The 115,343-nt window shown below is 32.3% G+C and carries 121 protein-coding genes and 6 tRNA genes (2 of these 127 cut by a window edge); 64 read left to right on the top strand and 63 right to left on the bottom strand.

Annotation, left to right across the window (positions count from 1 at the left end; genetic code table 11):
* From G5V56_RS19210 to G5V56_RS13690, 8 genes are all read right to left on the bottom strand, one after another.
* A protein-coding gene (locus G5V56_RS19210) for a methyltransferase family protein (RefSeq protein WP_166965981.1) crosses the window boundary here: on the bottom strand, positions 1-98 show its 5' end (the start). It extends 355 nt beyond the left edge of the window; 98 of the gene's 453 nt are visible here — the first part of the coding sequence; the start codon lies at positions 96-98; the stop codon falls past the left edge of the window.
* 49 nt (positions 99-147) lie between these two features.
* On the bottom strand, positions 148-294 hold the full coding sequence (locus tag G5V56_RS13720; protein WP_166965978.1) for a hypothetical protein: 147 nt from the start codon (positions 292-294) through the stop codon (positions 148-150).
* A 213-nt stretch (positions 295-507) separates the two neighbouring features.
* Positions 508-996, bottom strand: coding sequence for a hypothetical protein (locus G5V56_RS13715; RefSeq protein ID WP_166965976.1), 489 nt, complete (start codon positions 994-996; stop codon positions 508-510).
* A gap of 46 nt (positions 997-1,042) precedes the next feature.
* On the bottom strand, positions 1,043-1,594 hold the full coding sequence (locus tag G5V56_RS13710) for a YceI family protein (protein ID WP_166965974.1): 552 nt from the start codon (positions 1,592-1,594) through the stop codon (positions 1,043-1,045).
* Positions 1,595-1,698: 104 nt separating this feature from the next.
* Positions 1,699-2,379 carry a hypothetical protein gene (locus G5V56_RS13705; protein ID WP_166965972.1) on the bottom strand — a complete coding sequence of 227 codons (681 nt, stop codon included), beginning with the start codon at positions 2,377-2,379 and terminating at the stop codon, positions 1,699-1,701.
* Between the two features lie 32 nt (positions 2,380-2,411).
* Entirely contained in the window at positions 2,412-2,957 is a 546-nt protein-coding gene (locus G5V56_RS13700; protein ID WP_166965970.1) for a hypothetical protein, read from the bottom strand.
* A gap of 143 nt (positions 2,958-3,100) precedes the next feature.
* Positions 3,101-3,487, bottom strand: a complete 387-nt coding sequence (locus G5V56_RS13695; protein ID WP_166965968.1) for a PepSY-like domain-containing protein — start codon at positions 3,485-3,487, stop codon at positions 3,101-3,103.
* A gap of 192 nt (positions 3,488-3,679) precedes the next feature.
* Positions 3,680-4,285, bottom strand: coding sequence for a Crp/Fnr family transcriptional regulator (locus G5V56_RS13690; protein WP_166965966.1), 606 nt, complete (start codon positions 4,283-4,285; stop codon positions 3,680-3,682).
* Positions 4,286-4,658: 373 nt separating this feature from the next.
* On the opposite strand from G5V56_RS13690, the gene G5V56_RS13685 reads away from it, so the two are divergent.
* Both G5V56_RS13685 and era read left to right on the top strand, forming a co-directional pair.
* Positions 4,659-5,387 carry an FKBP-type peptidyl-prolyl cis-trans isomerase gene (locus G5V56_RS13685; protein ID WP_166965964.1) on the top strand — a complete coding sequence of 243 codons (729 nt, stop codon included), beginning with the start codon at positions 4,659-4,661 and terminating at the stop codon, positions 5,385-5,387.
* A gap of 123 nt (positions 5,388-5,510) precedes the next feature.
* On the top strand, positions 5,511-6,395 hold the full coding sequence (era, locus tag G5V56_RS13680) for a GTPase Era (protein WP_166965962.1): 885 nt from the start codon (positions 5,511-5,513) through the stop codon (positions 6,393-6,395).
* A gap of 7 nt (positions 6,396-6,402) precedes the next feature.
* Here the strand turns inward: era and G5V56_RS13675 are convergent, their stop codons facing one another.
* On the bottom strand, positions 6,403-6,900 hold the full coding sequence (locus tag G5V56_RS13675; protein WP_166965960.1) for a GTP-binding protein: 498 nt from the start codon (positions 6,898-6,900) through the stop codon (positions 6,403-6,405).
* A gap of 174 nt (positions 6,901-7,074) precedes the next feature.
* Here G5V56_RS13675 and der point away from each other — a divergent pair, with 174 nt between their 5' ends.
* Positions 7,075-8,379, top strand: a complete 1,305-nt coding sequence (gene der, locus G5V56_RS13670) for a ribosome biogenesis GTPase Der (protein ID WP_166965958.1) — start codon at positions 7,075-7,077, stop codon at positions 8,377-8,379.
* 323 nt (positions 8,380-8,702) lie between these two features.
* On the opposite strand, the gene G5V56_RS13665 is transcribed toward der, so the two are convergent.
* The 5 genes from G5V56_RS13665 to G5V56_RS13645 form a co-directional block, all read right to left on the bottom strand.
* Positions 8,703-9,548, bottom strand: a complete 846-nt coding sequence (locus tag G5V56_RS13665; RefSeq protein WP_166966147.1) for a TPM domain-containing protein — start codon at positions 9,546-9,548, stop codon at positions 8,703-8,705.
* A gap of 7 nt (positions 9,549-9,555) precedes the next feature.
* A complete protein-coding gene (locus tag G5V56_RS13660; protein ID WP_166965957.1) occupies positions 9,556-9,993 on the bottom strand; it encodes a TPM domain-containing protein in 438 nt (145 codons plus the stop codon).
* Between the two features lie 6 nt (positions 9,994-9,999).
* On the bottom strand, positions 10,000-10,599 hold the full coding sequence (locus G5V56_RS13655) for a LemA family protein (protein ID WP_166965955.1): 600 nt from the start codon (positions 10,597-10,599) through the stop codon (positions 10,000-10,002).
* Between the two features lie 62 nt (positions 10,600-10,661).
* Positions 10,662-10,991 (bottom strand): MerR family transcriptional regulator, encoded by a 330-nt coding sequence (locus G5V56_RS13650; protein ID WP_166965952.1) that lies wholly within the window; start codon positions 10,989-10,991, stop codon positions 10,662-10,664.
* The gene (locus tag G5V56_RS13645) at positions 10,991-11,962 is read right to left on the bottom strand and encodes a M23 family metallopeptidase (protein WP_166965950.1); all 972 of its coding nucleotides are present in this window, start codon (positions 11,960-11,962) and stop codon (positions 10,991-10,993) included. The genes G5V56_RS13650 and G5V56_RS13645 overlap by 1 nt, the downstream gene beginning before the upstream one ends.
* Before the next feature lie 130 nt (positions 11,963-12,092).
* Here G5V56_RS13645 and alaS point away from each other — a divergent pair, with 130 nt between their 5' ends.
* The 5 genes from alaS to G5V56_RS13620 all read left to right on the top strand — a co-directional run bounded on the left by alaS (position 12,093) and on the right by G5V56_RS13620 (position 20,990).
* Positions 12,093-14,705, top strand: a complete 2,613-nt coding sequence (alaS, locus tag G5V56_RS13640) for an alanine--tRNA ligase (protein WP_166965947.1) — start codon at positions 12,093-12,095, stop codon at positions 14,703-14,705.
* Between the two features lie 3 nt (positions 14,706-14,708).
* Complete coding sequence (locus G5V56_RS13635; protein ID WP_166965945.1) at positions 14,709-15,668, top strand: GSCFA domain-containing protein; 960 nt, start codon at positions 14,709-14,711, stop codon at positions 15,666-15,668.
* A 146-nt stretch (positions 15,669-15,814) separates the two neighbouring features.
* A complete protein-coding gene (locus tag G5V56_RS13630; RefSeq protein ID WP_166965943.1) occupies positions 15,815-17,698 on the top strand; it encodes an outer membrane protein assembly factor BamB family protein in 1,884 nt (627 codons plus the stop codon).
* A gap of 580 nt (positions 17,699-18,278) precedes the next feature.
* On the top strand, positions 18,279-20,330 hold the full coding sequence (locus G5V56_RS13625) for a tetratricopeptide repeat protein (RefSeq protein WP_166965941.1): 2,052 nt from the start codon (positions 18,279-18,281) through the stop codon (positions 20,328-20,330).
* Between the two features lie 12 nt (positions 20,331-20,342).
* Positions 20,343-20,990: a response regulator transcription factor gene (locus tag G5V56_RS13620; protein ID WP_166965939.1), complete on the top strand. Its 648-nt coding sequence runs from the start codon at positions 20,343-20,345 to the stop codon at positions 20,988-20,990.
* 141 nt (positions 20,991-21,131) lie between these two features.
* Here the strand turns inward: G5V56_RS13620 and G5V56_RS13615 are convergent, their stop codons facing one another.
* Positions 21,132-21,437: a rhodanese-like domain-containing protein gene (locus G5V56_RS13615; RefSeq protein ID WP_166965937.1), complete on the bottom strand. Its 306-nt coding sequence runs from the start codon at positions 21,435-21,437 to the stop codon at positions 21,132-21,134.
* A gap of 123 nt (positions 21,438-21,560) precedes the next feature.
* Here G5V56_RS13615 and G5V56_RS13610 point away from each other — a divergent pair, with 123 nt between their 5' ends.
* From G5V56_RS13610 to G5V56_RS13600, 3 genes are read left to right on the top strand one after another with little or no spacing between them, the layout of a single operon-like run.
* Positions 21,561-21,923 carry a VOC family protein gene (locus tag G5V56_RS13610; RefSeq protein WP_166965934.1) on the top strand — a complete coding sequence of 121 codons (363 nt, stop codon included), beginning with the start codon at positions 21,561-21,563 and terminating at the stop codon, positions 21,921-21,923.
* Positions 21,916-22,851: a threonine/serine dehydratase gene (locus tag G5V56_RS13605; protein ID WP_166965932.1), complete on the top strand. Its 936-nt coding sequence runs from the start codon at positions 21,916-21,918 to the stop codon at positions 22,849-22,851. Before G5V56_RS13610 ends, G5V56_RS13605 begins: the two co-directional genes overlap by 8 nt.
* Before the next feature lie 55 nt (positions 22,852-22,906).
* Positions 22,907-23,659, top strand: coding sequence for an enoyl-CoA hydratase/isomerase family protein (locus tag G5V56_RS13600; RefSeq protein ID WP_166965930.1), 753 nt, complete (start codon positions 22,907-22,909; stop codon positions 23,657-23,659).
* 2 nt (positions 23,660-23,661) lie between these two features.
* Here G5V56_RS13600 and G5V56_RS13595 read toward each other — a convergent pair whose 3' ends face one another.
* Complete coding sequence (locus tag G5V56_RS13595; protein WP_166965928.1) at positions 23,662-25,419, bottom strand: aromatic amino acid hydroxylase; 1,758 nt, start codon at positions 25,417-25,419, stop codon at positions 23,662-23,664.
* A 184-nt stretch (positions 25,420-25,603) separates the two neighbouring features.
* Between G5V56_RS13595 and G5V56_RS13590 the strand changes: the two genes are divergently transcribed.
* Together G5V56_RS13590 and G5V56_RS13585 are read left to right on the top strand one after the other, a co-directional pair.
* Positions 25,604-25,981 carry a Na(+)-translocating NADH-quinone reductase subunit F gene (locus G5V56_RS13590; RefSeq protein ID WP_166965926.1) on the top strand — a complete coding sequence of 126 codons (378 nt, stop codon included), beginning with the start codon at positions 25,604-25,606 and terminating at the stop codon, positions 25,979-25,981.
* A gap of 9 nt (positions 25,982-25,990) precedes the next feature.
* Positions 25,991-26,974 (top strand): FAD:protein FMN transferase, encoded by a 984-nt coding sequence (locus G5V56_RS13585; RefSeq protein ID WP_166965924.1) that lies wholly within the window; start codon positions 25,991-25,993, stop codon positions 26,972-26,974.
* Here the strand turns inward: G5V56_RS13585 and G5V56_RS13580 are convergent.
* The 3 genes from G5V56_RS13580 to map are packed head-to-tail and all read right to left on the bottom strand — an operon-like array spanning position 26,971 to position 28,884.
* Positions 26,971-27,738, bottom strand: a complete 768-nt coding sequence (locus tag G5V56_RS13580; RefSeq protein WP_166965922.1) for a class I SAM-dependent methyltransferase — start codon at positions 27,736-27,738, stop codon at positions 26,971-26,973. The genes G5V56_RS13585 and G5V56_RS13580 overlap by 4 nt on opposite strands.
* A gap of 6 nt (positions 27,739-27,744) precedes the next feature.
* Positions 27,745-28,062 (bottom strand): cupin domain-containing protein, encoded by a 318-nt coding sequence (locus G5V56_RS13575; RefSeq protein WP_166965920.1) that lies wholly within the window; start codon positions 28,060-28,062, stop codon positions 27,745-27,747.
* 3 nt (positions 28,063-28,065) lie between these two features.
* Complete coding sequence (gene map, locus G5V56_RS13570) at positions 28,066-28,884, bottom strand: type I methionyl aminopeptidase (RefSeq protein ID WP_166965917.1); 819 nt, start codon at positions 28,882-28,884, stop codon at positions 28,066-28,068.
* Between the two features lie 123 nt (positions 28,885-29,007).
* Between map and G5V56_RS13565 the strand changes: the two genes are divergently transcribed.
* Positions 29,008-30,273: an acetyl-CoA hydrolase/transferase family protein gene (locus G5V56_RS13565; protein ID WP_166965915.1), complete on the top strand. Its 1,266-nt coding sequence runs from the start codon at positions 29,008-29,010 to the stop codon at positions 30,271-30,273.
* A gap of 14 nt (positions 30,274-30,287) precedes the next feature.
* On the opposite strand, the gene G5V56_RS13560 is transcribed toward G5V56_RS13565, so the two are convergent.
* Both G5V56_RS13560 and gpmI read right to left on the bottom strand, forming a co-directional pair.
* Positions 30,288-30,704, bottom strand: a complete 417-nt coding sequence (locus G5V56_RS13560; protein WP_166965913.1) for a BT0820 family HAD-type phosphatase — start codon at positions 30,702-30,704, stop codon at positions 30,288-30,290.
* Between the two features lie 42 nt (positions 30,705-30,746).
* Positions 30,747-32,264 (bottom strand): 2,3-bisphosphoglycerate-independent phosphoglycerate mutase, encoded by a 1,518-nt coding sequence (gene gpmI / locus G5V56_RS13555; RefSeq protein WP_166965911.1) that lies wholly within the window; start codon positions 32,262-32,264, stop codon positions 30,747-30,749.
* A gap of 247 nt (positions 32,265-32,511) precedes the next feature.
* Here gpmI and G5V56_RS13550 point away from each other — a divergent pair, with 247 nt between their 5' ends.
* Both G5V56_RS13550 and G5V56_RS13545 read left to right on the top strand, forming a co-directional pair.
* Positions 32,512-32,901: an ankyrin repeat domain-containing protein gene (locus G5V56_RS13550; RefSeq protein WP_166965909.1), complete on the top strand. Its 390-nt coding sequence runs from the start codon at positions 32,512-32,514 to the stop codon at positions 32,899-32,901.
* Between the two features lie 187 nt (positions 32,902-33,088).
* Positions 33,089-33,161: transfer RNA gene (locus tag G5V56_RS13545), tRNA-Gly, on the top strand.
* 31 nt (positions 33,162-33,192) lie between these two features.
* Here G5V56_RS13545 and pepE read toward each other — a convergent pair.
* A complete protein-coding gene (gene pepE, locus G5V56_RS13540) occupies positions 33,193-33,900 on the bottom strand; it encodes a dipeptidase PepE (protein ID WP_166965907.1) in 708 nt (235 codons plus the stop codon).
* Positions 33,901-34,004: 104 nt separating this feature from the next.
* Here pepE and G5V56_RS13535 point away from each other — a divergent pair, with 104 nt between their 5' ends.
* From G5V56_RS13535 to G5V56_RS13510, 6 genes are all read left to right on the top strand, one after another.
* Entirely contained in the window at positions 34,005-34,802 is a 798-nt protein-coding gene (locus G5V56_RS13535) for a carboxypeptidase-like regulatory domain-containing protein (RefSeq protein WP_166965905.1), read from the top strand.
* Positions 34,803-34,906: 104 nt separating this feature from the next.
* On the top strand, positions 34,907-35,710 hold the full coding sequence (locus G5V56_RS13530) for a carboxypeptidase-like regulatory domain-containing protein (protein ID WP_166965903.1): 804 nt from the start codon (positions 34,907-34,909) through the stop codon (positions 35,708-35,710).
* On the top strand, positions 35,697-36,470 hold the full coding sequence (locus G5V56_RS13525; protein ID WP_166965901.1) for a carboxypeptidase-like regulatory domain-containing protein: 774 nt from the start codon (positions 35,697-35,699) through the stop codon (positions 36,468-36,470). The genes G5V56_RS13530 and G5V56_RS13525 overlap by 14 nt, the downstream gene beginning before the upstream one ends.
* Before the next feature lie 69 nt (positions 36,471-36,539).
* A complete protein-coding gene (locus G5V56_RS13520) occupies positions 36,540-37,046 on the top strand; it encodes a DUF6702 family protein (RefSeq protein ID WP_166965899.1) in 507 nt (168 codons plus the stop codon).
* A 100-nt stretch (positions 37,047-37,146) separates the two neighbouring features.
* Entirely contained in the window at positions 37,147-39,453 is a 2,307-nt protein-coding gene (locus G5V56_RS13515) for a M1 family metallopeptidase (RefSeq protein WP_166966145.1), read from the top strand.
* Positions 39,454-39,524: 71 nt separating this feature from the next.
* Positions 39,525-39,812: a twin-arginine translocase TatA/TatE family subunit gene (locus G5V56_RS13510; protein ID WP_166965897.1), complete on the top strand. Its 288-nt coding sequence runs from the start codon at positions 39,525-39,527 to the stop codon at positions 39,810-39,812.
* 4 nt (positions 39,813-39,816) lie between these two features.
* Here the strand turns inward: G5V56_RS13510 and G5V56_RS13505 are convergent, their stop codons facing one another.
* The 9 genes from G5V56_RS13505 to kynU all read right to left on the bottom strand — a co-directional run bounded on the left by G5V56_RS13505 (position 39,817) and on the right by kynU (position 47,932).
* On the bottom strand, positions 39,817-40,458 hold the full coding sequence (locus G5V56_RS13505) for an O-methyltransferase (protein ID WP_166965895.1): 642 nt from the start codon (positions 40,456-40,458) through the stop codon (positions 39,817-39,819).
* On the bottom strand, positions 40,458-41,540 hold the full coding sequence (locus G5V56_RS13500) for an amidohydrolase family protein (protein ID WP_166965893.1): 1,083 nt from the start codon (positions 41,538-41,540) through the stop codon (positions 40,458-40,460). Before G5V56_RS13500 ends, G5V56_RS13505 begins: the two co-directional genes overlap by 1 nt.
* Before the next feature lie 6 nt (positions 41,541-41,546).
* On the bottom strand, positions 41,547-42,080 hold the full coding sequence (locus G5V56_RS13495; RefSeq protein ID WP_166965890.1) for a 3-hydroxyanthranilate 3,4-dioxygenase: 534 nt from the start codon (positions 42,078-42,080) through the stop codon (positions 41,547-41,549).
* A gap of 95 nt (positions 42,081-42,175) precedes the next feature.
* Positions 42,176-42,958, bottom strand: a complete 783-nt coding sequence (locus tag G5V56_RS13490) for an SDR family oxidoreductase (protein WP_166965888.1) — start codon at positions 42,956-42,958, stop codon at positions 42,176-42,178.
* 66 nt (positions 42,959-43,024) lie between these two features.
* Positions 43,025-43,345 (bottom strand): GIY-YIG nuclease family protein, encoded by a 321-nt coding sequence (locus tag G5V56_RS13485; protein ID WP_166965886.1) that lies wholly within the window; start codon positions 43,343-43,345, stop codon positions 43,025-43,027.
* 39 nt (positions 43,346-43,384) lie between these two features.
* Entirely contained in the window at positions 43,385-44,827 is a 1,443-nt protein-coding gene (locus tag G5V56_RS13480) for an aldehyde dehydrogenase (RefSeq protein WP_166965884.1), read from the bottom strand.
* On the bottom strand, positions 44,827-45,234 hold the full coding sequence (locus G5V56_RS13475) for a RidA family protein (RefSeq protein WP_166965882.1): 408 nt from the start codon (positions 45,232-45,234) through the stop codon (positions 44,827-44,829). Before G5V56_RS13475 ends, G5V56_RS13480 begins: the two co-directional genes overlap by 1 nt.
* A gap of 6 nt (positions 45,235-45,240) precedes the next feature.
* Positions 45,241-46,668: an FAD-dependent oxidoreductase gene (locus tag G5V56_RS13470; RefSeq protein WP_166965880.1), complete on the bottom strand. Its 1,428-nt coding sequence runs from the start codon at positions 46,666-46,668 to the stop codon at positions 45,241-45,243.
* On the bottom strand, positions 46,661-47,932 hold the full coding sequence (kynU, locus tag G5V56_RS13465) for a kynureninase (RefSeq protein WP_166965878.1): 1,272 nt from the start codon (positions 47,930-47,932) through the stop codon (positions 46,661-46,663). Before kynU ends, G5V56_RS13470 begins: the two co-directional genes overlap by 8 nt.
* Before the next feature lie 117 nt (positions 47,933-48,049).
* Between kynU and G5V56_RS13460 the strand changes: the two genes are divergently transcribed.
* Positions 48,050-48,469, top strand: coding sequence for a (4Fe-4S)-binding protein (locus G5V56_RS13460; protein WP_166965876.1), 420 nt, complete (start codon positions 48,050-48,052; stop codon positions 48,467-48,469).
* A 148-nt stretch (positions 48,470-48,617) separates the two neighbouring features.
* Here G5V56_RS13460 and G5V56_RS13455 read toward each other — a convergent pair whose 3' ends face one another.
* Complete coding sequence (locus G5V56_RS13455; RefSeq protein ID WP_166965874.1) at positions 48,618-49,286, bottom strand: hypothetical protein; 669 nt, start codon at positions 49,284-49,286, stop codon at positions 48,618-48,620.
* Between the two features lie 32 nt (positions 49,287-49,318).
* On the opposite strand from G5V56_RS13455, the gene G5V56_RS13450 reads away from it, so the two are divergent.
* Positions 49,319-50,119: a class I SAM-dependent methyltransferase gene (locus tag G5V56_RS13450; RefSeq protein ID WP_166965872.1), complete on the top strand. Its 801-nt coding sequence runs from the start codon at positions 49,319-49,321 to the stop codon at positions 50,117-50,119.
* Here G5V56_RS13450 and msrA read toward each other — a convergent pair.
* The 3 genes from msrA to G5V56_RS13435 form a co-directional block, all read right to left on the bottom strand.
* Positions 50,116-50,772 (bottom strand): peptide-methionine (S)-S-oxide reductase MsrA, encoded by a 657-nt coding sequence (msrA, locus tag G5V56_RS13445; protein WP_166965870.1) that lies wholly within the window; start codon positions 50,770-50,772, stop codon positions 50,116-50,118. The genes G5V56_RS13450 and msrA overlap by 4 nt on opposite strands.
* Before the next feature lie 129 nt (positions 50,773-50,901).
* Positions 50,902-51,681: a zinc ribbon domain-containing protein gene (locus G5V56_RS13440; RefSeq protein ID WP_166965868.1), complete on the bottom strand. Its 780-nt coding sequence runs from the start codon at positions 51,679-51,681 to the stop codon at positions 50,902-50,904.
* A gap of 3 nt (positions 51,682-51,684) precedes the next feature.
* On the bottom strand, positions 51,685-52,779 hold the full coding sequence (locus G5V56_RS13435) for a Nif3-like dinuclear metal center hexameric protein (RefSeq protein ID WP_166965866.1): 1,095 nt from the start codon (positions 52,777-52,779) through the stop codon (positions 51,685-51,687).
* Between the two features lie 134 nt (positions 52,780-52,913).
* Here G5V56_RS13435 and lpxK point away from each other — a divergent pair, with 134 nt between their 5' ends.
* Positions 52,914-53,936: a tetraacyldisaccharide 4'-kinase gene (gene lpxK, locus G5V56_RS13430; RefSeq protein ID WP_166965864.1), complete on the top strand. Its 1,023-nt coding sequence runs from the start codon at positions 52,914-52,916 to the stop codon at positions 53,934-53,936.
* Here the strand turns inward: lpxK and G5V56_RS13425 are convergent.
* From G5V56_RS13425 to G5V56_RS13395, 7 genes are all read right to left on the bottom strand, one after another.
* A complete protein-coding gene (locus G5V56_RS13425) occupies positions 53,926-56,100 on the bottom strand; it encodes an ATP-binding protein (RefSeq protein WP_240911315.1) in 2,175 nt (724 codons plus the stop codon). The genes lpxK and G5V56_RS13425 overlap by 11 nt on opposite strands.
* A gap of 81 nt (positions 56,101-56,181) precedes the next feature.
* Entirely contained in the window at positions 56,182-57,198 is a 1,017-nt protein-coding gene (gene gap / locus G5V56_RS13420) for a type I glyceraldehyde-3-phosphate dehydrogenase (protein ID WP_166965860.1), read from the bottom strand.
* 2 nt (positions 57,199-57,200) lie between these two features.
* On the bottom strand, positions 57,201-58,082 hold the full coding sequence (gene lipA / locus G5V56_RS13415; protein ID WP_166965858.1) for a lipoyl synthase: 882 nt from the start codon (positions 58,080-58,082) through the stop codon (positions 57,201-57,203).
* Between the two features lie 138 nt (positions 58,083-58,220).
* On the bottom strand, positions 58,221-59,435 hold the full coding sequence (locus tag G5V56_RS13410; RefSeq protein WP_166965856.1) for an Nramp family divalent metal transporter: 1,215 nt from the start codon (positions 59,433-59,435) through the stop codon (positions 58,221-58,223).
* Positions 59,432-59,980, bottom strand: a complete 549-nt coding sequence (locus G5V56_RS13405; protein WP_166965854.1) for an RNA polymerase sigma factor — start codon at positions 59,978-59,980, stop codon at positions 59,432-59,434. The genes G5V56_RS13410 and G5V56_RS13405 overlap by 4 nt, the downstream gene beginning before the upstream one ends.
* The gene (locus G5V56_RS13400) at positions 59,971-61,083 is read right to left on the bottom strand and encodes a glycosyltransferase (protein ID WP_166965852.1); all 1,113 of its coding nucleotides are present in this window, start codon (positions 61,081-61,083) and stop codon (positions 59,971-59,973) included. The genes G5V56_RS13405 and G5V56_RS13400 overlap by 10 nt, the downstream gene beginning before the upstream one ends.
* Positions 61,084-61,086: 3 nt before the next feature.
* On the bottom strand, positions 61,087-61,293 hold the full coding sequence (locus G5V56_RS13395) for a membrane or secreted protein (protein WP_166965850.1): 207 nt from the start codon (positions 61,291-61,293) through the stop codon (positions 61,087-61,089).
* A gap of 138 nt (positions 61,294-61,431) precedes the next feature.
* Here G5V56_RS13395 and aqpZ point away from each other — a divergent pair, with 138 nt between their 5' ends.
* Positions 61,432-62,118: an aquaporin Z gene (gene aqpZ / locus G5V56_RS13390; RefSeq protein ID WP_166965848.1), complete on the top strand. Its 687-nt coding sequence runs from the start codon at positions 61,432-61,434 to the stop codon at positions 62,116-62,118.
* A gap of 71 nt (positions 62,119-62,189) precedes the next feature.
* Here the strand turns inward: aqpZ and G5V56_RS13385 are convergent, their stop codons facing one another.
* The 4 genes from G5V56_RS13385 to G5V56_RS13370 all read right to left on the bottom strand — a co-directional run bounded on the left by G5V56_RS13385 (position 62,190) and on the right by G5V56_RS13370 (position 65,794).
* Entirely contained in the window at positions 62,190-62,978 is a 789-nt protein-coding gene (locus G5V56_RS13385) for an anti-sigma factor (protein WP_166965846.1), read from the bottom strand.
* A gap of 11 nt (positions 62,979-62,989) precedes the next feature.
* Entirely contained in the window at positions 62,990-63,520 is a 531-nt protein-coding gene (locus G5V56_RS13380) for an RNA polymerase sigma factor (RefSeq protein ID WP_166965844.1), read from the bottom strand.
* A gap of 70 nt (positions 63,521-63,590) precedes the next feature.
* Positions 63,591-64,604: a UDP-N-acetylmuramate dehydrogenase gene (gene murB / locus G5V56_RS13375; RefSeq protein ID WP_166965841.1), complete on the bottom strand. Its 1,014-nt coding sequence runs from the start codon at positions 64,602-64,604 to the stop codon at positions 63,591-63,593.
* On the bottom strand, positions 64,604-65,794 hold the full coding sequence (locus G5V56_RS13370; RefSeq protein ID WP_166965831.1) for a pyridoxal phosphate-dependent aminotransferase: 1,191 nt from the start codon (positions 65,792-65,794) through the stop codon (positions 64,604-64,606). The genes murB and G5V56_RS13370 overlap by 1 nt, the downstream gene beginning before the upstream one ends.
* 124 nt (positions 65,795-65,918) lie before the next feature.
* Here G5V56_RS13370 and G5V56_RS13365 point away from each other — a divergent pair, with 124 nt between their 5' ends.
* Positions 65,919-67,256, top strand: coding sequence for an aspartyl protease family protein (locus G5V56_RS13365; protein ID WP_166965827.1), 1,338 nt, complete (start codon positions 65,919-65,921; stop codon positions 67,254-67,256).
* A gap of 57 nt (positions 67,257-67,313) precedes the next feature.
* Here G5V56_RS13365 and G5V56_RS13360 read toward each other — a convergent pair whose 3' ends face one another.
* Positions 67,314-67,739, bottom strand: coding sequence for a DUF1573 domain-containing protein (locus G5V56_RS13360; protein WP_166965824.1), 426 nt, complete (start codon positions 67,737-67,739; stop codon positions 67,314-67,316).
* 184 nt (positions 67,740-67,923) lie between these two features.
* Between G5V56_RS13360 and G5V56_RS13355 the strand changes: the two genes are divergently transcribed.
* Positions 67,924-70,554 carry a valine--tRNA ligase gene (locus G5V56_RS13355; RefSeq protein ID WP_166965819.1) on the top strand — a complete coding sequence of 877 codons (2,631 nt, stop codon included), beginning with the start codon at positions 67,924-67,926 and terminating at the stop codon, positions 70,552-70,554.
* 58 nt (positions 70,555-70,612) lie between these two features.
* On the top strand, positions 70,613-71,812 hold the full coding sequence (locus tag G5V56_RS13350) for a C40 family peptidase (RefSeq protein WP_166965817.1): 1,200 nt from the start codon (positions 70,613-70,615) through the stop codon (positions 71,810-71,812).
* Between the two features lie 18 nt (positions 71,813-71,830).
* On the opposite strand, the gene G5V56_RS13345 is transcribed toward G5V56_RS13350, so the two are convergent.
* From G5V56_RS13345 to rsfS, 6 genes are all read right to left on the bottom strand, one after another.
* The gene (locus G5V56_RS13345) at positions 71,831-72,097 is read right to left on the bottom strand and encodes an acyl-CoA-binding protein (RefSeq protein ID WP_166965815.1); all 267 of its coding nucleotides are present in this window, start codon (positions 72,095-72,097) and stop codon (positions 71,831-71,833) included.
* A complete protein-coding gene (locus G5V56_RS13340) occupies positions 72,090-72,746 on the bottom strand; it encodes a phosphatidylserine decarboxylase family protein (RefSeq protein ID WP_166965813.1) in 657 nt (218 codons plus the stop codon). Before G5V56_RS13340 ends, G5V56_RS13345 begins: the two co-directional genes overlap by 8 nt.
* On the bottom strand, positions 72,736-73,557 hold the full coding sequence (locus tag G5V56_RS13335) for a phosphatidate cytidylyltransferase (RefSeq protein ID WP_166965811.1): 822 nt from the start codon (positions 73,555-73,557) through the stop codon (positions 72,736-72,738). The genes G5V56_RS13340 and G5V56_RS13335 overlap by 11 nt, the downstream gene beginning before the upstream one ends.
* 90 nt (positions 73,558-73,647) lie before the next feature.
* Positions 73,648-74,256, bottom strand: coding sequence for an LUD domain-containing protein (locus G5V56_RS13330; RefSeq protein WP_166965809.1), 609 nt, complete (start codon positions 74,254-74,256; stop codon positions 73,648-73,650).
* 115 nt (positions 74,257-74,371) lie between these two features.
* Positions 74,372-76,312: an ATP-dependent zinc metalloprotease FtsH gene (ftsH, locus tag G5V56_RS13325; RefSeq protein WP_166965807.1), complete on the bottom strand. Its 1,941-nt coding sequence runs from the start codon at positions 76,310-76,312 to the stop codon at positions 74,372-74,374.
* A 7-nt stretch (positions 76,313-76,319) separates the two neighbouring features.
* Entirely contained in the window at positions 76,320-76,691 is a 372-nt protein-coding gene (rsfS, locus tag G5V56_RS13320; protein ID WP_166965805.1) for a ribosome silencing factor, read from the bottom strand.
* 97 nt (positions 76,692-76,788) lie between these two features.
* Between rsfS and G5V56_RS13315 the strand changes: the two genes are divergently transcribed.
* Positions 76,789-77,520, top strand: coding sequence for a biotin--[acetyl-CoA-carboxylase] ligase (locus G5V56_RS13315; protein ID WP_166965803.1), 732 nt, complete (start codon positions 76,789-76,791; stop codon positions 77,518-77,520).
* Here the strand turns inward: G5V56_RS13315 and G5V56_RS13310 are convergent.
* Positions 77,517-77,912: an SRPBCC family protein gene (locus G5V56_RS13310; RefSeq protein WP_166965801.1), complete on the bottom strand. Its 396-nt coding sequence runs from the start codon at positions 77,910-77,912 to the stop codon at positions 77,517-77,519. The two genes, G5V56_RS13315 and G5V56_RS13310, sit on opposite strands and share 4 nt — an antisense overlap.
* A gap of 33 nt (positions 77,913-77,945) precedes the next feature.
* Complete coding sequence (gene pyrE, locus G5V56_RS13305; RefSeq protein ID WP_166965798.1) at positions 77,946-78,590, bottom strand: orotate phosphoribosyltransferase; 645 nt, start codon at positions 78,588-78,590, stop codon at positions 77,946-77,948.
* A gap of 129 nt (positions 78,591-78,719) precedes the next feature.
* Here pyrE and G5V56_RS13300 point away from each other — a divergent pair, with 129 nt between their 5' ends.
* Both G5V56_RS13300 and G5V56_RS13295 read left to right on the top strand, forming a co-directional pair.
* Entirely contained in the window at positions 78,720-79,301 is a 582-nt protein-coding gene (locus G5V56_RS13300) for an NUDIX hydrolase (RefSeq protein WP_166965796.1), read from the top strand.
* Positions 79,302-79,483: 182 nt separating this feature from the next.
* Positions 79,484-81,106, top strand: coding sequence for a SulP family inorganic anion transporter (locus G5V56_RS13295; protein ID WP_166965793.1), 1,623 nt, complete (start codon positions 79,484-79,486; stop codon positions 81,104-81,106).
* 1 nt (position 81,107) lies between these two features.
* On the opposite strand, the gene G5V56_RS13290 is transcribed toward G5V56_RS13295, so the two are convergent.
* The 3 genes from G5V56_RS13290 to G5V56_RS13280 all read right to left on the bottom strand — a co-directional run bounded on the left by G5V56_RS13290 (position 81,108) and on the right by G5V56_RS13280 (position 83,059).
* A complete protein-coding gene (locus G5V56_RS13290) occupies positions 81,108-81,518 on the bottom strand; it encodes a VOC family protein (RefSeq protein WP_166965791.1) in 411 nt (136 codons plus the stop codon).
* A complete protein-coding gene (gene coaD / locus G5V56_RS13285) occupies positions 81,518-81,973 on the bottom strand; it encodes a pantetheine-phosphate adenylyltransferase (RefSeq protein ID WP_166965789.1) in 456 nt (151 codons plus the stop codon). Before coaD ends, G5V56_RS13290 begins: the two co-directional genes overlap by 1 nt.
* A 111-nt stretch (positions 81,974-82,084) precedes the next feature.
* Entirely contained in the window at positions 82,085-83,059 is a 975-nt protein-coding gene (locus tag G5V56_RS13280; protein WP_166965786.1) for a D-alanine--D-alanine ligase, read from the bottom strand.
* A gap of 199 nt (positions 83,060-83,258) precedes the next feature.
* On the opposite strand from G5V56_RS13280, the gene G5V56_RS13275 reads away from it, so the two are divergent.
* Entirely contained in the window at positions 83,259-83,816 is a 558-nt protein-coding gene (locus tag G5V56_RS13275; protein ID WP_166965784.1) for a PASTA domain-containing protein, read from the top strand.
* 2 nt (positions 83,817-83,818) lie between these two features.
* Positions 83,819-84,862 carry an RluA family pseudouridine synthase gene (locus G5V56_RS13270; protein WP_166965782.1) on the top strand — a complete coding sequence of 348 codons (1,044 nt, stop codon included), beginning with the start codon at positions 83,819-83,821 and terminating at the stop codon, positions 84,860-84,862.
* Between the two features lie 48 nt (positions 84,863-84,910).
* Here G5V56_RS13270 and G5V56_RS13265 read toward each other — a convergent pair whose 3' ends face one another.
* A complete protein-coding gene (locus G5V56_RS13265) occupies positions 84,911-86,716 on the bottom strand; it encodes a glycoside hydrolase family 2 protein (RefSeq protein ID WP_166965779.1) in 1,806 nt (601 codons plus the stop codon).
* A gap of 235 nt (positions 86,717-86,951) precedes the next feature.
* Here G5V56_RS13265 and G5V56_RS13260 point away from each other — a divergent pair, with 235 nt between their 5' ends.
* The 3 genes from G5V56_RS13260 to G5V56_RS13250 are packed head-to-tail and all read left to right on the top strand — an operon-like array spanning position 86,952 to position 89,153.
* On the top strand, positions 86,952-87,605 hold the full coding sequence (locus G5V56_RS13260) for a VOC family protein (RefSeq protein WP_166965777.1): 654 nt from the start codon (positions 86,952-86,954) through the stop codon (positions 87,603-87,605).
* A gap of 24 nt (positions 87,606-87,629) precedes the next feature.
* Positions 87,630-88,388, top strand: coding sequence for a peroxide stress protein YaaA (yaaA, locus tag G5V56_RS13255; RefSeq protein WP_166965775.1), 759 nt, complete (start codon positions 87,630-87,632; stop codon positions 88,386-88,388).
* 45 nt (positions 88,389-88,433) lie between these two features.
* Positions 88,434-89,153, top strand: a complete 720-nt coding sequence (locus G5V56_RS13250; RefSeq protein WP_166965773.1) for a hypothetical protein — start codon at positions 88,434-88,436, stop codon at positions 89,151-89,153.
* Positions 89,154-89,181: 28 nt separating this feature from the next.
* Here G5V56_RS13250 and G5V56_RS13245 read toward each other — a convergent pair whose 3' ends face one another.
* Positions 89,182-89,316, bottom strand: a complete 135-nt coding sequence (locus G5V56_RS13245) for a 30S ribosomal protein THX (protein WP_166965771.1) — start codon at positions 89,314-89,316, stop codon at positions 89,182-89,184.
* A 61-nt stretch (positions 89,317-89,377) separates the two neighbouring features.
* Between G5V56_RS13245 and G5V56_RS13240 the strand changes: the two genes are divergently transcribed.
* On the top strand, positions 89,378-90,064 hold the full coding sequence (locus tag G5V56_RS13240; RefSeq protein ID WP_166965769.1) for a uracil-DNA glycosylase family protein: 687 nt from the start codon (positions 89,378-89,380) through the stop codon (positions 90,062-90,064).
* Positions 90,065-90,067: 3 nt separating this feature from the next.
* Here G5V56_RS13240 and hemG read toward each other — a convergent pair whose 3' ends face one another.
* On the bottom strand, positions 90,068-90,595 hold the full coding sequence (gene hemG, locus G5V56_RS13235) for a menaquinone-dependent protoporphyrinogen IX dehydrogenase (RefSeq protein WP_166965767.1): 528 nt from the start codon (positions 90,593-90,595) through the stop codon (positions 90,068-90,070).
* A gap of 102 nt (positions 90,596-90,697) precedes the next feature.
* Here hemG and G5V56_RS13230 point away from each other — a divergent pair, with 102 nt between their 5' ends.
* From G5V56_RS13230 to G5V56_RS13105, 26 genes are all read left to right on the top strand, one after another.
* Positions 90,698-91,975 (top strand): DUF2851 family protein, encoded by a 1,278-nt coding sequence (locus tag G5V56_RS13230; RefSeq protein ID WP_166965765.1) that lies wholly within the window; start codon positions 90,698-90,700, stop codon positions 91,973-91,975.
* A gap of 97 nt (positions 91,976-92,072) precedes the next feature.
* Complete coding sequence (locus tag G5V56_RS13225) at positions 92,073-92,300, top strand: PspC domain-containing protein (RefSeq protein WP_166965763.1); 228 nt, start codon at positions 92,073-92,075, stop codon at positions 92,298-92,300.
* Positions 92,297-93,316, top strand: coding sequence for a potassium channel family protein (locus G5V56_RS13220; protein ID WP_166965761.1), 1,020 nt, complete (start codon positions 92,297-92,299; stop codon positions 93,314-93,316). The genes G5V56_RS13225 and G5V56_RS13220 overlap by 4 nt, the downstream gene beginning before the upstream one ends.
* 152 nt (positions 93,317-93,468) lie before the next feature.
* Complete coding sequence (locus G5V56_RS13215; protein ID WP_166965759.1) at positions 93,469-95,130, top strand: alanine/glycine:cation symporter family protein; 1,662 nt, start codon at positions 93,469-93,471, stop codon at positions 95,128-95,130.
* A gap of 147 nt (positions 95,131-95,277) precedes the next feature.
* A complete protein-coding gene (locus G5V56_RS13210; protein ID WP_166965757.1) occupies positions 95,278-96,948 on the top strand; it encodes an SLC5/6 family protein in 1,671 nt (556 codons plus the stop codon).
* Entirely contained in the window at positions 96,945-97,088 is a 144-nt protein-coding gene (locus G5V56_RS13205) for a hypothetical protein (RefSeq protein ID WP_166965755.1), read from the top strand. Before G5V56_RS13210 ends, G5V56_RS13205 begins: the two co-directional genes overlap by 4 nt.
* 6 nt (positions 97,089-97,094) lie before the next feature.
* The gene (locus tag G5V56_RS13200) at positions 97,095-97,973 is read left to right on the top strand and encodes a ComEA family DNA-binding protein (protein WP_166965753.1); all 879 of its coding nucleotides are present in this window, start codon (positions 97,095-97,097) and stop codon (positions 97,971-97,973) included.
* 14 nt (positions 97,974-97,987) lie between these two features.
* The gene (locus G5V56_RS13195; RefSeq protein WP_166965751.1) at positions 97,988-99,154 is read left to right on the top strand and encodes an acyl-CoA dehydrogenase family protein; all 1,167 of its coding nucleotides are present in this window, start codon (positions 97,988-97,990) and stop codon (positions 99,152-99,154) included.
* Between the two features lie 94 nt (positions 99,155-99,248).
* Complete coding sequence (gene rpsU / locus G5V56_RS13190) at positions 99,249-99,443, top strand: 30S ribosomal protein S21 (protein WP_117176144.1); 195 nt, start codon at positions 99,249-99,251, stop codon at positions 99,441-99,443.
* 206 nt (positions 99,444-99,649) lie between these two features.
* A complete protein-coding gene (locus G5V56_RS13185; RefSeq protein ID WP_166965749.1) occupies positions 99,650-100,540 on the top strand; it encodes a tyrosine-type recombinase/integrase in 891 nt (296 codons plus the stop codon).
* 37 nt (positions 100,541-100,577) lie between these two features.
* Complete coding sequence (gene hpf / locus G5V56_RS13180) at positions 100,578-100,880, top strand: ribosome hibernation-promoting factor, HPF/YfiA family (RefSeq protein WP_166965747.1); 303 nt, start codon at positions 100,578-100,580, stop codon at positions 100,878-100,880.
* 113 nt (positions 100,881-100,993) lie between these two features.
* Positions 100,994-101,067: transfer RNA gene (locus G5V56_RS13175), tRNA-Thr, on the top strand.
* A gap of 35 nt (positions 101,068-101,102) precedes the next feature.
* A tRNA-Tyr gene (locus G5V56_RS13170) sits at positions 101,103-101,184 on the top strand.
* Positions 101,185-101,212: 28 nt separating this feature from the next.
* Positions 101,213-101,285: transfer RNA gene (locus tag G5V56_RS13165), tRNA-Gly, on the top strand.
* Positions 101,286-101,295: 10 nt separating this feature from the next.
* Positions 101,296-101,367 (top strand) — tRNA-Thr (locus tag G5V56_RS13160).
* 62 nt (positions 101,368-101,429) lie between these two features.
* Positions 101,430-102,617, top strand: a complete 1,188-nt coding sequence (tuf, locus tag G5V56_RS13155) for an elongation factor Tu (RefSeq protein WP_166965745.1) — start codon at positions 101,430-101,432, stop codon at positions 102,615-102,617.
* A 62-nt stretch (positions 102,618-102,679) separates the two neighbouring features.
* Positions 102,680-102,752 (top strand) — tRNA-Trp (locus G5V56_RS13150).
* A gap of 114 nt (positions 102,753-102,866) precedes the next feature.
* A complete protein-coding gene (gene secE / locus G5V56_RS13145; protein ID WP_166965743.1) occupies positions 102,867-103,061 on the top strand; it encodes a preprotein translocase subunit SecE in 195 nt (64 codons plus the stop codon).
* 19 nt (positions 103,062-103,080) lie between these two features.
* Positions 103,081-103,638 carry a transcription termination/antitermination protein NusG gene (gene nusG / locus G5V56_RS13140; protein WP_166965741.1) on the top strand — a complete coding sequence of 186 codons (558 nt, stop codon included), beginning with the start codon at positions 103,081-103,083 and terminating at the stop codon, positions 103,636-103,638.
* A 73-nt stretch (positions 103,639-103,711) separates the two neighbouring features.
* Positions 103,712-104,149, top strand: coding sequence for a 50S ribosomal protein L11 (gene rplK / locus G5V56_RS13135; RefSeq protein ID WP_166965739.1), 438 nt, complete (start codon positions 103,712-103,714; stop codon positions 104,147-104,149).
* Between the two features lie 20 nt (positions 104,150-104,169).
* Entirely contained in the window at positions 104,170-104,859 is a 690-nt protein-coding gene (gene rplA / locus G5V56_RS13130) for a 50S ribosomal protein L1 (protein ID WP_166965737.1), read from the top strand.
* Between the two features lie 19 nt (positions 104,860-104,878).
* Positions 104,879-105,400: a 50S ribosomal protein L10 gene (gene rplJ / locus G5V56_RS13125; protein WP_166965735.1), complete on the top strand. Its 522-nt coding sequence runs from the start codon at positions 104,879-104,881 to the stop codon at positions 105,398-105,400.
* Positions 105,401-105,465: 65 nt separating this feature from the next.
* Complete coding sequence (rplL, locus tag G5V56_RS13120) at positions 105,466-105,846, top strand: 50S ribosomal protein L7/L12 (protein ID WP_166965733.1); 381 nt, start codon at positions 105,466-105,468, stop codon at positions 105,844-105,846.
* Between the two features lie 123 nt (positions 105,847-105,969).
* A complete protein-coding gene (gene rpoB / locus G5V56_RS13115) occupies positions 105,970-109,782 on the top strand; it encodes a DNA-directed RNA polymerase subunit beta (protein ID WP_166965731.1) in 3,813 nt (1,270 codons plus the stop codon).
* A 69-nt stretch (positions 109,783-109,851) separates the two neighbouring features.
* On the top strand, positions 109,852-114,153 hold the full coding sequence (gene rpoC / locus G5V56_RS13110; protein WP_166965729.1) for a DNA-directed RNA polymerase subunit beta': 4,302 nt from the start codon (positions 109,852-109,854) through the stop codon (positions 114,151-114,153).
* 50 nt (positions 114,154-114,203) lie between these two features.
* Positions 114,204-114,521, top strand: coding sequence for a DUF3467 domain-containing protein (locus G5V56_RS13105; RefSeq protein ID WP_166965727.1), 318 nt, complete (start codon positions 114,204-114,206; stop codon positions 114,519-114,521).
* Positions 114,522-114,588: 67 nt separating this feature from the next.
* Here the strand turns inward: G5V56_RS13105 and G5V56_RS13100 are convergent, their stop codons facing one another.
* Positions 114,589-114,822, bottom strand: coding sequence for a (4Fe-4S)-binding protein (locus tag G5V56_RS13100; RefSeq protein ID WP_240911314.1), 234 nt, complete (start codon positions 114,820-114,822; stop codon positions 114,589-114,591).
* A 128-nt stretch (positions 114,823-114,950) separates the two neighbouring features.
* Positions 114,951-115,343, bottom strand: partial view of a peptide chain release factor 3 gene (locus G5V56_RS13095; RefSeq protein ID WP_166965725.1) — the end only. It continues 1,194 nt past the right edge of the window; only the last 393 of its 1,587 coding nucleotides appear in the window; its start codon lies off the right edge, out of view; it ends in the stop codon at positions 114,951-114,953.

Raw genomic sequence — 115,343 nt, 5'->3', positions numbered from 1 at the left:
TTAGAATTAAACTTGTATAAATTGATTTTAAAAAAATATACAATAAACAAGAGACATTGTAGTACAACGAAAACAACATCTTTTGTTTTTAATTTCATTTAAATGGAATGACTTTATAAAAATAGTATTTCTATTTTTATAGTGGTTTTAATCTTCTTTTGGCTCTTCTTTTTTCTTTCCACCCATCATAAAGGCAATAAGAAATCCTATTAAAGAAAGACAAACAATTCCAAATATAGCAATCATTATTGCTCCATTAGTCCAACTGTAAAGTGCTATGTTTTGAGTTATCATAATTATCTAGTATAAGTTTAGAATTTCGTAAAAATAAAAATAGGATTTGGTATTTAATATGATTTTTATCAGTTATTCTAAGGAGCGTTTGGAAGTCTATCTAAAACTTTAGTAATGTTGAATTTTTTAATCTTTATCCCAGTATTTGTTAAATTATGATAACTAAAAACCTATTATTTAAGTAGTTCTGATTCTTAATTTAAGAGAAGATAACTATTTTTTCATATTTCCTGTAAATGCAGCCAAAATGCCAAGTATTACAACTGTAGCAACGGTTTCTACATACGTTGAAAATACAATGGCTATAACAGAAAAATTATTATTAAAAGTTTCATCGGTTTTTACCAATTGTAACTCACTATGACTTTCAGTTAAAAAAATTAATATAATTGGTAGATATAATAAACAATAATAAAAACCAGTTCTGGCACATAATAAAAAGGCATCTAAGAATTTTATATTTTCATGCTTACTTTTTTTATAATCCCATATCAGCATAAAAAATCCGATCATGATAAAAAAGATATTTATAGATCGAATTGCTAATGATTCATAAATACCAGCTTTTTTAAATATAACCCCTAAAGTTACAGATGCTAGTAATATCAATATGGCGTAAAACCATGCAAATCTATTTTTAGACCATTCATATCTGTTTATAAAACTGAATTTTGACTGTTTTGATTTTTCTGTAGTTTCCATAATTGACTTTTAAAAATTATACTAGCTTTCTGTGTTCTATTTTACTTTAGGTGTTTGATAATGGTTTATCAAAAACCAATTTAATTTTAAACGATACAGTATTAGGGGCAAGCTCAAAAGGTAAATTAAAGGTAAAGTAATCACGAACTCTCATATCAAAATTCCCTTCAAGAATAATTGAATTATCCGAATCTTTTCTCGTAAAATCAATTTTAACTGGAGCTATTCTTCTGCGAAACTCTAAATTACCAGACACCATCAGTTTGTTATCACCTGTAAGTTTTATTTTGTTACTTTTAAAACTCATATCGGGATTGTACCAACTATTCCCAATCCATTCAAGATATCCAGAATTAATTCCTGTAAATGAATTTAAAGGGACATCGAAAGAAATTTTTTCGATGCTATCGTTATCATCATTAAATGAAATTTTGCCTTCAATTTGATTACTATCTCCTTCAATAGGATAAACCGGACCAAAATTTACTTTGTATGATATTTGTGTTCCTGCATCTTGTTGTTGAGCATACATGCTACTCGACATATAACAAGCAAAAAGTACAGTTAGGATGAGTTGGAAAAAATTATTACGTTTCATTGTTTTAATTTATTTAACGGTTATTTTTTAAGTGTTTTTATTCAAACTCAAAAATTTTAAATGTCATTTTATTTGTACAATATTTTGTTCTCCAGTATTTGATTTTAAAAATCAGTAGAGTTTTTGTAATACTGGGGCGAATATGTTTTGAAATGATCATTGGTTTTTTTCGAGTAGGCTTTGGCTTTTGTTTCCCAAGCTTTTAATTCTTTTTCAAGGCTTTCACCTTCTTTTAGTAAACGATCTCTATCTTTTTTAGAGTTTTGATCTAAACTTGCTTCTTCTTTTTTGAGATTTGCAATCATACCACTAAAATTTCTTTTAGTTTTAGCTGAAGACACATTTGCAGGTTTTACAAGCATATACACATCTTCGGTTCCAGAAAGGTATTCGTGATTTATGTTTAGTTCTGCATTAACAATGGCTTCTTTAAGACCTTCAGTTGAGATATCCTCGTTAGAGTCAAGTCTTCCAGCAATATTAGTTAATTCATCAATAGCGTAATCTAAATTAACTTTGCTTAAACCGTTTATATTGGCTCCCTCGGCTTTTAATGCTAATATTCCTTTTTGTATTTGGGCTGATGCTTCAGCTTTATCATTAGCTGCATAGGCTTTTATAGCCTTATCAAAATCTTCATCAGATAGTCTTGGGACTTCATCAATCGTTTCTGTCTTTACTATATCGTCTTCAATTTTAGTAGCTTTGTTATTGTTGTCTTTGTTGTTACAAGACGTAAATAATGTGGTTGCAAAAGCTACTATTACAATTTTATTAAGGTTCATAATACTATTTGTTTTATGATTTATAATTAGTTTTAAGATGTTTTAGGAGATCGAATTAAATCGTTTAATACTTTACCATTACCATCTATGTATATTTTCATTTTTTTTGCTCCTTTTTCAAGAATGATTTTGTATTGCTCTTTTGGCTTACGACCTCTATAGTGAGTCATTTTATAGACATCATTTTTTACAATCCATCCTGGATATGCTTCAGCTATTGATTTATCGATATCAACTGGTAAGGCTTCTTTATGAGCAATCTCCTCGGTACCTAAAAGTTTTCCACTTTCATCATAAGTAGCTGTTATTTTTTTATTGTTTCCTACTACATAAATTTGATAAGTATTGTAATCCAGGTTCGGATCTTGATCGTTGTTTATTGCAACATCATTTTTAAAGAATTTTAATGGAATGGCTTTAAAATCTTGGTAAACAGATCCAGGGAAATCTTCGGCTAAAGATTTAAGTATTACGGGTGGTACTTTATCTTTAGTTATTTTAGTTTCAAAAAACTGATCTTGTGCTAAAGTGTTTGTTACACTTCCTACGATAAATAGGGCAATAATTAAATTTTTCATTTTATTACATTTTTTAGTTAAACATTTTTTTCTCAATTATGGAATAAAATTACATGCGAATTGAAAGGAGTTCTGCTACTTTTATAGCACTTAATTAAAGTTTTAGAAAACTTTAAGAGTCTTAGCTATTGATTTAAAAAACTTTAAGAAACTTTTTTCTTTGTGGTGTACTCAGAAGTATCAATGCTAACTTGATAAGCATGATTGCCAGAATTCATTTCGAAAATAAAAGATGAGCTGTCAGGTTTTTCTAAGAACAATACTTTTTGAAGATTTTCAAAGTTGTAGTGAGATGTAAAATAAGATATTTCCTTTTCTGGTAAACAATAAAAGGGTTTATAACTTTCTGTTTGTAACCAAACTCCACTTTTATTAAAAAGGGCTTTGTGTTCGGTTTTTTGTAAAATAAATGTAGCTTTCCAGATGTACTTATTTACCTGCTCCCAAGTAACAAACGTGGCATTAGGATACTTTGCTTTTAAGGTTTTAATTAGTTTTCTGGACGGCTTTTTATTAAGCCAATTAACCATTGTAAAAAGAATTTTAACTAATACCAATTTGAAAAAACGTTTAATTCTTCTCATAGCTATTGAATAAAAAATAAAAATGGTTTTCTGTTTTTAGATTTTAAACAAATGTAGCTTTAAGAATCATTACAAAACCACTACTAAAGTAGCAGATGATTAGTTAAAAATAAATGAATATGAGTTGATGTATAAACTTTATATATTAGTATATTTTTCTTCAGCAATGGCTATTAGGGTATCTAGATTTTCAATGTCTATGTGTTTGCGTTTTACCGATATAGCTCCTGCTTTTTTGAGTTCTTGAATATGTCTGTTAACAACAGCTCTGGTAGTGCCTATTAAATTGGCAATCTCATTATTTGGTAAATTATTAATGGTTTTTAGTTGATGGGACTCTCCGTCCATATGCTTTAACAATAAATGCGATAACCTTGTAAGGGTATTATGAAGACAAATATCATTGGATTCTTCTTCCAGCATACGCATCATATGTCCTATATATTTTAAAATGGAATGGTATATTTTAGGATTTTCTTCAATTATTTGATTCACTTCAATAATAGAAATAGTTAAAATTTCCAAATCGTCTAATGTTTCCCAATATACATCGTGAGTTTTATTATCCATTAAATGCATAACATCAAAAACATCTCCTTTTGTGAGTATGTAAATTGTGTGCTCTCTGCCAGTACTAGGATTTATCTGATACATTTTTAGTCGACCTGAAACAATTACATGAAGAGAAGAGTTAAACTCAAAACTACGTTTAAAAACACCTGCAGTCCATTTTATCCTAGTCATTTTTTTTATTAGGTGTTGTATATCTATACTATCGAGGTCTTTAAAAATTATAGACCCCTTAAGTGCTTCTAAACAGCGAAAATAATGTGGGTTTTCTGGAGTCATATATTGCTTTTTTAAGTTAAAGTCTTTCCTTAAAAATTAAGGACGTATTAATTGGATTATTAAAATTAACAATTAAAAGACAGTATTACGTTAAACAAAAATTAAAGTTTGTTTCAATTATATTAACTGATATAGTTGCTGTTTTGATTTAAAAAAATATTCAAATTATGGGGAAGTTTTATTAATTTATGAAAATTGTAACAAAAGCTTCCTTTGTTCTCGTTTTAAATTTGTTATTTTTGCTTGAATTTTTAAACAAAAACGACAAATGAAAATAATTAAATTTTTGGCAGTTATAGTTTTAACGACCCTAGTATCATCATGCAATAGTCAAGGTGTTACTAATAAGCCATTGAAAACAGAAATAGATTCTGTAAGTTATGCTATTGGTATGGATGTAGCAAGAAATGTAAAAAATAGTGTTTCTGAAATGGATACTGAATTATTTATGCAAGGATTCAAAAATGCTATGGACTCTACAAATATTTTAATAGATTCAGACAAAAGCCAAACAATTTTAAGTACGTACTTCAGAAAAAAACAAGAAACACAAAGAGCTAAACAACAAGAAGAACAAATTGCTAAAGCGGAAGAACAATTTGCTGATAATAAACTTGCAGGTGAGAAATTTTTAGAAGAAAACAAAACCAAAGAAGGTGTGCAAACTACTGCTAGCGGTTTACAATATATTGTTGAGAAACAAGGAACAGGTGAAAAGCCAACCGCTACTTCAAGAGTAAAAGTAAATTATCACGGAACTTTGATTGATGGAACTGTTTTTGATAGCTCTGTAGATAGAGGTAAACCAGCAGAATTTGGCGTAAACCAAGTTATAAAAGGTTGGACAGAAGGATTACAGTTAATGCCAGTTGGTTCTAAATACAAATTTTTTATTCCTCAAGATTTAGCTTATGGCTTCCAACAAAGAGGAGATAAAATCAAACCTTTTTCAGCATTAATTTTTGAAGTTGAACTTTTAGATATTACTAAAAAATAATTTCTTCAAAAAAAGAAACTTACAAAAACAGGAAGCTATGCTTCCTGTTTTTTTGTTTGCATAACTTGTATACTATAAATACAAATCAAGGTTGTAACTTTGCACCTTATAAATTAATAAACTATGGAGCATAAAGCAGGTTTTGTAAACATTATAGGTAATCCCAATGTTGGGAAATCGACCCTTATGAATGCTTTTGTTGGCGAGAAGTTATCTATCATCACGTCCAAAGCACAAACCACCAGACACCGTATTTTGGGTATTGTAAATGGCGATGATTTTCAGGTAGTTTTATCTGATACACCAGGAATTATTAAACCCGCTTACGAGTTGCAAGAAAGTATGATGGATTTTGTAAAATCAGCTTTTGAAGATGCCGATGTCTTATTGTATTTAGTTGAAATTGGTGAGCAAGAACTCAAAGACGAAGCCTTTTTTAATAAAATTACCAATTCAAAAATACCAGTTTTACTTCTTTTAAATAAAATTGATAAGTCACATCAAGAACAATTAGAATCGCAAGTTCAACTTTGGACAGAAAAAGTGCCTAATGCCGAAATTTTTCCTATTTCAGCTCTTGAAGGTTTTAATGTAAAAGAAGTATTTAATAGAATTATTGAGTTATTGCCAGAATCACCACCATTTTATCCAAAAGATCAATTAACAGATAAGCCGGAACGATTTTTTATTAATGAAACTATTCGGGAAAAAATCTTACTTCATTACAAAAAGGAAATTCCTTATGCAGTTGAAGTTGATACCGAAGAGTTTTTTGAAGAAGAAAATATCATCCGTGTTCGTTCAGTTATTATGGTAGAGCGCGATACTCAAAAAGGAATCATAATTGGTCATAAAGGAAGTGCCTTAAAACGTGTAGGTGTAGAAGCCAGAAAGGATCTTGAAAAATTCTTTGGAAAACAAATCCATATAGAATTGTATGTTAAGGTTAATAAGAATTGGCGGTCAAATATGAATCAGTTGAAACGTTTTGGTTATAACCAGAAATAGAGAATTTTTAATCAATTTTTAAAATTTCATTCATAAATTGCTGTAATTCGAGCATTTCATTTTTACTAGATGCTTTTCCTATACTACCTGCAAAATAAAGAACAAACCAAACAATCACCATGAAAAACATAAGACAGACTTGTATAGCATAACTTGATTTTAAGCACCAGTTAGTATATGCCCAAATACTAAAAGCTATAAATAATCCAGCTACCATAAAGTGTAAAAACATAAACAAAGTCCAAACTGTTGGATTTGGGCCAAAAAGACCATAAAGTAAACTCAATTTTTTATCTATTTCATTAATTTCTAAATGTAATTGCGGAGACCAAAAGTGTTGTCTGTGCTTTGGAAATTTTATAAAAACGTGGTCGTCAATTCTATTAACAATATAATTATTTTGTGATGCTTTTGCGTCTTCAAAATCTTTTAGCACAGATTCATTATCCCGTTCTAATTCTATTTTAAAGCGAGGTCTTAATACGATGGTATTGGTGGTTGACATCTAGTTTAGTTTTAAGTTTATTAAAATACTATTTTTTCTTGAAAAAATTAAACAATTTAATAGTTGCCAAAAAAGACCCTTACAAAGGGTATATTTTCTATTTTTGCAAAAAATTTAGCCAACCATGCTAAATAATTAAATCAGTCTTAGGCTGTTACAAATAATGTGAAGAGTATGAGTAATATAGTTGCTATAGTAGGACGACCAAATGTAGGGAAGTCAACATTTTTCAATCGTTTAATACAACGAAGGGAAGCCATTGTTGATGCGGTAAGTGGCGTTACAAGAGACAGACATTACGGAAAGAGTGATTGGAATGGCAGAGAATTTTCACTTATTGACACAGGTGGCTATGTATTGGGTAGTGATGATGTTTTTGAAGCACAAATTGATAAGCAAGTAGAATTAGCTATCGACGAAGCCGATGCTATTATCTTCATGGTTGATGTAGAGTCTGGCGTTACAGGAATGGATGAAGATGTTGCCAACTTATTACGAAAAGTAACCAAACCGGTATTTTTAGTAGTTAATAAAGTTGATAATGCAAAACGCGCAGAAGATGCTGTAGAGTTTTATTCATTAGGACTAGGAGATTATTTTACGATTGCAAGTATTAATGGGAGTGGAACAGGTGATTTGTTGGATGCTTTAGTAAAAGCGTTACCAGAAAAAGAAACGGTTGTAGAAGAAGAATTACCAAGATTTGCAGTAGTTGGCAGGCCTAATGCCGGGAAATCATCATTCATTAATGCATTGATGGGCGAGGACAGATATATTGTAACCGATATAGCGGGAACAACTCGCGATTCTATTGATACAAAATATAGTAGCTTCGGATTTGAGTTTAACTTGGTGGATACGGCAGGAATTCGACGTAAAGCTAAAGTTAAAGAAGATTTAGAGTTTTACTCAGTCATGAGAAGTGTGCGTGCCATAGAGCATAGTGATGTGTGTTTAATTGTTTTAGACGCCAATCGTGGGTTTGATGGACAAGTTCAAAATATTTTTTGGTTAGCCGAACGTAACCGAAAAGGGATTGTTATTTTGGTTAACAAATGGGATACAGTAGAAAAGGACCATAAATCTGTTAAAGATTATGAAAAAGCTATCAGACAACAAATGGAACCCTTCACAGATGTGCCTATCATTTTTATATCGGCAACCACAAAACAACGTATTTATAAGGCTATAGAAACAGCAGTTGAGGTTTATAAAAACAGATCAAAAAAGATAAAAACTAGTAAGCTTAACGAAATCTTACTACCTATTATTGAAAATTATCCACCACCAGCGTATAAGGCTAAGTATGTAAAAATTAAATACATCATGCAACTGCCAACGCCGCAACCGCAGTTTGCGTTCTTTTGTAACTTACCGCAATATGTAAAAGATCCGTATAAACGATTTTTAGAAAACAAACTAAGAGAACATTTTGGTTTTCATGGGGTGCCAATTAGTGTTTACATGCGTAAGAAATAGATTGTTTTAGATTTGATGTTTTTTAGCCCGAGTTTAGGAATTCAACATTTTTGCCTATTCATTTTTAAAAGATAATGCCACACTGACTCTTAAAGTGTATGATTTGTTATACCAAAATACTAATGCCAGACGTGTAGCTACAGAAAACTATATTGAAGATTCCCAAATTACTGCGTTAACCCAATATTTTATGTTAAGTTTTAGTTGAAAGTTTAACACGCTTGGAAAGGCAGGAGAAACAAATGATAGAGGGTATCGGATAATGTATTAATCCTAGAGATAAACTTGAATTTCTGGAAATTTTTTGAATGCAAACCTAGTTTTTACCAGCTTCCACCAGCGCCACCGCCAGAGAAACCGCCACCACCAAAACCTCCTCCGAAGCCTCCGCCGCCACTAAAACCTCCTCCAGAGCTTCCGCCCCAGCCGCCAGATGAACGTCCTCCAAAGCTACCGCGTCCCATGTTGCTTAAAATAATCGCGTCCCAAATATCAAAACCACTACCTCTGCCACCACCTTTACCACCACCGCCACGTTTGTTTTTGGATATGGATATGATAATAATGATAAAAATGACGAATAATATAAAGAATATCTGTGGTGGGAAAGAAGAGGGTGAATCTGCTTTTCTAGTACCTTGATAAGCACCCGTTAAAACTTCAAAAATAGCATTAACTCCTTGATTTAAGCCTTGGTAATAATCTCCTTTTTTAAATTCTGGAATAATAATATTTCTTGTTATTTCACCAACAATACCAGCAGTTAAACGGTCTTCAACACCATAACCAGCAGAAATCCATATTTTTCTATCGTCTTTAGCTAGCAAAATAAACACTCCATTATCTTCTTTGGCTTGTCCAATGCCCCATTTTTGAGCCCATCTTGGTGTTAGCAATCCAATATTTTCTCCTTTTGTAGTACTTATAATAGCTACAACTATTTGAGTAGAGGTGGTATCTGAATATTTAATAAGCTTATTTTCGAGTGCAGTTTTTTCAGAATTTGATAATAGGTTCGCATAATCATAAACACTAGTCTGCTCTTTAGGAATTGGTGGAATATCAAATTGTGCAAACGTGATGTTGAAAGAAAAAAGTCCTAAAACTAACGTTAGCAATACTACGCTTAACTTTTTTGATGATTTAATTTTGAAAACAGAGTTTAGCATATTAGCGTTATCCTTTTGAAATTTCATCTGAGAGTTCGTTTATGTCTCCCTTTTCCCATGGGAAATGTTTTTCTAATTCTTTACCAGCTTTTAAAATACCGTCAACAAGTCCTTGTTTAAAGTTTCCTGATTTAAAGTGAGACTGAATAATGTTTTTTGTGCTATCCCAGAAATCTTCAGGAACAACGTCGTTGATGCCCTTGTCTCCATAAATAACAAATGTTTTGTCTTTTACAGCCACATAAATAAGCACACCATTTTGTTCCTTAGTATTGTCCATTTTCAAATAATGGAACACTTCTAAAGCCCTATTGAAAGCATCTGTTTTAGATGTTTTTTCAATATGTACACGGATTTCTCCTGAGGTGTTTAATTCAGCTATTCTTATAGCTTCAATGATTTCCTGTTCTTCTTTTTTAGAAAGAAAATCTTCTACTTTAGACATATAGGTTTATTTAAAATCAAATTCTACATCAACTGGTTTTTCTGCACCTGCTTCTGCATCAAAATATGGTTTGCCTTCAAAATTAAAAAGACCAGCTAAAAACGAATTGGGAAATGTTTTTACATGATTGTTGTAAGGTTTGATGGCTTCGTTATATCTTGTTCTAGCTGTTTGAATTGTATTCTCTGTGCTTGTTAGCTCATCTTGTAATTTCAAGAAATTTTGATTGGCTTTCAATTCTGGGTACCGTTCTACAGTCACCAATAATCTTGATAGCGCACTGCTTAATCCTCCTTGAGCTTGGTTAAATTGTTGTAACTGCTCTGGTGTAATATTAGCAGGATCAATAGTAGTTTGAGTAGCTTTTGAACGAGCTTCAATAACCGCTGTCAATGTGCTTTTCTCAAAATCTGCAGCACCTTTTACGGTATTGACTAAATTACCAATTAGGTCATTTCTACGTTGGTATGAGGTTTGAACATTTCCCCAGGCTTCACTTACATTTTCATTTAATCTTACAGCGGTATTGTTAAATCCAACCGCCCATCTGTAAACACCAAAAATTATAACAACAATTATAATTACAGGAATCAGCCATTTTTTCATGATAATTTATTTTAAAAAGTTAGTATTTATTGTGTTTATTAGTAGTAAAAGTTGTCAAAATGTTACAATTCATTTTTTATTTTAATGAGTTGAGATTTTATACTCTCTAGCTTATGAATAATCTCAAAATTTTCTAGAGATTCTTTCTTTTCTTCTTTAAGATGTGTTTTTGCACCTTCAAGAGTAAATCCTCTTTCTTTAACTAGGTGGTAAATAAACTGAAGATTTTTAATGTCTTCTGGTGTAAATTTCCGATTGCCTTTGGCATTTTTTTTAGGCTTAAGGACATCAAATTCTTTTTCCCAAAAACGAATTAATGAGGTGTTTACACCAAAAGCATTAGCTACTTCGCCTATGCCGTAATATCGTTTTTCGGGTAAATCTATATACATTAATCTAATGATTGGTTTTCTAAGGATGCATGTTTTACTAACTCATCAAATTCTTCGGCAGTTAAACTTCCATAGTAGAAATTTATAGGGTTGATGGCTTGTCCGTCTTTATGAACCTCATAATGACAATGCGGTGCTTCAGACCGACCCGTGCTACCAACAAAACCAATAAGGTCACCTCGTTTTACTTTTTGATTTTTCTTTACATTGTATTTATATAGGTGGGCATATAAACTAGTATAACCATAGCCATGATCAATTTCTATATGATTTCCATAACCTGTTGCTCGGTTATCAGCTCTGGTAACAACACCGTCTCCAGTAGCATAAATAGGGGTGCCTCTGGGGGCAGAAAAATCCATACCCTTATGCATTTTTCTCACTTTTGTAAAAGGGTCAGACCGCATTCCGTACCCTGATGCCATACGTTTTAAATCTTCGTTTCTTACGGGCTGAATAGCTGGTATAGCAGCTAAAAGTTTTTCTTTTTCTTCGGCTAGTTTAGCAATTTCATCAAGAGATTTTGATTGCACAACAATTTCCTTTTGAAGTTTATCGATACGTTTATTACTTTCAATAATCAATTTAGAATTATCAAAACCTTCTAGTTTTTTGTATCGGTTAATTCCACCAAATCCAGCTCTTCGTTGTTCTTCTGGTATAGGGTTGGCTTCAAAATAGACTCGGTAAATATTATTATCTCTATCAGCTATATTAGACAGAACGGTTTCGGCTTCTGTCATTTTTCTATTAAGCAATTGAAACTGAAGTTGAGCATTTTGCAATTCTCTTTTTAGTGCTCTTTCTTTAGGGGATTCTACGTACTGACTAGCTAAAAATACAAACATAAACCCAAAAAGAGCCGATGCCAAAATAAACATAAAAGCATATTTTATCGTGGTTCTTTTTTTGCGTTCAATTTTACGGTATGAAAGCGATTCTGGATCGTAATAATATTTTACCTTACTCATTCCTTAAATTATACTATTTTTGCACTTTACGAGGATGCAATTTATAACTAAATTTTATTTGCAAACGAGTAAAGATAAAAATTGTTTTGCAATTAATATAATTTAACAACATAGTAACAGTTTTACATTAATGAAGTCTCAAGATATTCGCTCTACATTCTTAAAGTTTTTTGAAGATAAAAAGCATGGCATTGTGCCATCGGCTCCTATGGTTTTAAAAGATGATCCTACCTTAATGTTTGTAAATGCGGGTATGGTACCTTTTAAACAATATTTTTTAGGGAATGCAAAGCCTAAGCATAGTCGATTAACTGATTCTCAGAAGTGTTTACGTGTTTCTGGAAAACATAACGATTTGGAAGAGGTTGGTTATGATACTTACCATCATACGTTATTTGAAATGCTGGGTAACTGGAGTTTTGGTGATTATTTTAAAAAAGAAGCTATTACTTGGGCTTGGGAGCTATTAACAGATGTTTATGGTATAGATAAAGACATTCTTTATGTAACAGTTTTTGAAGGAAATAAAGAGGATAATCTTCCAATGGACAACGAAGCGTATCAGCTTTGGAAACAAATTGTTCCAGAGGATAGAATTTTAAAAGGTAATAAAAAAGATAACTTCTGGGAAATGGGAGATCAAGGACCTTGTGGGCCTTGTAGTGAAATTCATGTTGATATCCGTTCTGCTGAAGAAAAAGCAAAAATTCCAGGAAAAGATCTGGTAAATAAAGACCATCCGCAAGTTGTGGAAATTTGGAATTTGGTGTTTATGGAATTTAACAGAAAAGCTAATGGATCTTTAGAACCTCTACCAAACAAACATATTGATACAGGAATGGGATTTGAGCGCTTATGCATGGTTTTGCAAGGTGTTCAATCAAACTACGATACCGATGTGTTTACTCCAATCATCAGAGAAATTGAAACCATAGCAAATAAAGAGTATGGAAATGATGAAAAAGTAGATGTTGCCATACGAGTTATTTCAGATCATGTTCGTGCCGTAGCGTTTTCAATTGCAGACGGACAGTTACCTAGTAGTACAGGAGCAGGCTATGTAATTCGTAGAATTTTGCGACGAGCTATTCGCTATAGTTTTACGTTTTTAGACCAAAAAGAATCTTTTATTTACAGGCTGGTTGATGTATTGAGTAAAAAAATGGGAGAGGCCTTTCCTGAACTGAAAGCTCAAAAACAATTGATTGAAAATGTTATTAAAGAAGAGGAACAGTCTTTTTTAAGAACTTTAGACCAAGGTTTAGTATTACTAAATAAAATTGTAGAAGATTCTACCAATAAAACAATTTCTGGAGAAAAGGCTTTTGAATTATATGATACGTACGGATTTCCTATTGATTTAACTTCTTTAATTCTAAGAGAAAAAGGATTACAGTTAGATGAAGCTGGTTTTCAAACCGAAATGCAAAAACAAAAAGACCGCTCGCGGGCAGCTAGTGAAATGGCAACCGATGACTGGACTATTTTGATTGATGATGCAGATGAAGAATTTATTGGGTATGATTATCTTGAAGCTCAAGTAAAATTAACCAGATACAGAAAAGTAACTTCCAAAAAAGAAGGAGATATGTATCAGTTGGTATTTAATCTTACCCCGTTTTATCCAGAAGGTGGCGGACAAGTAGGTGATAAAGGCTATTTAGAAGATACACACGGTAATGTAATTTATATCCTTGACACTAAAAAGGAGAATAATGTCATCATACATTTCGCTAAAAATTTACCAAATCATCTTAATGAAACCTTTAAGGCGGTTGTAGATGAAAAGCAACGATACAGAACAGAATGTAATCATACAGCAACTCATCTGTTACATCAGGCGTTACGAGAAATTTTAGGCACTCATGTAGAACAAAAAGGCAGTGCCGTTCACTCCAAACATTTGCGTTTTGATTTTTCTCATTTTTCTAAGCTAACGACTGAAGAATTGCGTGATGTTGAAAATTTTGTAAATGCAAGAATCGAAGGCAAATTACCATTAATTGAAAAGCGAAACATTCCAAAAGAAGAAGCTATTGCCGAAGGCGCAATGAGTTTGTTTGGAGAAAAATATGGAGATACGGTAAGAGCTATTCGTTTTGGACAATCCATTGAACTTTGTGGAGGCACACACGTTAAAAATACAGGCGATATTTGGCATTTTAAAATTGTGTCTGAAGGTGCTGTAGCATCGGGTATTCGTCGTATTGAAGCAATTACCAATGATGCTGCAAAAGATTTTTATTTTGAAAATAATCAAGCTTATTTTGAAATGAAAGAGTTACTTAATAATGCTAAAGAACCTGTGAAAGCACTTCAAAATTTACAAGATGAAAATGCAAATCTTAAAAAGCAGATTGAAGGTTTATTAAAAGATAAAGCGAAAAATATAAAAGGAGAATTAAAGACTGAATTAACTGAAATTAACGGTATTAAGTTTTTAGCTAAGAAACTCGATTTAGACGCTTCAGGAATGAAAGATTTATGTTTTGAATTGGGAAGTGAACACGATAATTTGTTCTTGCTCTTTGCCTCAGAAAATGAGGAAAAAGCATTGTTAACCTGTTACATTTCAAAAGAATTAGTGGCAAACAAAGGTTTAAATGCCGGACTCGTAGTTCGTGAACTTGGTAAATATATCCAAGGCGGTGGTGGCGGACAACCATTTTTTGCAACTGCGGGAGGAAAAAACCCTCAAGGAATTTCTGAAGCTTTATCAAAGGCAAAAGATTATATATCATAAGTTTTGCAACTTCAAACCCAAATACCATTAGAAATACAGTCTAATAATCTAATAGACTATAATTCTAATGTGTTATTGTTGGGATCTTGTTTTTCTGATAATATTGGTAAAAAGTTAGACTACTTTAAGTTTCAAAATACTCAAAATCCGTTTGGTATTTTATTTCATCCAAAAGCTATAGAAACGTTAATCGTTTATGCTATTGAAGAAAAAACGTATTCAGAGAACGATATTTTTTTTCATAATGAACAATGGCATTGTTTTGACGCGCATTCAAAACTAAGTAATAATTCAAAAGAAGATTTATTAAATGATTTAAATGCCATTATTAAAACAACAAGCAAACAAATCCACAAATCAACACACATTGTTATTACGCTAGGAACTGCTTGGATGTATCGTTTTATAGAAACCAATGCAGTTGTTGCCAATTGCCATAAAGTCCCTCAAAAACAGTTTGTAAAAGAATTAATGGGTATCGAAGCAATAACGCAGTCGCTTGAAAATATTGTAAAGCTTGTTAAAAACGCTAATTCTGAAGCTACTATTATTTTTACACTGTCACCCGTGCGACATTTAAAAGATGGTTTTGTAGAAAATACGCAGAGTAAATCTCATTTAATTGCAGCAATTCATCGAGTTTTGTCACTTCAAGCTCAGTCGAGAGATCTTTATTATTTCCCATCATATGAAATAATGATGGATGAACTTCGTGATTATCGTTTTTATAATGAGGATATGGTGCATCCAAATCAAACAGCAATCAATTATATTTGGGAAAGGTTTAAAAAGGTTTGGATTTGGAAAGAAGCATCAAAAACTATGGAGGAGGTTGATGCGATACGAAAAGGACTTCAGCATAAACCTTTTAACCCAAATTCTGAAGCGCATCAAAACTTTCTTAAAAATTTAGAGTTTAAAAAGTCTCAACTACAATCAAAATTTCCGCATATTCTTTTTTAGGATAGATCTTGCTATTGGTTTTAGCAATTTGTCTAATATCTCATTTATAATATCCCTGTTTTTTTAAAATACGCAATTCGTCGTATTGATTTCATTCTTCTCATTTTGCATTTTTGAACTGCTATTAATTTAAAACAAAATCAACAATGAGACATTTAAAACAATTTGTATTACTATTTGCAGGGATTCTAATAGTAAATTCTGTAAACGCTCAAAAGGCTGAAACTCCAAATCAAACCTATAATCTAGGTACTAAAATTAATGAAATGACACTAACTGTAGGAGGTATATTAGTTGCTGCCACGAATGACGGTTTAGTAGGCATAGACCCAAAACAAAGTGCACCTGTATTTACGTTTAATAATTTTGGAAAACTTAGTCCAGAGGAAACTGAATTTATACCGGCATCACCTTATATTGTCGTTTCTCAAGGTGTGGGTTCTAAATTTGCAGGAATTGCAAAAACAAAACGTGCGGTTATAAATTACGTAAACGGAAAGGTTATATTTAATTCTGAAACAGATAGTTGGAACCAAATTTACACCTGTAATATTGTCTTGCCACAAAACAAACTAATCATTAGCGGAATTCAAAAAGAAGGAGATAAATTCGAAAAAATGACTCCAAAAGTGGCTGTTTACGATCTAAGTACTCAAAAATTAGATTTTAGCTTCTTTTTGGATAAGCCAGGTCGCGTTGGTATTGCAAAAGATTTTAGTGTAACTGGTGTTCCGCTATTATTGAAAGAGATTTTAATAATACCAACGGCTCAAGGTTTGCTTGCAAAATCTCATAAAGGAGACGATTTATGGCAATGTAAAATTAAAGGTGTTAACTGGATGGTTGCCGATGAAACCGAAAAAGAAATCTATGGTTTTGAAACCACTACTAACGGAAAAAATACCAGAATTCATAAAATAGGAAGCAATGGAGAAGAGCTTTGGAAAGATGACCGAAAAGTTCAAGGAAATGTTTCAAACTTTCAAATATTACCAGAGGGCTTGGCTGTTGTAAGCGATAGGGTAGCAGCGGAAGAATCTGAAATTGCATTCTTAAGCGCCTCAACAGGTGAAGATTTATGGGAAAAGGCACCAAAAACAAAAGGATTTGTACAGCATTTTTATGTTCAAGATGATGGTATTTTATTCGGAATTCAGCAAGGTGGTATTAATAAAATATCCTTTGATGGAAAAACACTGTTTAAAAAGCCATTGAAAACTGGTGAAAATATTATGGTAATGGCAGAATCGCCCCAAGGGTTGATTTATATCACGAGTGAGGACGCAAATATTGTAAATTTAAAAACAGGGGACCAAGTTTGGGATAAACCGCTAAAATACAAAAACTCATCAGCTGTAGCATCCACATTTGACAGCACTCAAAACAGATACCTTATTGCCGCCGATGGAGATATTTATGCCATAGATGCTAGTTCTGGAAATGCAAATGAATTGGCAAAGGTAAAATTTGATGAAAAAGAAGTTGCTAATACAATGGAAATGAGGAACGGTAATATATTTTTAAGTTCATCGCAAAATGTGATGACGTTAGGTAGCGACGGAAATGAAATTTATCACGAATATTTTAAATCACCTTCTCAAAGTGGTTTTGTAAAAGTGCTTTCTGGAGTTGTGGCTGTAGCTTCTACTGGTTTAGCTATGGCACATGCAGCCAAAGCAGGAATGAACAGAACAAATTCTTATGGAAGTTCTAATGATTTAAGTAATTATAACGATTATGGAAAAGAAAATAAACGTGCCGCCGATATGTTTGCTTCTATAGGTGATGCTTCTTTTGCGATGATGTCAAAACGTTTTAAAGCCACTGCAGCAACCGAAAATTCACAATTTATTTTAACCAAATTAGACAGTGGGGTAGGCTTGGTGAAAGTAAATAAAGATTCAGGTAAAGTAGAAAAAGAAATTTTGTTAAAAGATAAAAAACCAGAATATCAAGTGGATGAAATTGCGGGTGTTTTATACTACAAAGCAGACGACAAAACTATCTACGCTTACAACTTACAAAAATAAATCTTGTTGTTGAGATTTGTTGATTAGGCGTAATAATCCAATTATTGCGCTTAATCTTTTTTAATAATACTTTTATCGAATAATTAATTAAGCTAGGTTGTATTAAGTTAAATTTATGATGCTATTAATCAGTTCAAATATTAAACACTAGTTGTTAAATCAGTTAAATGATTTTCAACTGGTGTTTTTTTTTGACTTTATAAAAGTGATTCAAAATATAAAATTATAAACAATGAATATTGATGTAATAGTAATTTGGTTTTTGTTTGTACTTATAGTTTTTTTAATAGGTGTTAGTGTTAAAAAAGTTATTAATAATATGACTTTTAATAAGTTATCGGATAGAAATTATAGAATTTTAAGTGATAATTTAAAATTTGAAATGGAATCGTTTCAAAAAAACAGTCAAAAAATAACAGTATTCGACGATTTAAATAAAACACTTTTTAAGCGCTTGTTTACAATAACTAAAGAGTTGCTATTTCTACAAAAACTTATATTTGATAATTATCGAAACTAAACTTTCATTGAAGTATCTATGAAAAAAGGATTATTCGTTCTCATTTTTTATTGCTTTCACTTGCTAATATATTCTCAAGACAATCTTGTTAAAATTGATAGTTTAAAAAGTGTTTACAACAAAAGCAAAAATCAAAAAGAAAAAGCAGAAGCTTTAACTCAATTGGTCGATCAATATTTTGAAAGAAATAAAGACTCTGCCGAAGTGTATATTTTAAAAACTTTAAGATACACTGAAAATAAAAAGGATTTAGAGGATATATATAGTCATTGCTTATTAAAGTATGCTCAATTTTATATCATTAAAGGGGATTATGAGACGTCTAATGCATACTATAGTAAATCATGGGAAAAACTGAAAGAGAAATATAATTATTTCTTGTACAATAAATATTATGGAGATTTTGGTGTTCTTAATTTTTATAAAGGTGATTTTAAAGAAGCTCTAAACAATTTTGACAAAGCGCTTCAATTAGCTAAAAAAGAAAATAATGAGATTGACCAGCTAAGATTTCTTAATAATAAAGCTTTAGCGATGTCTTATTTGGGTGAGGCCGAGGCGTCACTAGATGTTCATGAGGAGGCCATCAAACTTGCTGAGAAATTAAACGACTCAACGGCTTTAGGTAAATCTTTTAATAACATAGGACTCATTTATGAAGATATGAATGAATATGAAAAAGCTTTAGAGTTTTATTTAAAGTCACTAAAAATAAAAGAGAACGGAACCAGTAAAATAGATATCGTAAATAGCCTATATAATGTTGCAGGGATGTACAAGGAAATAGGCGAAAAGAATAATGATACGTTGTTTTATGAAAAAGCAGAACAACAATATAATTTAGCTTTAAACAAAGCAAAGGAAGTTAACTACGGTAAAGTTGTATTATTTTCTAAAACAGGATTGGCTCAATTAGCAACTGTTAGAAATAATCCACAAAAAGCCATTGAAATATACAAGTCTGTTATTAGTGAAGCACAACAAGTTAAGGATATTCAAACACTTCGGGTTACCTATCTTAATTTAGGTGTTAACTACTTAAAAATCAATAAGATTTACGATGCTGAAAACTATCTATTAAAAGCATTGCCATTAATTGTTGAAGCAGAGAACCCATCAGATTTAGCTAGTATTTACAAAAACTTAGCGATGCTTTATAACAGAAAAAAAGACTATTCTAATGCTTATAATTATTTAACTAAGCAATATAAGATAGAACAAGAATTATCAAAAAATTCTTTAAAAGATAAAATTTCTGAATTTGAAATTAAATACGAGACCGAAAAAAAGGAAAAAGAGATTCTAACTCAACGTGCAGATTTAGCTGAAAAAGAACTTAACATAAATAGGAAAAATACACAGCTTATTGGTTTGAGTATTTTAGCTATAGTTATATCTATTTTAGGTTATTTGTTTTACAGCCAACAGAAACTAAAACACGAGCAGCTAAAAAAGGAGAGCGAATTAAAAGAGGCTTTAGTTAAAATTGAAACTCAAAATAAATTGCAAGAGCAACGCTTAAGAATTTCTAGAGATTTACATGATAATATTGGAGCACAACTTACTTTTATTATTTCAACTATTGAAAATTTACAATATGGGTTTAAAATTACCAATGAGAAATTAGTAGATAAACTTGTTAATATAAGCACATTTACAAAAGAAACTATTAGTGAATTAAGAGATACTATTTGGGCTATGAATAAGGACGAAATCACTTTTGAAGATCTTCAATCGCGTATTTCTAATTATATTGATAAAGCACATTTGTCTGACGAGCATATCGATTTTTCATTTAAGATGGATAAAGCGGTCAATCTGGATAAAACATTTTCATCTGTTCAAGGTATGAATGTGTATAGAATTATTCAAGAAGCCATAAACAATGCTATTAAATATGCCCAAGCAAACACTATAACCGTAATGATTGAAAATACTGAAAATAATAATTTGTTAGTTGCAATTACAGATGATGGATTTGGCTTTGATTTAGAAAATGTAGAGCTAGGTAGCGGTATTAATAACATGAAAAAGCGAGCTGAAGATATACACGCACAATTAACTATTCAAAGTAATAGTAATCAAGGAACCAGAGTAGCATTAATCTTATAATTTCTATAAAAAATGGACAAAATTAAAACGGTCATAGTTGATGATAATTCATTTTTAATTGCCACAGTAAAAGAAAAACTTTCTTTTTTTGAAGATATAGACCTCAAGTTTACTGCCGCAAATGGTTCTGAATTAATATCAAAACTTAACGATAATCATAATATCGATCTTATTTTAATGGATATTGAAATGCCTGTTTTAAATGGCATTGAAACCACAGAACTCGTAAATCGAAAATATCCTCATATTAAAATTATTATGCTTACGGTTTTTGATAATGATGAACATATTTTTAATGCCATTAAAGCTGGAGCCGATGGCTATTTGTTAAAAGAAATAAATGCCAATGATTTACACGAAGGCATCTTAGAAACTTTAAATGGAGGAGCAGCTATGACACCGTCTATAGCTATGAAAACTTTAAAGCTTTTAAGAAATCCTGTAGATTTTAAAAATCAAGAAGACTATATTACATTATCAGAACGAGAAATTCAAGTTCTTGAACAATTAAGTAAAGGATTAAGCTATAGTTTAATAGCAGAAAACTTATTCCTTTCTACGGGAACCATCAGAAAACATATTGAAAATATTTACAGAAAATTACAGGTTCATAATAAGTTAGAAGCTGTAGAAAAAGCAAAACGGAATAATTTAATATAAAGATTTGTTAATCTTAGGGTAATATCAAACTAACTCATAATATGTACTTTTGTCATGTTATGAGTTAGTTAGTTTAGTTTTAACATTAGTTAGACTTCTTATGTCGAAGGAAACTAATGTTTTTTCTTTTTTATAAATAACCTAAAGTTTATTTCTCAAGCTAGACCAGCCGCCCCCATTAATGGTTTCAATACCGTTACTATTTAAAATACTAGCTGCATTACCAGAACGCATTCCGCTTGCACAACACACTATAATAGGTTTGTTAAGCTTTTTTATGGCATTTATTTGTGAGTTTATAGTCTGTAAAGGTATATTTTTAGACCCTGGAATAGCCCCTTGTCTAAATTCTTCTTTAGTTCTTACATCAATGATGATAGCTCCTCTAGAAGTGAAATCATTAATTTTATCAGTTTTGTTTCCTGTTAGAAAATCTAATAGTCCCATAATAGTTTTTAAAATTTTTATGCAAATTACTTTAATTTTTTTAGATATGTGTGTAACATGTGTTACAACCTAAATTTTGTATCTTCATACACTGTAATGCGGTACGTTTTTTAATTTTTAAATATGTTAGGATTAAGAACAACAATTTATAAAGTAAGTGATTTACAAGCAGCAAAATTATGGTATTCTAAAGCTTTTGAAACAGAGCCCTATTTTGATGAACCATTTTATGTGGGCTTTAATATTAAAGGTTATGAATTAGGTTTGTTACCTGAAGAAGATGCTGAAAAAGGAGCAAGTGTTTTATCGTATTGGGGCGTTGATGATATGCTAAAAACCTATGAACACTTGATTAATTTAGAAGCAAAACCTCGCGAAGTACCCACCAATGTTGGAGGAGAATTAATGGTAGCTTCAGTTTACGATCCTTGGCAGAATATTATAGGAATTATTTTCAATCCAGATTTTAAATTACAAAATGAATAAAGCTATACTTCAACAAGTTCATGAACGTATAAAACCTTACATTCATAGAACACCCGTATTAACATCAGAGCTGATTAATGACATAGTTCAAGCTAAGGTGTATTTTAAATGCGAGAATTTTCAAAAAATGGGTGCTTTTAAAATGAGAGGCGCTACCAATGCTATTTTAAGTTTGACAGATGACGAACGTCGCAAAGGTGTGGTCACTCATTCTTCAGGAAATTTTGCCCAAGCCTTATCTTTAGCAGCAAAAAAAATAGGAGTTAAAGCCTATATCGTGATGCCTAAAAATGCACCACAAGTAAAAAAGGATGCGGTTAAAACCTATCTAGGAAATATCATAGAATGCGATTCAACCCCGATAGCACGTGAAGACATGGCAGAAAAGGTTCAAAAAGTAACAGGAGCTACATTTATACATCCTTCAAATGATGATCAAGTAATTTATGGTCAAGGTACCGCCGCCATGGAATTATTTGAAGACTACCCAGATTTAGATTATGTGTTTTCACCTGTTGGTGGTGGTGGTTTAATTGCGGGTACAGCCTTAGCAGCTACTTATTTTTCTGAGCATTGTAAAGTTGTTGGTGGAGAACCTAAAAATGCGGATGATGCGTATCGTTCTTTGTTAAGCGGAAAAATTGAGTTTAATGAGCATGTTAATACCATTGCAGATGGTTTGAGAACTTTTTTGGGTGATAGAAATTTTCCTATTATTAAAAAAGATGTAGAAAAAATTATTAGAGTAGAAGAGGAGGACATTATTAAGGCAATGAAACTTGTTTGGGAACGTATGAAAATTATTATTGAACCATCTAGTGCTGTGGCTTTTGCGGCATTGTTAAAAAATAAGCGGGATTATAAAAACAAAAAAATAGGTGTTATTATATCTGGGGGCAATGTTGATGTAACTAATCTGCCCTTTTAATGAATTAATTATTAAGTTTGAAAAAAATAACGGTTACGTTTAATAAGATTGAACAATGAATAATCCATTTGTAGAATTAACAGTTAAAAACAAAGTTGGGTATATTACTTTTTTTCACCCTAATAGAAACTCCATGCCTAGTGATATTTTATCTCTGTTACAAAAAACTATTATTGACACAGGAAAAAATAATGATGTTAATGTTATTGTGTTACAAAGTGGTGGAGACAGAACCTTTTGCGCAGGAGCCAGTTTTAATGAAGTTGTAACTATTAATAATCAAGATGCTGGAATACAGTTTTTTTCTGGATTTGCAAAGGTTATTAATGCTATGAGAAAATGTCCTAAATTAATTATAGGTAGAGTTCAAGGAAAGGCTGTAGGAGGTGGAGTTGGTTTAGCTGCTGCGACCGATTATTGTTTAGCTACAAAATATGCGTCTATACGTTTGAGCGAGTTAAGTATTGGTATTGGACCATTTGTTATAGAACCTGCCGTTTCAAGAAAAATGGGTAAAATGGCCATGTCAGAAATGACTATTGATGCCGAATCATTTTTTTCGACAGATTTTGCTAAAGACAAAGGTTTGTATGCAGACGTTTTTGACACTACAGAAGCACTAGATGATGCTGTAAAAGTGCTAGCCGAAAAATTAGCAAGTTATAACCCTGAAGCCTTAAGTAATATGAAAAAAGTACTTTGGGAAGGTACCGATCATTGGGATTCACTACTCTTAGAGCGTGCTAAAATTAGCGGGAAATTAGTGTTAAGTGAGTTTACTAAAAACACGTTGAAACGATTCAGATAGTTTTATACTGCCGTTTTTTGATTTACAATTTCCAACCCATCATCAATTAATCTTCCAACTTGTGGTTTGTTTTGCTTAATGGTTTCTAAATGTTGCAGACAGTTTTTAGCTAAAACAGATTCGTTTCCTAAGAGAGCTAATTCATAAATTTCAACAACTAATAACCAGTCAGTTGGATGATTTTTAATCAATTCTTCTAATGCCTTGGTTCTAGAAATAGTATTATTTTTTTGTTCTCTATAATCCCTAATTTGCTGATATAAGGTTTCTAATTGTAAACGTTTTGCAGATTTTTTAAGATGAATTGTTTGAGAAGTGGGTGTGTGAGTTATTAAATCAAAACTATTTAAATCGGCAGGTCCAGAAAATGCAGAAACAACTTCTTTGCCTACGGCCATGTCATAATTACCCCATTCAGGTTTAAATAAAATAGTATCATTGTGTTTTACAGTACAATTTTTGAAACTGATAAGAATTATTTTTCCCTGTAAGTTGCGTTTTCCTGTAATAATTTCACCGGTAACGATGATGCCTCCTTCAAATTCTAAAGTGATTGTTTTTTCTTCATAAATATCATAAGCACTTAAATCACGCGGACTCATATCTTCAATGGCTAAATTGATGCCTTTAAGTTTGCCTATTGGTGAGCCAAAACCATTTTTATGGGCTTTAATACCATGCCCAACAAGTTCTTTTTCTCTATAAGATAAGGCAGTTTCTCCTTCAGTTTGAATATATATGAGGGTTCCATTAGCTTCAATCACCTTGTTAAAGACGCCAGAAATTTGGATGCCAGTGCTTAATTCAATGGTTCCAAGTGCTTGCGAATTGATTAATTTTTTTACACCAGGAAGTCCGCCCTTACGCAGTGCCATAGTATTTGCAAATTCCTCTAAAATAAGACTTAAATGAGCAAAATCTGGCGTTACATATAATTGGGGTTGAGGTTTAGTAATATCAAAATCTTTAAATGTCGCTTCAATAGTATATGGATATTTTTTTACGGCATCAGTTAAACACCAAGCACTTTCACCAATAGAAGATAATAATCCTGCGCCATAAATTTTTGGATCTTCTATGGTTCCTATTAAGCCATATTCAACGGTCCACCAATGCAGGTTTCTTATAAGAGCCATTTCACTGGGTTCTCCCATATTTTTTTGTAATTCTTCTACTTTTTTTTCCGCGGAAGCGATATTGTCTTCATTAGAATCTGGAGCTTCTTTAATAATAGATAAATGTCTTACGGCTTCATATAATTCGTAATCTTTAGCAGAAGAAATTGCTTTACACCCAATTTCACCAAATCTACGTAAATATTCAGCGTATTCCGGGTTGGCAATAATGGGTGCATGGCCCGCACCTTCATGAATAATGTCTGGAGCTGGCGTGTATTCTATATGTTCTAATTGCCTAATATCGCTGGCGATAACCAACACATTATAAGCCTGAAATTCCATAAACGCATTAGGTGGTATAAACCCGTCAACTGCCACAGCTGCCCAACCAATATCTTTTAAAATACGATTCATGCCATACATGTTAGGAATACTATCAATTGAAATCCCTGTTTGTTTTAAACCATCCAAGTACGATTTGTGAGCTACTTTACTTAAAAAATCAACATTTTTACGCATTACGAAACGCCAAACAGCTTGGTCAATAGAGGAGTAGTCTTCATAATTTTGTGGTTTTATGAATTGACGCAGATGCTTGGGTAATCTGTTTAATATGTTATTGGACTCAATTGAATTATCCATGATGTTTGTAAGTGATTTTAGTAAAAATACAAATAATGAATAAAAATTATTAATGTAGGATGTTAAATATAAAAGTAGGTAACCTCATAAAAATATTTATTGATAAGTATTAACAGATTATTTTTTAACAATAAAACAATTTTTAAAGTTGGTGATTAAAAACATTTAATATTAATTTTGTTGTATGAGTAAACCACTTACAAAACAAGAACTGCATAATTTAGCAATGAATCATGTTGGTAAAGATTTAGAACAACGTGGTTTTGAATTTATAGCTATAAATAGCAAGCTTAAAAGGCACCCTCAGTTTGTTTGTATTGATAAGAATAGCCAATATTTTTTTGTGATTGTTAGAGCCATACTTCTTCCAGACAATCCTAATAATTATGATGTTGTTTGGATGGAGTCCTTTAAAAAGCACGCCAGAGAAAAAAATGCTCAAGTACTTTATGCCGGTGTTGGTTTGGCTAATGCTAAAGATGAAAAGTTACCAATTTACTTAAATGAAGAGTATCTTATTGAATATAATGGTATTCAAGTTTTGGAGACTCATTTAAATTAAAAATTACTTATGAATAGATTTTTTTTAGGTTTTATTTTTTGTGTGTCACTTGTTTCTTGCAAGCAACACGTAAATACTAAGTTGGCAGGACCTGTTTTTGGGACGACTTATCATATTCAATATTATTCTGAAAATAATCAAGTGTTTCAACATAAGATAGATAGTTTATTTGAGGTTATTAATACATCTATGTCAACCTATCAAAGTAATTCGGATATTTCTAAACTTAACAGGAATGAATCGAATACTATTGATAATCATTTTGCGAAAGTTTTCGATACGTCTAAGGATATATATAAATTAACCAATGGTTTTTTTGATCCAACCATTGGTGTTTTGGTCAATGCTTGGGATTTTGGACCTGAAGGAAATATTGTTAATTTAGACAGTCTGAAAGTTGATAGTTTAATGGTTTCGGTTGGACTAAATAAAGTGACTCGTGAAGGACATAAAATTATCAAACAAAATCCGAATACATTTATTGATTTTAACGCTATTGCTAAAGGATATGGTGTTGATGTGATTTCTGAGTTTTTGGAAAGTCAGAAAATAGATAACTATATTGTTGAAATTGGTGGTGAAATAAGGACAAAAGGTGTCAATATTGAAAAAGATAAAGATTGGAAAGTAGGGGTAGAAATGCCACATTTTGATGGAACGCAGTCCGTTATTCGAGCCATTGCATTGAAAGATGTCGCCATGGCAACCTCGGGAACCTATCGCAAGTTCAAAGTGGACAAAAATGGTAACAGATATTCACATATTATTGATACCAAAACTGGATATCCGAGTAAAACTAATTTATTGAGTATTTCGGTTATTGCATCCAATTGCATGACGGCAGATGCTTATGCCACGGCCTTTAAAGCCATGGGTATTGAAAAAGTAAAGGAATTTTTAAAAAACCATCCAGAATTAAAAGTATTCTTAATTTACGAGGATGAAAATCAGGCCTTAAAGACACTAGCGCTCAATGGGTTTCCTGAAAGTTAGTTTTTATAAACTACTGGAATAATCTCTCCTTTTGCTAAACAATAGGTTGTAATATCTTTTTGGGATAGTGTGTTTGTATAATCAACTTCATCAACTTTAAAACCTACAGAACGAAGTTTATCAAAATAATCTCGACCGTAAATACGAACATGGTCATATTGTCCAAAAATTTTAGCGCGTTCTTTTTTATCGGTTATCGAGTTGTCTTCAAAGGTTTTTTCTCTGTTTAAATCTTGAGGAATTTGAAACACCCCAAAACCGCCAGGTTTTAAAACTCGATATAATTCTTGCATGGCTTTAGTATCATCAGGAATATGTTCTAGCACATGATTACAAAAAATAATATCAAATTCGTTTTCCTTAAAAGGCAAGTTGCAAATGTCTGCTTTAACATCTGCCAAGGGAGAATTTAAGTCTGTCGTCACATAATCTAGATTTTTCATGTTCCTGAAGCGCTTATAGAACGCTTGTTCTGGTGCAAAATGAAGCACTTTATGGTTTGATGTGAAAAAATCAGTCTCATTTTTAAGGTATAACCAAAGTAATCTATGGCGTTCTAAACTTAAAGTTGAGGGCGATAGGGCATTGTTACGTTGTTTTCCGTATCCGTATGGTAAAAAGGTTCTAAAACGGTTGCCGTCTATGGGGTCTGTGTAGGTATTTCCTTTTAAGAAGAATACTAAAATAGGACGAACAAGATAACTTACTCTAATTAATAAAGGTCTTGGTATGATATTTAAAATTAATTTGAAGAGTTTTTTCAAAAGGGATTATTTATAATCTTCACGAACAGGATAAAAAATGTCTGTTACTTTACAATCTGTTAACGCTAGCGCACTATGCACGGCATTGGATGGAATTAATGTAATCATACCGGGTTCTAAAACTTGAACAACGCCATCAATAGTCATTTTTAATTTTCCCTCAGTAACTTGGGTTGTTTGCTCATGGACATGAGAATGAGCAGGTAAAATGGCCCCTTTTTTTATGTCAACAAAACCAAAAGTATTATTGTCTGTATGAAAATAACGACCTTTAATTCCTTTGGCTAGTTCTCGTTCTTTAATTTCAGAAATAACTTTATTCATGGGTTATAGAACTAATGCTTTTTGTCTGAATTCATCTTCTTCATTAGACACAATTCCTAATGCTTCATAAATATACGCAAAGGTTGAAAGTAGTTCTGGTTTGCCATCAACTAATGCCACATCATGTTCAAAATGAGCACTTGGTTTATTGTCTAAAGTTGTAATCGTCCAACCATCTCTATGCTGTTTAATACGATGTGTTCCCATATTAATCATGGGTTCAATAGCAACTACCATACCTTCAACAAATTTTTTACCTCTGCCACGTTTACCGTAGTTAGGCATTTCAGGGTCTTCATGCATTTTTTTACCTAAGCCATGACCAACCAATTCTCTAACAACTCCATAACCGTGGTCTTCACAATATTTTTGGATAGCATAACCAACATCGCCAACCCGATTGTTAGCTTTGAATTCTCTGATACCAGCGTATAATGATTCTTTGGTGACTTGAAGTAACTTCTCGGTTTCTTTATCAATTTCTCCTACTGCAAATGTATAAGCATGGTCTCCGTAAAAGCCATTTTTTAGGGCACCACAATCTATAGATATGATATCTCCTTCAACCAATGGTTCTTTGTTTGGAATACCATGAACAACTTGCGTGTTAGGACTCATACATAGCGTATTAGGAAAGTCATAGAGTCCTAAAAATCCAGGAATGGCTCCTTGGTCTCTAATAAATTCTTCAGCTATTTTATCAAGCTGTAATGTAGTTACTCCTGGTTTAATTTCTTTAGCAAGTAGACCTAATGTTTTAGAGACTATTAAAGCGCTTTCGCGCATGAGTTCAATTTCTTCTCTTGTTTTTGTTATAATCATGAATTTTAAAATATGTGCAAAGATACTGAAAATTAAATTTTTATTGTTTTTTTATGAGAGTATGACTTTAGACATTTTTTATAATTTTTTTTATAAATAATTTTGAGTTTCAAAATGACTATTATGTATAAAATTGTTACTGCAGAAGAAGCCGTTAAAGTTATTAAGTCAAATGATAGAGTGTATATTCAAGCTGCGGCTGCAACGCCGCAGATTTTAATAAATGCTATGACGCAACGTTTTGAAGAATTAAGAAATGTTGAGGTTTGTCATTTACATGTAGAAGGAGACGCTCCTTATTCAAACCCAGAGCTAAGAGACAGTTTTCATGTAAATTCCTTTTTTGTGGGCAATAATGTTAGACACACATTAGCTGCTGGCAATGGATCTTATACACCCGTTTTTTTAAGTGAATTGCCGCTATTGTTTAAACGAAATATTTTACCACTCGATGTGGCGTTAATACATGTGTCTGTTCCAGATAAGCATGGGTATTGTTCTTTAGGTGTTTCTATTGAAGCAACTTTGGCGGCCATTGAAAACGCAAAAACGGTGATAGCACAGGTAAATCCACAAATGCCAAGAACACATGGTGACGGTATTATTCATCATACAGAAATAGATTTATTTGTTGAATGTAATGAATCTATACCGACGCATGACTTGCCTATTTCTGGAGAGGTTGAAAATAAAATTGGTGATTATGTGGCAAGTTTGATTGAAGATAAGAGTACGTTGCAAATGGGGGTTGGCGTTATTCCTAATGCAGTATTATCAAAACTTACTAACCATAAAAATTTAGGTTTACATACCGAAATGTTTTCGGATGGTGTTATAGACCTAATTTTAAATAATGTTATTAACGGAAATTATAAAGCTATTAGTCCAGGGCGAACTTTAGCCACATTTTTAATGGGTTCAAAACGATTATACGATTATGTTGATGATAACCCGTTTATTGAATTAAGAGCTTCTGATTATGTAAATGATGTCTCCATTATTAAGCAAAATAAACGGATGGTAGCCATAAATTCAGCCATAGAGGTTGATGTTACTGGACAAGTATGTGCAGATTCTATGGGTTCAAAAATATATTCAGGTGTTGGAGGGCAAATGGATTTTATAAGAGGGGCGTCTTTGAGTGAAGGTGGTAAAGCTATTATTGCCTTGCCATCAACAACTAAAAGCGGAATAAGCAGAATAGTGCCATGTCTAAAACCAGGAGCCGGTATTGTAACAACGAGGGCTCATGTGCATTATATTATTACTGAATACGGCATTGCAGATTTATATGGAAAGACCATACAAAATCGTGTAAAAGCTTTAGTAGAAATAGCGCATCCAAATCATAGAGAAGCTATCGAGAAGGCTTATTTTGAGTTGATTTAAAAAAGAAGAAAAGTTTATTTAAAAAAATCTAATAAACTTTTCTTCTTTTTATAAGTATCAATATTTGGCATGTCTTCATGACCAATGAGTATTTGGTATACTTTGCCCCAGCCTATAAAACCGCCAATATTTCTGTCATCAATAAACAAATCTGCATGAATCTTTCTACTTCTGTCAGTTTTGTATTCCTCTTCGGGAAAACTCTTATTGACAGCATAGAAAAAAATTCCGTTGTCTTCACAAAACTTAACAGCTTCATCCAATGTGTCGCCACTTCTGTAGGTCCATAAAATAAGACGATGCCCTTCTTCTTGTAATTTTTTTAAAGTTTCAAATGCAAAAAGCATAGGTTTTCCAACCTTTGGGTAGGCATCTTCAACGATGGTACCATCAAAATCGACTGCAATAATAAGCTTGTCGTTAAAATTCATTTATGGGCTGCATTTGGTTACTGTAAAAGTACAATATTAATTTTAAACTAAGGAATGACGCGTCATGGCCTCTGGTTGTTCAATTCCCATAAGTTTAAGTATCGTAGGCGCAATATCTCCTAAAACACCATCTTTTACTTCTTTTAAATCTTTATCAATTAAAATTACAGGAACAGGATTTGTTGTGTGAGCTGTATTAGGTGAGCCATCTGGATTTATCATGGTTTCACAATTACCATGATCTGCAATTAATATAGTTGTATAATCATTGTCAAGTGCTGCTGTAACCACATCTTTTACACAAATATCAACTGCTTCACATGCTTTAATGGCGGCTTTCATAACGCCTGTGTGACCTACCATGTCTCCGTTGGCAAAATTTAAACATACAAAATCAACATCTCCTTTTTGTAACTCAGGCACTAAGGCATCTCTTAATTCGTAGGCGCTCATTTCTGGTTGTAAGTCATAAGTGGCCACTTTTGGTGAGTTTCTTAAAATACGTGTTTCACCTTTAAAAGGAGTTTCTTGTCCGCCAGAAAAGAAAAAAGTAACATGAGGATATTTTTCTGTTTCAGCAATACGAATTTGTTTTTTATTATGCTTTTCTAAAACTTCACCTAAGGTTTCTGTTAAATTTTCTTTGTTGAATATAACTTTTATGTTTTTAAAACTATCATCATAATTGGTAAGCGTTACATAATATAAATCTAATTTATGCATGTTTTGTTCATGAAAATCTTTTTGAGATAACGCCTCAGTTAATTCGCGTCCACGATCTGTTCTGAAGTTAAAGAAAATAACAACATCACCGTTTTTAATCGTTGCAACTGGTTTGTCATTATTATCAACCATAACAATAGGTTTGATAAACTCATCAGTAATATCATTTTTGTAATGAGATTCTATAGACTCAGTAACATTGGTAGAATGTTCACCTTCACCACGTACCATAACATCATATGCTAGCTTAATACGTTCCCAGCGCTTATCTCTATCCATAGCATAATAACGCCCCGTTACAGAAGCTAGTTTGCTGTTTGTTTTTTCTAGTTCTTCTTCTAATTCTGTTAAAAATCCATAGCCAGATTTAGGATCTACATCACGACCATCAGTAAAGGCATGCACATAGGAGTTGGTTAAACCGAAATCATTGGCAGCTTCCAGTAAACCAAATAAATGATTGATGTGCGAATGCACACCACCATCACTTAGCAACCCAACAAAATGAACATCTTTATTGTTTTTCTTAGCATAGTCAAAAGCATCAACTAATACTTTTTCATTATTAAGGGTTTTGTTTTTTACGGCTAGATTTACTTTTACTAAATCTTGATAAACAATTCTTCCTGCTCCAAGATTCATATGTCCAACTTCACTATTTCCCATTTGACCTTCGGGTAAACCAACGTGTAAACCATCTGTTCGTAAAGAAGCATTCGGGTATTTTGTGTATAAAGAATCTATGAAAGGTGTGTTTGCATTATCGATTGCTGATACTTTTGGGTCTGGAGATTTCCCCCATCCGTCAAGAATCATTAAGATGACTTTTTTATTCATTTTTAATATGATTTTAATAGGCTCAAAGATAACGAAGTTTAATAAGAAAATGAGTAAAAATGCTTTCCGAAATACTCATTTATTAGCAAGTATTTCAATGAATTTTTAGGTTAACATACTATTTGTTTGAAGAAAATAAAATGTTAAAAAAATGTTATTGCTTACTTTTTCTGTAACACATTTAAAAAACTATCGTCTTTATAATATATCAAAAAACGAATCAATAATCAAATTAAAATCTTTCATCATGAAAAAAACAATCATTATTTCAGCAGTCGCATTATGTTTTTCAATTGCCACTGTTAGTGCTAGCCCTTTAAAAAATTCTACAGAAAAATATAGTACTGTTTCGGTGCTTAAGTTTAAAGTAAGTCCGTTTTGTGTTTCAATTGCTAAAGGAGATTTTGAAACTGTAAAAAAGCTTATTGAATTAGGTACAGATATTAATCAAAAATCTAACGGAATGACACCTGTAATGTATGCAGCAAAGTACAACAGAACTGAGATTTTGAAATTTTTAATTTCAAAAGGAGCTAATTTAAAAGCAAAATCAGACAAAGGGATGACTGCAGAAGAATATGCAAAATTGCACGGGGCTAAAGATGCTCATGAAATTCTTGAAAATGCATTATCATAAATCATAAAATAATTAAACTCAATATAATTATTTTGAGCTAGTCAACAAAAAAGCCTTGTTTTTCAAGGCTTTTTTGTTGACTATATTTTCATTATTAACTACTTAGATATTCCGAATATTATTTTTTTAAAAGTTGTGTTTTTTCTTGCAAAGAGAAGGACAGTTTAGTTATATTTGCCATAGAATTGCGGGAGTAGCTCAGTTGGTAGAGCGTCAGCCTTCCAAGCTGAATGTCGCCGGTTCGAACCCGGTCTCCCGCTCAAGAAGCTTCATCATTAAGATGAGGCTTTTTTATTTTAAGGTATTTAATTCTGTCTCTGGTTTTACTTCGTAAGGTGTCTTTTGATATTCAAAAATTCTGGCTGTAAGCGGTCCTTTTAAAACTATCGAATCGCCTTTAACATGCAACCAACTTCCTTCTCGTAACCCAATGACTGGTTGCGTATTATAACAATGAAATTCTTTGATACGTGTTTCTCTGGTTTCACCCATATGTTTTAAATTTTTAATAGTGTCTAGATAATGCGGATTTATATTAAACGGAACTAAACCTAAAGCATTAAAATTTGGAGGATACACTATAGGCATGTCGTTAGTAGTTTTTATGCTAAGTCCACAAATATTACTTCCTGCACTTGTGCCTAAATAGGGGGTTCCTTTGCTAATGCTGTCTTTTAAAACACTTAGTACGTTGTTTTTGTACAATTGATTTAATAGTACAAACGTGTTGCCACCACCAACAAAAATAGCTTCAGCTTCTTCAATTGCTAAACTTGGGTTTTCAAAAGTGTGAATTCCAATAACGTCTTTCTTAATTTTTAAAAAGGCCTCTTGTGCTTTTTTTGTATAGGCATCGTGTGATATGCCATCTGGTCTTGCATAAGGTATAAATAGAATGGTGTTTATTTCTTTAAAAAATATGGTTAAATCCTCGAGAATATAGTCTAGATAATTACTTCCGTGAGTTGTAGAGGTGCTGGCAATAAAAATGTTTTTCATTGAAATTATTTTTAAAAAAATTATATCTGGTACAATTTACCAAAAGTTTATAGTATATTAATAGATAAAATATATTTTAAAAGATTATTTTTAGACAAAAAACTATGAAAAAATTTATAATCTTATTAGCTGTTTTATCAGGTTTGCAGGCTGTTTCTCAAAATTTAAAACCAATCAGCATACAAGGAAAAGTAACTGTTGAAGGCGGGGATCTTACAGGGATATCGATTTTTAATAAGACTTCTATGATAGGAACAATAACCAATGAAAATGGTGAGTTTACGCTACCAGTTAAGCTAAATGATTCAATTGAGGTAAGTGCATTACAGTTTAAAAACATTGGTTTTCTAATTAATCAAAGTATTTTACAAGCTAAAACCATGAAAATATTTTTGATTGATGAAATTAATAAGCTCGATGAAGTTGTTATAACTGGAAATAGTTTGTCTAAAAATTTAGAAGTACAGATGAAACGTACAGGAAATTTTAAGCCAAAGTTGAATAATTTATATTTTGGTATGGTTAATAACGATGAGGCTTATAATGATATTGATTATAAATCTGCAGTTAGTAACAATGTAATGAACTCCCAACGGCAAAAAATGATTCATGGTTTAAATGTTGTAAATGTTGTTGATCAATTATTATTGCCCTTATTTAGGTCGAAAGTGAAAGATAAAGATGAAACAGGGATTCCAGAAGTTCCTATAGAATCTGTTAAATACTATTTTGGTTCTGACTTTTTAGTTGACAATTTCAACATTCCAGAGCATCGTGTTGAAGAATTTATAAGGTATGTTGAAAGTGATAATTTTGATATGTCGTTACTTAATTATGGAAAAGAAATGGAATTATTAGAATTGATTCATAATAAGAGTTTACAATTTTTAAACAAAAAGTAGCAATTTATTACTTTATGAAGTAACTTACTTTAACAAAACTTTAAATACACTTTTCATTTTCTTTAAGATTTGATATCCGTTCTTTATATTCTAAAGAAATTTTTATGAAAAGAATAGTACTCTTTATAACTATAATACTTTGTATTACTTCAGTTAGAAGCCAAACTATTACTCGCATTAATGTAAAAGGGATTATTCATGCAGATTTTAATGATGTTGAAAATGTAACCATATACAATACATCATCAAATAAAGGAACCATAACTAATGATAAAGGGGAGTTTACTATTAAGGTTGCTTTAAACGATATAATTGAAATTTCTGCCTTACAGTTTAAAACCGTTTCAGTTACCATTACGAAAGAAGTTATAGACTCTAAATTATTAAAAATATCTTTAGTTGAAAGTGTTAATCAGCTTGATGCCGTTGTATTGTCATCTGGGCTTTCTGGAAATATTGCTTTAGATATTGATGATGTAAGAATGCCTGCTCATATTGAATTGGACATGGGGAATATGGACATGGCTTTCGAGTATAATGATGACAAAGCTTTTGATAGAGGTGTTTTAGAAAATCAATTAAATGCCATAGTAAATAAAGGGCAACTTCATAATGGTGTTAATTTTGTTGCAATATCTAAACTGATTTTTAAGTCTAAAAAAAATAAAACTGTTAAAAATCAAATACCGCAAGAACCCAAACCAAAAGAACTATTAGATGTTTATTCTTCTCAAGATATTAGTAAAACGTTTAACATTCCATTGAATGATGTACAATCTTTTATAGGTTTTCTAGAGTCAAAAGAGTTTAATCAAGACTTGTTAAAAAAGGAGAATGAAGTACAACTTATTGAGTTTTTAATTGCACAGAGGCGTTTGTTTTTAAAGTTAGAGGATGGTAAAAATTAAACATGTAATAATTATTTTTATCAGCTTCCAATTTCAAGATGCGTTTTCTCAATCAGTGGAAATTCAGGGTAAAATAGAAAGTGATCTTAATGTTGAGAATATAAATGTTATTAATAAAACGTCTCAATTTTTTACAATAACAGATTCCGAAGGGCGATTTAAAATAAAAGCAAAACTGAATGATACACTTTTGTTTTCGTCTATACAACATAAACCCAAAACCGTAATTATTGATAAAAATATAATCGTTCTCAAAGCAATGCGAGTTTTTTTAGAAGAAAAAATAAATGAATTAGATGAGGTTGTTGTTGGTAAAATTTTAACAGGTAATTTATTGTTAGATATAAGTAAAACAGAAGGAGATCCTCCTATAAATTTTTACGATGTAGGTATTCCAGGTTACACAGGGAAACCAGCAACGATTAGCGAACGAAAATTAAATGAAGCAACAACAGGTTCTGGAATTATTCCTCTAAATCCAATAATTAATGCTCTAACAGGCAGAACCAAAATGCTTAAAAATAGAGTTAAAATTGATGAAAAAGAAGCCTTAATGCAAAGTATAAAAGCTCGGTTAGAAAAAGATTTTTTAGCATCTAACCCGTTACAAGATGATTTGGTTATGGATTTTTTTTATTTCTGTGCAGATGATGAAAACTTTATAGTCCATTGTAAAAACCAAACTGATTTTAAAATACTTATATTTTTGAGAATGAAATATAGACAGTATTTAGAGAATTTAAGGGCTAATAAAAATTAATCCTTTTTGGAATGCTTTTTGAACAATTAAAATAAATTACTTTTGACGAACTTTTTGTTTTAAACATATATGAAAAAAATAATTCTACTCCTAATTGTTATCCCTTTGTTAGCATTCTCGGGCATTCATAAATATTATGTTAGCGTAACCCAGATTAATTATATTAAAGAGAAACAAACGGTTCAAATTACAGCTCGCATATTTGTAGATGATTTTGAGAATACGTTGCGCCAACGTTACGATGAGAATATAACCTTATCAGAAAAAAATGAACCAAAAAGTGTGAATGATTACATTGAAACGTATTTAAAAGATAAAATCAAAGTCAAAATTAATGGTAAAGACGTTAATTTGGTATTTATCGGTAAAGAATATGATTATGATATTATGCGTTGCTATATTGAGATTGATAATGTGAAAAACATTTCTTCTTTTGAAATTTCAAACAAAATTTTGTTTGATGCTTTTGATAATCAACAGAATATAATTAAGACAAATATCAACTCAAAACAGAAGGGTTTTATATTAACTCGTCAAGATGATGATGCGTTGTTAAATTTTAATTATAAAGCATAAACTCATCGAATAATTCGTTATTTTGGCACACTTTTTAATCAAATGTTTAAAGAATTATTTGTGAAAAGCAAAAAATGCTATGTTTAATTTAAAGCTTATGATGAAGAAAACTATTTATTACATTCTCCCTTTTTTTTTAATTTCAGTTGGAATCTTTGCCCAAGATCAAGATCAACCAAAAGCAAAGACAGGTCACACAAACACCAATAAGTTTAAACAATTATATGATGAGTTTTCTACTCCTAATATGTATAGAGCGGCATCAGGAGCTCCTGGAAGCGCTTACTATCAGCAAGAGGCAGATTACAAAATGGATATTGTTTTAGACGATAAGAATCCAAAAATTTCGGGTTTCGAAACCATAACATATACCAATAATTCCCCAGACGATTTAGATTACCTATGGGTACAATTAGATCAAAATAAAAGAGCTAAAGACTCTAAATCTCCTTTAATTGAAAGTGACGGTGTTAAACCTGTTCAAAGTATGTCAAAGTTTTCAAAAGAGTATTTAAAAGATCCTTTTGATGGCGGTTTTAATATTCAGGAAGTTGTTGAAACAAGTGGTGCGTCTTTACCTTATATTATAAATAGTACGATGATGCGCGTTGATTTACCTAAAACATTAAAACATGGTGAAAAGTTTTCTTTTTCTATAAAGTGGTGGTACAATATTAATGACCACGTTCCAGATAGAGATCGTTCTGGGTACGAATATTTTCCAAAAGATGGTAATAGAACGTACGAAATTGCTCAGTTTTATCCTAGGATGGCTGTATATAGCGATGTAGAGGGATGGCAGAATTCTCAGTTTTGGGGTCGTGATGAATTTGCATTGCCTTTTGGAAATTTTGAAGTAAATATTACAGTTCCAGCGGATCATATTTTAGATGCTACAGGAGTTTTAACTAATAGAAAAGAGGTATTTTCTAAAGTGATGATGGAGCGTTACGAGAAGGCTAAAAAATCGTATAAAGAACCTGTTTTAATTGTGACACAAGCAGAAGCAGAATTAGCTGAAAAAGGTTTCTCTAAAAAAACAAAAACATGGAAATTTGACGCTAAAAATGTACGTGATTTTGCATTTGCAACATCAAGAAAATTTATCTGGGATATGATGGCTGTTAAAGTAGGTGACAAAGATGTTATGGCTGTTTCGTTATATCCAAAAGAAGGTAATCCGCTTTGGGGCGAATGGTCTACTAAAACAGTTGGAGTAACGTTAAAGGCTTATTCTAGAATGACGTTTGATTATCCATATCATAAAGCTATTTCTGTGCATGCAAAAAATCAAGGCATGGAATACCCGATGATTTGTTGGAACTATGGTCGTCCTAATGAAGACGGAACTTACAGTAGTCGTGTAAAGTATGGTATGATGGGAGTTATTATTCACGAAGTTGGGCATAACTTTTTTCCTATGATTGTTAATAGTGATGAGCGCCAATGGACATGGATGGATGAAGGTTTAAATTCATTTCTTCAAACCATAGCAAAAAAGGAGATGGGAGAAACGTATCCTGAATGCTTATGTCCTGGTGATAAAGTTTTTCCTGCGAGAAATAGCGATCCAACCTCAATTATTCCATATATGGGCGGTGATCAAGATTTTACAGCACCTATTATGTCTAAAGGATTAAATGTGCATAATTTTGGATCGAATGCTTATTCAAAACCCGCTGTAGGTTTAACGATATTAAGAGAAACCATTATGGGACATGAATTGTTTGATTATGCATTTAAAGAATATGCGCATCGTTGGATGTTTAAGCACCCAACACCAGAAGATTTTTTCAGGACCATGGAAGATGCTTCTGCTGTTGATTTAGATTGGTTTTGGAGAGGTTGGTTTTACACAACAGATTGGGTTGATATAGGTATAAAAGATGTTAAAAAATATTATGTATCTTCAAAACCCAACGCTCAAGGAGAAAAACTATTAGAACGTTATAAAAGGTATAATCTTAAATCTGATAGTTTTGTTTATTTATCTGAAGAAGGCAGTGATACCGTAGATGAAAGTGAAAAAAATAATGACTTATTAGAAAATTCGGTTCCTTTAAAGGAATACGTCATGGATAATTTCACAAAGGAGGAACGCGCCCATATGAAACATCCAAAATATTTTTATAATATTACTTTTGATAAGCCAGGGGGAATGGTTATGCCTATAATTGTTAAGTATAGTTATGCAGATGGAACATCAGATACCATCACATATCCGGCTGAGATTTGGCGTCTTAATGATAAAGAAGTTAGCAAAGCAGTGGCTTCCGAAAAAGAAATTATAAGTGTTACAGTTGATCCAAATAAAGAAACCGCTGATATAGATACATCAAATAATTCTTGGCCAAAAGAAATTAAACAAAGTGCTTTTGACAAATTTAAAAGTACTCACAAAAGTTAAATAAATTTAAAAGCCGATTATTATAGTCGGCTTTTTTTTTATTCTAATCAAACACTTACTATATTTGTACCGTGATACATCAACCTACATTTTTATTTATTAGTGGTGCTGAAATAGCATTCATACTTTTTATTGTCGTCATGGTTTTTGGGGCTGACAAGGTGCCTGATATTGCCAAAGGGATGGCAAAAGGCATGAGAGTTCTTAAAGATGCAACCAATGATATTAAAAACGAAATCACAAAGAGTGCTGAAAATAATGGTATTGACACTAGTTTCACCAAAGAAATTGGTGATGAACTTAAAAAGGTTAAAGATAATTTAGACGATTTTACAGGATCTGTAAAGCGTAAATTATAAACTTTTATTTTTTTCTACTAATTGTTAAGCCGTCTCTTATTGGTAAAACAACAGTTTCAATTCTTGTATCTTCTTTTAAAAGTGTATTAAAATCTAAAACAGCTTTTGTTGATTTGTCTTTGGAATCTAAAGGTTCAACAACCTTTCCATGCCAAAGCACATTATCAGATAAAATAATGCCTCCAGTATTTAACTTGTCTATGATTAAATGGAAGTAGTTCACGTAATTAGGTTTGTCGGCGTCAATAAAAACTAAATCAAACGTTCTATCAAGTTTTGGGATAATATCTATGGCGTTTCCTAAATGCTGAATGATTTGAGATCCATAATCAGATTTATCAAAGTACTTACGCTGAAAATCTGCTAACTCTTCATTAATATCAATAGTGTGAATTTCGCCCTCTTTTTGCAAACCTTCAGCCAAGCAAAGTGTGGCGTAACCAGTGAAAGTTCCTAATTCTAAAATATTTTTTGGTTGTTTCAATTTAGAAATCATACTCAAAACACGCCCTTGATAAGGTCCACTAAGCATAATGGGTTGCAGGATTTTTTGGTAGGTTTCTCGTGTTAATTGCTGTAATAATTCTGGTTCTTCTTCAGAATGTTTTATGATGTAATCATCTAAATCTTCGGGTAGAAAATGCATTAAGATCGTATTCTTTTAAGTAATTTTTGTTTAGCTGCCTCATCATCACCACACAACCATTGAATCACGTTGTCTTCCCAAATAGCATCTCGCTCTTTTTCAGTAATGATTTCGCGTTGCATAGCAAGGTCTAATATTTTTCCGGGATACGACGATTGTTTAATGCTTTCCATTTCACCTAATGGGTAGGGGTCGTCTAATCCCATAATCACTTGTTTAGCACCTTGGTTTTTTATTAATAATTCTAATGATCCAGTGTCATGAACTAAAGTGTCAAAAAAGATATTTTTATGTCCAACTGCTTTTCTTGGGTGATGTTTGCCTTCAAATAAATCGGGTCTCCCATCAAATCCTTGAATACGTCTTCCTAAATTAATTTGAGCTAATTGGCCACCATGAGCAAAACAGGTACGCATATTCGGATATTTTTCTTGATAACCGTTTAATGTTAAAAAGTGGTAGGCATCAGCACATTGAGCCAGCATCCAAATAAGGTGAAATCTCCATGAGGTGTTCTCTAATTTTATAAACTTTTCGCCATCATACGGATGGATTTCTACAGCAAGATTGTATTTGTCAGCTAGTTCAAAAATAGGTTCATTTTCTTCATCAAAAATACAGCGCCAAGTACCAATTGTGTCCATGTAATGGGTTGGCAAACATAATAATTGCATGCCGTGGGTTTCAACACAGCGTTCTATTTCCCAACAAGCACTTCTTACAAAACCAGGATGAACCACAAATCCGCAGGTAAATTTATTTGGATTTTCATTTTGTATACGCGCATTAAAATCGTTTTGAAAACGCAAGGCTTGTTTCATTTCTTCAACACGCAACCCATTGCCATAAAGCTGAGACAGATTTAAAACAACCGCATGGTCTATCTTAAAACGTTCCATCCATTCTAATTTTTCATGTAAAAAGAAACTTGAGTCTGTTACGGGGCGACTCCAATCTTTTTGAAGCATGAATTTACGGTCTTTATCAACCCAAAAAATTCCTTTTTCACGCATAAAATCTGGAATTTCCTCTGGGTAAGGTAACAAATGTGAATGGCCGTTAATACGAAGTTTGCGTGTCATAAAAATTTAATCGATTTTCACTTTTTTTGGTGGTTCCATAATCTCGCCACAGTTTGGGCAGGTACGTTTATTTAAATCGCCATAATATCTATCAAAAATCTTAGGCATATCGGTTTCTATATTCTTAAGCGTAAAATCTTCTTCGTATAGTTTAGTTACGCAGTGTTCACAAAACCAAACAAGTGCATCGCGCATACCTTCGGGTCGCTTATATTCTATGACTAAGCCAACGGTATTAGCTCCACGTTGCGGCGAGTGTGGTACTTTTGGAGGCAACAAATAAATATCACCTTCTTTAATATGAACATCTTTAGGAGTGCCTTTATCAATAATTTTTAACACAATATCACCTTCAATCTGATAGAAAAATTCAGGCGTTTCGTTGTAATGATAATCTTTTCTGTTATTGGGTCCGCCAACAACCATTACAATAAAATCAGCATCTTTCCAAACCACTTTATTGCCCACAGGTGGCTTTAGTAAGTGGCGGTTTTCTTCTATCCAAGCTTTAAAATTTAAGGGTAAAACTAATTTACTCATAGGTTGATATTATTTTGGGCGTGCCCTTTTGGGTCAGGCTTTCCGCGCTACACGGTAGCTTGCTTCAATCCTTCACGCAAGATTTAGATATAAAGTTACAAACTTTTTGTTCGTCCACCATCAACAGGAAGGTTAATTCCGTTAATGTATCCAGCAGCTTCACTTGCCAAAAACACAATAGCATGAGCTGTTTCTTCTGGCTTTGCAAATCGCTTAGCTGGACTGTAGTTTTTCATGATTTCAGCCATTTCTTCAACGGATGTTCCTTCGACATTAGCCTTAATTTTAATAATTTCATTAAGGCGTTCCGTTTCAGTAAAACCAGGTAATATGTTATTAACCGTAATGCCAAAGGGACCTAATTCTACCGATAGGGTTTTGCTCCAATTACCAACAGCACCTCTAATGGTATTGCTAACACCTAAACCGGGAATTGGTTCTTTAACAGATGTTGAGATTATATTGATTATTCTACCAAACCTTTCTTCTTTCATAAAAGGAATAACGGCTTGCGCCAATACATGATTACATTTTAGATGTTGTGTAAAGGCATTATCAAACTCTTCTAAACTGGCGTTTAAAATGTCACCGCTTCTGGGTCCACCAGTATTATTTACCAGAATATGAAACCCATGAAATTTTTCAATGTATTTTACGATTTGCTCTCGCAGTTCTTTTGGGTTAGAAAAATCGGCAACTATATAATTATGGTTTTCGCTATGAGGTAATTCAGATAATACCTGTTTTAATTTTTCTCTATTTCTTGCTACTAAGGTGATGTTGACGCCTTCATTAGCTAAAGCAAGCGCCGTTGCTTTTCCTATGCCTGCTGTACTTCCGCAGACGAGTGCATTTTTATTGTTTAAGTTTAAATTCATTTTAGTCTTATTTTATTGTTAGGTCGAGCGCAGTCGAGATTTGTCAGGTCGAGCGCAGTCGAGACCTTAATCATTTTCAGGTTTAAAATCGGAATGAGTTGCATTTCTACATTCAGATAAAATTTGTAACATATCAAAATCACCATTTGCTAATGCAAATTTCTTTTTTGAACTCCAATTTTTTATTTTCTTTTCAAAATAGATAGCTTGTTCAACATCATTAAATTCTTGTTTAAAAATTAATATTAAAGGTCTTCTTTTATATGTGAAACAATTTTTGTTTAATCCTTTTTGGTGTTCCTCCAAACGTCTAGCTAAATCATTCGTAATTCCTGTATAAGTAAGGTTGTCAGAACATTTTAAGATGTAAACATAATACAATTTCATATTAAACCTCTCGACTGCGCTCGAGGAGACATTTAGTTTTCAATATTTGATACACACATTTTTAGCTTCGGTAAAAAAACGAAGTGCTTCAAAACCACCTTCTCTGCCAACCCCAGATGCTTTCACGCCTCCAAAAGGTGTTCTTAAATCACGCATCATCCAAGTATTTACCCAAACAATACCAGCTTGTATTTGGTTGCTCAATCGCATGGTTCGTTTTAAATCGTTCGTCCATATGGTTGCAGATAGACCATATTTTACTTTATTAGCCATTTGCAGAACGTTATCTTCAGTGTTAAAAGGCATAATAGTAACTACCGGACCAAAAACTTCTTCTTGGTTTATTCGACATTCATCTGTAGAAACCTCAATAATGGTAGGTTCTAAATAATATCCGTTTTCAAATCCTTTAACGCTTACTTCATGTCCACCACATAAAACAGTTCCGTTTTCTTGTTTAGCAATTTCAATATACTGTATCACTTTTTCTAAATGTGATTTTGATACCAAAGCACCAATGTTAGTATCTGGTTCCGATGGATGTCCAACTTTAAGACGCTTTACTTTAGCTATAAAATCTTGTTTGAATTGTTTGTATATGGATGCTTCAACAAAAATGCGACTTCCACATAAGCAAATCTGCCCTTGATTGGAAAATGAGGACAGCACGGTTGTTTCTAACATTTCATTATAATCACAATCAGCAAAAATGATGTTTGGGTTTTTACCGCCTAATTCCAAAGACAATTTTTTAAACATAGGTGCAGCTACTTTTGCAATGTGTGAACCGGTAGTTGTTCCGCCAGTAAATGAAATGGCTTTAATATCTGGGTGTTCTATGATGGCTTGCCCTGTTGTGCTACCCAAACCATGAACGATGTTTAAAACACCTTTTGGCAAGCCGGCTTGGTTGCAGATGTCTCCGAGAAGGTAAGCAGTCATGGGAGTAATTTCGCTAGGTTTAGAAACCACACAATTTCCGGCAGCTATGGCAGGCGCAATTTTCCAAGTGAATAAATATAGCGGTAAGTTCCAAGGAGAAATGCAACCAACAACGCCTAGAGGTTGGCGTAAGGTATAGTTAACAGCGTCTTGACCAATACTTTCATGACTTTCACTAGCGAATTGGGTAATAGCATTACCAAAAAAACGAAAGTTACTGGCAGCTCTTGGTATATCAACTACTTTAGCCAAACTGATAGGTTTGCCATTATCTTTACTCTCTGCTTCAGCAAATCGTTGTAAATTTTCCTCTATTAATTCTGAAATCTTAATTAAGATTCTGCTTCGTTCTTCTAAAGTGGTTTGAGACCAACTAGGAAATGCAGATTGTGCAGCAATATAGGCGTTTTCTACATCATCTTTTGATGAGTTAGGAATTTTACCATAGATTTCACCGTTGGCAGGACAATAATTATCTATCCAATCATTCGATACTGGGTCATGAAAGTTTCCGTTGATGTAGTTTTGGATAGTATGCATTATAATTTCTTATAGGCCATCACCTTAATCTCAACCACTAAATCTGGATGAGGCAATTGATGTACGGCAACTGTTGTACGTGCGGGTCCGGTTTCAGCATTAAAAAATTCAGCATAGGCTTTATTATAACCAGCAAAATCATTCATGTTTACTAAAAAAGAGGTGACATCAACCACATCTTTTAATGTGGCGCCTTCTTTAGCCAAATTCTTTTCAATATTTAACAATACTTCCCGAGTTTGTACTTCAATATTTAAACGCTTTGTTCCCATATTGTCAATAATATCAACCCCTGCAATTGTGTTGTCTGCGCGACGCGAACTAGTTCCTGATACAAATATAAAATCTCCAACACGCTTTGTATGGGGATAGGCGCCTCTAGGAGTTACCGTTTTATCTTTACTCATAATTATTTATTTTAGCCCCGCAATTCTATCATCTTCAAGAATGGCTTGGGTTTCGGTTTTTATGTTTTCTAAAACAGACTTTAAATTTTCTTTTGTCATGTCAATGTCAGTCGCGATATCACCATCTGCTAGCATATTTAAAATAGCTTTGTCTTGTGCGCGACCTTTTAACATAGCCTCACGATACCCAATGTCTTCATTAAACGTTACCAAGGCATATTTTGACGAATAGTCTTCCGGAAAATACTTTTCTAAAGCCATTTCTAATTTACGCTTTTCCTGAAATATAGGGTTAGCGGTGTGCTCTTTCATTTCATGAAAATTGTCAATAGCTAAATCGGCAATGGCATCAGTATCTTTTTTACGTGAGTTTTCGTAAGTTTTAAAAATGGTTTCCCAATCACTTTCAGAGGTTGGGTTTTTGTGTGCTTCTAAAACGCTATCAAATTCAACCACATCTTCAAAAGAAGCATTCATACCTTGCCCATAAAACGGTACAATAGCGTGAGCCGCATCTCCCATAAGCAAAGTATTGCCTTTGTAGTGCCACGGTGAACATTTAACGGTTCCTAAGGGCGATGTCGGATTTTTAAAGAAATCGTCTGTTAGATTTGGCATGATTGCTAAAGCATCAGGAAATTCTTTTTCGAAGAATTCATTAACTATTTCTGGACTATTAAGGTTGTTGAAATTGTATTTGCCTTCGTCATAACTTAAAAAGAACGTTACCGTAAAACTTCCGTCTAAATTAGGTAACGCAATTAGCATAAAAGCGCCTCTGGGCCAGATGTGAAGCGCATTTTTATAGGTTTTATAATCACCCGTTTTGGTTGGAAGAATACTAAGTTCTTTATAACCGTGTGTTAGGTAATCCTGAGAGAAACTAAACAAGAATTTTTTACCTAAATAATAGCTTTTTCGCATGGCCGAACCTGCTCCATCAGTAGCAATAATAATATCAGCATCTTCTACAAACTCACTGTTGGTTTCGTAATCTTTAAAAATTGCCGTTGTATTTTCAAAATCAACGGATTTACATTTTTTGTTGAAATGAATGGTGATGTGGTCATGCTTTTCAGCTTCATTTAAGAGCAAGGCATTTAAGTCTTCTCGAGAAATGGAATTAATATATTCATGATCTCGCCCGCTATAATTAGATAAAAACGTATTGCCTTCTGTATCATGAATCATTCGTCCGTTCATGGGAATACAAAGCGCTTTCACTTTGTCTTCTAATCCAACCAATTTCATGGCTTTATTACCACGATCTGAAAATGCTAAATTGATAGAACGACCTGCAGAAATATCTACTTTGCGTAAGTCTGGACGCATTTCGTAAACAGTTACATTGTAACCACGTTGGCCTAAGCGCAAGGCTAGGAGAGAACCGCAAAGTCCTGCACCAATAATTAATACGTTTTGCTGTTTATTCATTTAAAATGTGTTTCAATCGTTCAACCAAATAATAGACATCTTGATATGAATTATATAACGGAACGGGTGCACAACGTATCACATCGGGTTCTCGCCAATCACTTATCACTCCAGCTTCTGTTAACTTATTATGCAAACTTTTGTCTGCATTCAAAACTTGAATAGACAATTGACAACCGCGTTCTTCAGGATTATTTGGAGTAATGATTTTAATAACATCTTCACCTAATTGTTTCAATAAAAACTCAAAATAGCCTGTTAGTTTTTTAGATTTTTCAGTTAGCTTTTTAATTCCAACCTTATCAAACATATCTAAAGAGGCTTTAATAGCTGCCATTGATAATACAGGCGGATTGCTTAATTGCCAACCTTCAGCACCAGGTAATTGGTCAAACTCATCACGCATTCTAAAGCGTGTTTCTTTGTTATGACTCCACCAGCCTGTAAATCGGTTAAGGTCTCTGTTATAAGCATGACGCTCATGTATAAAACATCCGGCTAAACTTCCAGGACCAGAATTTAAATATTTATAGGTACACCAAACGGCAAAATCCGATCCAGAATCGTGTAGATTAAGTTCTACATTTCCAGCACCATGAGCACAGTCAAAACCAACCATACAACCGTATTTATGACCAAGTTTTGTGATGCGCTTTAAATCAAAATATTGACCCGTATAATAGTTAACACCGCCAATCATAATCAAAGCAATCTCGCCGCCGTGAGTTTCTAATATGGCTTCGAGATCTTCGTATCTAGCTAATTCTTCACCTTGTCTGGCTTTCCAAAGGACTAATCCTGCTTTATCATCAAATCCATGATGACGCAATTGAGATTCAACCGCATATTTATCAGATGGAAAGGCATCAGCTTCGATAAGTATTTTAAAACGTTTTTTGGTTGGTTTATAAAAGGATACCATCATGAAGTGTAAATTGGCCGTTAATGTATTCATAACCACGACTTCTATAGGTTTAGCTCCTACAATTTTAGCCATACTATCCGTTAAATATTCATGATATTTTAGCCATGGGTTTTTAGCATCGGTATGCCCTTCAACACCTAAATTTGCCCAATCATCAAGCTCTTGATTAATGTATGCTTTTGTTTGTTTTGGTTGGAGACCTAGCGAATTTCCAGTCATGTAAATCAACTCATTTCCTTGGTTGTTCTTCGGAATATGAAATTGATTTCTATAGGAGGCTAATGGGTCATTTTTGTCTTGCTCTTTGGCAAAATCAAGACTTAACTGATAGTTTAACAAAGTGATTTATGTTTTGGTTCTTAACAAAAATAAGGATTATATAATTAGAAAGGAAGCTTCAAAATTGAGATTTTAGCTGATATGAAATTTTGTATATTTATAAAAAAACTTTAAGAAATGAGTAAAACAAAAGAATATTCCAACGGAGATGTAACAGTAGTTTGGAAGCCAGAAGCATGCATTCATTCTGCTGTTTGCGTTAAAGGATTACCAGATGTTTTTAAACCTAAGGATAAGCCTTGGATAAAAATAGATAAGGTGTCGACTGAAGCTTTAATACAACAAGTTAAGCAATGTCCTTCAGGAGCTTTAAGTTATTATATGAATGCTGAAAGCAATAAAACTTCTAAAGTTTTAGAAACTAAAGTTGAAGTTATGGAAAATGGTCCTTTGCTCGTTTATGGAACCTTAAATGTTACTCATAAAGACGGAAATAAAGAAACAAAGAATAAAACTACAGCATTTTGCAGATGTGGGATGTCTCATAATAAACCGTATTGTGACGGAGCACATGTAAAAGAAGACTTTAAAGGATAAAGTAAATAGTTGGAAAAAGAAAAGTGCTTCAGTTTTTTTACTGAAGCACTTTTGATATATATAGACGCATAAAGCGGAAAATTTATATGTTATATACGTCTTACAAATAAGTTTTAGATCTTTTAATTCTTATTAATTTTCAAAAATTTTAGTTAAATTTTACTTTAATATTTGAAAAATAAAGTTTCCATTTTCCTTCAGGTTTTTTGTGTTCTTTTGCAATTTTTAAGCCATTAAAATCTTCATAATTTTCCCATGAGGTTATCATTGAAGGTTCTTTAGAATTACCCTTTCTGTAAATCCATTCTTTGACTAAAAAATCATCACCATAATAAAAATCATAAGCATCACCAGGCGTATAGCCACCATCGCTAGTATAAGTTAGCGTAATTTTGTTAAGCTTTTGTTTGCTTATAGGAGCTTCTTCAAGGCTAGGTTCAGAAATGGTCGTGCCTTTGTCCCAAACTAATTGAAACGGAGCTAGTAACCAAAATTTATCGTTAATAAAGCCTTTGTCAGCATTTAACGAGAGACTATCTACAGATTTTCTGTTGTATGAAATGGTGTCTTTTCCAGATATTAAAGTCACATCACTAGTTTTTGGTTTCCAATTCCAGGATCGTTCAAAATGAGAGGAATCTCTGTCTACATTAAAAGTGAAGTCTATTTCAGATATATCCTTCCAGTGTTTAAACCCATTCGCATTGGCTATTTTTTCAGCAATACTTAGAGGTGTTGGAGAGGTAACGGATTTTTTATTTTCTTTACAAGAAACCACAACGAATGCTAAAGCTAATATGTAAATAGAATTTTTCATAATTTAGGTTTTTGTAAAGATATAATTTGAAGATGAATTCTAACGAAAATTATTTTAAAGTTAATAAAGCCACATGGAATGAAAAGGTTAAAATACATGTGCAAAGCGACATGTATGATTTGGATGCTTTTAAAAAAGGAAAATCATCATTAATGCCTTACGAGCTTGATGCCTTAGGAGATGTTAAAGGAAAGACGTTGTTGCATTTACAATGTCATTTTGGGCAGGACACATTGAGTTGGAGTAGGATGGGAGCCATGTGTACAGGTGTAGATTTAAGTGATGAAGGAATAAAACTAGCAAAATCTCTTACTGAAGAATTAAAATTAGATGCCGAATTTATTTGTTGCAATGTATTAGAAACTTCTAAGTATATTAAAGAAACATTTGATATTGTATTTACCAGTTATGGTGTTATTGGTTGGTTGCCCGATTTAAAACCTTGGGGACAAATGATTGCTGAACGTTTAAAAGACGGAGGCACCTTTTTTATGGCAGAGTTTCACCCGATTGTTTGGATGTTTGACTATCTGGAAGGGAAACCTATTATGAAATATGGCTATATGCAAGACGAGGTAATTTATGAAGAATATGAAGGGACGTACGCCGATACAGAATCAAAAATGATTAGCAAAGAATATGGTTGGAATCATGGTCTGGGCGAAGTAGTTTCGGTATTAACCGAAGCAGGATTACATATAGATTATTTAAAAGAATTTAATGAAAGTCCTTATGATGTACTACCAGATTTGATAAAAACAAAATCTGGTATGTACACTACAAAGAATCAATTGTATCCTTTAATTTTTACCATAAAAGCGACAAAACTCTAATTGTTATCTTTTAATAATTGAGGAAATTTAGCTTTAAACCGATTTAATCTTGGAATTGAAACGTTCTGTACATAACTGTTTCCTGGATGTAAACGGACATAGTTTTGGTGATAATCTTCTGCTTTCCAAAATTTTTGAAATGGATAAACCTCAGCAGCGACTTTAGCATTCAGTTTCTTTTCCAATGCGGCCTTTTTAGATTCTATAATTTGTTTTTGTTCCTCATTTTGATAAAAAATAATGGAGCGATACTGTGAGCCAATATCATGACCTTGACCATTTAATTGTAAAGGGTTTTGCGAACCAAAATAAACATCAACTAAGGTTGCAAAACTTACTATTTTTGGATCATAAATAACTTCAACTGATTCTGCATGGCCCGTTCTACCAGTATTACTTGCCTCGTAGGTTGGGTTTTTGGTATGACCACCAGAGTATCCGTTTATAACTTCATCGACACCCTTTACACTTTCATAAATGGCTTCAACACACCAAAAGCAACCACTTGAAAAATAAGCTTTAGCTTTTCCATTTTTCATAGGTACTTCAACCGGTTTAACATTCATTAAAGAATTTTGGTCTTTTTTATTTTGTGCTGAATTTTGACAACTAAAAAGTAGGGATATTAATAATAGGGGAAGCAACTTTTTCATAATTTTTAATCTTTTTTTATAATAGACGAATAAAATCATGAAACCTTAATAAAAATCATAAAAAATTTTATTAAAAAAATAAGGCTTCAATGTAGATTGAAGCCTTATTAATATTATTTTTTGAGTGGATTAAAGTTTTGAAAACATTTTCTCCATTTTCGCTTTTTGCTCATTAGCAAGAACTCCATCTACTAGAATTCTTCCACTATGCTCATCCGTAATAATTTTTTTTCTTGAAGCAATTTCTACCTGTACTTGAGGCGGAATAGTAAAGAAAGATCCACCAGAAGCACCTCTTTCAATGGCAACTACTGCTAAACCATTTTTTACATTTTCACGAATTCTAGTATAAGCAGCAACTAAGCGATCTTCAATTTGTTCTTTATAATCTTCAGATTTTGCAATTAAAGCTTCTTCTTCTTTTTGAGTTTCAGCTAAAATAGCATCAAGCTCACTTTTTTTATGCTTTAAGTGATTTTCACGCTCTTTTAATCGTTCTTTAGTTTCAGCAATAACTTCTTTTTTCTGCTCTATTTGAACCCTATATTCTTTAATATGCTTTTCAGCTAATTCAATTTCTAATTCTTGAAACTCAACTTCTTTTGTTAAAGAATTGAATTCTCTGTTATTTCTAACATTTTTTTGTTGTTCGCTATACTTTTTAATTAAAGCTTTAGCTTCTTCTATTAGATTTTTTTTAGCAACAATATCATTGTCAATAACATCTAAACTAGAAACTAATTTTTCTAATCTAATGTTCAAACCAGCAACTTCATCTTCTAAATCACGAACTTCTAAAGGAAGTTCTCCTCTAACATTTCTTATTTCATCTATACGAGAGTCAATAAGCTGTAAATCGTAAAGAGCTCTTAAACGCTCTTCTACAGTTACTTCTTTCTTTTTTGTCATACTTTAAAAATACTTAACAGGATTGGTATCTATCTTTGATAAAACGACTGCAAAATTAGTAATTTTTTTCGTAAGATGTGCTACTAAAAGATTTTTTGTGAACTGTTCACTTTCATAATGTCCAATATCAGCTAAAATAATGTTGTTTTCGGCTGAAAAAAAGTCGTGATATTTTAAATCGGCTGTTATAAATACATCAGCACCAGCGGCTTTAGCCTTTTCAATAGCAAAACTTCCTGATCCGCCTAACACAGCAACTTTTTTAATGGGTTTGCCTAACAGAACTGAATGTCTGATATTTGATGTATTCATTTTTGATTTTAGATAGGTTAGAAAATCTATTTCACTCATTGGTTCTTTTAATTCACCAACCATTCCTATACCAATATGTTGGTTTTTGTTTTCGAGTGTTGTTATTTCATAAGCGACTTCTTCATAGGAATGAGTATTGAAAAGAGTTTTTAAAACCTGAGATTCTAAATGTTTAGCATACGTAATCGTAATTTGAGTTTCTTTTTCGCTATGTGCAGTTCCTTTTAATCCTTTAGTTGGATTTGAATATTCATTTCCTTTATAGGTTCCCGTGCCTTCAACATTAAAACTGCAATTTGAATAATTACCAATGTTGCCAGCCCCAACTTTAAAAATGGCATTTCTAAGTTGTTCGGCTTCTGCTTGTGGAACAAAGGTTGTTAATTTTTTAATAGTTTGTGGCTGAGGGATGAGTACTTTTTTGTTGATTAATTCTAGCTTATTACAAATTACATCATTGACACCTTTAAACGAATTGTCTAAAGCTGTGTGAATAGCATAAATGGCTATATCATGTTTTACAGCTTTTAAAACAACACGTTCTACATAAGTTTTTCCTGTGATTTTTTTTAAGCCTTTAAAGATAATAGGATGAAAACTTACAATAAGGTTGCAGTTATTTTCTATGGCTTCATCAACAACGCTTTCAAGAGTATCTAGAGTTACCAAAATGCCACTTAATTTAGCATTTTTATTACCAACCAATAAACCAACGTTATCAAAATCTTCGGCATAGGCTAGAGGCGCAAAGTCTTCTAAATGATTGATGACATCTTGAATAATCATAGTATGTTTATTTTGTATCAAAGATAAAATAATTAGTTTGAACCATTAGTTATTATTTTTCAATTGACACATTCAACCTTTTAAAAAAAATAATCTTTACTTTGTGTTTTAGACTTTAATTTAAAATCCATTTTGTGCCAGTAAAATTTTATAGAAAATTGCTATTTCCTTTTGCCCCTGTGTATTTTGGGGTGACATGGTTACGAAATAAGTTGTATGATGCTGGAGTGAAAAAATCGACATCTTTTGATTTTCCTGTGATTTGCGTGGGTAATTTGAGTGTTGGTGGAACAGGAAAGACACCAATGATAGAATATTTAATAGAGTTGTTAAAGGATGATTACAACATTGCCACATTAAGTAGAGGTTACAAACGAAAAACAAAAGGTTTTCAATTAGCAAATTCTGAGGCATCTGCTGACAGTTTAGGAGATGAACCTTTTCAATTTTATTCAAAATTCAAAGATAAAATTCAAGTAGCGGTTGATGCGGATAGGGTGCATGGTATAGAAATATTGAAATCATTAGAAAAAGAAAATTCACCAGAAATTATTTTATTGGATGATGCCTTTCAACATAGAAAAGTTAAAGCTGGATTAAATATTTTATTGACTACCTATTCTAATATGTACACGGCAGATTGCATGTTGCCAGCAGGTGATTTAAGAGAACCAATTAGCGGAGCAAAACGTGCTCATATTATTGTAATCACAAAATGCCCAGTAGATTTAACCGAAGAGAAAAAAAATAGTGTAATAAAGGCTATTAACCCTTATAAATACCAGACGGTTTTTTTTAGTTCTATTGTTTATTCTGATGCATTGAAATCATTTAATGCTGACATAAATATAGAAGATTTAAAGGAGTTTACTTTGATGACAGGTATAGCTAATCCGCAGCCATTGGTAACTCATTTAAAGAAAAAGAATTTGAAATTTGAGCATTTAAATTTTAAAGATCATCACGATTTTTCACGACAAGATATAGAAGAATTAAATAAAAAAGAACTCATAGTTACTACCGAAAAGGATTTTGTGAGGTTACAAAAAATCGATTCGTTGAGAGGCAAATTATATTATTTACCAATCAAAGTTAGTATAGATGATTCGTTAAAATTTAATAACTTAATTACAGATTTTATAGTTACTAAGTTGTAGCAGGTTTATCAGATTTACTAAGCGCATTAAACAATTTTTTCTCAAACTCTTCTTGTTTAAAAGGCTTAGGAATGATATCGGTAAAGCCAGCTTCGTCAAATTCATGCATCTTATCTTCAATAGTCACGGCAGTCAAAGCGAAAATAGTTAAGTTTTTATCAAAAGTTCTAATGATTTTTGTTGCTTCAATACCACTAATTCCTGGCATGTGAATATCCATTAAAACAATATCATATTTATTTGTTTTAACCTTGTCAACGGCAGCTTCTCCATTATCAACAACCTCACAGTTAAGTTCCATTTTGGTTAAAATTTTCTTAGTAATCATTTGATTGATCTTGTTGTCTTCAACCACAAGAACTTTAACTTTACTTAAATCTAATTCCTTAGTCTCATTAAACTGAGGCTTTTTGGTTTCTTTAATTTCCTCACCAGAATATTTTAATGGAATTTCAAAATAGAATGTAGAACCTTTACCTAGTTCACTTTTTAAATATATTTTTCCTTTAAGTATTTCAATTAACCCTTTAACAATAGAAAGTCCTAAGCCTGTTCCACCATATTTTCGGTTTATTTGGATAGATCCTTGTGAGAAACTTTCAAACATGTTTTCTTGTTTCTCTTGACTTATTCCAATACCATTGTCTTCAATTTCGAAACGTAAATTGTAAATGCCGTTCTCTTCACTCAGTTTATAAACTCTAATCCATATATCTCCATCTTTTGTAAATTTGATAGAGTTTCCAATTAGGTTAATAAGGATTTGAGATATTTTTAATTGATCTGCAATAAAGTTTTGATGTAGCGTTTTATCGTATTCTAAATGAAGTTTTGTGTTATTATCTTCTGCCGAATTATTTAAAGCTAAAATAATATTGTTTATTTTCTTTTTTAAATTGAATAATTCGGGCTCAATATCCACTTTGTTGGCTTCAATTTTATTTATTTGTAGGATGTCATTTATAAACGTTAGCAGATAATCGCCTGAGAATTTTAGTGATTTTAAATGTTGAATTTGCTCAGGTTTAGGGTTTTCTTCTAAAAGCATATTACTCAAACCTGTTACAGCATATAAAGGAGTTCTTAATTCATGAGTAACTGTGGATAAGAAATTAGCTTTTGTTTTTGATGCTAATTCTGCTTTCTCTTTAGCAATAATAAGTTCTCCATTTTTTTTATGGAGCATATTGTTAGTTTTTAACCGGATGTTATTGTTTTTGTAAAGCGAAAGCGTTAATAGTGATAAGATGGTTATAAGGGCTACACTTAAAATAGAAATTAAAGTACCCAAGTCATTTTTATCCTTTTCTTTTTTTAATTCCTCTTCCTGCTTTTTATTGTTTTCAATTTGATCGTTAAGCAGAACCTGAATTTTTTTGCCTTCAGTTAAGTTTGCTCGTTTAACTTGTCTGAGAGAATCAGATAGTTTTATGTGGGCTCTTAAATAATCATTTGAAAGTTTATAGTCTCCAAGTTTTTCATTGATGTTGCTTAAAACAAAATAGCCCTCATTTAAAATTTCTGCAAAATTATTACTTTTTGCAATAGATAAACCAGCTTTGGCATAGTTAAGAGCCTTTTCATAATCTCCTAGAACAGAATATACTTTTCCATGATTAATGGATGCACTACTTTCTATTTTAGGTAATTCAAATCTTTTAGCTAAATCTAATGAGTGTTCAATAAGACTTCTGGCTTTATTGTATTCTTTTAATTGAATATACGTTTTTCCTTCACTTAATAAGACTTCGGCTAAATTTTTGTTTAATCCTTCTTGATCAAAAAGTGTTTGAGCAGATCTATAATAATCTAGTGCTTGCTTATAATTTTTCTTTTTTTCATAAATATCTCCGAATATTTTGTAAGAATTGCCTAGATTTTCGTTATCCTTTATAAGACGTTGTACCTCAATAGCTTTGTTAATAGATACAATAGCTTCTTCTAGGTTTTCTATAAATAATTGAAGTCTCGCTTTTTTTGTGAAAATAATACCAATATTTTTTTTGTCATCAATACTAGAAGCTATGTCTAGAGCATCATCAAGCTTTTTTTGAGCTTCAAAATAATTAAAGTTATCAATATCGTATTCTGATTGTGTAATCCTATATTTTATATTGTTTTGAATAATTTCAGGATCTTTTTCAACAGAATTCTGTGATGACATACTGAAAGTCAATAATATAAAAATGATAAATATGTGTTTACAGATTGGGGTCATATATTTCACTATTACCGACAAATATAATTATTTTTCCGATAAAACGTTGCATTTCATCGATAAATTACATAATAAATCAATGATTCTGCTAGAATATCCTGTTTCATTATCATACCAGCCAATTATTTTAACCATATTTCCAATAACTGATGTCATTTGAGAATCAAATATGCAAGAATGCGTATTACCAACTATATCAATAGAAACAATAGGATCTTCGGTGTATTCTATAATGCCTTTATAGTGATGATTGGATGCATTTTTAAAAGCTTCATTTATTTGTTTAATGGTTGTCGTTTTTTTAACATTAAATGTAATATCTGTTAGTGAACCATTTGCGACTGGTACTCTAATACCACAACCCCCAATAACATCAGATAATTCAGGAAAAATTTTTGTTAAAGCTTTTGCGGCTCCAGTTGTTGTTGGAATAATTGATTGTCCTGCAGCTCTCGATCTTCGTAAATCTGGGTGTGGTTGGTCATGTAAACTTTGATCTGTTGTATAAGAATGAACAGTGGTTATATAGGCTTGGTTAATGCCACACAGCTTGTTTATAACATCAATCATTGGAGCAGCGTTGTTAGTCGTACAAGAAGCATTTGAGATGATTGACTCCGAACCCTCTATAGAAGAGTCATTAACACCTAATACAATCGTTTTTATATCATCTTCAGTAGGAGGAACACTTAAAATAACCTGTTTTGCGCCATTGATTAGATGATATTCTAATTCTTCTTTTGTTTTAAACTTACCAGTAGATTCTATAACAAAATCTATATGATAGGGCGCCCAGTTTATGTCCTTAGGGTGTTTGTAATTTAGTAAGTCAACGGCTCGATTATTAACAATAATTTGGTTGTTAGTATGTGAGATATTTTCTTTAAAAACACCATGAATACTGTCATACTTAAGAAGGTGACTTAAGGTTTTTGCATTCGCTAAATCATTAATGGCAACTACTTGAATATCATGACGCTCTTGCAGTAATCTAAAAACACGTCTGCCAATTCTACCAAAGCCATTGATAGCAATAGTAATCATCTTTAAAGAATGTGTTTTTGGGCTCTGTATGAAGAACGTACCAAAGCACTACTTTCAACATGGCGAAATCCTAGTTCTAGCCCAATTTCTTCGTATTCTTTAAATTGGTCTGGATTGATAAATTGTTGAACTGGTAAATGTTTTTTACTTGGTTGCAGGTATTGACCAATAGTCACGACATCTACATTGTTGGCTTTTAAATCGTGCAGTGTTTCAATAACTTCTTCTCGGGTTTCACCAAGACCTAGCATAATACCAGATTTGGTTCTGCGTTGTCCCTGTGCTTTTAAATATTTTAAAACACCTAAGCTTCTATCGTATTTTGCCTGAATACGCACTTCACGAGTCAGTCGTCTTACGGTTTCAATATTATGTGAGACTACTTCAGGAGCAACCTCTATAATTCTGTCAATATGCTGCTCTATACCTTGAAAATCTGGGATAAGGGTTTCAAGGGTTGTTTCTGGATTCATTCTGCGCACAGCTTTAACGGTTTCTGCCCACATAATGCTTCCCATATCTTTAATATCATCCCGATCTACACTGGTTAAAACGGCATGCTTAATCTTCATAAGTTTTATGGAACGAGCTACTTTTTCTGGTTCATCCCAATCTATACTTTCAGGTCTCCCAGTTTTTACACCACAAAAACCGCAAGAACGCGTACAAATGTTTCCTAAAATCATAAATGTTGCAGTTCCTTCTCCCCAACATTCTCCCATATTTGGGCAACTTCCAGAGGTGCAAATCGTATTAAGTTTATATTTGTCAACTAAACCTCTCAGTTCAGTATATTTTTTACCAGTAGGTAATTTTACTCGTAACCACTTAGGTTTGCCTATACGTTCTCCTGGTAATATATTTGAAATTGTTTCTGTTTTCATGTGTTTGTTTTATTGTTTTTGAATAGTCACATGCTGTTTGCTATTAATCATTTATTTGGGTGATAAGCTTTTTTAGCATGCTCGTTCCTCAACCAAAAATAAAGGCACAAAGATACAAAGTATTCTCTAAAACAAGGCTTATAATGTAGTAAGATACCAGATGCTAAATCCTACCAAAAAAATAATTCCAAGCCAGCTTAAAATATGTAGTTCCCGAGAGGGTCTCCATTCTTTTGGTGTATGCCTACTCGAAATTAATTTGTAATTAATTATAGCATAAAATGGTGCCGTTATGAATGATAAAATCGTTGCAATTTTTATGAGCAGTCCCATTTCAGAAGCTAAAAAGAAAAAGATACTAATAGTTCCTAAAGCAAGTAAAATAATCCAAGATAAATAACCGTATTTAAAAGACGTTTCAAAAAGTAGTTCAATAGATTTGTTCATAGCTCTCGGAGAGGCATCCAATGTTGTGAGAGTTGTGCTAAACATGGTAGTAAAGGCAGCTATGGCAATGATATAATACGCCCAATTACCTAAACTTTGTGCATACATGTTTATTAATTGACTTGAAAAAACGCCTGCCGAATTACTAAATGTTTCTCCACTATTAAACATTACAAGAGCTCCCAAGAGAAGAAACCCAATACCAATTATAATAGTACTTAAATAACCAATATTAAAATCAAACAAAGCAGATTTCGGAGAATAGTTTTTAGTGTCTTTGTTTTTTTCAATAGCCCAAAGTGATTGCCATACAGACACATCTAATGGAGCAGGCATCCATCCCATAAAAGCAATTAAAAAAGCTATTTCAAGACTATTACTTGGTAGAATTTGCTTCATTGAAATAGGGTTTGAAGTGTTTGAAAATGCCATCAATACGGCCGCAATGGTGCTAATGGTAAGTGTTAAAACAATTACCTTCATAATTTTATCCAATAATTTGTATTTTCCTAAAATTAGTATGCTAAAACAAATCATAATAATAACTACGGTCCATACTTGAACAGAGATAAAATTACCAAACAATGAGGAAGCTAATCCTGCTGTAACGATGGTTACTGCGGTTTGAATGGTAAACATCGTTGCTATATTAAGGATAAAGTAGGTTATTAACACACCTTTCCCGAGTTTTCTGTAGCCGTCAAGTAAACTCTCGCCAGTAGCTGTTGCATATCTTGGTCCAAATTGAAAAAATGGATATTTAAACAAATTTACCAGTAATAATGCCCAAAGTAATCCTAAACCAAAATCGGCTCCCGCTCTCGTAGATTGTACTAAATGCGACACGCCAATAGCCGCACCAGCAAATAATAAACCTGGACCTAAGTTTTTTATTTTAGTAATCATTTTGATTTCTGAATAATTTCTGCAAGTAGTTTTTTTGCACGTAATAGTTTAACTTTTACGTTATTCATTGGTTCATTAAGTTCTTTAGAAATCTCTTTATAACTTAATTCTTGAAAGTATCTTAAGTTGATGATTTCTTGATATTCTGGTTTTAACTTTTTGATATCGCGAAGTAATTTTGCTAAATTTTGTTCGGTAATCAAAGTGTCTTCTACAGAAGGGGATTCATCAAGAATTTGATACGCTTTTTCAACATCATTAAAATTTCTTTGCGGAATATGATTTTTATGCTTTCTTAATAAGTCAATATGAATATTTTTAGAAATAGTAATCAGCCAAGTTTTAAATTTAAAATCATCATTAAAAGTATCAATTTTATCGAATGCTTTTGAAAATGTTTGAATCGTGATATCTTCAGCATCATTTTCATTTTCAATACGTTTTAATTGAAAGCCATATACGTCATCCCAAAACGTATCTAATAAAAAATTAAATGCTTTTTGATCATTCAGTTTAGCTCTATTAATAGCTTCTTTTATTTCCAATGATTTGGTTTTGAAACAAGATTATTTATAAAGATAGTTAATTGCGTAAAAATTAAAAAGATTTCTAAGAAAGGAAGTAAAAATAAGATGTCCTTTTCTTCCATTTTTTTTGCAGAAAGGATGAAGACTGTATATTGGGCTAGAAGCCTAAAAAGGAATAAACCTAATACTATTTGCCAATTAAATAATTGCGTAAAGAGTAGAGTAGCTAAAAGCCAAAATAAAAGTTGAGAACTATATAAAATAGTTAATAATAGTTTGTGCTTTAATTTATAATAGTTTGCCGTTGAAACATGTCTTCGCTTTTGTTTATACCAGTTTTTAAAAGAGGTTTTTGGTATAGATTCTGTAAAGCTATCTTCAGAAAAGCAAATAGCAGTATTGGAAGATGTTGCAATTTGATTAACAAACAAGTCGTCGTCACCAGAGCGCACTTTTATATGGTTTACAAAACCATTAGCTTTAAAGAACTCACTTTTTTTGTAGGCCAAATTTCTGCCAACTCCCATATATGCTAATCCAGCATTAGCAAATGAAAAATATGTTATGGCTGTTTGTAGGGTTTCAAAACGAATGAGTTTGTTCAATAATGATTTTTTAATTTTTTTATATGAACCATATCCTAAAACAATGGTTTTAGAATCATCAAAATGAGAACATATTTGAGAAATCCAGTTATTGGAGACTGGTTTACAATCGGCATCAGTAAACAATAGGTAGTCATGTTTGGCTACTTTTATACCCAGAGTTAGAGCATATTTTTTGTTTCCCCAAAAGGCTTCAACATTTTTTACATCAACCACTTTAATATGGTCATGTTTGTTTTGAAAAGATTCCATAACCTCAAGAGTATTGTCTTTTGAGGCATCGTTTATAAGAATTATTTCAAAATCAGGATACTTTTGTGAAATAACTGAAGGTAAAAACATTTCCAGATTTTCTGCTTCATTTTTAGCGCAGATAATTACTGAAACACCAACTTTAGTTGACTTTTTTTTAAAAGATTTTATGACTGCAAATTTCCCAAAGAAAAAAATCTGGAAAATAATTTGAATACTAACCACAAAAATGAATAAGTAGAATACAACATCAAGAAATGTCATAAACTACGAAGCATGTTGAGGTTCATCACACTTGCTAAATTGATCAGGTGTTTTTCCGCAAAAACCACATGGTTCACCATTTTTGTTTAATGCAGGATTTTGGCTAGCACATGTTCCTGCAAATTTGCCATCTTTTTTAGCCCAAATTTTTATTGCTATTCCTGCAAATCCTAATCCTAGTAACGCAATTGTTATTAATAGAAGTTTCATGTATTTAAAAATTTTATACAAAGATAATGCTTTTACATAAAACACATACATTAGAATGGTAGTGACATTTTGTATTTTTTTGAGTCTAAATAAGAATAATAGCTATATTTATTTTACCTAACATTAATATTTTAATTTATGAAAAAATTATTTGCAGAGTTCTTCGGAACGTTTTGGCTTGTTTTTGGAGGCTGTGGAAGTGCAATTTTCGCAGCTGCTTTTCCAGAATTAGGAATTGGTTTTGCTGGTGTAGCGTTGGCATTTGGTCTTACGGTATTAACTATGGCTTTTGCTGTAGGACATATCTCTGGCGCACATTTTAATCCTGCCGTATCTCTTGGTTTATGGGCAGGTGGTAAGTTTGAAGGAAAAGATTTATTGGGGTATATTATAGCCCAATTAATTGGAGCTATTGCTGCTGCAGGTGGTTTATATTTAATTGTATCTGGAAAATCTGATTTCGTAGATATTGGTGGTTTTGCTGCTAACGGATATGGTGATTTATCTCCAGGAGGCTATTCAATGACGTCTGCTTTAGTGGCAGAGTTTTTATTAACTGCATTTTTCTTATTAATTATATTAGGAAGCACTAATGAAAGAGCTCCAAAAGGATTTGCTCCAATAGCCATTGGTTTGGGTTTAACTTTAATACATTTAATAAGCATACCAATAACAAACACCTCTGTTAATCCAGCCAGATCAACAAGTCAGGCATTATTTGCAGGAGGAGAATTTACCAGTCAGTTATGGCTATTTTGGGTTGCTCCAATAGCTGGTGCTATAGTAGCTGGTCTTATCCATAAAGCACTTTTTGATAAAGAATAAATAATTATTTATAATCAAAAAAGCCTCATTTTAAACTTAAAATGAGGCTTTTTTTAATACGTGCTATTAATCTATTTTAATTGAATTTCTGCTACTGAGTTTTCCAATGAAGCAACTGTATTTCCTCCTTTAGGTTCAATAGTAATATTTAAACCAAGAGCATCTTCGGTATACGGAATGGCTCTTAGTTGTCTATCTGTTTCACTCAAAATTCCTAAACTCACCATTTTACCTTGTAATTCTGCCCATATTTGGTAACACTGTTCTTTTGGCAATTGAGGTAAAGACACCACATCAATCATCGATGTTTTCTCTTTAGGATTTATATAGGCAACTGTTTTTAAATTTTTAGCTCGACTATTTCCCTGCATAATGTATTTATACGTTTCTGGGTCGTTAAGCTGTTTAAACTGATGCATAATATCATCCAATTTCTTATTGTTATTTTGAATATCACTTCGTAAATCAAAAATCTCATCGACTACCACTTGATTTTCTTCTGATAGTTTTTGGTTCTTAATATGAAGATAAAATGACTGTCCTGCAAAAATTAAGGCTGCAATACTAGCGGCAATACTAAGCTTATGCCACTTTTTATATTTTTTGCTAGCATTCATCTTTATTACAGGCTTCTCATCAAGCTCTTCTAAAATATTATTTAATATATTTTTTGGAGCTTCAACAGCATTGCTTTTTGCAACTATTTCTAAGTTAAATTGCAAGGTGTTGTATGCGTTCTCGACTTCTGGATGTCTTGAAATATAGGTTTCAACTTGTTTAGTTTCTTCAGAAGAAGTTTCTCCTAATAGATATTTTTCTAATAGGCCAGAATTTAAAAAAGTAATTATTTTTTCATTCATGACTATTTTTATTAAGGATTGTAAATTTTTTTCAGTTCACGTAATCCAATTTTTAATCTCGATTTTATTGTTCCAAGTGGAATATCTAATTCTTCACTTGCTTCTTGTTGTGTCATGCCTTCAAAAAAGAGGGCATTTATAACTATTTGGTATTTTTCATCTAAAGTACTTAAGTGCTTTTGAATGTCTAATACGTCTTGATTTAATTCGTTTGATGTTATTCTATATACGGATGATGTTTCAATTTGGACTTCTTTATCGTTTTTATTTTTAAAAGATCTAACCTTATCAATAGCCGTATTGTAGGCAATCCTGTAAAGCCATGTAAATAATTTAGCTTTACTTGCATCATACTTTTTTGAGTTTTTCCAGATTTTAACAAAACTTTCCTGAAGAACATCTTGAGCAACATCTTCGTCAGAAATAATCTTCAAAATAACTCCATAAATGGAGTCAGAATAATACTCGTATAAGAGGGTTATAGCTTTTTTGTCGCCCTTCTCAAGTAAACTTACTATTTCAGTTTCTATTGGTGAAATCAAGATGCGTTGTGTTTAAATTATAAGTTAATATAATACTTTAAAAGCTTCAAAGTTAGATTTTTATTTCAAATTAAATAATATTTACTTCGGCTTCAATTGAAATATTAAAAATACGTAAAACGGTTTTTTGAATTAATTTTGAAAGTTTTAAAATATCAGAACCTTGAGCTTGTCCGTAGTTAACTAAAACGAGTGCTTGGTTTTTATGGACACCATAGTTCCCAAAACGCTTTCCTTTAAAACCAGCTTTTTCTATAAGCCATCCCGCAGGGATTTTAACTTCGTTTTCTGAAACCGAGTAGCTTGGTGCCTCAGGGAAGTTTAGTAATAAGGTTTCAAATTGCTTGTTGGTAATAACTGGATTTTTAAAGAAACTACCGCTATTTCCGATATCTTTTGGATTTGGTAGTTTGCTCTCTCTTATGGATATTACGGCTTTAGAAATATCTTGTATAGTAGGGTTTTTAATACCCATTGATTCTAGTTCTGATGAAATAGTACCGTAGTTAGTGTTTAAAATGTGGTTGCGTTTTGTGAATTTAAAAGTAACACTAGTTATGATGTGTTTTTCTTTTTCTTGTCGTTTAAAAATAGAATCTCTGTAGCCAAATTGACAATCTGGTTTTGTGAATGTATGCGTTTCTAATGTTGTTAGTGATAAGGCTTCACAGGAAACAAAATGGTCTTTTAATTCCACACCATACGCGCCAATATTTTGGATTGGAGATGTGCCAACATTTCCAGGAATTAATGATAAATTTTCAATACCACCAAAATTATTAGCCATACACCAAAGGACAAATTCATGCCAATTTTCACCTGCATTAGCTTTTACTATGGCAAAGTCTTCATCTTCAGAAAGAATTTCTATGCCTTTTAAGTTTATATGAATAACCAATTTATCTTGATTTTTAGTGAGTAACATATTACTGCCACCACCCAAAATTAGCTTGTTAGGATACTCTTTTAAACTTAAAACAGATTTCAATTGATCACTATTTGAAACTGAAACAAAATGTTTGGCAGTTGCATCAATACCAAATGTGTTATAGGGTTTTAGTGATATGTTATGTTGGATCTGCATTAATCTTTATAGACCTTTAATGCTTCTTTAATAATATTAACTGCTTTTATTAAACTCTCTTTTTTAAGTACGTATGCAATTCTAATTTGGTTTAAACCAACGCCAGGAGTTGAATAAAATCCTGCTGCTGGCGCTACCATAACAGTTTCCCCGTTATGGTCGTAATGTTCCAAAAGCCATTGAGCAAAATCATCAGAATTTTTAATAGGTAATTCTGCTATACAATAAAAGGCTCCATTTGGTTTTGCTACTTTAACACCCTCAATTTTTTGTAATTCAGTTATTAATGTGTTTCTTCTGTCAACATATTCTTCTATAACTTCATCAAAATAACTTTGAGGCGTTTCAAGGGCGGCTTCACTTGCTATTTGCGCGAATGTTGGTGGACTAAGTCTGGCCTGAGCAAATTTTAATGCCGTTTGAATGACAGCTTCGTTTTTTGAGACCAAACAGCCTATTCTTGCACCACACATACTATAGCGTTTTGAAACAGAGTCAATCATGATGGCATGCTCTCCTAAACCTTCTTCTTGCATAATTGAATAATGAGAAATACCATCATAGGCAAACTCTCTATATACTTCATCAGCAATTATAAACAAATCATGTTTTTTTACAAGATCTGCCAGTTGCTTAATCTCTTCTTTAGAATATAAATAACCTGTTGGATTTCCTGGATTGCAGATTAGAATAGCCTTCGTTTTAGGTGTAATTAGTTTTTCAAACTCTTCAATGGGAGGTAAGGCAAAATCATCGTCAATTTTAGAAATAACAGGAACAATATTGATACCTGATGCCACAGAAAAACCATTATAATTTGCATAAAAAGGCTCCGGAATGATAATTTCATCGTCAGAATCCATAATGCTACCGAAAGCAAATAATAAAGCCTCACTACCACCTGTAGTTACAATAATATTTTCATGTGTTACCTCAATATCTTTTTTATGATAATAATTAGCTATTTTTTTTCGGTATTCTTCAGACCCTTCAGACCTTGTATAGGCTAAAATCTCTAAAGAATGTGTTTTAACAGCATCTAATGCTATTTCGGGTGTTTTTATATCAGGCTGACCTATATTTAAATAATAAACAGTTTTGCCCTGTTTGTATGCATTTTCAACATATGGTACCAATTTTCTAATTGGTGATTGGGGCATTGATTGTCCTTTGCTTGAAATTTTTGGCATTTATTATAAATTTTGATACAAAGTTGAGAAAATTATCTTAAAGTTTATTTAAAAAACGAGCATAATTGAAGCAATGATGAAAAGGATTTGTAAATTCATAGAGACCATTAAGAACTATTGTTTTATGAAAAAAGTACTAATCATATTTGTGTTGTTTGTATGGTTTAATGATTCTATATTTTCTCAAGGTAAATTTGTAGTTAATAATTTAAAAAAATCTGATAAAGTACATTTTAAGTTAATTAATAATTTAATCATTATTCCAGTAGAACTTAATGATGTTGAATTAGCTTTTATTTTAGATACGGGCGTAAGTAAAACAATTCTTTTTAATTATTTGAATCTATCAGATTCCTTAAAAATTAGGGATACCGAACCTGTTTATTTAAGGGGTTTGGGTGAAGGAGAATCTTTAGAAGCTCTAAAGTCAAGAAACAATAAATTCAAAATAGGTGATGCAATTAAGGTACAGCATGAATTATTTGCAATAACTAATGATAAAATCAATTTTGCTCCAAGATTAGGGATCTCCGTTCACGGGATAATTGGTTACGATTTGTTTAAAGATTTGGTAGTTGAGATTAATTATTCAAGAAAATTTATAAGATTAACTGAATCTGAGAAATACCGATATAGAAAATGCAAGAAATGCGAAACGCTTAATTTAGAGTTTTATAATAATAAGCCATATCTAAATGCTCATGTTAAAATTAATAGTAAAAGCATACCAGTAAAATTGCTGATTGATTCAGGAGGAAGTGATGCTTTATGGTTGTTTGAAGATGAAGAATTAGGTATAAAGAATGATGAAAAGTATTTTTATGATTTTCTGGGTCACGGTTTAAGCGGAAGTGTTTACGGTAAACGATCTAAACTTGATGAGTTCTCATTAAATAGGTTTGTGCTAAAAAACGCTAATGTAGCGTTTCCAGATTCTTCTTCAATTTCGTTTGCGAAAAAAAATAAAGATAGAAATGGAAGTTTAGCGGGTAATGTTTTAAAACGTTTCAATATGATATTGGATTATCAAAAAGCTATTATTGTTTTGAAAAAGAATAGCTTATATAGACAAGAATTTGGTTACAATAAAAGTGGCATTGAATTAGCTCATGATGGAGTAAGGACTGTGAAGATAGTAGACTTTAATTTTAATCGAAACAATAGAGGGACAGTTAAAGGGACTAATGAAATGAACAGTATAATTCTTAGTCCTAGTTATGAATCTTTTCTAGAACCAGTTTATACTATTGTTGAACTTAGAAAAGATTCTCCCGCAGAAAGAGTAGGATTACAACTAGGAGATGTTGTTTTAAGTGTTAATGGAAAAGCTGCGCACAAATATAATTTACAAGATTTAATGAAAAAATTTTATGATAAAGAGGGAACAAGAATAAAATTAGTAGTTGAACGAAACAGTAGAGTGTTTACGGTATATTTTCAGTTAGAAAACTTATTTCAATAAAAAAGACCTAAAACAATGCATTGTTTTAGGTCTTTTTTAAATTATCTATATCTTGTATTATTGTTCAACAAGACTTTTATCTTTTTTTTCAAGAATACTTTCTTTACTAGAATCAATAACTTCACCTTTTATTTTTAAGGCAACAGTTGGGGTCTCTGCATTAGAAATAACCGTAATTGTTTTTCTTATAGGATTGACTCTGTTCGTGTCGTATTTTACTTGAACTTCACCTTTTTTACCAGGTAAAACGGCTTCTCTTGTCCAAGTAGGAACAGTACATCCACAACTAGATGTTACTCTGGAAATTATAAGAGGAGCATCACCTGTATTGGTAAACTCAAAAACACGTAAGCCATTGGATCCTTTTTCAATGGTTCCATAGTCTATTGTGTCTGATTTAAACTCAATTTTTGCAGTTTTCTCTTGTGCATTTATCGAAAAACTTACTAATCCAATAAATAAAATAGTAATTATTTTTTTCATCATTTAAATTTTAAATTGTACGTAAACATACTTACTTTTTCTACAACACGCAAAAAAACTAGATGAAATACATGTTTGTTAACAAATCAACTAACAATCATTTTATCAATGCCTCTTACATGCTTTCATAGAAAAAGAAATATGAGTACTTTTGCAAATCAATGTTCAAAAACTATTCCAAAGTATGCAAATTCCATCAAAATATGATGCAAGTCAGGTAGAAAGTAAGTGGTATGATTACTGGGTGAAACATAATTATTTTCATTCAGAACCAGATGAAAGAGAGCCATATACCATTGTAATTCCTCCACCAAATGTTACTGGTATTTTGCATATGGGGCATATGCTTAATAATACCATTCAAGATGTTCTCATTCGTCGCGCACGCTTGCAAGGAAAAAATGCATGTTGGGTGCCAGGAACCGATCATGCCTCTATTGCAACCGAAGCTAAAGTAGTTGCAAAACTTAAAGAACAAGGGATTGATAAAAATGATTTATCACGCGATGAGTTTTTAAAACATGCTTGGGATTGGACACACGAATATGGTGGAGTTATTCTCGAGCAACTTAAAAAACTGGGATGTTCATGCGATTGGGATAGAACGAAATTCACCATGGATGATGACATGAGTGAAGCGGTTATAAAAGTATTTGTTGATTTATTTAACAAAGGCTTGATTTATCGCGGTTACCGCATGGTAAATTGGGATCCTGAGGCTCAAACAACTTTATCGGATGAAGAGGTGATTCACGAAGAGCGTCAAGGGTTACTATATTACTTGTCATATAAAATTGAGGGTAGTAATGATACTTTAACCATAGCAACTACGCGTCCTGAAACCATTTTTGGCGATACAGCCATTTGCATTAATCCTAATGATGAACGATTTAAACAACTAAAAGGCAAAAAAGCTATTGTGCCTATTTGTAATCGCGTTATACCTATTATTGAAGATGAGTATGTTGATATGGAATTTGGAACAGGTTGTTTAAAAGTAACGCCTGCGCATGATGAAAATGATAAGAATTTAGGTGATAAACATAATCTTGAAGTTATTGATATTTTTAATGATAACGGCTCTTTAAATAGTTTTGGATTACATTATGAAGGGAAAGATCGTTTTGTTGTTAGAAAAGAGATTCAAAAGGAATTACAAGAAAAAGGACATCTAGTTAAAACCGAAAATTATATAAATAAAGTAGGAACTAGCGAGCGTACCAAAGCGGTTATTGAGCCAAGGTTGTCGGATCAGTGGTTTTTAAAAATGGAAGATTTGGTAAAACCAGCCATTAAAGCAGTTTTAGAAGATGGTGATGTTAAGTTGTTTCCTAAAAAGTTTGAAAACACCTACCGTCATTGGATGGAAAATATTCGCGATTGGAATATTTCTCGTCAGTTATTATGGGGACAACAAATTCCAGCTTACTATTATGGTGATGGGAAAGATGATTTTGTAGTTGCAGAAACGAAGGAAGAATCTCTTCAATTGGCAAAACAAAAATCTAATAACCATGACTTAACAAGTAGCGATTTGCGTCAAGACACTGATGCTCTAGATACTTGGTTTTCATCTTGGTTATGGCCAATGAGCGTTTTTGATGGGATTCGTTTTCCTGAAAATGAAGAAATAAATTATTACTATCCAACCAATGATTTGGTTACCGGTCCAGATATTTTATTCTTTTGGGTAGCTAGAATGATTATTGCTGGTTATGAATATCGCGATGAAAAACCATTTCAAAATGTGTATTTAACTGGTTTGGTGCGCGATAAGCAACGTCGCAAAATGAGTAAATCGTTGGGGAATTCACCAGATGCTTTAAAGTTAATTGAAGAATTTGGTGCCGATGGTGTTCGTGTTGGTTTATTATTAAGTTCTGCTGCCGGAAACGATTTATTGTTTGACGAAGCCTTATGTCAGCAAGGAAAAGGATTTGCAAACAAAATATGGAATGCGTTTAGATTGATTGAAGGTTGGGAGGTTGCAGATATCGAGCAACCAGAATCTTCAAAAATAGCGATTGAATGGTTTGAAGCCAAGTTTCAAGAAACCTTATTAACTATTGAAGATCATTTTAGTAAATATCGTATTAGTGATGCCTTAATGGAAACCTATAAGTTGATATGGAATGATTTCTGCTCATGGTTTTTAGAAATGATAAAACCAGAATATCAAAAACCAATTGATAAAATCACCTATCAAGAAGCGATTACTATTTTAGAAAATAATTTAAAGGTTTTACATCCGTTTATGCCATTCTTAACAGAAGATATTTGGCAATATATTTCAGAAAGAACGCCCGAAGAAGCATTAATTGTTTCAAAATGGCCAGAATTTAAAAAGTTCGACAAAGATTTAATATCTGAGTTTGATTTTGCTTCCGAAGTAATTTCAGGGATTAGAAATATTAGAAAAGAAAAGAATATAGCTTTTAAAGATGCTATTCAGTTTTCAGTAATTAATAATGAGAACGTTACTAAAACATTTGATGATGTTATCATTAAATTAGGTAATGTTGAAAGCATTGATTACACGAGTGAAGCTGTTGAAGGCGCTTTAACATTCAGAGTAAAATCTAATGAGTATTTTATTCCAATGGCGGGTGCTATTGATATTGATGCTGAAATTAAAAAATTAACAGACGAGTTAAATTATACAGAAGGTTTTTTAAAATCAGTTCAGAAGAAACTGTCTAATGAACGTTTTGTTGCAGGTGCACCAGAGCAAGTAGTGGCGAGTGAAAAGAAAAAGGAAGCCGATGCTTTAGCAAAAATCGAAACACTTAAAGCTAGTTTAATAAGTTTAAAGTAAATGGATTCCTATTTTGGAACGCAGTAATATTGTTTTTTTAATTAAATACATTTTTCAAATGAATAAAAATATAATCAAATTGTTTTTACCATTTACAATCCTATTGGTTGTGATGGCTTGTAAAAATGAAGGAGTAAAAGAAGAAGAAATATTTAGTAAAGATATTGCTGCTATTAAAACAAAATACGCCCCAGATAAACGTGTGGCACTATTTAATGTAGAAGCTGTAAAACAAAATGAAAGTTATGTGTTAAAAGGCGAAAGTAATTTGCCCGATGCTGTAACTGCTTTAAAAGATACATTAAAAGCAAAGGCTATTACTTTTATTGACAGTATTCAAATGTTACCTTCAGCAGATTTAGAAAGCAAAACAGTTGGTTTAGTTACTATTTCGGTTGCTAACTTACGAAGTAATCCAAAACATTCTGCCGAATTAGCTACGCAAGCATTATTAGGAACGCCTGTAAATGTTCTGAAAAAAGATGGAGGCTGGTTTTTAATTCAAACTCCAGATCATTATTTAGCTTGGGTTGATGATGCGGGAATTGTAACGCTATCTTCAAAAGATTTGTCATCTTGGAAAGCGTTACCTAAAGTAATATATACAAATATTACTGGCAGTACGTATTCTAACTCAGATATGAAATCTCAAGTTGTTTCAGACATGGTTGCTGGCGACATTTTAGTCCTTTTAGATGAAGATAATGAGTTTTATAAGGTAAAATATCCTGATAATAGAATAGCTTACATAAACAAAAATGAAGCACAATTATATGCTGATTGGGTACAAAACACGAAGCTAACAGCAGAATCATTAGTTGCTACATCAAAAAAACTAATGGGATTGCCTTATTTATGGGGAGGAACTTCAACCAAAGGAGTTGATTGTAGCGGTTTTACAAAAACGGTTTACTTTTTAAACGGCATGGTCATTCCAAGGGATGCATCTCAGCAGGTACATACAGGTGAATTAATGGATGAAACCAAAAACTTTGATAAACTAGCTCCCGGAGATTTATTATTTTTTGGAAGAAAAGCAACAGATTCGACTGCAGAAAAAGTAGTACATGTAGGGATGTGGATTGGTAATAATGAGTTTATTCACTCTTCCGGACAAGTAAGAATTAGTAGTGTTGATAAAAATGCTCCAAATTTTGATCCAGCTAATTTAAACAGATACTTACGATCAAAAAGAATTGTAAATAGTAAAAATGATGCGCTAATTAATTTAAAAAGTACTCCCGTATTTAAAGATTAAATAACTTGAATTTATAAGCTATTTTCTGTAAAGAAAATAGGTATTAACAAGATCAATATAGGTTTGCTTCGCTTCTTCCTGAGTGATGTCTTTTATTTGAAACAAGGCATTTGTTTTAAAAGCATTTATTATAGGTTTTTTACTGCTTGGTTGCCCATAATCATTAGTTGCTTTTTTATAATAAGCGTATAATCTTAATAAAAAATCGGCAGGAAAAGGTTCCGTATGAGCGTTTACTCTATCAACTGCCTCTTGAAACTCTATATCTAAATTGTTATTAGTCATTGATTTCTGCAATAATACTTTCTCCACCACGTACTTTTTGATTCAGTTGTACTTTGATTTCAGCATTTAAAGGTAAAAATAAATCAACTCTCGAACCAAATTTTATGAATCCACTATCACTTCCTTGCGTCGCTTGTTCATCTACTTTAGCATAATTTACAATACGTCTAGCAAGAGCTCCAGCTATTTGTCTAAATAATACTTTTCCAAAAATTTTATTTTCTACCACTATGGTTGTTCGCTCATTCTCTTCACTAGCTTTAGGGTGCCATGCAACTAAATACTTACCAGGGTGGTATTTACTAAAAATTACATTCCCGCTAATTGGGTAACGGGTTACGTGCACATTAATGGGGGACATAAATACGCTTACCTGTATACGTTTATCATTAAAATATTCTTTTTCAAAAACTTCTTCAATAACCACAACTTTTCCATCTACTGAAGACAGTACTTGTTTGTCATTTTGTAAGGCGTTACGTTTAGGATTTCTAAAGAACTGAAGTATGAGAATAAAAAAGATTAGAAGTATAATCCATAGAGAGGTTTGTAACCATGGCAAATGAATAAAATTGTCTATTAACAAAAACGAAGCTACAATAATAATAAATGTAGTAAATATGATTTTATGTCCTTCTTTATGAAACATATAGTGTAATTCTTAAAAATAAATAAATAAAAGGCGCTGCAAAAATAATGCTGTCTAAACGGTCAAGTAATCCGCCATGACCTGGCATTATGGTGCCGCTATCTTTAACATTGGCCTGTCGTTTAAATTTTGATTCAATTAAATCGCCTAACGTACCAAAAACACTAATAATAATACTTAATAGTAACCAGTTGGTAAAGGTTAATGTTTCTGTAAAGGTAGCAATAAAATAGCTTGCAATGCATGAAAAAAATAGTCCGCCTAAAAAACCTTCAACAGTTTTTTTAGGTGATATTTTTTCAAAAAGTTTCTGTTTTCCGAAATTTTTACCAATTAAATACGCAAAGGAATCGTTAACCCATATTAAAATGAAGGAGCTAAATAATATATTTGGATTATAGACTTCATGATGAAATGCTATTAAAATTAAAAACACAAACGGACTTGATATATAAAAAGTAGTTAACAGAAAACGCCTTGAATTAAATAGTGGAATTGCTTTATTTGAAAATAAATCTTTAATTAAAAATAATTGAACAAATATTGTAAGAACCAGGAGTATTTGATTTAGCTTATCAACGACTTCACTAGTTTCTAAAAGCAATTGGCCTGATATAAACACAATTAAAAGTGCAATAAAAATGATATGAGGAATGACACTTTTTAGTTGAATAATTTTTTTGAACTCACTTAAACAAATAAGCCCAAATACAAAAAAAAGGAGTATTGCAGCATATTTATAATTTATAGAAATAGCTAGCAAGAAAACATAGAATAAGCCAGAAAGTAGTCGCACAAAAAGTTCTTTCATTTATTTAGTTTGCTTTTTGTAAATTAACGTAATACTTGGGTGAACAAAGAGTAGGTTGGTTTAAAATCAAAGTATGTAGCTAATTATAGTTTAAAGATCTTCTAAAAGTAGCAAATATAAATTTTTAGAACTACTTCCATAGCTTAAAAAGTCTTTTTCATCAGACGATTTAAAGTGTTTGATTGTGGTAATATTTGTAGGGATTTTTTTCTTGTTTTTAGATTTAATGCCTCGTAATCCTTCTCCAATAGTTTCAACCATTTGACTGGTAGTTGAAAAAACAATAAAATTATCAGGAAGTTCAATCAATTTTTTTTCAGCTATTTGATTGGAGCAAATTAGTAAAGAACCATCATTTGCTATTAAGTTTTCACAAGTCGTTATAAAAAATGTGGAGTCACTAGCTCTATCTGAAGTTAATAAATTGGCGCTTTTAAAACGGTTTTTTAAATTTTTATCTATAAAATAAGCTTTCTTATCTCCCCAATCGTTTTCTTCAATAATGTTTTCTAAGCTTTCAAAAATTTCGTTTAAATCTTCACAATAAAGAAACTTACCACCATTAGCTTTAAAGTTTATGGTAAACTTTTCATCTATTGGTAATTTAATTTCAGGCATGTATTTGCCACGTTCATTTGATTTTAGTTCTTCTTCTTTGTTGTCAGGTTTTGAACCAAATATTTTTCTAAAAAGACTCATTCAGGTTTTTGCTATTAACTCAGTTTTTAAAGGGGTTTTTCAAATATAAAAAATCTTAAACTAACCATACGATTAATTTAAGATTTTTACTATTGGTTTCCAAAATATAGGCCTTTTATCCTTCAACAATTTCATTATTTTCTTTATCAAAACCTCGTTTGCCAAATATTTTCTCTAGATTGTCCTTAAAAATAACTTCCTTATCAAGGAGCACGTTGGCTAATTCTGTAAGTTTATCTTTATTTTCCTCAAGAAGTTTTATTGCACGTTTATATTGGGTTTCAATTAAATCTGAAATCTCTTTATCTATCAACTCAGCAGTTTTTTCACTGTAAGGTTTTGTAAAACCATATTCATTTTGTCCAGAAGAATCATAATACGTTAAGTTACCAACTTTATCACTTAAACCATATACTGTAACCATGGCTCTAGCTTGTTTGGTTACTTTTTCCAAATCACTTAATGCTCCAGTAGAAATTTTATTAAAAATTACTTTTTCTGCGGCTCTTCCTCCTAATGCAGCACACATCTCATCAAGCATTTGTTCTGGATGAACAATTAGACGTTCTTCTGGTAAGTACCAAGCGGCTCCTAAAGATCTACCTCGAGGAACAATAGTTACTTTTACTAATGGAGCAGCATGTTCAAGCATCCAACTTACGGTTGCATGTCCAGCTTCATGAAAAGCAACAGCACGTTTTTCACCTGGTGTTATAATTTTGTTTTTCTTTTCTAATCCACCAATAATTCTATCAACAGCATCTAAAAAATCTTGCTTATCAACTTCTTTTTTACCATTTCTAGCAGCAATTAAAGCGGCTTCATTACAAACGTTAGCAATATCAGCTCCAGAAAATCCTGGCGTTTGCTTTGATAAAAAATCAAGATCTAAATCTTTAGCTTTTTTAAGTGGACGTAAATGCACTTCGAAAATTTCTTTTCGCTCTCTAACATCTGGTAGGTCTACAAAAATTTGTCTATCAAAACGCCCGGCACGCATCAAAGCCGTATCTAATATGTCTGCTCTATTTGTTGCTGCAAGTACAATAACATTGGTATTAGTACCAAAGCCATCCATTTCGGTTAATAGCTGATTTAAGGTATTTTCACGTTCGTCATTACTACCAGACATGGCATTTTTTCCTCTGGCACGACCAATAGCATCAATTTCATCGATAAAAATGATGGAAGGTGATTTTTCTTTAGCTTGTTTAAATAAATCTCGAACTCTAGAAGCACCAACACCTACAAACATCTCTACAAAATCTGACCCTGATAATGAGAAAAACGGTACTTTTGCCTCACCAGCAACAGCTCGTGCTAACAACGTTTTACCTGTTCCTGGAGGTCCTACCAGTAGGGCTCCTTTTGGAATTTTCCCTCCTAATGTTGTGTATTTTTCTGGAAATTTAAGAAAGTCTACGATCTCTTGAACTTCTTCTTTAGCACCTTCAAGACCAGCAACATCTTTAAAAGTCGTTTTAACTTCTGTGTTTTGATCAAAGAGTTTAGCCTTAGATTTTCCGATATTAAAAATTTGACCACCAGCTCCACCGCCAGCTCCACCTGACATACGGCGCATAATGAAAATCCAAACACCTATAAGGAGTATGAACGGAAGTATGCCAACTAACAAATCACCAAAAAAGTTGTCCTCAGTTATATAAACTGGAGTTAAATTTAAATTATGTTCTTTGATAACCTCATTTAAATGATTTTGAAAAATCTGAAGATCGCCAAATTCAAACTTATAGTTAGGAAGTTTGTTTGTTGTTGGAAGAAGAGAACTTGGAATTGACTTTTTGTGTATTTCTTTTTGTTCTGCTTCTTTAGTTAGATATACTTTGGCAACGCGTTTATTTACAATTTCAACACGCGCTACATCACCATCGGCTACAAATTTAAAAAATTGAGTAGGGTTAGTGGTGTTTTCACCTTGATAACCAACATTACTAAATAGTTGGATTGCAAGGAAGATAGCTATAATGATACCATAAATCCAATACGGATTAAACTTTGGTTTTTTATCCTTAATGTTTTTTTTATCGTTCGTCATTCTTTTTTTAGTAACTAGTTTCTATTACAGTTGTTTTTGCATCTCCCCATAGACTTTCAATATCATAATAGTCTCTAATATGTTTTTGAAATACATGAACAACAACATTTATATAATCAATTAAAACCCATTCAGCATTGTCTTCTCCTTCAACATGCCATGGATTGTCTTTAAGTTCTTTACTTACTTTTTTTTGTACTGATTTGACAATAGCGCCAACTTGTGTATTTGAAGTTCCTTCACAAATTATAAAGTAATCACAAACCGTGTTTTCAATATCTCTTAAATCAAGAATATTAATTTTATTTCCTTTAACATCTTCTATACTACTTATTATTACTGATATTAGTTGGTCTGCGCTTATATTTTCTTTCGCCATTAATTTGATTTAAATTTGTGCAAAGTTATTATTTTTTTAGTTCTTTATACTTTAAAATAATCATAAGATTCTATAGTAATATAACAAATAACTTCAAATGCCTATAATCAAACTTGATGCCATCGATTCTACCAACAGGTACCTACGTAAGCTTACCAATGAAGAAGTGGTTAAAGATTATACTACTGTAGTAACAAAACACCAAACTAATGGAAGAGGTCAAATGGGAACGATTTGGAATTCTGAAAGTTCTAAAAACCTGACTTTTAGTGTGTTTAAAGATGTTTCGAAGCAGCACATAGAGTACCCTTTTTACATAAGTATTGCCACCTCGTTAGCATTAATTAAATCTTTACAAAGTTTTTCTATACCTAAATTAAGTGTGAAATGGCCTAACGACATTTTGTCAGAAGACAAGAAGATTTGTGGCATTTTAATTGAAAATGTCATTAAACAAAGTCATATAACCGCATCAATAATTGGTATAGGACTAAATATTAATCAAACACAATTTGAAGGGTTGCCAAAAGCATCGTCTCTTAAGTTATTGTCGGGTAGAACCTTTTATCTTGATGAAGTTTTGGATGTTGTTTTAAAAAACTTAAAATATTATTTTAATATTTTAAAAAGCCAAGATTATTCTAACTTGAAACGAGAATATGAAATGTATTTGTTTAGAAAAAATAAACCTTCAACATTTAAAGATGCTGAAGGTTGCGTGTTTTCTGGTTTTATAAAAAATGTCTCCGTATCTGGTAATTTAAGAGTGTTATTGGAGGATGAAATTATAAAAGAGTACGATTTAAAAGATATTACACTTTTATATTAAATAGATTTAGGGATACTCGTTGCTAGAGTTTCAATAAACTTACTTATTGGGCCTTTAATCATCATAGCCATCATGGGATTAAAATCTCCATCAAATGTTAATTGTACATCACTGGAGCTATCGCTATTTTCTACAATATTACCTGTAAGTGAAAAGTCCAATTTCCCTCCAGCAGCACCAAGAACAATTTTATTAGGCGGAACAAGTTCCTTTTTTTTAAGAATTATTTCTGGCATACCTTTTAAAGCAAATAAAAACGTATCATCACTTAATACTTCAAACTTGCTAATGTTTTCAGGCATTAAAGATTCGAAATTTTTAATGTCTGACAAGAAATCAAATACTTCTTGAGGAGATTTACTTACATTTATTTTTGGCGATTCTAAATTCATTTTTGTTTTCGTTTATTGTGAACTAATAAACTATCAAATAGCGTTCCATTCACTTGGGTTTGAATTCCAATCAGACAATGTTGTCAATTCTTTTTGAGAAATGTAATTGGTTTCTAAGGCTTGGTCCAGTAAACTTTCATAATTACTCAACGTATGCAATGTAACATCTTCTTTTTTAAAGTTTTCAGTTGCAACATCAAAACCATATGAAAAAATTGCCACCATACCTTTAATGTTTATCTCAGCTTCTTTGAGCGCTTTTGCTGCATTTAAGCTACTTTTGCCTGTGCTTATCAAATCTTCAACAACCACAACACTTTGTCCGGCTTCTATATAACCCTCTATTTGGTTTTTTCTACCATGTCCTTTGGCTTCAGGGCGCACATAAATAAAAGGCAGTCCTAAATATTCGGCAACCAATACACCAATACCAATTGCTCCAGTAGCAACACCAGCGATAACATCTGGCCTGCCATATAACTCTTCAATTTGTTTCCCCATTGTTTCTCTAATATAGTTTCTAATGGGAGGGTAGGATAGGATAATACGATTATCACAGTATATTGGAGATTTCCATCCAGATGCCCAAGTAAACGGTTCTTTTGGGCTGAGTTTTATAGCATTTATTTGCAATAAAACTTCGGCAGTTTGTCTAGCAGTTTCTTTATTAAAAATCATAAGAACAAAATTACATATAAATTTAGTTTTTTGTAATGTTGAATATGAATAAAAATATTTTTTTCAACAATTGCTGATTTGTTTTGAAAAATGATATTTTTACCAGACTATAAATGTTAACAATTAAGCATGCATAAAGTTTTTGTCGGCGACAAACCTATAATTTTAACCACAGTAGTAGAGCAAGAAACCAATTTTAAGAATTATCTGCTCAACACCGTAAATTTAAGGAAGGTCATAAAAGAACTTAACACAACGTCTATAAAAGAGGTTCGCCTTATTCATAAAAATAAAGATAAATTACTTAAAAAGTTTTTAAAAAAAATGCCTAATGTTGTTGCTGGAGGAGGAAAGGTTTATAATGAAAACAGAGATATATTATTTATTTACAGAAATGATAAGTGGGATTTGCCTAAAGGAAAAGCTGAAAGAAGAGAAACTATTGAAGAAACTGCTATTAGAGAGGTTACCGAAGAAACAGGAGTAAACGGTTTAGAGATCGTAAAACCAATAGAAACAACCTATCATATATTCAAGCGTAATGGAAGGCATAGAATTAAAGTTACCTATTGGTTTGAAATGAAAACAAGTTTTAAAGGTAATTTATATGCACAGGAGGAAGAAGGGATTACCAAAGTAGAATGGTTAAACAAAGAACAAACCGAAGAAGCTTTACAAAACTCTTATGCTAATATTAAATTATTGATTTAATAGAATCAGCATTTTAAGTAACTTTTTCTAGTTAAGTGAAACTTTTTTATAAATTGATTCTAAACTTTTAATAGTAAAACCATTTTTTTTCAATCGTTTTCGTACAAATTATTAGAATTAAAGTAAATGCTTCTTGCTCATCTTTGTATTAACTGTAAATTTGCCCCTTCAAAAAAACAACCATGACAGAATTTATAAGAAAACAAACGAGCAATGTAAAAAATGACATTTTAAGCGGACTAACTGTTGCTTTGGCTTTAGTGCCTGAAGCAGTGGCATTTGCATTTGTGGCAGGAGTAGATCCATTAGTAGGTTTGTATGCTGCTTTTATGGTTGGTTTTATAACCTCTGTTTTTGGTGGTCGTCCTGGTATGATAAGTGGTGCTACCGGAGCTTTAGCGGTTGTAATGGTTGCATTAGTAGCAGAAGGAAATGCCATGGGTGCAGAAGGGGAAAATCTTGGTTTGTATTATTTGTTTGCAACCGTTATTTTAATGGGCGTTATACAAATGCTAGCAGGTTTTTTTAAACTAGGCAAATTTGTTCGTTTAATTCCGCATCCTGTTATGATGGGTTTTGTAAACGGTTTAGCGATTGTAATCTTTTTGTCTCAGTTGAAAATGTTTATGACTTTTAACGGAGAAGAGCTTGTCTGGATGCATGGAAAACAATTGTGGATAATGATAGGTCTTGTGGTTTTAACCATGGGAATCATGTTTGGACTTCCAAAGATTACCAAAAAATTACCAGAAGCTTTGTTGGCTATTATAGTAGTTTCGGCTATTGTTATTTTTGGAAAGCTTGATGTGGCTACTGTTGGAAGTTTTATTAGAGATGGAGGAGGAGCAGGATTAAAAGGAGGATTACCTCATTTTCAATGGGATATTTTTGAAAAAGTTCCGTTTAATTATCAAACTATAAAATTCATTTTTCCTTATGCGCTCATTTTAGCTGCGATTGGATTAATAGAATCTTTAATGACTTTAAACTTAGTTGATGAACTTACAGAAACGAGAGGGGATACTAATAGAGAGTGTCTTGCCCAAGGTGGTGCCAATATTGTTACTGGTTTTTTTGGAGGTATGGGTGGATGTGCCATGATAGGTCAATCACTAATTAATATTAAAGGAGGCGGTAGAGGCCGGTTGTCGGGCATTGTGGCATCTTTAGCTTTGTTGGCGTTTATTTTATTCGCTTCGGGTCTTATAGAACAAGTACCTGTTGCTGCTTTAGTAGGCGTTATGTTTATGGTTGTTATTGGTACGTTTGCATGGAGTAGTTTTAGAATATTGAATAAAATTCCGTTAAGTGATGTGATTGTGTTGGTTTCGGTGTCAGCATTAACCATTATTTTTGATTTAGCAATTGCAGTTATCGCAGGGGTTATAATGAGTGCGTTGGTGTTCTCTTGGGAAAATGCGAAACGAATTCGAGCTCGTAAGCGTATGCGTGAAGATGGAACTAAGGTTTATGAAATTTGGGGTCCACTTTTTTTCGGGTCTATTATAGCCTTTAACGATAAGTTTGATGTGAAAAATGATCCGGAAAATGTTGAAGTTGATTTTGTAGAGTCCAGAATTAGTGATCATTCTGCTATTGAAGCTATCTATAATTTAGTAAATAAATATGAAGCCGAAGGCAAATCTATCAAGCTAAAACACTTGAGTGAAGATTGTAAAGTACTATTATATAAATCTAGTCCAAAATTTAAGGAAGTTGTTGTTGAAGATATTGATGATCCGCGTTATCATTTAGCAGAAAATCCAGAGGCCTTTACTAAAGGATTGTCTGAATATAAACTGTAAATTATTTATAAAATTGATTTTCATCAATTAAAAGGGTTGTTAATTCAACTGTATGATTGTCTGGGTCCTTTAAGTAGATAGAGTGAAAATAATGATGGTCTTGAAATATAAAGGCCTCATTTATCTCATTAAAATATGTTTTTGCTTTAATAAAATCTTCGTTTGAAACGTTGAAAGCAAAATGATCAATTTTAATGTTTTTTGAATTCATAGGGAATTGATCATCATCCAAAGTGGCTGGAAAAATTGCGATTCCCGATTTTCCTGATAACATGAAAATAGGAAACTCTCCCCATTTTTCAAGTTTATAAATTGTTAACCCTAAAACTTTAGAATACCAATTAACAGAGTCATTAATGTCCTTGACCCTAATTGCAACATGATCTAGAAAATTAATATCAAATGGCTTCATTATTTAACTCTGACGCTATCGGGAACTAACTTAGTGTAATCTCCATTATTTCTGATAACGTCTCTTACAATACTAGAACTAATAAAGGATGTTCTTGCAGATGTTAGCAAAAATACAGTTTCAATTTTTGAAAGCTTTCGGTTGGTGTGAGCTATTGCTTTTTCAAACTCGAAATCGGCAGGATTACGAAGACCGCGTAAAATAAAAGGCACTTTAATCTCTTTACAAAATTGAACCGTTAGTCCTTCGTAAGTGACTACTTTTACTTTAGGTACATTTTTAAAAGCATCTTCGATAAATTGTTTGCGTTCTTCTAAAGAAAACATGTAATTCTTTTCCGAATTAATCCCAATGGCTACAATAACTTCATCAAATAAGGCCACACCTCGTTTAATAATATCAACGTGACCTAATGTTAATGGATCAAACGACCCTGGAAAAAGCGCTTTCTTCATACTTTAAAATTACAATTTTTATTTTATCTGCTGACAACCGACTGTTTTTAATTGCTAGTTGTAATTCGCATAGTAGGTTATTTTCAATATTAATAAAGGACTGAAAAACGATTATTTTAAGGCTTCTTCAATAGCATTGTCAAACAAGTCACTAAGACTAATTCCGGCGCAAGCAGCTTGCTGAGGTAAAATACTTTCTTTGGTTAACCCAGGAATGGTATTCATTTCTAATAAATGAGGTTCTCCATCTTTAAAAATAAATTCACTTCTTGAAAATCCTTTCATTTTTAAAATATCATATACTTGTTTGGCAGCTTTGACAACTTTAGCTTCCTCATCTTTTGTTAATCTGGCAGGTGTTATTTCTTTTGATTTCCCTTGGTATTTTGCCTCATAATCAAAAAAATCGTTATCGCTTACAATTTCGGTAACTGGGAGTACTTTAGTTTCTCCTTTATAGGTAATAACGCCAACTGAAACTTCTGTTCCATCTAAAAAAGATTCAATAATAATCTCATCATCTTCTTTAAAAGCCACATCAATAGCTCCTTGTAAATTTTCATTTTTATAAACTTTAGAAATTCCAAAACTACTTCCTGCTTTATTAGCTTTTACAAAGCATGGCAAGCCTACTTTGCTAATAATAGCATCTTCATTAATGGTATCACCAAGATTTAAATAAAATGATTCTGCAGTTTTTATACCATACGGTTTTAAGGTGCTTAAAAAATCACGTTTGTTATAGGTTAAACTTGCCTGATACATATCGCAACTGGTATGTGGCATATTGATTAGTTTAAAATATCCTTGCATAAACCCGTCTTCACCAGGAGAGCCATGAATAGCATTAAACACGCAATCAAAGGTTGTTTTTGAATTGTTTACAGTAACAGAAAAATCATTTTTATTTATGGGAAATTCTGTATTATTATCATCTACATAAACCCATTTGTCTTTAAAAATATGAATGCGATATGTATTGTACTTTGATGAATCTAAGGTGTCATAAACAACGTTTCCACTTTTTAAGGAGATTTTATATTCACTTGAATAGCCTCCCATTATAATAGCTATGTTCTTTTTCATGGATTATAATATATATCAGTAAATCGTTTTGTAAAAATATCATTTATTTCTTCTAAATATTATGGATAAGAATAAATAATTATAAACATATTTAATCCATTTTGATTTTAATAAACGTATATAACAAAAGAGAAATTAAACGATTTAAATGATTAAAACATAAATTTGTTTAGTTTTGTTTAAAATATTTAGACTATTCATGAGCCTTATTAAATTTCTTATCAGTAAAACCTTTTTTAAGCAAGTTTTATTAGCCGTTGTGGCACTAGTTGTGTTATGTTTTATTCTTTTAAAATGGTTAAATGTGACGACCAATCATGGCGAGTTTGAAACCGTTCCTAACCTTACTGGAAAATCTATTAGTGTTGCTAAAATAGAGCTTGAGCAAAATCATTTGGTGATGCAAATTCAGGATTCTGCTAACTTTAACCCCAAGTACCCTAAGTTTTCTGTTATTGAACAAGATCCGGTTGCAGGCGCAAAAGTTAAAGAGGATAGAAAAATTTATATTACGTTAAATCCATCTGGATATAGAAAAATAACGGTTCCAGATTTAAAAGAACGTACTTTTAGACAAGCAAAACCGACATTGGAAGCCATAGGTTTTGCAGTTGGAAAACTAACCTATGTTGATAATATTGGTAAAGATATGGTGTTGAAAATGATGTTTAAAGGTAAAGAAATTCAACCAGGCGATATGCTACCCAAAACATCAAAAATTGATTTGGTTCTTGGTAATGGAAACAGACCAAATTAATTATGGATGATACTAATTTAAATTTGCCCGAAGAAGAGAATGATGATTTGTATGAGCATCATGCCTTTGCTGTAGATAAAGGGCAATCCCCACTTCGCATAGACAAATATTTAATGAATCGTATTGAAAATGCGACTCGAAATAAAATTCAAGATGGCGCCAAAAACGGGAGTGTTTTTGTTAATGGTGTTGCTGTTAAATCCAATTATAAGGTAAAACCATTTGATGAGATTAAAGTGTTGTTTGCGCATCCGCCTTATGAGAATTTGTTGGTTGGAGAAGATATTCCCTTAGATGTCGTTTATGAAGATGATACCTTGTTAGTGGTTAATAAACCAGCAGGAATGGTCGTGCATCCAGGTCATGGTAATTACTCAGGAACCTTAATAAATGCTCTTATTTACAGGTTTGATAATTTACCTAATAATTCCAGTGATAGACCAGGATTGGTGCATCGGATAGATAAGGATACAAGTGGACTTTTAGTAATTGCAAAAACAGAGCAGGCTATGACACATTTGTCACTTCAATTTGCAGAAAAAACAAGTACACGCGAGTATGTCGCTTTGGTATGGGGAAATATTGAAGAAGATGAAGGTACGGTTGAAGGTAATATTGGGCGTCACCCAAAAAACAGATTGCAAAATACTGTTTATTTTGGTGATGAAGCTGATAAAGGAAAACCAGCCATAACTCATTACAAGGTTTTGGAGCGTTTAGGCTATGTAACTCTAGTGTCTTGTAAGTTAGAAACGGGTAGAACGCATCAAATACGTGTGCATATGAAACATATTGGGCACACCCTTTTTAATGATGAACGTTACGGTGGAGAAAAAATACTAAAAGGAACCACATTTACAAAATATAAGCAGTTTGTAGATAACTGCTTTAAAGTGTTGCCAAGACAAGCATTACATGCTAAAACATTGGGATTTGTTCATCCTAAAACAGGTGAATTTATGAGTTTTAGTACACCAATTCCTGACGATATGTCTCAGTGCATAGAAAAATGGAAAAACTATTCTAAACATCAAGAATTAGAATAGTTAGATCTTTTTTTCAATAATAAAATCAAAAGACTTTATTGATTTGTACTAATTGTTTTCGTTATTGTAATAATCTTTAAGAATATAAAAGGCTTGTTTTTTCATGCCTTGTTCAGAAATCAATCCTTTTCTGTTAAAATCATCTTGAATTCTTCTTAACGGGCGTCTTGAAGAACGGAAGTCCATTAAAATCCAAGGCGATAAACCTGCCAAAAATTTAATATTCCGCATCATTTCAATATTTTTTTTGTACACATCAGCTTGGTATTCTTCTGTCCAACGTTCATTTTTGTTTCCATGTAATCCATATAAAGCACCACCTCCAACTTCACTCATAATCATAGGTTTGTTGTATTTACTTGCCCATTTAATGTCAGGACATGTTTCTGGTGCTCCTGCATACCAACCGCAATAATTATTAATACCAATTACATCTACAATTGTTCCAAGTGGGTCTTCTATTAAATTGCCATCATTACCTTTTCCTTGGGTATCTAATGCAGCAGTAATTAATCTGGTATTATCAAGTTTTCGTGCTTGTTTAGCTAAGTCTGCTATAAAAGATAATCGAGCTTCTCCCTCTGGGGTTTCATTAGCCATAGACCATAATAGGATAGCCGCTCTATTTTTATCTCTAGAAATCATTTCAGTCAGTTGATTTTGTGCATTGGCATACGTGTCTTTGTTGTCAAATTGAACGGTCCAGTATACCGGTATTTCAGACCAAATCATAAAGCCCATTTTTTCAGCTTCACGAACCATGGTTTCGCTATGTGGATAATGAGCTAATCGAATAAAATTACAACCTAACTCTTTAGCCCATTTTAGTAGTATTTTACATTCTTCTTTTGATGTAACCCGACCGGTTTTAAAAGGAGCTTCTTCGTGAATACTTATGCCTTTTAGGAATATTGGTTTATTGTTTAATAAAATTTTACTTCCATCGGTGGCTACCGTCCTAAAACCAATATGATCAGTTAATTTGTCGGTTGGTGTTTTAATAATGACTTCGTATAATTTGGGACTATAAGGACTCCAAAGCACAGGTTTTGCCTTCACTGAAAATTTAGCTATTCCGTTTTTAAGAATTGAGTTTACACTTTTTTTAAGTTCGGGGATATTAATGGTAACGGCATCACCATCTTTACTGTTTTCAACTTGTACCCAACCATCAATAGTTGTTGTGTTTCCTTTAGGTAATTGAATAGAATAGTCTTTAATATATGATTTTGGAGTTGTAATTAAATGCACAGACCTTGTGATACCGCCATAGTTCCACCAATCCTGATTTACAGTTGGTACATTCTCTTTTTTACGTTTATTATCTACTTTTACAACCACAAAATTATCGCCTTCCTTAAGTTTATTGGTAACCTCAAATTGAAAAGGGGTATATCCACCAACATGAGATCCTATGCGTTCTCCGTTTAAATATACAATCGCTTCGTAGTTAACAGCTTCAAAATATAAAAAAGCAAGTTTGTCTGAGTTAGCATGGTATGTAAAGTCTTTTTTATACCATACAGTTCCTTCATAATAGTATAACTTATCCATTTGTGTATTCCAATCTCCAGGAACATCTAATTGAAAACTTATGTCGAAATTATATTCAATAAGATCTGAGGGTGATGTCATTTTAGCATTTTTAAAATAACCATTGTCTTTCGGTAACAGTCTGTGATTGTAGTAGCCGTTTTCAAGAGGGTCTACAATAATATCCCACTTACCATTAAGAGATGTGTTTTGTCTGGAATTTATATTTTGTAATAGATCAGCAAACTCTAAATTTTGAGCTGTAAGAGTAGTACTTAGGATTAAAAATAGCCCTATTAAAATATTGACAAGATTCTTCATAAAAAAATTAATTTTTAATATAGTGTTTAGTTTGTGAGGATTTTAATTTTTAAATCCTAGAACGTATTTGAAATGGAAACGTTTGAAATCTTTATAAGAAACGAATTTAGTTAAAATCTTTTACGGGCACAATGTTATTACGTTTATCCTGAGCTATAAAAAGGTTTTATGATTACATAAGATAAATCAGTTTGAATTATTGTTTCACATGAAAATTCATATGTAATTTTAAATTGTGAAAATTAGCGAATTAACATTGTTTACTAATAACATTCAAAAACAAAAACAGTTTTATAAACATGTTTTAAATTTTGAACAAGTTCTAGATACACCTCAAAAAATATCTTTTAAAACAGGGAAAAGCACCTTAGTATTTCAATATAAATCGCAAACAAAATCAGCACATCTGGCGTTTAATATTCCTTCAAATGCTATTAATGATGCACTTATTTGGTTAAAAAAACGAACAGACATCCTGACATTTAACAACGAACCTATTGCAGACTTTGTTGGTTGGAAAGCCAAGTCTGTTTATTTTTATGATGCAGACCATAACATTTTGGAGTTTATTGCCAGAGAGCGCATCAATATAGAAAGTGACACAGCTTTTAACCCAAACACCATTCTTTCAATTAGTGAAATAGCTATGGTTACAGATCATATTAAACCTTTATTTGAAACCATAAACAACCTAGAACCAATTGCTGTTTTTGATGGTGATTTTGATAGATTTTGCGCCTTCGGAAATGACGAAGGCTTGTTTATTATGGTTAATAAAAACAAGAAAACCTATTTCCCAACCATGGAAGAAGCCTTTACATCAGATTTTATTATAAGAGGAGACTATAACTTTAGTTTTGAGAATGGAAAAATAAAAGAAATAGTGTAATTTAGTTAACATAAAAATAAAAACATGAAACTTGTTTTATCACCAGCGAAATCTCTTGATTTTGAAAGTCAGTTACCAAATTCAATATCAACTGAAGCTCAGTTTTTAAAGGAGTCTGAGCGGATTAATGCTTTGCTTAAAAAGAAATCGACAAAAGATTTATCAAAACTTATGAGTATTTCTGATGCCCTAGGACATTTAAATTATGAACGAAATCAGGCTTGGGAATTACCGTTTACTTCAGATAATGCAAGACCTGCTGTATATGCATTTAGTGGCGATGTTTACAGAGGTTTAGATGCATATTCTATTCCTAATGAAAAATTAGCGATACTTCAGGATACTGTTATAATACTTTCTGGATTATATGGTTTATTAAAACCAACAGATTTAATACAGCCGTATCGATTAGAAATGGGAACAAAATTTCCGATTGGAAAAAATAAAAATTTGTATGAGTTTTGGAAAAAAACAATAACAAATGCTTTAAACAAAGAACTTGAAGATGATGAATTGTTTTTGAATCTTGCCAGTAATGAATATTTTAAGGCTATTGATACTAAAGCATTAAAAGTGCCTGTTGTAACAGCTTCTTTTAAAGATTTTAAAAATGGCCAATATAAAATTATTTCTTTTTATGCTAAAGAAGCAAGAGGTTTAATGGCACGTTATATTGTAGATACTAATGCTGAAACCGTTGATGATTTAAAAGGGTTTAATTATGAAGGCTATGGTTTTAGTGAGTCTATGTCTAACGATAATACCTTGGTGTTTATTAGATAATGCCTACTTTTGAATAGTGTTTTAACCCAATCTAATAAATTTTCAATGTATTACTTAATTATTATACTGCAAGCATATTGTTTGTATCACTTATTCAAGTATAGAAATCAATTCTATTGGGTATTTGTTATTTTATTTATTCCGCTAATTGGATGTGTTATTTATTTAATTATCCATGTTTACAATAAACGTGATGCAGATAAAATTCAAGAGAATGTCGTGTCTATTATAAACCCTACAAAGCGCATAAGAGATTTAGAAAAGACGTTGCAGTTTTCCGAAACCTATCAAAATAAGGTTAATCTAGCAGATGCTTATGCAGAAATTAAAGCCTTTGATAAGGCAATTCCTCATTATCTAAGTGCGTTAGAAGGTAATTTTCAAAATGACTTTTATGTTATTGAGCAACTCATAAAATCTTATTTTGCTATTGAAGACTATGAGAACGTTATTTTGTATGCTGAAAAAATAATAGATCATACAGAGTTTAAAAAGACTAGATCGCAATTTTTGTATGGTCTATCTTTAGAAAAAATAGGAAAACTAGAAGAAGCTGAGACTAACCTAAAAGAAATAGATGTCCGTTTTTCTTTTTATGAAGAACGTTTTATTTTAGCAAAGTTTTTAATAAATCAAAACAAAGTTCAAGACGGTAAAGATATTTTAGATGAAATTCACAAAGAAGCTCAGTACATGACTAAGCAAAACAAACGAATTTATAGAAACACCATTCTTGAAGTTGAAAAACTCAGAAATAGTCTTTAGCGGGTTTTAATTGCTTTTAAGAAAAGCATTATTTAGCTTTCGCCTTGTTATCAATATCTATTTTATTTTCAACAGATCGTCTTTTTTTTATGCGAGGTCTTCTACTACCATAAGTGCCTCGATGAATTTTTCCACGTTTTGTTTTTTTATCTCCTTTACCCATAATGTTGAATATTTTTAGAAATTTTAAAATACAAAACTTTTAATTAAAATCCTAAAAAACAGTGTTTAAACACCAACATCCATATGTGCCTTTTATCAAACAAAACACAACTAAATTGATTGTTGGAACCTTGCCGCCACCGCGCTTTTCAAGAGGAGAACTTTTAGAAAAAGATGTTGATTTTTGTTATGGAAGTTACTACAATTCGTTATGGTTATTTATTGATAAAATTAACAATTTGAATTTACGGTATGATAATTCTAAAGAAGCTGTTGAACAGCGTAAGCAGTTTTTAATTGATTGTAAAATAGGTGTTTGCGACATTGTTGAAAGTTGCGAACGGGAGAAAATTGATGCCTCCGATTTAGGCATGAAGAACATTATACTTAGAGATATTATTGGTTATTTAAAACAATATTCAAGTATTGATACATTATTGTTTACAGGTGGTAATAGTAAAAATGGTCCTGAGTATTTCTTTAGAAAACATCTTAAAGACTATAAAATTAAATTAGATTTAGTATCGAACGAAATTCCACGTGTGCATCAATTTCAGTTGTCGGACAAGTCAGCCCCAGATGAAACCTCGTTAAGAACCATAAAAACGGTGTCTTTAACGTCAAGTTCAGGAGCGGCAAACATTTCAATTAGTAAAATACCTTTGTACAAGCAATTAAAAAGTAAAAACCCTAAATTCAATACGTTTGATTTTAGGGTAATGCAGTATCGGGAGTTTTTTAAGGAATAGTTTTTATAAATCAATTAGTTTTAAACTAAAATCTTTAACTCTGTCCCAGTTAGTGTATTCTATTTCGGCGTCTTTATTAGTAGGCCCTTTAGTCATCCACATAATGAGTTGAATCATTTTTCTATCAAAAAAAGTGTATTTTTTATAGTCAATCTTTCCAGCAAACACCTCTACATACGTTGGTTCCCAGTCAATAGTTTTAAAAAACTTAACCACATATGGATTCGTGTCCGGAGCATTTTTTTCAGCTTTTCGAGCAACTAAATTTACCGAAAAGAATATTGATGTTTTAGCTTCAAGTTCATCTTTGTGAACTTTTATAAACTCAATAATTTTTTTGTGATGAACTCCATATCGAATACTTGAGCCTATAACAATTTTGTCATAAGCATTGATATCTCCATGAAAGTCATCTATAGAAAAAAGGTCAACGCCTTGGTTGTTTTCTTTAAGATGTTTTGTAACTGCATTACAAATTTTTAAGGTCTGCCCATCCACAGATGAATATATAATTAGAAGATTTTTTTGCATGATTTTTTTAATTAGTTAAAGTTACTCATTTATTGAGTTTCATACAAAAAATGTATATGTGTATTTTTAGATATTTAATAATACTTTTCTTATTTTCGATTCATGCAAGAAGATTTTTTACATTATCTATGGAGACATAAGAAATTTGAGGTTTCAAAAATAAGAACTGAGAATAACGAACAAATTTCTATTATTTCTGTTGGTGATTATAATCAAGATTCGGGACCAGATTTTTTTAATGCACAATTAAGAATAGGCAATCAACTTTGGGCTGGGAGTGTTGAGATTCATGTAAAATCATCAGATTGGTATTTACATAATCATGAAACCGATTCTAATTATGACAACGTAATTTTACATGTTGTTTGGGAACATGATACAGATGTTTATAGAAAAGATAATACTAGCATTTCAACATTAGAATTGAGACACTATATACCTAAGGAAACATTACACAATTATGAGAAGTTATTTTCAAAATCTGAAAAATGGATTAATTGTGAACAAGATCTCGCAGGAATTGATGACTTTAAAGTAAACAATTGGCTAGAGCGTTTATATTTTGAGCGTTTAGAAAGGAAATCTTATCGTGTAAAAAAACTCTTAGGTGACTCAAAAAATGATTGGGAAGCAGTTTTATTTAAAACATTAGCAAAAAACTTTGGGTTAAAAGTAAATGGAGATGCTTTTTTAAGTATTGCAGATTCAATAGATTTTTCAATAGTTCGTAAAGCGCAATCTAACCAAACCATTCTTGAAGCTCTGTTTTTTGGACAAGCAGATTTATTGGAAAGCGATATTCAAGATCAGTATTACTTAAATTTAGTTAAAGAGTATAAGTATTTAAAACAAAAGTTTAGTTTGCCGAATAAGGCGCTTATACCTATTCAGTTTTTTAGATTACGGCCAGCTAACTTTCCTACGATTCGCTTATCGCAACTAGCAAGCTTGTATCATTATCATAAAAATTTGTTTTCTAAAATTATAGAATTACAGCATAAAGATGAATTTTACAACTTGTTTGCAATAGAAACATCTTCCTATTGGGAAACGCATTTTGCTTTTGGGAAACCTTCAAAACCTTCAAAGAAACGAATTACTAAAGCATTTGTAGATTTACTATTAATTAATACTATTATTCCCATTAAGTTTAGTTATGCGCTTCATATTGGAAAACAAATAGATAGTGACATTATAAATTTACTACAAGGTATAGTTTCAGAAAAGAACAGTATCGTTGAAAAGTTTAACTCAATAAAGCCAGTTTCAAAATCCGCATTACAGTCTCAAGCATTAATCCAGTTAAAAAATGACTATTGTGATAAAAATAGGTGTTTACATTGCAATATAGGTAATGAAATATTAACAAGAAATGATTAATTTGCAACATAAAATAAATCAAATAAATAACGTGTAAGTTTGTGCTAATATTAGTATCGGTGAATTACATCTTATAATTTATACAATAAATTGACATATGAATATTTTTTACAAAGCCTTATTGTATTTTCAAAAGCGGGGATATTATGTGTGTCAGCGCATAGCAGACAGATTAGGTATTAGGGCAAAAGTTGTTCGTATAACATTTATGTATTTAACCTTTGTGACGGTTGGTTTTGGTTTTGCATTGTATTTATTTATTGCATTTTGGATGCATATCAAAGATTTATTGTACACAAAACGATCATCTGTATTTGATTTATGAATCCACTTTTAATCTTTTTCAAAAAAAAAATATATATAGCCATATTTCTATTATTGGTTGTACTAATATTTGGTGTATTAGGATTTAGAGTAATTTCACATTATACATGGATTGACGCTATTTATATGACGGTCATTACCATTACTACAGTTGGTTTTGGAGAGGTAATACCGCTCGATCAAAATGCCAAGATATTTACTATATTTTTAATTTTGATAAGTTTAATTGTTGTTGGTTACGCCTTATCTACCATTACAGAATATATTTTAAGCAAAAATAATATTGAAGAATTAAAACAAAAAAAGATGCAAAAGTTGATTAATAATTTTAAAAATCATGTTATTATTTGTGGCTACGGAAGAAATGGTAAACAAGCAGCAAGAAAGTTAGCAGCTCATAATAGATCCTTTGTGATTATTGAAAAAAACAGAGATGTTATTGATAGACTTGAGATGGATCAGGTTCCTTATGTTATTGGAAATGCTAATGAAGATGAAATTCTTTTAGAAGCTGGAGTAGATAGAGCCTCATGTTTTATTTCTGCTTTACCAAGTGATGCCGATAATTTATTTGTAGTCTTATCAGCAAGACAAATGAATAAAAATATTAATATTATTAGTCGAGCCTCTCAAGAATCTTCGTACGAAAAATTAAAATTTGCGGGAGCAAACAATGTCATCCTACCAGATAAAATAGGAGGAGACCACATGGCATCATTAGTAGTTGTTCCTGGTTTAATGGAGTTCCTTGATAATTTATCTATTGTTGGAAAATCTAATATAAATATTGAAGAAATAGCTGTTGAAAAATTATATAACACCAACGAAGTTAAAACTATTAAAGATTTAGATTTAAGAAGAAAAACTGGCTGTACCGTAATTGGTTACAAAGATGAGAACGGTGAATATATTGTAAATCCTGAGGCAGATCTAAGACTGGTGCCAAATTCTAAAATCATTGTTTTAGGCAGACCAGAACAAATTGAGGATTTAAATTCAGAGTATAATATCGATTAATTAAAATACTCATTTTAACAAGAGATGTTTTAAAAAGCCATTTTTTTTTAGCATCTTGCTACTTTTTAATGCGAATTGTTCAAAAAAAGAAGCAAAAAACGCATTCATTACTGTTAAAAATAATAATCAATAAAAATTTTTAAAAATTAACTATGAAGAAATTTCTTCTTACCATATGCACTGTAATTTTTCCAATATTAACCTTTGCACAAGAAAAAAGTTTAGGCGAATCTATAAATGATGCTTTTGCAAAATACACCAAGCCAATTGTCGATCTAATATTTTATCCAGTTCAAATAGCTGGAAAAGATGTGCCAATTGTAATCATTCTTCTTTTACTAGGAGCTTTTTTCTTTACAGTCTATTTTAAAGGTGTTAATTTTAGATATATAAAAATTTGTATCCGCACAGCAATGGGTAAATATGATCATTTAGATCATCACGTACCTGGAGGTGAGGAAATAGAGGTAGAAGATGGTGAAATAGTAGGAGCTGTAAAAATTGAAGGAGAAGTTCCTGGTGAGGTGACCCATTTTCAGGCTTTAACTGCATCATTGTCTGCAACAGTAGGACTAGGTAACATAGCGGGAGTAGCGGTAGCTATTGCCATTGGAGGTCCAGGAGCTACCATTTGGATGATTTTAGCTGGAATTTTAGGAATGGCCTCAAAATTTGTAGAATGTACCTTGGGTGTAAAATACAGAGAGGTTGATGAACTAGGTAAAACTTATGGAGGTCCTATGTACTATTTAACTACCGGATTGGGTGAATTAGGAATGAAAGGGTTTGGTAAAGTTTTAGCAGTATTTTTTGCTATTATGTGTATAGGTGGATCATTTGGTGGCGGTAATATGTTTCAATCAAACCAAGCTGCTTCACAATTAATAGATTTAGCAGATTTAACAAGTCCTAATGCTGGTTTGTATATAGGAATAATATTAGCATTTATTGTTGGTCTCGTTATTATAGGTGGTATCAGAAGAATTGGAAAAGTAACCGAAAGAGTTGTCCCTTTTATGGCTATTGTTTATGTGCTTGCAGGATTTGTTATTTTAGGTATTAATTATGATATGATTCCGTTTGCCTTAGGTGAAATTTGGGAAGGAGCTATTAAGCCTAATGCTGCTTTTGGTGGTGTTGTTGGTGTTTTGATAGTTGGTTTTCAAAGAGCAGCTTTTTCAAACGAAGCAGGAGTTGGGTCGGCTTCTATAGCACATTCAGCAGTAAAAACAAGATACCCTGCCAGTGAAGGTTTAACAGCATTGTTAGGGCCTTTTGTAGATACAGTTGTTATTTGCTCAATGACCGCTATCGTAATCATTATTACTAACGCTAAACATAAGTTGTTTACTTACGGTAATTTAGATGCGGCCAGTAATGTAATTCTTAATGGGACTAATCAACCAATTGGAGGTGTTGATTTAACATCTGTAGCTTTTGATTCCGCCATTCCTCATTTTTCTGTAGTGCTTGCAGTTGCTGTAGTTCTATTTGCTGTATCTACTATGATTTCATGGTCGTATTATGGCTTACAAGCTTGGAAGTTTTTATTTGGAAAAGGTAAAGTATCTGATACGGTTTACAAACTATTATTTTTGGTCTTTTTAATTGTTGGGGCATCCTCAAGTTTAGAGGCTGTAATTGGTTTTTCTGATGCTATGATTTTTGCTATGGTGTTCCCTAATATTATTGGATTGGTAATCTTATCTCCAAAAGTAAATAAGGAGTTAAAGAAATATCTTAATGCTATAAAAATAGGTAACATGGATGCTACAGTTTCTGAAGAAGACACCACTGTGCAAGAAGTGCAATAAAATTATTGTTATATAAATTAAAATCTCATTTTAAGATTTTTTAGAAATCAATAAAATGGGATTTTTTTTATGATCTGAAATATTTTTTGGTAAACATGTTATTTTTTTAACGATATTCGCTTTTTAATTATACTTATTTAGTGGTATATGTCAAATAAAAATGATGCTTGGGGCTCTCGTATAGGTCTCATTTTAGCAATGGCAGGGAATGCTGTTGGCTTGGGTAACTTTTTACGGTTTCCTGTTCAAGCTGTTCAAAATGGAGGTGGCGCCTTTATAATTCCTTATTTAGTTTGTTTTCTGTTAATGGGAATTCCGTTATTATTTATTGAATGGTCCTCTGGAAGATTTGGAGGAAAATTTGGTAATCATAGTACACCTTATATTTTGGATTCTATGGTGAAAGGTAGGGTTTTAAAATATATTGGTGTTTTTGGTATTTTTACTAATATAGCCGTAGTGGCCTATTATACCTATATTGAATCGTGGACGATGTCTTATGTGTATCATTCTTTAAAAGGAACTTTTATAGGGATGAGCCAAAGTGAGGTAGCAGGTTTTTTTAATTCCTATATAGATATTTCACATAGTACAACGGGGATACCTTATGAAGCCGTTTTATTTTATATTGTTTGTCTAATAATTAATGTGTCTATTTTATCAAAAGGCTTAAAGGGTATAGAGAAAGTAGCTAAAATAGGAATGCCACTTTTAATTTTATTTGGAATACTTTTAGCAATACGAGGCTATACACTTGGAACAAGCGGTGCATCAGACTTGTTTCCAAATGCGAATGCATGGGATGGATTAAACTTTTTATGGACTCCACAATACAGTTCCTTATTGGATTTAAAAGTGTGGATGGCGGCAGCAGGTCAAATATTTTTCACACTATCAGTAGGTATGGGAACCGTCCATTGTTACGCAGCCTATTTAAAAAGTAAAGATGATATCGCCTTAAATGCCATTTCTGCTGGATTTATGAATGAATTTGTAGAAGTTGTTTTAGGTAGTGCCATAGTAATCCCAATAGCCGCTGGATATTTAGGGTTAGATTGGGTTTTAAACAATGCAAGTTTTGGTATGGCATTTCAAACCATGCCGTATTTATTTGAACAATGGGGGCCAGTTTTGGCTGCTGTTGGTGGATTTATGTGGTTTGGTTTGTTGTTTTTTGCTGGCATTACAAGTTCCTTAGCTATGGGTACTCCGTGGATAGGTTTTATGAGAGATGAATTTGGTTGGAATAATAACAAAGGGGCATGGACTTTTGGAGCGCTAGCTTTAGTAATGGGGTTACCAACCGTCTTTTTTTATCAACAGGGTGTATTTGACGAATATGATTATTGGGCTGGTACTGTTAGTTTGGTTGTATTCGCAATGTTGGAAACTATATTGTTTTCATGGATTTTTGGGATGAAAAAAGGATGGAAGGAAATCACCGATGGCGCTGATATTAAGGTGCCTAATATTTATAAATTTATTATTAAATTTGTTACACCGCTAATGCTCATAATTGTGTTTTTAGGAGCTTTGTTCTCGCCACTTAACAATGATTGGTCTGGTAATTTAAAAAGCCTTTTTTCTGGTAATGGCTGGAGTTTATCAAATACATCTATTATCAAAACAATCTCTCAATCTGGGTTAAAAGATCAAATTGCAGCAGCTACAGACCCTCAAATTATTCAAAGTCTAGACGACAGAATGTTTTATATAAACATGGCCAGAGTTTTATTGTTATCATTATTTATATTTATATCTTTATTGGTATATTTAGCGTATAATAAACGAGTTAAAGAAGGGAGGGCAACGTTATGAATACTGAAGCTTTAATAATGTTAATAGGAGCACAAGGAACTGTTATTTCTTTTATGGGATACTTTTTCTATAAGGTTTTAACAACTCCACCTAAATCTGAACCTGATTCTTACACCGAAAATGATGACGTAGAAAGATAAAAAATAGTGGCATTTAATTTTAAAACATCTCATTTCAAGTTTTCTAAAAGTCAACGTTATGGGATTTTTTTATTAATTCTAATAATCATTGCCTTACAAAGTGTCTATTTTTATGTAGATAATTCTCAACCAGAAATTCGAATAAATCAAGAAGAACTCGCTAAATTTCAGAATGAAATGGATTCTTTACGGGCTGATGAGATTGAGAAGCGGGCTCCAAAAATATATCCATTCAACCCAAATTACATCACCGACTATAAAGGCTATACTTTAGGGATGCGTAATGAAGAAATTGATAGATTACTCGCTTTTAGAAATCAAGGAAACTGGATTAATTCCATAAAACAATTTCAAGAAGTCACAAAGGTTTCAGATTCTTTATTACATCAGATTTCTCCTTATTTTAAATTTCCTGAATGGGTTACCAATCCAAAACCAAATAAAAACTCTACCTATAGTGATAAACCAAAAACGTTTGCTGAAAAACAGGATTTAAATACAGCAACAGCTAAACAACTTCAACAAATTAATGGTATTGGAGACTATTATTCTAAAAAGATAATTCAATTTCGAAATAAGTTTATAGGTGGTTTTATTGCCGATGTTCAACTGCAAGATGTAAATGGATTAACACCAGAAGTTATAGCAAATATCACCGAGGAATTTACGGTGAAAACGCCAAGACAAATTCAAAAGATTAATTTAAATACAGCTACTGTAGATCAGCTTGTAACAATTCAGCATATAGATTATAATTTGGCTTACAATATTATTGAAGAGCGACACTTAAGAGAAGGTTACAAATCATTAGACGAATTAACAAAAGTTAAAGGCTTCCCAATAAATAAAATAGAGATAATTAAATTATATTTGTCGCTCATTTAAAAAAAATAGCTAACATGAACAATATGTACTTCACAGAAGAACATAAACTTTTTAGAGAAAGTATTCAAGATTTTTTAAAAAAAGAAGTAGTTCCACACATTGACAAATGGGAAAAAGAAGGTGCAATTGAGAAATTTATTTGGAAGAAATTTGGCGATATGGGTTTTTTGGGAATCTCATATCCCGAAGCGTATGGCGGACTAAATTTAGACCTCTTTTATGCAGTAATATTTTTAGAAGAACTTCAAAAAATTAATTCAGGAGGATTTGCAGCAGCTATTTGGGCACATGTTTATTTAGCAATGACACATCTTAATATAGAAGGGAATGATGATATAAAAAAACGATATTTAGCGCCAAGTATTACAGGTGATAAAATAGGTTGTTTATGTATTACGGAGCCTTTTGGAGGAAGCGATGTAGCAGGCATGCGAAGTACAGCCGTTAAACAAGGTGATTATTACATTCTTAATGGTTCAAAAACGTTTATTACCAATGGGGTTTATAGCGACTATTTAATTGTTACTGCTAAAACTAGTCCGGAGTTGGGTAATAAAGGTATCAGTATCTTTGTTATAGATAGGGATTCTGAAGGTGTTTCTGCTTCTAAATTAAATAAATTGGGATGGAATGCATCTGATACAGGTGAAATTGCTTTTGACAATGTAAAGATTCCAGCGAGTAACTTATTAGGAAGTGAAGACGAAGGGTTTGGATATATAATGCAACACTTTGCATTAGAACGTCTTATTATGGGGGTAAATGCGCATGCTAGAGCTGAGTTTGCACTTGAGTATGTGTTAGAATATATGTCGCAACGAGAAGCCTTTGGCAGAACTATCGATAAATTTCAGGCGCTGAGGCACTCAATTGCAGATTTATATACCGAGATGGAAATGTGTAAAGCATTTAATTACTCGGTGACTTACAGATTGAATAAAGGTGAATATGTAGTTAAAGAGGCAACCATGTCTAAACTAAAATCAACCAAAATGGCTGATGAAGTTATATATCAATGTCTTCAGTTTATGGGAGGATATGGATATATGGAAGACTATCCAATGGCAAGATTATTACGCGATAGCAGATTAGGGCCTATTGGTGGCGGAACATCAGAAATATTAAGAGAAATATTGGCTAAAATTATTATAGATAAAAAGGAATATAAACCTAAGGCATAATTTTTTTGAAAAAATTCAGAATTGTAAATTGTAATTCCAGAAATGTATTTATATTTGCAGCCTGAAATTCTAAAAGAGAGGAGGTTAAGACACTATGTTAATAATACCAATTAAAGAAGGAGAAAATATAGATAGAGCGCTAAAGCGTTTTAAAAGAAAGTTTGACAAGACTGGAACTAAACGTCAGTTACAAGCTCGTAAACAATTTACAAAACCATCTGTAGAACGTAGAGCACAAATTCAGAAAGCTCAATACATTCAAGGATTAAGAGATGCAGAAGATATTTAATCTGTTCTTACATAAAATTAAAATCCCGCTTTAAGCGGGATTTTTTTGTTTAGGGCTTATTAGTTTTAACAAATTGATTCAATAGCTTTATAATTGTAACGTTGTTTTTTACTCTAAATATCCAAACCAAGAAGCATAATATAGTTTGTTAAAAGTTGTTCTATTAACTTTTAACTTTTAACTTTAAGCTTTAAACGAATATTAATATGTCTTTCAAATCTTTTACAGATTATCTATTGTTAGAAAAGAACTATTCAAAGCTAACAGTGAATGCTTATGAAAATGATTTGAAAACCTTCAAAGAGTTTATAAAATCTGAATATGATTCTGATTCCATTAAAAAAGTTAATTATCCACAAATTAGAAACTGGATTGTTTCTTTGGTTGACAAGAATATTTCAAACCGAAGTATTAACAGAAAAATATCAGCATTAAACACCTATTTTAAATTTCTTTTAAAAGTAGAAGATATTAAGCTCAATCCATTAGCAAAACATCGTGCCTTAAAAACAAGCAAAAAAATTCAGATTCCTTTTTCAGAAAAAGAAGTCTCTATGGTTTTAGATGAATTACACTTTGAAGATTCCTTTGAAGGTATTCGCAATAAATTGATTATTGAATTATTTTATTCAACAGGAATACGGCGTATAGAATTGGTTGAGCTAAAATGTAACAGTATTAATTTTGATAATAAAACGTTAAAGGTGTTAGGTAAAAGAAATAAAGAACGCATAGTTCCGTTAATAAAACCTGTGCTTGATACATTAATAAAATATTTAAAAGTAAGAAATGAGTTGGCCTATATTAAAGACGATGAAATGTTATTTTTAACACAAAAAGGAGTTAAAATATATGAAACATTTGTGTACAGAATAATTAATGATTATTTTAGTATAGCATCTTCAAAAGTAAAAAGAAGCCCACATATATTAAGGCATTCTTTCGCAACACATTTACTCAATCAAGGTGCAGATTTAAATGCTGTTAAAGAACTTTTAGGACATTCAAGTTTAGCTGCAACACAAGTTTATACACATAATAGTATTGCAGAATTAAAAAAGGTGCATTTAAATGCACATCCAAGGAGTAAAAAATAGCAAAACATGTTTATTGTCTAACCAAAAAATAAAAAGTATGAAAGTTAACATGCAATCAGTAAATTTCACAGCCGATCACAAGTTGATTGATTTTGTTCAAAAACGCATGGATAAGTTGGATTTATTTTATGATAAAGTCATCCAATCAGATGTTTATCTAAAAGTTGAAAACACTAGTGACAAAGAAAATAAAATTTTTGAAGCAAGAGTAAGTGTACCAGGAGATAGTTTTGTTGTAAAGAAACAATGTAAGACCTTTGAAGAAGGTGCAGATATGGCGATTTCATCACTTGAGAGACAGTTAAAAAAGCGAAAAGAAAAATTAAGAGCATATTTGTAATAAAATTTATTAAAAAATGTTTTGATTAAAAAAATAAATCTATACATTTGCAGTCCGTTAGAAATAGCGGACTTTTTTATGCTGAATTTTTGGCGTAAAAAAAGGCAAAAAAAGCCGATGTAGCTCAGCTGGCTAGAGCAGCTGATTTGTAATCAGCAGGTCGTGGGTTCGAGTCCCTCTATCGGCTCAAGTTCTTTAAATAGAGTGAATAGTTTTTTTAATGGGGAGATACTCAAGCGGCCAACGAGGACAGACTGTAAATCTGTTGGTTTCACCTTCGCAGGTTCGAATCCTGCTCTCCCCACTACTAAACAAAGGATTTAAAAATAATTGCGGGAGTAGCTCAGTTGGTAGAGCGTCAGCCTTCCAAGCTGAATGTCGCCGGTTCGAACCCGGTCTCCCGCTCTTTTTTAAGGCCGGTGTAGCTCAGGGGTAGAGCGTTTCCTTGGTAAGGAAGAGGTCACGGGTTCAATTCCCGTCATTGGCTCTATCAAAGTTAAAACGTACACACTAATATTATATAATAACTAAGATTAAATAAATTTAAACATGGCAAAGGCAAATTTTGATCGTTCAAAACCACACTTAAATATAGGTACAATTGGACACGTAGATCACGGTAAAACAACTTTAACTGCTGCTATTACTACCGTATTAGCTAATGCAGGATTGTCTGAAATGAGAAGTTTCGATTCAATCGATAACGCTCCTGAAGAAAAAGAAAGAGGTATTACAATTAACACATCTCACGTTGAGTATTCAACTGCAAATCGTCACTATGCACACGTTGACTGTCCAGGTCACGCGGATTACGTAAAGAACATGGTAACGGGTGCTGCTCAAATGGATGGAGCAATTTTAGTAGTTGCTGCAACTGATGGTCCTATGCCGCAAACTCGTGAGCACATCTTATTAGGTCGTCAAGTAGGAATTCCTCGTATAGTTGTATTCATGAATAAAGTGGATATGGTTGATGATGAAGAGTTATTAGAGCTTGTTGAAATGGAAATTAGAGATTTATTATCATTCTATGAATATGATGGAGATAATGGTCCTGTTATTGCGGGGTCTGCTTTAGGTGCTCTTAATGGTGAACAAAAATGGGTAGATACAGTAATGGAGCTTATGGATGCTGTGGATAGCTGGATTGAATTACCAGAGCGTGATATTGATAAACCGTTCTTAATGCCTATTGAAGATGTATTCTCAATTACAGGTCGTGGAACTGTTGCAACTGGTCGTATTGAAACTGGTATTGCTAAAACAGGAGATCCTGTTGAAATTATTGGTATGGGCGCTGGTAAATTAACATCTACTATTACTGGTATTGAAATGTTCCGTCAAATTCTTGATAGAGGTGAAGCTGGAGATAATGCAGGTATTTTATTAAGAGGTATTGAGAAAACTCAAATCTCAAGAGGTATGGTAATTTGTAAACCAGGTTCTGTAACTCCACACGCTAAATTTAAAGCTGAGGTTTATATCTTGAAAAAAGAAGAAGGTGGTCGTCACACACCATTCCACAATAACTACCGTCCACAGTTCTATGTTCGTACAACTGATGTAACTGGAAATATTGCACTTCCTGATGGAGTTGAAATGGTTATGCCTGGAGATAACTTAACTATTACTGTTGAGTTAATTCAACCAATTGCAATGAATATAGGTCTACGTTTCGCAATTCGTGAAGGTGGTAGAACTGTAGGTGCAGGTCAGGTAACTGAGATTTTAGACTAATACAGTATATTAAATAATAAGTTAAGGTATTCCGTTTTTATGGGATGCCTTGACTTATATTTACGGGTTTAGCTCAGTTGGTAGAGCACTGGTCTCCAAAACCAGGTGTCGGGAGTTCGAGTCTCTCAACCCGTGCTTGTAAAAATAAATAACTTTTGAAATATAAATAATTGTTTCAAAGGACAAAATACGAGATGAAAGTTTTATTCATAAATAAAATTGAATTCTAAATCTAATAAAGATAATATAATGGCTGGAATTGTAAATTATATAAAGGAATCATTTGGAGAGCTTAAAAACAATGTAAGTTGGACACCATGGGCAGAGGCTCAAAGTTTAACTGTTTTAGTAGCGGTTTTTTCTATTGTGTTTTCTTTGGCAATTTGGGGCGTTGATACCGTATTCGGAAAAGTGATAGGGTTTTACTTTCAATTGATTAACTAATAAGTAAAAGAAAAATTCTATGTCTGAAGTAGTGAGTGGAAAAAAATGGTATGTAGTTAGAGCGGTAAGTGGTCAAGAAAATAAAATTAAGACTTATATCGAGAATGAAATTGCTCGTCTAGGTCTTCAGGACTTTGTTGATCAAGTGTTAGTTCCTACTGAACGAGTTGTTCAAATAAGAAATGGAAAAAAAATACATAAAGAAAAAGTTTTTTTTCCTGGATATATAATGATTCAAGCCAATTTAACTGGAGAAGTTCCTCATATTATTAGATCTGTAACTAATGTTATTGGTTTTTTAGGAGAAACAAAAGGTGGTGATCCAGTTCCGTTAAGACAATCAGAAGTGAATAGAATGTTAGGTAAGGTTGATGAATTATCTGTTGATGCAGATGTAAATGTCGCAATACCGTTTACTAAAGGCGAAACAGTTAAAGTTATTGATGGTCCTTTTAATGGATTTGACGGAACTATTGAAAAGATAAATGAAGAAAAGCGTAAACTTGAAGTGATGGTTAAAATTTTTGGAAGAAAAACACCATTAGAGTTAAGTTATATGCAAGTTGAAAAAGTATAATAATTGTTACACTATAAAGAACGATGCGGTTTTTGCTTCCAAATAAAAAGCGTGTCAAACTAAATTATTAAAAATGGCAAAAGAATTAGGTAAAGTAGTTAAGTTACAAGTTCGGGGAGGTGCTGCGAATCCATCGCCACCGGTTGGACCCGCTTTAGGTGCTGCTGGAGTTAACATTATGGAGTTCTGTAAGCAATTTAATGCGAGAACTCAAGATAAGCCTGGTAAAGTTTTACCAGTTGTTATCTCTGTTTACAAAGACAAATCATTTGATTTTGTAATCAAGACTCCTCCAGCTGCAGTACAATTATTAGAAGCGGCCAAACTTAAAAAAGGTTCAGGTGAACCAAACCGAAAAAAAGTAGCTAAAGTATCTTGGGATCAGATTAAAACTATTGCAGAAGACAAAATGGTAGATTTAAACGCATTTACTATTGAATCGGCTATGAAAATGGTTGCTGGTACAGCAAGATCAATGGGTATAACCGTAACAGGGCAATTCCCTAATTAATCTATTAAAGACATTAGAAAATGGCAAGATTAACAAAAAAGCAAAAAGAGGCTTTAGCGAAAATAGAAAAAGGGAGAGTTTACTCTCTTGATGAAGCATCAGCATTAGTAAAAGAAATTACTAATACTAAATTTGATGCTTCTGTAGATATAGCTGTGCGTTTAGGAGTTGATCCACGTAAAGCTAACCAGATGGTAAGGGGTGTAGTATCACTTCCTCACGGTACTGGTAAAGATATGAAAGTATTAGCATTGGTTACTCCAGATAAAGAAGCAGAAGCTAAAGAAGCTGGAGCAGATTATGTAGGTTTAGACGAATATCTTGAGAAAATCAAGAATGGTTGGACAGACGTAGACGTAATTATTACGATGCCAAGTGTGATGGGTAAATTAGGTCCTTTAGGACGTGTATTAGGTCCTCGTGGTTTAATGCCAAACCCAAAAACAGGCACAGTAACCATGGATGTTGCTAAAGCTGTAACAGAAGTTAAAGCTGGTAAAATTGACTTTAAAGTTGATAAAACTGGTATTGTACACGCTGCTATAGGAAAAGCATCATTTAGTGCTGATAAAATTGCAGGTAATGCACATGAATTAATTCAAACATTAATAAAACTTAAACCAACAACTGCAAAAGGTACTTATGTAAAAAGTATTTTCCTTTCAAGTACTATGAGTCCTAGTGTTGCTGTTGATCCTAAAGTTGGTTAATTAGTTAAATACTTTTATTATGACAAGAGAAGAAAAATCACAAGTAATTGAGGCGTTAACTGCAGAATTAACTAACAATGCAAATATTTATTTAACAGATATTTCAGGATTAAATGCAGGAACAACCTCAAATTTACGTCGCGCTTGTTTTAAAGCAAACGTAAAGTTAGCAGTAGTTAAAAACACATTACTTGAAAAAGCAATGGAAGCTTCAGATAGAGATTTCGGAGATCTTTCAACTGTTTTAAAAGGAAATACGTCAGTGATGTATTCTGAAACAGGAAATGTGCCAGCTAAATTAATAAAGACATTCCGTAAAAAATCAGACAAGCCTTTATTAAAAGGAGCGTTTATTGAGGAATCAGTTTATATTGGAGATAACTTATTAGACATGTTAGTTGATATCAAGTCTAAAGAAGAGTTATTAGGAGAGATTGTTACATTATTACAATCGCCTGCTAAGAATGTTATTTCTGCACTTCAATCAAGTGGAGGAAAGTTAGCTGGAATTATAAAAACACTATCTGAAAAAGAAGGATAGTATTAAATAGTACGCACTTTATTACAATTATATTAAAATTTAAAATTTATTAAAAACGATAGAAAATGGCAGATTTAAAAGATTTCGCAGAACAATTAGTTAACTTAACAGTAAAAGAAGTAAACGAGTTAGCTACTATATTAAAAGATGAGTATGGTATCGAGCCTGCTGCTGCTGCAGTTGCAGTTGCTGCTGGACCTGCTGCTGGTGGTGGAGATGACGCTGCTGAAGCTCAAACTGAATTTGATGTAATATTAAAAGCAGCTGGAGCATCTAAATTAGCAGTTGTTAAATTAGTAAAAGAATTAACTGGACTAGGCTTAAAAGAAGCTAAAGGTTTAGTTGATGAGGCACCAAGCCCAATTAAAGAAGGAGTTTCAAAAGACGAAGCTGAAGCATTAAAAGCATCTTTAGAAGAAGCAGGAGCAGAGGTTGAGCTTAAATAAGCTTAACACTTCAATAATACAAAGGTTTAGGTCTGAAGATTAACTTCAAGACCTAAACCATTTTGCGTATATAATCATTAGATACGCTATAAATATTTTTTTTAATCATAATTCCGTCCATTGATGTTATCAACACAAGCTGAAAGATTAAATTTCTCGTCTATTGTAAATAGAACAGAATACCCAGATTTTCTGGATATTCAGATTAAATCCTTCCAGGATTTTTTCCAATTAGAAACAAAATCTGAAGAAAGAGGAAATGAAGGTCTGTATAATACCTTTATGGAAAACTTCCCGATTACAGATTCACGTAATCAATTTGTTTTAGAATTTTTAGATTATTTTGTAGATCCACCGCGATATGCTATTGATGAGTGTATTGAAAGAGGTCTAACATATAGCGTTCCGCTAAAGGCAAGATTAAAATTATACTGTACAGATCCAGAACACGAGGATTTTGAAACTATTGTACAAGATGTTTATTTAGGTACAATTCCTTACATGACTCCTAGTGGAACCTTTGTAATTAATGGTGCAGAGCGTGTTGTTGTATCGCAATTACACCGTTCACCAGGTGTGTTTTTTGGACAATCTTTCCATGCTAACGGAACCAAATTATATTCTGCAAGAGTTATCCCTTTCAAAGGATCTTGGATAGAATTTGCTACTGATATCAATCAGGTAATGTATGCCTATATTGATAGAAAGAAGAAATTACCAGTTACTACATTGTTTAGAGCCATAGGTTTTGAACGTGATAAAGATATTTTAGAGATTTTTGATCTTGCTGAAGAAGTTAAAGTATCAAAATCTGGATTAAAGAAGGTCTTAGGACGTAAGCTTGCTGCACGTGTTCTAAATACTTGGCATGAAGATTTTGTTGATGAAGATACAGGAGAAGTTGTATCTATTGAGCGTAACGAAATAGTATTAGATCGTGATACTGTTCTTGATAAAGACAATATAGAAGAAATTATTGAAGCAGAAGTTCAAACAATTCTTCTACATAAAGAAAGTGCACAACAAGGTGATTATGCTATTATTCATAATACCCTACAAAAAGATCCAACAAACTCTGAAAAAGAGGCTGTTGAACATATATATAGACAATTACGTAATGCTGAGCCGCCAGATGAGGAAACAGCTCGTGGCATTATTGATAAATTGTTCTTTAGTGACCAACGTTATTCTTTAGGTGAAGTTGGACGTTATAGAATGAATAAAAAATTAGGTCTTGATATTGGTATGGATAAGCAAGTGCTTACCAAAGAAGATATCATAACTATCATTAAATATTTAATTGAGCTTATTAATTCTAAAGCTGAGATTGATGATATTGACCACTTATCAAACCGTCGTGTGCGTACTGTAGGTGAACAATTATCATCACAATTTGGAGTTGGTCTTGCTCGAATGGCACGTACTATTCGTGAGCGTATGAACGTTCGTGATAACGAAGTGTTTACGCCTATAGATTTAATTAATGCAAAGACATTATCGTCTGTAATTAATTCATTCTTTGGTACTAACCAGTTATCTCAGTTTATGGATCAAACAAATCCATTAGCTGAAATTACACACAAGCGTCGTTTATCGGCATTAGGACCTGGAGGTTTATCTCGTGAAAGAGCTGGATTTGAGGTTCGTGATGTTCACTATACACATTACGGTCGTTTATGTCCAATTGAAACTCCTGAGGGACCAAATATTGGTTTGATTTCTTCATTGTCTGTATTCGCAAAAGTGAACTCAATGGGATTCATTGAAACACCATATCGTCCTGTTGAAAATGGTGTGGTTGATATTAAAAATCCGCCAGTTTATTTAAGTGCTGAAGAAGAAGAAGGCAAACTGATTGCTCAAGCAACCGTAAAAGTTGATGCCGATGGAAAAATATTGCATGATAAGGTTATTGCCCGTATGGAGGGTGATTTCCCTGTAATGGATCCAATTGGTCTTAACTATACAGATGTTGCACCAAATCAGATATCATCAATATCAGCATCGTTAATTCCATTCTTGGAGCATGATGATGCTAACCGTGCATTGATGGGATCGAACATGATGCGTCAAGCAGTACCATTATTGTTGCCACAAGCACCAATTGTAGGGACTGGTCTTGAGCGTCAAGTCGCTTCAGACTCTCGTGTATTAATCAATGCAGAAGGAGAAGGCGTTGTACAATATGTAGATGCTACAGAAATTGTTATTAAGTACGATCGTACTGAAGATGAAGCTAAAGTAAGTTTTGATAGTGATATTAAAACATATCCTCTTGTAAAATTCAGAAAAACAAACCAAGGTACAAGTATTAACCTTAAACCAATTGTTGTTAAAGGTGATAAAGTAACTAAAGGTCAAGTGTTGTGTGAAGGTTATGCGACTCAAAAAGGAGAATTAGCTTTAGGTAGAAATATGAAAGTTGCATTCATGCCTTGGAAAGGATATAACTTTGAGGATGCGATTGTAATTTCTGAAAAAGTTGTTCGTGAGGATATTTTTACATCTATTCATATTGATGAGTATTCTTTAGAAGTTAGAGATACCAAACTTGGTAACGAAGAATTAACCAATGATATTCCAAACGTTTCAGAAGAGGCTACTAAAGATTTGGATGAAAATGGAATGATTCGTGTTGGAGCAGAGGTTAAACCTGGCGATATTCTAATAGGTAAGATTACACCTAAAGGAGAAAGTGATCCTACTCCTGAGGAAAAATTATTACGTGCTATTTTCGGTGACAAAGCTGGCGATGTTAAAGATGCTTCTTTAAAAGCATCACCTTCATTAAATGGTGTTGTTATCGAAAAGAAACTATTTGCTCGAGCAGTAAAAGATAAACGTAAAAGAGCTCAAGATAAAGACGATATTGCTCAACTTGAAGCTGTTTATGATGCTAAATTTGAGGATTTAAAGACTGTTTTAATCGAAAAATTATTCAATATCGTAAACGGTAAAACAGCTCAAGGTATTTTTAATGATTTAGGTGAAGAAGTATTGCCAAAAGGTAAAAAATTCACACTTAAAATGTTAAATGCCGTTGATGATTATGCGCATTTAGTGTCTGGTAAATGGACAACCGATGACCATACAAATCAATTAGTGGCTGATTTAATTCATAATTACAAAATCAAAGAAAATGACTTGCAAGGGTCTTTAAGACGTGAGAAGTTTACCATTTCTGTAGGTGATGAGTTACCAGCAGGTATCATTAAGCTAGCTAAAGTTTATATCGCTAAAAAGCGTAAACTTAAAGTAGGTGATAAAATGGCAGGTCGTCACGGTAATAAAGGTATTGTGGCACGTATTGTTCGTCAAGAAGATATGCCTTTCCTAGAAGATGGAACGCCTGTTGATATCGTATTGAATCCACTTGGTGTACCGTCTCGTATGAATATTGGTCAGATTTATGAAACAGTTCTTGGTTGGGCTGGTCAAAAATTAGGGCGCACATTTGCAACACCTATTTTCGATGGAGCAACTTTAGATCAAATAAACGAATTGACAGATGAAGCTGGTGTTCCAAGATTTGGACACACGTATCTGTATGATGGAGGTACCGGTGACCGTTTTGATCAACCAGCAACGGTTGGTGTTATTTATATGTTGAAATTAGGACATATGGTTGACGATAAAATGCACGCGCGTTCTATAGGACCATACTCTTTAATTACGCAACAACCATTAGGTGGTAAAGCACAATTTGGAGGTCAGCGTTTTGGAGAGATGGAAGTTTGGGCATTAGAAGCATATGGAGCATCTAGTACTCTAAGAGAAATCTTAACTGTAAAATCTGATGATGTAATTGGTAGAGCTAAGACTTACGAAGCAATCGTAAAAGGTGAGCCAATGCCAGATCCAGGACTACCAGAATCTTTCAATGTACTTATGCATGAATTGAAAGGTCTTGGATTAGACATAAGATTAGAGGAATAATATACTGCACATCACTTTAAAAAAGTGATGTGCTAAAAGTTTACAAATAATTCGATATCACCATATATTATGGCAAGAAAACAAGATAAGAATACAGTACAGAGGTTTAACAAAATCTCAATTGGTTTAGCATCACCTGAGTCTATTTTAGCAGAGTCAAGAGGTGAGGTGTTAAAACCAGAAACTATCAATTATCGAACTCACAAACCAGAACGAGATGGTTTGTTCTGTGAGCGTATTTTTGGTCCTGTAAAAGACTACGAATGTGCTTGTGGAAAATATAAGCGTATTCGTTACAAAGGTATTGTATGTGACCGTTGTGGCGTTGAAGTAACAGAGAAAAAAGTACGTCGTGACCGTGTTGGTCATATCAACTTGGTTGTTCCTGTTGCTCACATTTGGTATTTCCGTTCTTTACCAAATAAAATAGGGTATTTATTAGGTTTACCATCTAAGAAATTAGATATGATAATTTACTACGAACGCTATGTAGTAATTCAACCAGGTAATGCTAAAAATATAGATGGAGAGCCATTACAACAAATGGACTTTTTAACAGAAGAAGAATACTTAACTATTCTTGAATCACTTCCACAAGACAATCAATATCTAGAAGATACAGATCCAAACAAGTTTCTTGCTAAAATGGGTGCTGAATGTTTAATTGAGTTATTATCTAGAATTGATTTAGAGGCGTTGTCTTATGAATTAAGACATAAAGCCAATACAGAAACATCTAAACAACGTAAAACAGAAGCGTTAAAACGTTTACAAGTTGTTGAGTCACTTCGTGAGTCCAATGGAAATAGAGAAAATCGTCCGGAATGGATGATTATGAAAGTGATTCCAATTATTCCGCCAGAATTACGTCCGTTAGTTCCGTTAGATGGTGGTCGTTTTGCAACATCAGATTTAAATGATTTATACCGTCGTGTTATTATTCGTAATAACCGTCTTAAAAGATTAGTTGAAATTAAAGCTCCTGAGGTAATTTTACGTAATGAAAAACGTATGCTTCAAGAGTCTGTTGATTCGTTATTTGATAACACACGTAAATCGTCTGCTGTTAAAACAGATTCAAACAGACCACTTAAGTCATTATCTGATTCCTTAAAAGGAAAACAAGGTCGTTTCCGTCAAAACTTACTAGGTAAACGTGTTGATTATTCAGCTCGTTCGGTAATTGTTGTTGGACCAGAATTAAAATTATTTGAATGTGGATTGCCAAAAAATATGGCAGCTGAGCTTTACAAGCCTTTTGTAATTAGAAAATTAATTGAAAGAGGTATTGTAAAAACAGTAAAATCTGCTAAGAAAATTATAGATAAAAGAGAGCCAGTTGTTTGGGATATCTTGGAAAATGTTCTTAAAGGACATCCAGTATTGCTAAACCGTGCTCCTACATTACACAGATTGGGTATTCAAGCATTTCAACCAAAATTAATTGAGGGAAAAGCGATTCAATTACACCCATTAGTTTGTACTGCGTTTAACGCGGATTTTGATGGTGACCAAATGGCAGTTCATTTACCATTAGGACCAGAGGCTATTTTAGAATGTCAACTATTAATGTTGGCATCTCACAATATCTTAAATCCAGCAAATGGATCTCCAGTAACAGTACCTTCTCAAGATATGGTACTTGGTTTATATTATATGACCAAGTTACGTAAATCGACACCAGAAGCTCCTGTTAAAGGTGAAGGCTTAACATTCTACGGACCGGAGGAAGTTGAAATTGCTTTCAATGAAAAACGAGTAGATTTAAATGCGTCTATTAAAGTTAGAACTATAGATATTAATGCTGATGGTAAATTAGCACCAACAATTATAGATACTACCGTTGGTCGTGTGTTATTTAACCAACATGTGCCACAAGCAGCAGGATATATTAATGAAGTACTAACCAAAAAGTCTTTAAGAGATATTATTGGTAGTATTCTTAAGTATACGTCTGTTCCTGAAACGGCTGAATTCTTAGATGCTATTAGAACATTAGGATTTAAGTTTGCATTCCAAGGTGGATTATCATTTAGTTTAGGTGATATTATTATTCCACCAGAAAAGCCAGATATGATTGCTGCAGCAAACAAACAAGTAGATGGAATTACAGGTAACTATAACATGGGACTTATAACAAACAATGAGCGTTATAATCAAGTTATTGATATTTGGACATCGACAAATGCAGCGTTAACAGAGTTGTCTATGAAACGTATACGTGAAGACCAACAAGGGTTTAACTCTGTGTTTATGATGCTTGACTCTGGAGCTCGTGGATCTAAAGAACAGATTCGTCAGTTAACAGGAATGCGTGGCTTGATGGCTAAACCTAAAAAATCAAATGCAGGTGGTGGAGAGATTATTGAAAATCCAATTCTTTCTAACTTTAAAGAAGGACTTTCAATTTTAGAATATTTTATATCAACACACGGTGCTCGTAAAGGACTTGCAGATACGGCTCTTAAAACTGCCGATGCAGGGTATTTAACACGTCGTTTAGTTGATGTTTCTCAAGATGTTATTGTTAATTCAGAAGACTGTGGAACGCTAAGAGGTGTTGAAGTAGAAGCTTTAAAGAAAAACGATGAAATTGTAGAAACACTTGAAGAAAGAATTGTAGGACGTGTAGCATTAAATGATGTTTATAATCCTATTACAGAGGAATTATTAGTGGCTTCTGGACAATTAATTGAAGACGATATAGCAAAAGCTATTGGAGAGTCTTCAGTAGAAAGTGTCGAGGTACGATCAGCATTAACATGTGAAGCAACAAAAGGTATTTGTGCTAAATGTTATGGTCGTAATTTAGCAACTGGTAAAATGGTTCAACGTGGAGAAGCTGTAGGTGTTGTTGCCGCGCAATCTATTGGAGAACCTGGTACTCAGTTAACACTTCGTACATTCCACGTTGGTGGTATTGCAGGAAACATTTCAGAAGAAAATAAATTAACTACTAAATTTAGTGGTATTGCTGAAATTGAAGATCTTAAAACTGTAAAAAGTGAAGATAGTGAAGGTAATTTAGTAGATATAGTTATATCGCGTACATCTGAATTAAAACTTACTGATAAGAAAACAGGAATTACGTTAAGTAATAATAACATTCCTTACGGTTCAACACTGTATGTTAAAAATGGAGATGAATTAAGTAAAGGTGATGTTGTTTGTTCCTGGGATCCATATAATGGTGTTATTATTTCAGAATTTGCTGGAAAAATTGCCTATGAAAATCTTGAACAAGGTATTACTTATCAAGTTGAAATTGATGAGCAAACAGGTTTCCAAGAAAAAGTAATTTCAGAATCTAGAAATAAACGTTTAATACCGACACTTCATGTTGAAGATGGAAAAGGAAACGTATTACGTTCATACAACTTACCTGTAGGAGCCCACTTAATGATTGATGATGGTGAGAAAATTAAAGTAGGTAAAGTGTTAGTTAAAATTCCACGTAAATCAGCTAAATCTGGTGATATTACAGGAGGTTTACCACGTGTAACAGAATTATTTGAAGCACGTAATCCTTCTAATCCAGCAGTTGTAAGTGAAATTGATGGGGTAGTTTCTTTTGGAAAAATCAAAAGAGGTAACCGAGAAATTGTTGTAGAATCTAAGTTAGGAGAAGTTAAAAAATACTTAGTTAAATTATCTAGTCAGATTCTTGTTCAAGAAAACGACTATGTTAAAGCGGGTATGCCTCTTTCAGATGGTTCTATTACGCCTAATGATATTTTAAATATTAAAGGGCCGTCAGCAGTTCAACAATATTTAGTGAATGAAGTTCAAGAAGTTTATCGTTTACAAGGTGTGAAAATTAATGATAAGCATTTTGAAGTGGTTGTAAGACAAATGATGCGAAAAGTGCGTATTATTGATTCGGGTGATACTATCTTCTTAGAAGATCAATTAGCTCATAAAGATGATTTTATTATAGAAAATGATGAAATCTTTGGAATGAAAGTGATTGAAGATGCAGGTGATTCTACGAATCTTAAAGCAGGTCAAATCATTTCACCTCGTCAACTAAGAGATGAAAATTCAATCTTAAGAAGAGAAGATAAAAATCTTGTAGTCGCTAGAGATGCACAACCAGCAACAGCAACACCAATATTACAAGGTATTACTAGAGCATCACTTCAAACAAAATCATTTATTTCAGCAGCCTCTTTCCAAGAAACAACTAAGGTTCTTAATGAAGCAGCAGTTGCAGGAAAAGTTGATGATTTAGAAGGACTAAAAGAAAATGTAATTGTAGGGCATAGAATTCCAGCAGGAACAGGTATGCGAAAATATGATAACATTATTGTAGGTTCTAAAGAAGAGTTTGATGAGATGATGCAAGCTAGAAAAGAAGTAAATTATAATTAAAAAATTGATTCCCGCGCAAGTGGGAATCTTTTTTTATAAAGCATTTTATTATGGCAGACGAAAAGAAAGAACCGAAACCAGGACAAATTAATATTGAATTGGATGAAAGTATAGCAGAAGGAATTTATTCTAATTTAGCTATTATTAATCATTCTGTTTCAGAGTTTGTTGTAGACTTTGTTAGTATTATGCCAGGCATACCAAAAAGTAAAGTAAAGTCTAGAATTATATTAACTCCTCAACATGCAAAGCGTTTACTTAAAGCGTTAGGCGAGAATGTTGCTAGATTTGAAAAATCACACGGAGAGATTAAAGATTACGAACAACCTCCGATACCTTTAAATTTTGGACCAACAGGTCAAGCATAAAATAAAATAAGCCCTTTGAAATATTTCAAAGGGCTTATTTATTTAAAAACACTTTTAAAAAAAACACTTAGCTAGCTTTTTTATTTTCGTTTTTGTGATATTTTAATGCCCCAGACGGACATTTTTTAATCTGATTTATAATCGAGTTAGTTTCTGCATTATCCAAATTTATCCAAGGTATAATAGATGTTCTAAAAACGTTAGACAATTGTTTGGCGCATTTTTCGGCATGAATACAAACGCTTGGTTCATAAGTTACCGTAATTTCATCATTACTGAATTCATTAGTATACATATCCATAGGTGTTCAAATTAGGGGTCTCTAATTATTGATATCTTAAAATAAATCTATTAAAATACTAAATACATATTTTTGACATGTAAATATTAAGAATAGTTGAATATTATAAAAATATTTTCGTTTATGCGTTAGAATTCAGAGGTAAAATGGAATTTAATACTAGGATATTTTTGTTGAGTCATCTGCAATGAAAACGAGGAATCTGCCAAAAACACTAATTGGTTTTGTTTGTCTTTAGCCAAAAAGCGTTGTTTAACTCTAATAAATTCTTTATACTCATCGCTCTTTGAGTTTTTAGGGTCTACCCAACAAGCTTTGTAAACGTTCAAATTTTCATAAGTACATTTTGCGCCATACTCGTGTTCAAGTCTATATTGAATCACTTCATATTGTAAAGCTCCAACGGTTCCAATTACTTTTCTACCGTTTAATTCTAATGTAAATAACTGGGCAACTCCTTCATCCATTAATTGATCAATGCCTTTAAAAAGTTGTTTAGATTTTAAAGGGTCGGCATTATT

Origin of the sequence: Yeosuana marina (genome assembly GCF_011762485.1) — a bacterium.
Lineage (GTDB): Bacteria > Bacteroidota > Bacteroidia > Flavobacteriales > Flavobacteriaceae > Yeosuana > Yeosuana marina.
This window is presented reverse-complemented; position numbering and strand designations above follow the sequence as displayed.

Bases quoted from the DNA above. Each gene is read 5' to 3' on its own strand.
- murB (WP_166965841.1), bottom strand. From the start codon at position 64,604: ATGCAGATCCAACATAACATATCACTAAAACCCTATAACACATTTGGT.
- ftsH (WP_166965807.1), bottom strand. From the start codon at position 76,312: ATGACGAACGATAAAAAAAACATTAAGGATAAAAAACCAAAGTTTAAT.
- G5V56_RS13385 (WP_166965846.1), bottom strand. From the start codon at position 62,978: ATGAATGAAAAAATAATTACTTTTTTAAATTCTGGCCTATTAGAAAAA.
- tuf (WP_166965745.1), top strand. From the start codon at position 101,430: ATGGCAAAGGCAAATTTTGATCGTTCAAAACCACACTTAAATATAGGT.
- rpoB (WP_166965731.1), top strand. From the start codon at position 105,970: ATGTTATCAACACAAGCTGAAAGATTAAATTTCTCGTCTATTGTAAAT.
- hemG (WP_166965767.1), bottom strand. From the start codon at position 90,595: ATGCAAAAAAATCTTCTAATTATATATTCATCTGTGGATGGGCAGACC.
- G5V56_RS13205 (WP_166965755.1), top strand. From the start codon at position 96,945: ATGAATACTGAAGCTTTAATAATGTTAATAGGAGCACAAGGAACTGTT.
- G5V56_RS13535 (WP_166965905.1), top strand. From the start codon at position 34,005: ATGAAAAAATTTATAATCTTATTAGCTGTTTTATCAGGTTTGCAGGCT.
- G5V56_RS13500 (WP_166965893.1), bottom strand. From the start codon at position 41,540: ATGACACGCAAACTTCGTATTAACGGCCATTCACATTTGTTACCTTAC.
- G5V56_RS13425 (WP_240911315.1), bottom strand. From the start codon at position 56,100: ATGTCATCACAGAATTCTGTTGAAAAAGATCCTGAAATTATTCAAAAC.
- G5V56_RS13210 (WP_166965757.1), top strand. From the start codon at position 95,278: ATGTCAAATAAAAATGATGCTTGGGGCTCTCGTATAGGTCTCATTTTA.
- G5V56_RS13450 (WP_166965872.1), top strand. From the start codon at position 49,319: ATGAATTCTAACGAAAATTATTTTAAAGTTAATAAAGCCACATGGAAT.
- G5V56_RS13700 (WP_166965970.1), bottom strand. From the start codon at position 2,957: ATGAAAAATTTAATTATTGCCCTATTTATCGTAGGAAGTGTAACAAAC.
- G5V56_RS13695 (WP_166965968.1), bottom strand. From the start codon at position 3,487: ATGGTTAATTGGCTTAATAAAAAGCCGTCCAGAAAACTAATTAAAACC.
- secE (WP_166965743.1), top strand. From the start codon at position 102,867: ATGGCTGGAATTGTAAATTATATAAAGGAATCATTTGGAGAGCTTAAA.
- G5V56_RS13495 (WP_166965890.1), bottom strand. From the start codon at position 42,080: ATGAGTAAATTAGTTTTACCCTTAAATTTTAAAGCTTGGATAGAAGAA.
- G5V56_RS13710 (WP_166965974.1), bottom strand. From the start codon at position 1,594: ATGAAACGTAATAATTTTTTCCAACTCATCCTAACTGTACTTTTTGCT.
- era (WP_166965962.1), top strand. From the start codon at position 5,511: ATGGAGCATAAAGCAGGTTTTGTAAACATTATAGGTAATCCCAATGTT.
- G5V56_RS13280 (WP_166965786.1), bottom strand. From the start codon at position 83,059: ATGAAAAAGAACATAGCTATTATAATGGGAGGCTATTCAAGTGAATAT.
- G5V56_RS13400 (WP_166965852.1), bottom strand. From the start codon at position 61,083: ATGACATTTCTTGATGTTGTATTCTACTTATTCATTTTTGTGGTTAGT.
- G5V56_RS13650 (WP_166965952.1), bottom strand. From the start codon at position 10,991: ATGTATATAGATTTACCCGAAAAACGATATTACGGCATAGGCGAAGTA.
- G5V56_RS13685 (WP_166965964.1), top strand. From the start codon at position 4,659: ATGAAAATAATTAAATTTTTGGCAGTTATAGTTTTAACGACCCTAGTA.
- G5V56_RS13340 (WP_166965813.1), bottom strand. From the start codon at position 72,746: ATGTTTCATAAAGAAGGACATAAAATCATATTTACTACATTTATTATT.
- G5V56_RS13330 (WP_166965809.1), bottom strand. From the start codon at position 74,256: ATGAGTCTTTTTAGAAAAATATTTGGTTCAAAACCTGACAACAAAGAA.
- G5V56_RS13675 (WP_166965960.1), bottom strand. From the start codon at position 6,900: ATGTCAACCACCAATACCATCGTATTAAGACCTCGCTTTAAAATAGAA.
- G5V56_RS13560 (WP_166965913.1), bottom strand. From the start codon at position 30,704: ATGAATTTTAACGACAAGCTTATTATTGCAGTCGATTTTGATGGTACC.
- G5V56_RS13520 (WP_166965899.1), top strand. From the start codon at position 36,540: ATGAAAAAAATAATTCTACTCCTAATTGTTATCCCTTTGTTAGCATTC.
- G5V56_RS13485 (WP_166965886.1), bottom strand. From the start codon at position 43,345: ATGAAATTGTATTATGTTTACATCTTAAAATGTTCTGACAACCTTACT.
- G5V56_RS13365 (WP_166965827.1), top strand. From the start codon at position 65,919: ATGAAAAAAGTACTAATCATATTTGTGTTGTTTGTATGGTTTAATGAT.
- G5V56_RS13105 (WP_166965727.1), top strand. From the start codon at position 114,204: ATGGCAGACGAAAAGAAAGAACCGAAACCAGGACAAATTAATATTGAA.
- G5V56_RS13370 (WP_166965831.1), bottom strand. From the start codon at position 65,794: ATGCCAAAAATTTCAAGCAAAGGACAATCAATGCCCCAATCACCAATT.
- map (WP_166965917.1), bottom strand. From the start codon at position 28,884: ATGATTATAACAAAAACAAGAGAAGAAATTGAACTCATGCGCGAAAGC.
- yaaA (WP_166965775.1), top strand. From the start codon at position 87,630: ATGAAACTTGTTTTATCACCAGCGAAATCTCTTGATTTTGAAAGTCAG.
- G5V56_RS13100 (WP_240911314.1), bottom strand. From the start codon at position 114,822: ATGGATATGTATACTAATGAATTCAGTAATGATGAAATTACGGTAACT.
- G5V56_RS13480 (WP_166965884.1), bottom strand. From the start codon at position 44,827: ATGCATACTATCCAAAACTACATCAACGGAAACTTTCATGACCCAGTA.
- coaD (WP_166965789.1), bottom strand. From the start codon at position 81,973: ATGAAGAAAGCGCTTTTTCCAGGGTCGTTTGATCCATTAACATTAGGT.
- rpoC (WP_166965729.1), top strand. From the start codon at position 109,852: ATGGCAAGAAAACAAGATAAGAATACAGTACAGAGGTTTAACAAAATC.
- G5V56_RS13355 (WP_166965819.1), top strand. From the start codon at position 67,924: ATGCAAATTCCATCAAAATATGATGCAAGTCAGGTAGAAAGTAAGTGG.
- G5V56_RS13215 (WP_166965759.1), top strand. From the start codon at position 93,469: ATGAAGAAATTTCTTCTTACCATATGCACTGTAATTTTTCCAATATTA.
- G5V56_RS13565 (WP_166965915.1), top strand. From the start codon at position 29,008: ATGTATAAAATTGTTACTGCAGAAGAAGCCGTTAAAGTTATTAAGTCA.
- rpsU (WP_117176144.1), top strand. From the start codon at position 99,249: ATGTTAATAATACCAATTAAAGAAGGAGAAAATATAGATAGAGCGCTA.
- hpf (WP_166965747.1), top strand. From the start codon at position 100,578: ATGAAAGTTAACATGCAATCAGTAAATTTCACAGCCGATCACAAGTTG.
- G5V56_RS13525 (WP_166965901.1), top strand. From the start codon at position 35,697: ATGGTAAAAATTAAACATGTAATAATTATTTTTATCAGCTTCCAATTT.
- G5V56_RS13575 (WP_166965920.1), bottom strand. From the start codon at position 28,062: ATGAATAAAGTTATTTCTGAAATTAAAGAACGAGAACTAGCCAAAGGA.
- alaS (WP_166965947.1), top strand. From the start codon at position 12,093: ATGAAGTCTCAAGATATTCGCTCTACATTCTTAAAGTTTTTTGAAGAT.
- G5V56_RS13475 (WP_166965882.1), bottom strand. From the start codon at position 45,234: ATGAGTAAAGATAAAACGGTAACTCCTAGAGGCGCCTATCCCCATACA.
- G5V56_RS13250 (WP_166965773.1), top strand. From the start codon at position 88,434: ATGTATTACTTAATTATTATACTGCAAGCATATTGTTTGTATCACTTA.
- G5V56_RS13505 (WP_166965895.1), bottom strand. From the start codon at position 40,458: ATGCATTTTCTACCCGAAGATTTAGATGATTACATCATAAAACATTCT.
- G5V56_RS13265 (WP_166965779.1), bottom strand. From the start codon at position 86,716: ATGAAGAATCTTGTCAATATTTTAATAGGGCTATTTTTAATCCTAAGT.
- rplK (WP_166965739.1), top strand. From the start codon at position 103,712: ATGGCAAAAGAATTAGGTAAAGTAGTTAAGTTACAAGTTCGGGGAGGT.
- G5V56_RS13275 (WP_166965784.1), top strand. From the start codon at position 83,259: ATGAGCCTTATTAAATTTCTTATCAGTAAAACCTTTTTTAAGCAAGTT.
- G5V56_RS13690 (WP_166965966.1), bottom strand. From the start codon at position 4,285: ATGACTAGGATAAAATGGACTGCAGGTGTTTTTAAACGTAGTTTTGAG.
- G5V56_RS13660 (WP_166965957.1), bottom strand. From the start codon at position 9,993: ATGTCTAAAGTAGAAGATTTTCTTTCTAAAAAAGAAGAACAGGAAATC.
- pyrE (WP_166965798.1), bottom strand. From the start codon at position 78,590: ATGATTTTTAATAAAGAAACTGCTAGACAAACTGCCGAAGTTTTATTG.
- aqpZ (WP_166965848.1), top strand. From the start codon at position 61,432: ATGAAAAAATTATTTGCAGAGTTCTTCGGAACGTTTTGGCTTGTTTTT.
- G5V56_RS13350 (WP_166965817.1), top strand. From the start codon at position 70,613: ATGAATAAAAATATAATCAAATTGTTTTTACCATTTACAATCCTATTG.
- G5V56_RS13225 (WP_166965763.1), top strand. From the start codon at position 92,073: ATGAATATTTTTTACAAAGCCTTATTGTATTTTCAAAAGCGGGGATAT.
- rplA (WP_166965737.1), top strand. From the start codon at position 104,170: ATGGCAAGATTAACAAAAAAGCAAAAAGAGGCTTTAGCGAAAATAGAA.
- G5V56_RS13335 (WP_166965811.1), bottom strand. From the start codon at position 73,557: ATGAAAGAACTTTTTGTGCGACTACTTTCTGGCTTATTCTATGTTTTC.
- G5V56_RS13620 (WP_166965939.1), top strand. From the start codon at position 20,343: ATGGACAAAATTAAAACGGTCATAGTTGATGATAATTCATTTTTAATT.
- rplJ (WP_166965735.1), top strand. From the start codon at position 104,879: ATGACAAGAGAAGAAAAATCACAAGTAATTGAGGCGTTAACTGCAGAA.
- G5V56_RS13195 (WP_166965751.1), top strand. From the start codon at position 97,988: ATGAACAATATGTACTTCACAGAAGAACATAAACTTTTTAGAGAAAGT.
- gpmI (WP_166965911.1), bottom strand. From the start codon at position 32,264: ATGAATAAAAAAGTCATCTTAATGATTCTTGACGGATGGGGGAAATCT.
- G5V56_RS13300 (WP_166965796.1), top strand. From the start codon at position 78,720: ATGCATAAAGTTTTTGTCGGCGACAAACCTATAATTTTAACCACAGTA.
- msrA (WP_166965870.1), bottom strand. From the start codon at position 50,772: ATGAAAAAGTTGCTTCCCCTATTATTAATATCCCTACTTTTTAGTTGT.
- lipA (WP_166965858.1), bottom strand. From the start codon at position 58,082: ATGAAAACAGAAACAATTTCAAATATATTACCAGGAGAACGTATAGGC.
- G5V56_RS13655 (WP_166965955.1), bottom strand. From the start codon at position 10,599: ATGAAAAAATGGCTGATTCCTGTAATTATAATTGTTGTTATAATTTTT.
- G5V56_RS13605 (WP_166965932.1), top strand. From the start codon at position 21,916: ATGAATAAAGCTATACTTCAACAAGTTCATGAACGTATAAAACCTTAC.
- G5V56_RS13585 (WP_166965924.1), top strand. From the start codon at position 25,991: ATGAATAGATTTTTTTTAGGTTTTATTTTTTGTGTGTCACTTGTTTCT.
- G5V56_RS13440 (WP_166965868.1), bottom strand. From the start codon at position 51,681: ATGACAAAAAAGAAAGAAGTAACTGTAGAAGAGCGTTTAAGAGCTCTT.
- G5V56_RS13220 (WP_166965761.1), top strand. From the start codon at position 92,297: ATGAATCCACTTTTAATCTTTTTCAAAAAAAAAATATATATAGCCATA.
- G5V56_RS13470 (WP_166965880.1), bottom strand. From the start codon at position 46,668: ATGAATAAACAGCAAAACGTATTAATTATTGGTGCAGGACTTTGCGGT.
- G5V56_RS13720 (WP_166965978.1), bottom strand. From the start codon at position 294: ATGATAACTCAAAACATAGCACTTTACAGTTGGACTAATGGAGCAATA.
- G5V56_RS13600 (WP_166965930.1), top strand. From the start codon at position 22,907: ATGAATAATCCATTTGTAGAATTAACAGTTAAAAACAAAGTTGGGTAT.
- G5V56_RS13345 (WP_166965815.1), bottom strand. From the start codon at position 72,097: ATGACTAATAACAATTTAGATATAGAGTTTCAAGAGGCAGTTGATAGA.
- G5V56_RS13715 (WP_166965976.1), bottom strand. From the start codon at position 996: ATGGAAACTACAGAAAAATCAAAACAGTCAAAATTCAGTTTTATAAAC.
- G5V56_RS13270 (WP_166965782.1), top strand. From the start codon at position 83,819: ATGGATGATACTAATTTAAATTTGCCCGAAGAAGAGAATGATGATTTG.
- G5V56_RS13315 (WP_166965803.1), top strand. From the start codon at position 76,789: ATGCCTATAATCAAACTTGATGCCATCGATTCTACCAACAGGTACCTA.
- G5V56_RS13590 (WP_166965926.1), top strand. From the start codon at position 25,604: ATGAGTAAACCACTTACAAAACAAGAACTGCATAATTTAGCAATGAAT.
- G5V56_RS13530 (WP_166965903.1), top strand. From the start codon at position 34,907: ATGAAAAGAATAGTACTCTTTATAACTATAATACTTTGTATTACTTCA.
- G5V56_RS13515 (WP_166966145.1), top strand. From the start codon at position 37,147: ATGAAGAAAACTATTTATTACATTCTCCCTTTTTTTTTAATTTCAGTT.
- pepE (WP_166965907.1), bottom strand. From the start codon at position 33,900: ATGAAAAACATTTTTATTGCCAGCACCTCTACAACTCACGGAAGTAAT.
- G5V56_RS13360 (WP_166965824.1), bottom strand. From the start codon at position 67,739: ATGAAAAAAATAATTACTATTTTATTTATTGGATTAGTAAGTTTTTCG.
- G5V56_RS13455 (WP_166965874.1), bottom strand. From the start codon at position 49,286: ATGAAAAATTCTATTTACATATTAGCTTTAGCATTCGTTGTGGTTTCT.
- G5V56_RS13615 (WP_166965937.1), bottom strand. From the start codon at position 21,437: ATGGGACTATTAGATTTTCTAACAGGAAACAAAACTGATAAAATTAAT.
- G5V56_RS13550 (WP_166965909.1), top strand. From the start codon at position 32,512: ATGAAAAAAACAATCATTATTTCAGCAGTCGCATTATGTTTTTCAATT.
- G5V56_RS13290 (WP_166965791.1), bottom strand. From the start codon at position 81,518: ATGAAGCCATTTGATATTAATTTTCTAGATCATGTTGCAATTAGGGTC.
- G5V56_RS13295 (WP_166965793.1), top strand. From the start codon at position 79,484: ATGACAGAATTTATAAGAAAACAAACGAGCAATGTAAAAAATGACATT.
- G5V56_RS13410 (WP_166965856.1), bottom strand. From the start codon at position 59,435: ATGATTACTAAAATAAAAAACTTAGGTCCAGGTTTATTATTTGCTGGT.
- G5V56_RS13460 (WP_166965876.1), top strand. From the start codon at position 48,050: ATGAGTAAAACAAAAGAATATTCCAACGGAGATGTAACAGTAGTTTGG.
- G5V56_RS13705 (WP_166965972.1), bottom strand. From the start codon at position 2,379: ATGAACCTTAATAAAATTGTAATAGTAGCTTTTGCAACCACATTATTT.
- G5V56_RS13595 (WP_166965928.1), bottom strand. From the start codon at position 25,419: ATGGATAATTCAATTGAGTCCAATAACATATTAAACAGATTACCCAAG.
- G5V56_RS13610 (WP_166965934.1), top strand. From the start codon at position 21,561: ATGTTAGGATTAAGAACAACAATTTATAAAGTAAGTGATTTACAAGCA.
- nusG (WP_166965741.1), top strand. From the start codon at position 103,081: ATGTCTGAAGTAGTGAGTGGAAAAAAATGGTATGTAGTTAGAGCGGTA.
- G5V56_RS13230 (WP_166965765.1), top strand. From the start codon at position 90,698: ATGCAAGAAGATTTTTTACATTATCTATGGAGACATAAGAAATTTGAG.
- der (WP_166965958.1), top strand. From the start codon at position 7,075: ATGAGTAATATAGTTGCTATAGTAGGACGACCAAATGTAGGGAAGTCA.
- G5V56_RS13490 (WP_166965888.1), bottom strand. From the start codon at position 42,958: ATGAATTTAAACTTAAACAATAAAAATGCACTCGTCTGCGGAAGTACA.
- G5V56_RS13245 (WP_166965771.1), bottom strand. From the start codon at position 89,316: ATGGGTAAAGGAGATAAAAAAACAAAACGTGGAAAAATTCATCGAGGC.
- rsfS (WP_166965805.1), bottom strand. From the start codon at position 76,691: ATGGCGAAAGAAAATATAAGCGCAGACCAACTAATATCAGTAATAATA.
- G5V56_RS13645 (WP_166965950.1), bottom strand. From the start codon at position 11,962: ATGAGTAAGGTAAAATATTATTACGATCCAGAATCGCTTTCATACCGT.
- G5V56_RS13435 (WP_166965866.1), bottom strand. From the start codon at position 52,779: ATGATTATTCAAGATGTCATCAATCATTTAGAAGACTTTGCGCCTCTA.
- gap (WP_166965860.1), bottom strand. From the start codon at position 57,198: ATGATTACTATTGCTATCAATGGCTTTGGTAGAATTGGCAGACGTGTT.
- G5V56_RS13395 (WP_166965850.1), bottom strand. From the start codon at position 61,293: ATGAAACTTCTATTAATAACAATTGCGTTACTAGGATTAGGATTTGCA.
- G5V56_RS13185 (WP_166965749.1), top strand. From the start codon at position 99,650: ATGTCTTTCAAATCTTTTACAGATTATCTATTGTTAGAAAAGAACTAT.
- G5V56_RS13665 (WP_166966147.1), bottom strand. From the start codon at position 9,548: ATGCTAAACTCTGTTTTCAAAATTAAATCATCAAAAAAGTTAAGCGTA.
- G5V56_RS13310 (WP_166965801.1), bottom strand. From the start codon at position 77,912: ATGAATTTAGAATCGCCAAAAATAAATGTAAGTAAATCTCCTCAAGAA.
- rplL (WP_166965733.1), top strand. From the start codon at position 105,466: ATGGCAGATTTAAAAGATTTCGCAGAACAATTAGTTAACTTAACAGTA.
- G5V56_RS13630 (WP_166965943.1), top strand. From the start codon at position 15,815: ATGAGACATTTAAAACAATTTGTATTACTATTTGCAGGGATTCTAATA.